109 protein-coding genes and 5 tRNA genes (1 of these 114 cut by a window edge) are annotated in these 115,343 nt (G+C 36.1%); 59 read left to right on the plus strand and 55 right to left on the minus strand.

The annotated features are described in order from the left end of the window. Positions 1-618 carry the 3' portion of a tRNA (guanosine(46)-N7)-methyltransferase TrmB gene (trmB, locus tag P256_RS03750; RefSeq protein WP_023272353.1) on the plus strand. It extends 99 nt beyond the left edge of the window, so the window shows 618 of its 717 coding nt (coding positions 100-717); its start codon lies beyond the left edge, outside the window; the stop codon is at positions 616-618. A 33-nt stretch (positions 619-651) separates the two neighbouring features. On the opposite strand, the gene P256_RS03755 is transcribed toward trmB, so the two are convergent. The 5 genes from P256_RS03755 to surE form a co-directional block, all read right to left on the minus strand. Beyond that, entirely contained in the window at positions 652-1,440 is a 789-nt protein-coding gene (locus P256_RS03755; protein WP_023272354.1) for a Rossmann-like and DUF2520 domain-containing protein, read from the minus strand. A 56-nt stretch (positions 1,441-1,496) separates the two neighbouring features. Further along, a complete protein-coding gene (grxD, locus tag P256_RS03760; protein ID WP_023272355.1) occupies positions 1,497-1,838 on the minus strand; it encodes a Grx4 family monothiol glutaredoxin in 342 nt (113 codons plus the stop codon). A 199-nt stretch (positions 1,839-2,037) separates the two neighbouring features. Then, a complete protein-coding gene (locus P256_RS03765) occupies positions 2,038-2,946 on the minus strand; it encodes a LysR family transcriptional regulator (RefSeq protein ID WP_023272356.1) in 909 nt (302 codons plus the stop codon). A gap of 80 nt (positions 2,947-3,026) precedes the next feature. Continuing rightward, positions 3,027-3,848: a peptidoglycan DD-metalloendopeptidase family protein gene (locus P256_RS03770; protein WP_023272357.1), complete on the minus strand. Its 822-nt coding sequence runs from the start codon at positions 3,846-3,848 to the stop codon at positions 3,027-3,029. Between the two features lie 110 nt (positions 3,849-3,958). After that, positions 3,959-4,729, minus strand: coding sequence for a 5'/3'-nucleotidase SurE (surE, locus tag P256_RS03775; protein ID WP_023272358.1), 771 nt, complete (start codon positions 4,727-4,729; stop codon positions 3,959-3,961). 453 nt (positions 4,730-5,182) lie between these two features. Between surE and P256_RS03780 the strand changes: the two genes are divergently transcribed. The 6 genes from P256_RS03780 to purB all read left to right on the plus strand — a co-directional run bounded on the left by P256_RS03780 (position 5,183) and on the right by purB (position 10,784). Then, positions 5,183-5,605 carry an MCR_0457 family protein gene (locus tag P256_RS03780; RefSeq protein WP_023272359.1) on the plus strand — a complete coding sequence of 141 codons (423 nt, stop codon included), beginning with the start codon at positions 5,183-5,185 and terminating at the stop codon, positions 5,603-5,605. Between the two features lie 108 nt (positions 5,606-5,713). Further along, a complete protein-coding gene (gene dacC / locus P256_RS03785; protein WP_023272360.1) occupies positions 5,714-6,862 on the plus strand; it encodes a D-alanyl-D-alanine carboxypeptidase PBP5/6 in 1,149 nt (382 codons plus the stop codon). Between the two features lie 93 nt (positions 6,863-6,955). Next, positions 6,956-7,447 (plus strand): NUDIX hydrolase, encoded by a 492-nt coding sequence (locus tag P256_RS03790; protein ID WP_023272361.1) that lies wholly within the window; start codon positions 6,956-6,958, stop codon positions 7,445-7,447. A 4-nt stretch (positions 7,448-7,451) separates the two neighbouring features. Further along, positions 7,452-8,585, plus strand: a complete 1,134-nt coding sequence (gene mnmA, locus P256_RS03795; protein ID WP_023272362.1) for a tRNA 2-thiouridine(34) synthase MnmA — start codon at positions 7,452-7,454, stop codon at positions 8,583-8,585. A gap of 21 nt (positions 8,586-8,606) precedes the next feature. Continuing rightward, on the plus strand, positions 8,607-9,353 hold the full coding sequence (locus tag P256_RS03800) for a DUF489 family protein (protein WP_023272363.1): 747 nt from the start codon (positions 8,607-8,609) through the stop codon (positions 9,351-9,353). A gap of 39 nt (positions 9,354-9,392) precedes the next feature. Next, a complete protein-coding gene (purB, locus tag P256_RS03805) occupies positions 9,393-10,784 on the plus strand; it encodes an adenylosuccinate lyase (RefSeq protein ID WP_023272364.1) in 1,392 nt (463 codons plus the stop codon). A gap of 34 nt (positions 10,785-10,818) precedes the next feature. Here the strand turns inward: purB and solA are convergent, their stop codons facing one another. Then, the gene (gene solA, locus P256_RS03810; protein ID WP_023272365.1) at positions 10,819-11,961 is read right to left on the minus strand and encodes an N-methyl-L-tryptophan oxidase; all 1,143 of its coding nucleotides are present in this window, start codon (positions 11,959-11,961) and stop codon (positions 10,819-10,821) included. Between the two features lie 207 nt (positions 11,962-12,168). On the opposite strand from solA, the gene P256_RS03815 reads away from it, so the two are divergent. Then, entirely contained in the window at positions 12,169-13,320 is a 1,152-nt protein-coding gene (locus P256_RS03815; protein ID WP_023272366.1) for an aldose epimerase family protein, read from the plus strand. Positions 13,321-13,526: 206 nt separating this feature from the next. Continuing rightward, positions 13,527-14,219 (plus strand): pirin family protein, encoded by a 693-nt coding sequence (locus P256_RS03820; RefSeq protein ID WP_023272367.1) that lies wholly within the window; start codon positions 13,527-13,529, stop codon positions 14,217-14,219. 49 nt (positions 14,220-14,268) lie between these two features. Here the strand turns inward: P256_RS03820 and P256_RS03825 are convergent, their stop codons facing one another. From P256_RS03825 to P256_RS03865, 9 genes are all read right to left on the minus strand, one after another. Next, positions 14,269-15,621: a GGDEF domain-containing protein gene (locus tag P256_RS03825; protein ID WP_023272368.1), complete on the minus strand. Its 1,353-nt coding sequence runs from the start codon at positions 15,619-15,621 to the stop codon at positions 14,269-14,271. Between the two features lie 138 nt (positions 15,622-15,759). Further along, the gene (locus tag P256_RS03830; RefSeq protein WP_040331632.1) at positions 15,760-16,227 is read right to left on the minus strand and encodes a (R)-mandelonitrile lyase; all 468 of its coding nucleotides are present in this window, start codon (positions 16,225-16,227) and stop codon (positions 15,760-15,762) included. Between the two features lie 171 nt (positions 16,228-16,398). Then, complete coding sequence (gene sbmA / locus P256_RS03835) at positions 16,399-17,589, minus strand: peptide antibiotic transporter SbmA (protein WP_023272370.1); 1,191 nt, start codon at positions 17,587-17,589, stop codon at positions 16,399-16,401. 14 nt (positions 17,590-17,603) lie between these two features. After that, entirely contained in the window at positions 17,604-20,309 is a 2,706-nt protein-coding gene (locus P256_RS03840) for a TonB-dependent receptor domain-containing protein (protein WP_023272371.1), read from the minus strand. A 168-nt stretch (positions 20,310-20,477) separates the two neighbouring features. Beyond that, on the minus strand, positions 20,478-20,885 hold the full coding sequence (locus P256_RS03845) for an ExbD/TolR family protein (RefSeq protein WP_023272372.1): 408 nt from the start codon (positions 20,883-20,885) through the stop codon (positions 20,478-20,480). Between the two features lie 15 nt (positions 20,886-20,900). Then, positions 20,901-21,326, minus strand: a complete 426-nt coding sequence (locus tag P256_RS03850) for an ExbD/TolR family protein (protein ID WP_023272373.1) — start codon at positions 21,324-21,326, stop codon at positions 20,901-20,903. A 4-nt stretch (positions 21,327-21,330) separates the two neighbouring features. Continuing rightward, positions 21,331-22,251: a MotA/TolQ/ExbB proton channel family protein gene (locus P256_RS03855; RefSeq protein ID WP_023272374.1), complete on the minus strand. Its 921-nt coding sequence runs from the start codon at positions 22,249-22,251 to the stop codon at positions 21,331-21,333. A 27-nt stretch (positions 22,252-22,278) separates the two neighbouring features. Then, on the minus strand, positions 22,279-23,004 hold the full coding sequence (locus tag P256_RS03860) for an energy transducer TonB (protein WP_023272375.1): 726 nt from the start codon (positions 23,002-23,004) through the stop codon (positions 22,279-22,281). Positions 23,005-23,090: 86 nt separating this feature from the next. Then, on the minus strand, positions 23,091-25,748 hold the full coding sequence (locus P256_RS03865) for a TonB-dependent receptor (protein ID WP_023272376.1): 2,658 nt from the start codon (positions 25,746-25,748) through the stop codon (positions 23,091-23,093). 553 nt (positions 25,749-26,301) lie between these two features. Between P256_RS03865 and P256_RS03875 the strand changes: the two genes are divergently transcribed. The 5 genes from P256_RS03875 to P256_RS03895 all read left to right on the plus strand — a co-directional run bounded on the left by P256_RS03875 (position 26,302) and on the right by P256_RS03895 (position 33,012). Beyond that, the gene (locus tag P256_RS03875) at positions 26,302-28,140 is read left to right on the plus strand and encodes an ABC transporter substrate-binding protein (RefSeq protein WP_023272378.1); all 1,839 of its coding nucleotides are present in this window, start codon (positions 26,302-26,304) and stop codon (positions 28,138-28,140) included. Between the two features lie 70 nt (positions 28,141-28,210). Then, positions 28,211-29,149: an ABC transporter permease gene (locus tag P256_RS03880; protein WP_023272379.1), complete on the plus strand. Its 939-nt coding sequence runs from the start codon at positions 28,211-28,213 to the stop codon at positions 29,147-29,149. A gap of 8 nt (positions 29,150-29,157) precedes the next feature. Next, positions 29,158-30,237: an ABC transporter permease gene (locus tag P256_RS03885; RefSeq protein ID WP_023272380.1), complete on the plus strand. Its 1,080-nt coding sequence runs from the start codon at positions 29,158-29,160 to the stop codon at positions 30,235-30,237. Positions 30,238-30,250: 13 nt separating this feature from the next. Next, the gene (locus tag P256_RS03890; protein ID WP_023272381.1) at positions 30,251-31,951 is read left to right on the plus strand and encodes an ABC transporter ATP-binding protein; all 1,701 of its coding nucleotides are present in this window, start codon (positions 30,251-30,253) and stop codon (positions 31,949-31,951) included. A gap of 158 nt (positions 31,952-32,109) precedes the next feature. Further along, complete coding sequence (locus P256_RS03895; protein WP_023272382.1) at positions 32,110-33,012, plus strand: AraC family transcriptional regulator; 903 nt, start codon at positions 32,110-32,112, stop codon at positions 33,010-33,012. A 34-nt stretch (positions 33,013-33,046) separates the two neighbouring features. On the opposite strand, the gene P256_RS03900 is transcribed toward P256_RS03895, so the two are convergent. Beyond that, on the minus strand, positions 33,047-34,015 hold the full coding sequence (locus tag P256_RS03900) for a LysR family transcriptional regulator (protein ID WP_023272383.1): 969 nt from the start codon (positions 34,013-34,015) through the stop codon (positions 33,047-33,049). A 158-nt stretch (positions 34,016-34,173) separates the two neighbouring features. Here P256_RS03900 and P256_RS03905 point away from each other — a divergent pair, with 158 nt between their 5' ends. Genes P256_RS03905 through P256_RS03915 form a run of 3 tightly spaced genes read left to right on the plus strand, consistent with a single transcriptional unit; the run spans position 34,174 to position 35,792 of the window. Then, entirely contained in the window at positions 34,174-34,482 is a 309-nt protein-coding gene (locus P256_RS03905) for a DUF1330 domain-containing protein (protein WP_023272384.1), read from the plus strand. Positions 34,483-34,513: 31 nt separating this feature from the next. Next, complete coding sequence (locus P256_RS03910; RefSeq protein ID WP_023272385.1) at positions 34,514-35,041, plus strand: NAD(P)H-dependent oxidoreductase; 528 nt, start codon at positions 34,514-34,516, stop codon at positions 35,039-35,041. Between the two features lie 13 nt (positions 35,042-35,054). After that, the gene (locus P256_RS03915) at positions 35,055-35,792 is read left to right on the plus strand and encodes an SDR family NAD(P)-dependent oxidoreductase (protein ID WP_023272386.1); all 738 of its coding nucleotides are present in this window, start codon (positions 35,055-35,057) and stop codon (positions 35,790-35,792) included. 87 nt (positions 35,793-35,879) lie between these two features. Here the strand turns inward: P256_RS03915 and P256_RS03920 are convergent. Then, a tRNA-Ser gene (locus tag P256_RS03920) sits at positions 35,880-35,969 on the minus strand. Positions 35,970-36,551: 582 nt separating this feature from the next. Between P256_RS03920 and P256_RS03925 the strand changes: the two genes are divergently transcribed. Continuing rightward, entirely contained in the window at positions 36,552-37,685 is a 1,134-nt protein-coding gene (locus tag P256_RS03925; RefSeq protein WP_023272387.1) for a transglycosylase SLT domain-containing protein, read from the plus strand. A gap of 34 nt (positions 37,686-37,719) precedes the next feature. On the opposite strand, the gene P256_RS03930 is transcribed toward P256_RS03925, so the two are convergent. Both P256_RS03930 and ttcA read right to left on the minus strand, forming a co-directional pair. Next, complete coding sequence (locus tag P256_RS03930; RefSeq protein WP_023272388.1) at positions 37,720-38,106, minus strand: SCP2 sterol-binding domain-containing protein; 387 nt, start codon at positions 38,104-38,106, stop codon at positions 37,720-37,722. A 140-nt stretch (positions 38,107-38,246) separates the two neighbouring features. After that, positions 38,247-39,152, minus strand: a complete 906-nt coding sequence (gene ttcA, locus P256_RS03935) for a tRNA 2-thiocytidine(32) synthetase TtcA (RefSeq protein WP_023272389.1) — start codon at positions 39,150-39,152, stop codon at positions 38,247-38,249. 807 nt (positions 39,153-39,959) lie between these two features. Here ttcA and P256_RS03940 point away from each other — a divergent pair. The 4 genes from P256_RS03940 to htpX all read left to right on the plus strand — a co-directional run bounded on the left by P256_RS03940 (position 39,960) and on the right by htpX (position 43,766). Further along, a complete protein-coding gene (locus P256_RS03940; RefSeq protein ID WP_023272390.1) occupies positions 39,960-41,405 on the plus strand; it encodes a mannitol dehydrogenase family protein in 1,446 nt (481 codons plus the stop codon). Further along, the gene (locus tag P256_RS03945; RefSeq protein WP_023272391.1) at positions 41,402-41,815 is read left to right on the plus strand and encodes a SemiSWEET family sugar transporter; all 414 of its coding nucleotides are present in this window, start codon (positions 41,402-41,404) and stop codon (positions 41,813-41,815) included. Before P256_RS03940 ends, P256_RS03945 begins: the two co-directional genes overlap by 4 nt. A gap of 129 nt (positions 41,816-41,944) precedes the next feature. Continuing rightward, positions 41,945-42,727: a lytic transglycosylase domain-containing protein gene (locus tag P256_RS03950; protein WP_023272392.1), complete on the plus strand. Its 783-nt coding sequence runs from the start codon at positions 41,945-41,947 to the stop codon at positions 42,725-42,727. 133 nt (positions 42,728-42,860) lie between these two features. Then, complete coding sequence (gene htpX / locus P256_RS03955) at positions 42,861-43,766, plus strand: protease HtpX (protein WP_023272393.1); 906 nt, start codon at positions 42,861-42,863, stop codon at positions 43,764-43,766. Between the two features lie 214 nt (positions 43,767-43,980). Here htpX and P256_RS12955 read toward each other — a convergent pair whose 3' ends face one another. The 4 genes from P256_RS12955 to P256_RS03975 all read right to left on the minus strand — a co-directional run bounded on the left by P256_RS12955 (position 43,981) and on the right by P256_RS03975 (position 48,016). Continuing rightward, positions 43,981-44,481, minus strand: a complete 501-nt coding sequence (locus P256_RS12955) for a DUF805 domain-containing protein (protein WP_023272394.1) — start codon at positions 44,479-44,481, stop codon at positions 43,981-43,983. Positions 44,482-45,077: 596 nt separating this feature from the next. After that, positions 45,078-46,715 carry a chaperonin GroEL gene (groL, locus tag P256_RS03965; RefSeq protein WP_023272395.1) on the minus strand — a complete coding sequence of 546 codons (1,638 nt, stop codon included), beginning with the start codon at positions 46,713-46,715 and terminating at the stop codon, positions 45,078-45,080. Positions 46,716-46,771: 56 nt separating this feature from the next. After that, on the minus strand, positions 46,772-47,062 hold the full coding sequence (locus P256_RS03970; RefSeq protein WP_023272396.1) for a co-chaperone GroES: 291 nt from the start codon (positions 47,060-47,062) through the stop codon (positions 46,772-46,774). Between the two features lie 189 nt (positions 47,063-47,251). After that, positions 47,252-48,016, minus strand: coding sequence for a metallophosphoesterase family protein (locus P256_RS03975; protein WP_023272397.1), 765 nt, complete (start codon positions 48,014-48,016; stop codon positions 47,252-47,254). A 430-nt stretch (positions 48,017-48,446) separates the two neighbouring features. Here P256_RS03975 and P256_RS03980 point away from each other — a divergent pair, with 430 nt between their 5' ends. Together P256_RS03980 and P256_RS03985 are read left to right on the plus strand one after the other, a co-directional pair. Then, positions 48,447-50,282 (plus strand): phosphoenolpyruvate carboxykinase (GTP), encoded by a 1,836-nt coding sequence (locus tag P256_RS03980; protein ID WP_023272398.1) that lies wholly within the window; start codon positions 48,447-48,449, stop codon positions 50,280-50,282. A gap of 129 nt (positions 50,283-50,411) precedes the next feature. Then, the gene (locus P256_RS03985) at positions 50,412-50,840 is read left to right on the plus strand and encodes a hypothetical protein (protein WP_023272399.1); all 429 of its coding nucleotides are present in this window, start codon (positions 50,412-50,414) and stop codon (positions 50,838-50,840) included. A 47-nt stretch (positions 50,841-50,887) separates the two neighbouring features. On the opposite strand, the gene folD is transcribed toward P256_RS03985, so the two are convergent. Continuing rightward, positions 50,888-51,736: a bifunctional methylenetetrahydrofolate dehydrogenase/methenyltetrahydrofolate cyclohydrolase FolD gene (gene folD, locus P256_RS03990; RefSeq protein ID WP_023272400.1), complete on the minus strand. Its 849-nt coding sequence runs from the start codon at positions 51,734-51,736 to the stop codon at positions 50,888-50,890. Between the two features lie 152 nt (positions 51,737-51,888). Here folD and P256_RS03995 point away from each other — a divergent pair. Together P256_RS03995 and P256_RS04000 are read left to right on the plus strand one after the other, a co-directional pair. Further along, a tRNA-Cys gene (locus P256_RS03995) sits at positions 51,889-51,962 on the plus strand. Positions 51,963-51,973: 11 nt separating this feature from the next. Beyond that, positions 51,974-52,059, plus strand: a tRNA-Leu gene (locus P256_RS04000). A gap of 120 nt (positions 52,060-52,179) precedes the next feature. On the opposite strand, the gene P256_RS04005 is transcribed toward P256_RS04000, so the two are convergent. Further along, the gene (locus P256_RS04005; RefSeq protein ID WP_023272401.1) at positions 52,180-53,013 is read right to left on the minus strand and encodes an undecaprenyl-diphosphate phosphatase; all 834 of its coding nucleotides are present in this window, start codon (positions 53,011-53,013) and stop codon (positions 52,180-52,182) included. Between the two features lie 255 nt (positions 53,014-53,268). Between P256_RS04005 and P256_RS04010 the strand changes: the two genes are divergently transcribed. Next, a tRNA-Leu gene (locus P256_RS04010) sits at positions 53,269-53,354 on the plus strand. Between the two features lie 65 nt (positions 53,355-53,419). Here the strand turns inward: P256_RS04010 and P256_RS04015 are convergent. Both P256_RS04015 and P256_RS04020 read right to left on the minus strand, forming a co-directional pair. Continuing rightward, positions 53,420-54,106 (minus strand): hypothetical protein, encoded by a 687-nt coding sequence (locus P256_RS04015; protein ID WP_023272402.1) that lies wholly within the window; start codon positions 54,104-54,106, stop codon positions 53,420-53,422. Positions 54,107-54,176: 70 nt separating this feature from the next. After that, positions 54,177-56,330, minus strand: a complete 2,154-nt coding sequence (locus tag P256_RS04020; RefSeq protein ID WP_023272403.1) for a TonB-dependent siderophore receptor — start codon at positions 56,328-56,330, stop codon at positions 54,177-54,179. 200 nt (positions 56,331-56,530) lie between these two features. On the opposite strand from P256_RS04020, the gene P256_RS04025 reads away from it, so the two are divergent. The 4 genes from P256_RS04025 to lon all read left to right on the plus strand — a co-directional run bounded on the left by P256_RS04025 (position 56,531) and on the right by lon (position 60,592). Continuing rightward, a tRNA-Leu gene (locus tag P256_RS04025) sits at positions 56,531-56,616 on the plus strand. A gap of 190 nt (positions 56,617-56,806) precedes the next feature. Beyond that, positions 56,807-57,370, plus strand: coding sequence for a hypothetical protein (locus P256_RS04030; RefSeq protein ID WP_023272404.1), 564 nt, complete (start codon positions 56,807-56,809; stop codon positions 57,368-57,370). Positions 57,371-57,441: 71 nt separating this feature from the next. Next, positions 57,442-58,035 (plus strand): 5-formyltetrahydrofolate cyclo-ligase, encoded by a 594-nt coding sequence (locus P256_RS04035; protein WP_023272405.1) that lies wholly within the window; start codon positions 57,442-57,444, stop codon positions 58,033-58,035. 127 nt (positions 58,036-58,162) lie between these two features. Beyond that, positions 58,163-60,592 (plus strand): endopeptidase La, encoded by a 2,430-nt coding sequence (gene lon / locus P256_RS04040; protein ID WP_023272406.1) that lies wholly within the window; start codon positions 58,163-58,165, stop codon positions 60,590-60,592. Between the two features lie 43 nt (positions 60,593-60,635). Here the strand turns inward: lon and P256_RS12960 are convergent, their stop codons facing one another. Beyond that, positions 60,636-61,052 (minus strand): RcnB family protein, encoded by a 417-nt coding sequence (locus P256_RS12960; protein ID WP_023272407.1) that lies wholly within the window; start codon positions 61,050-61,052, stop codon positions 60,636-60,638. Between the two features lie 235 nt (positions 61,053-61,287). Between P256_RS12960 and rlmH the strand changes: the two genes are divergently transcribed. Continuing rightward, positions 61,288-61,767 (plus strand): 23S rRNA (pseudouridine(1915)-N(3))-methyltransferase RlmH, encoded by a 480-nt coding sequence (gene rlmH, locus P256_RS04050; protein ID WP_023272408.1) that lies wholly within the window; start codon positions 61,288-61,290, stop codon positions 61,765-61,767. A 25-nt stretch (positions 61,768-61,792) separates the two neighbouring features. Then, positions 61,793-62,569 carry a dioxygenase family protein gene (locus P256_RS04055; protein WP_023272409.1) on the plus strand — a complete coding sequence of 259 codons (777 nt, stop codon included), beginning with the start codon at positions 61,793-61,795 and terminating at the stop codon, positions 62,567-62,569. Positions 62,570-62,573: 4 nt separating this feature from the next. Here P256_RS04055 and P256_RS04060 read toward each other — a convergent pair whose 3' ends face one another. Continuing rightward, complete coding sequence (locus P256_RS04060; protein WP_023272410.1) at positions 62,574-63,383, minus strand: DODA-type extradiol aromatic ring-opening family dioxygenase; 810 nt, start codon at positions 63,381-63,383, stop codon at positions 62,574-62,576. Between the two features lie 326 nt (positions 63,384-63,709). On the opposite strand from P256_RS04060, the gene P256_RS04065 reads away from it, so the two are divergent. Beyond that, positions 63,710-64,174, plus strand: a complete 465-nt coding sequence (locus P256_RS04065) for a GIY-YIG nuclease family protein (protein WP_023272411.1) — start codon at positions 63,710-63,712, stop codon at positions 64,172-64,174. Between the two features lie 42 nt (positions 64,175-64,216). On the opposite strand, the gene ahpF is transcribed toward P256_RS04065, so the two are convergent. From ahpF to P256_RS04090, 5 genes are all read right to left on the minus strand, one after another. Beyond that, entirely contained in the window at positions 64,217-65,782 is a 1,566-nt protein-coding gene (gene ahpF / locus P256_RS04070; protein ID WP_023272412.1) for an alkyl hydroperoxide reductase subunit F, read from the minus strand. A gap of 200 nt (positions 65,783-65,982) precedes the next feature. Next, the gene (locus tag P256_RS04075; RefSeq protein ID WP_023272413.1) at positions 65,983-66,576 is read right to left on the minus strand and encodes a nitroreductase family protein; all 594 of its coding nucleotides are present in this window, start codon (positions 66,574-66,576) and stop codon (positions 65,983-65,985) included. Between the two features lie 182 nt (positions 66,577-66,758). Continuing rightward, positions 66,759-67,874 carry a signal recognition particle-docking protein FtsY gene (gene ftsY, locus P256_RS04080; RefSeq protein ID WP_023272414.1) on the minus strand — a complete coding sequence of 372 codons (1,116 nt, stop codon included), beginning with the start codon at positions 67,872-67,874 and terminating at the stop codon, positions 66,759-66,761. Between the two features lie 90 nt (positions 67,875-67,964). Then, positions 67,965-68,126: a hypothetical protein gene (locus tag P256_RS13225; protein ID WP_155756734.1), complete on the minus strand. Its 162-nt coding sequence runs from the start codon at positions 68,124-68,126 to the stop codon at positions 67,965-67,967. A gap of 258 nt (positions 68,127-68,384) precedes the next feature. After that, the gene (locus tag P256_RS04090) at positions 68,385-68,753 is read right to left on the minus strand and encodes a hypothetical protein (RefSeq protein WP_023272416.1); all 369 of its coding nucleotides are present in this window, start codon (positions 68,751-68,753) and stop codon (positions 68,385-68,387) included. A 239-nt stretch (positions 68,754-68,992) separates the two neighbouring features. On the opposite strand from P256_RS04090, the gene P256_RS04095 reads away from it, so the two are divergent. Then, entirely contained in the window at positions 68,993-69,226 is a 234-nt protein-coding gene (locus tag P256_RS04095; RefSeq protein ID WP_023272417.1) for a hypothetical protein, read from the plus strand. Positions 69,227-69,282: 56 nt separating this feature from the next. Here the strand turns inward: P256_RS04095 and P256_RS04100 are convergent, their stop codons facing one another. The 6 genes from P256_RS04100 to P256_RS04125 all read right to left on the minus strand — a co-directional run bounded on the left by P256_RS04100 (position 69,283) and on the right by P256_RS04125 (position 73,512). Beyond that, complete coding sequence (locus P256_RS04100) at positions 69,283-69,681, minus strand: hypothetical protein (RefSeq protein WP_407637979.1); 399 nt, start codon at positions 69,679-69,681, stop codon at positions 69,283-69,285. Beyond that, entirely contained in the window at positions 69,647-69,952 is a 306-nt protein-coding gene (locus P256_RS04105) for a YcgL domain-containing protein (RefSeq protein ID WP_023272419.1), read from the minus strand. The genes P256_RS04100 and P256_RS04105 overlap by 35 nt, the downstream gene beginning before the upstream one ends. Before the next feature lie 59 nt (positions 69,953-70,011). After that, positions 70,012-71,157: a ribonuclease D gene (locus P256_RS04110; protein WP_023272420.1), complete on the minus strand. Its 1,146-nt coding sequence runs from the start codon at positions 71,155-71,157 to the stop codon at positions 70,012-70,014. 206 nt (positions 71,158-71,363) lie between these two features. Next, entirely contained in the window at positions 71,364-71,960 is a 597-nt protein-coding gene (gene recR / locus P256_RS04115) for a recombination mediator RecR (RefSeq protein ID WP_023272421.1), read from the minus strand. Between the two features lie 16 nt (positions 71,961-71,976). Then, a complete protein-coding gene (locus P256_RS04120) occupies positions 71,977-72,306 on the minus strand; it encodes a YbaB/EbfC family nucleoid-associated protein (RefSeq protein ID WP_023272422.1) in 330 nt (109 codons plus the stop codon). Positions 72,307-72,324: 18 nt separating this feature from the next. Continuing rightward, the gene (locus tag P256_RS04125) at positions 72,325-73,512 is read right to left on the minus strand and encodes an O-succinylhomoserine sulfhydrylase (protein ID WP_023272423.1); all 1,188 of its coding nucleotides are present in this window, start codon (positions 73,510-73,512) and stop codon (positions 72,325-72,327) included. Between the two features lie 230 nt (positions 73,513-73,742). Between P256_RS04125 and P256_RS04130 the strand changes: the two genes are divergently transcribed. The 3 genes from P256_RS04130 to P256_RS04140 all read left to right on the plus strand — a co-directional run bounded on the left by P256_RS04130 (position 73,743) and on the right by P256_RS04140 (position 75,497). Then, positions 73,743-74,615 carry an NAD(P)-dependent oxidoreductase gene (locus P256_RS04130; protein ID WP_023272424.1) on the plus strand — a complete coding sequence of 291 codons (873 nt, stop codon included), beginning with the start codon at positions 73,743-73,745 and terminating at the stop codon, positions 74,613-74,615. Positions 74,616-74,695: 80 nt separating this feature from the next. Beyond that, the gene (locus P256_RS04135; RefSeq protein ID WP_023272425.1) at positions 74,696-74,965 is read left to right on the plus strand and encodes a YARHG domain-containing protein; all 270 of its coding nucleotides are present in this window, start codon (positions 74,696-74,698) and stop codon (positions 74,963-74,965) included. A 103-nt stretch (positions 74,966-75,068) separates the two neighbouring features. Next, positions 75,069-75,497 (plus strand): HIT family protein, encoded by a 429-nt coding sequence (locus P256_RS04140; RefSeq protein WP_023272426.1) that lies wholly within the window; start codon positions 75,069-75,071, stop codon positions 75,495-75,497. A gap of 55 nt (positions 75,498-75,552) precedes the next feature. Here the strand turns inward: P256_RS04140 and P256_RS04145 are convergent, their stop codons facing one another. From P256_RS04145 to P256_RS04160, 4 genes are all read right to left on the minus strand, one after another. After that, positions 75,553-77,697 (minus strand): TonB-dependent siderophore receptor, encoded by a 2,145-nt coding sequence (locus P256_RS04145; protein ID WP_023272427.1) that lies wholly within the window; start codon positions 77,695-77,697, stop codon positions 75,553-75,555. A gap of 259 nt (positions 77,698-77,956) precedes the next feature. Continuing rightward, positions 77,957-79,090, minus strand: coding sequence for an MFS transporter (locus tag P256_RS04150; RefSeq protein WP_023272428.1), 1,134 nt, complete (start codon positions 79,088-79,090; stop codon positions 77,957-77,959). Positions 79,091-79,094: 4 nt separating this feature from the next. Further along, positions 79,095-79,394 carry an ArsR/SmtB family transcription factor gene (locus P256_RS04155; protein WP_023272429.1) on the minus strand — a complete coding sequence of 100 codons (300 nt, stop codon included), beginning with the start codon at positions 79,392-79,394 and terminating at the stop codon, positions 79,095-79,097. A 58-nt stretch (positions 79,395-79,452) separates the two neighbouring features. Continuing rightward, positions 79,453-80,382, minus strand: a complete 930-nt coding sequence (locus P256_RS04160) for a LysR family transcriptional regulator (protein ID WP_023272430.1) — start codon at positions 80,380-80,382, stop codon at positions 79,453-79,455. Positions 80,383-80,587: 205 nt separating this feature from the next. Between P256_RS04160 and P256_RS04165 the strand changes: the two genes are divergently transcribed. Further along, positions 80,588-81,220 carry a LysE family translocator gene (locus tag P256_RS04165; protein WP_023272431.1) on the plus strand — a complete coding sequence of 211 codons (633 nt, stop codon included), beginning with the start codon at positions 80,588-80,590 and terminating at the stop codon, positions 81,218-81,220. A gap of 53 nt (positions 81,221-81,273) precedes the next feature. Further along, positions 81,274-82,566: a C4-dicarboxylate transporter DctA gene (gene dctA, locus P256_RS04170; protein ID WP_023272432.1), complete on the plus strand. Its 1,293-nt coding sequence runs from the start codon at positions 81,274-81,276 to the stop codon at positions 82,564-82,566. 37 nt (positions 82,567-82,603) lie between these two features. On the opposite strand, the gene P256_RS04175 is transcribed toward dctA, so the two are convergent. Beyond that, positions 82,604-83,203, minus strand: coding sequence for a YidB family protein (locus tag P256_RS04175; RefSeq protein ID WP_023272433.1), 600 nt, complete (start codon positions 83,201-83,203; stop codon positions 82,604-82,606). 280 nt (positions 83,204-83,483) lie between these two features. Here P256_RS04175 and P256_RS04180 point away from each other — a divergent pair, with 280 nt between their 5' ends. Further along, a complete protein-coding gene (locus tag P256_RS04180; RefSeq protein ID WP_023272434.1) occupies positions 83,484-84,176 on the plus strand; it encodes an NPP1 family protein in 693 nt (230 codons plus the stop codon). Positions 84,177-84,180: 4 nt separating this feature from the next. Here P256_RS04180 and P256_RS04185 read toward each other — a convergent pair whose 3' ends face one another. Further along, positions 84,181-84,648, minus strand: coding sequence for a DUF6231 family protein (locus P256_RS04185; protein WP_023272435.1), 468 nt, complete (start codon positions 84,646-84,648; stop codon positions 84,181-84,183). A gap of 35 nt (positions 84,649-84,683) precedes the next feature. On the opposite strand from P256_RS04185, the gene P256_RS04190 reads away from it, so the two are divergent. Continuing rightward, positions 84,684-85,559: a DUF2797 domain-containing protein gene (locus P256_RS04190; protein ID WP_023272436.1), complete on the plus strand. Its 876-nt coding sequence runs from the start codon at positions 84,684-84,686 to the stop codon at positions 85,557-85,559. Here P256_RS04190 and lpxB read toward each other — a convergent pair. After that, positions 85,537-86,724: a lipid-A-disaccharide synthase gene (gene lpxB, locus P256_RS04195; protein WP_040331797.1), complete on the minus strand. Its 1,188-nt coding sequence runs from the start codon at positions 86,722-86,724 to the stop codon at positions 85,537-85,539. The genes P256_RS04190 and lpxB overlap by 23 nt on opposite strands. Before the next feature lie 147 nt (positions 86,725-86,871). Between lpxB and P256_RS04200 the strand changes: the two genes are divergently transcribed. From P256_RS04200 to P256_RS04215, 4 genes are all read left to right on the plus strand, one after another. Beyond that, complete coding sequence (locus P256_RS04200) at positions 86,872-88,953, plus strand: TonB-dependent siderophore receptor (protein ID WP_023272438.1); 2,082 nt, start codon at positions 86,872-86,874, stop codon at positions 88,951-88,953. A 194-nt stretch (positions 88,954-89,147) separates the two neighbouring features. Beyond that, positions 89,148-90,020 (plus strand): sulfite exporter TauE/SafE family protein, encoded by an 873-nt coding sequence (locus P256_RS04205; protein ID WP_023272439.1) that lies wholly within the window; start codon positions 89,148-89,150, stop codon positions 90,018-90,020. A gap of 110 nt (positions 90,021-90,130) precedes the next feature. After that, a complete protein-coding gene (locus tag P256_RS04210; RefSeq protein WP_023272440.1) occupies positions 90,131-91,222 on the plus strand; it encodes a 3-deoxy-7-phosphoheptulonate synthase in 1,092 nt (363 codons plus the stop codon). Positions 91,223-91,274: 52 nt separating this feature from the next. Further along, complete coding sequence (locus P256_RS04215; protein WP_023272441.1) at positions 91,275-91,802, plus strand: protein tyrosine phosphatase family protein; 528 nt, start codon at positions 91,275-91,277, stop codon at positions 91,800-91,802. On the opposite strand, the gene ispF is transcribed toward P256_RS04215, so the two are convergent. Further along, the gene (gene ispF / locus P256_RS04220) at positions 91,796-92,281 is read right to left on the minus strand and encodes a 2-C-methyl-D-erythritol 2,4-cyclodiphosphate synthase (protein WP_023272442.1); all 486 of its coding nucleotides are present in this window, start codon (positions 92,279-92,281) and stop codon (positions 91,796-91,798) included. The genes P256_RS04215 and ispF overlap by 7 nt on opposite strands. A 92-nt stretch (positions 92,282-92,373) precedes the next feature. On the opposite strand from ispF, the gene P256_RS04225 reads away from it, so the two are divergent. Then, the gene (locus P256_RS04225; protein ID WP_155756735.1) at positions 92,374-93,021 is read left to right on the plus strand and encodes an A1S_1983 family putative colistin resistance protein; all 648 of its coding nucleotides are present in this window, start codon (positions 92,374-92,376) and stop codon (positions 93,019-93,021) included. Positions 93,022-93,025: 4 nt separating this feature from the next. Here P256_RS04225 and ispD read toward each other — a convergent pair whose 3' ends face one another. Genes ispD through P256_RS04250 form a run of 5 tightly spaced genes read right to left on the minus strand, consistent with a single transcriptional unit; the run spans position 93,026 to position 97,963 of the window. Next, complete coding sequence (gene ispD / locus P256_RS04230; RefSeq protein WP_023272444.1) at positions 93,026-93,739, minus strand: 2-C-methyl-D-erythritol 4-phosphate cytidylyltransferase; 714 nt, start codon at positions 93,737-93,739, stop codon at positions 93,026-93,028. Then, on the minus strand, positions 93,714-94,112 hold the full coding sequence (ftsB, locus tag P256_RS04235) for a cell division protein FtsB (RefSeq protein ID WP_081401717.1): 399 nt from the start codon (positions 94,110-94,112) through the stop codon (positions 93,714-93,716). Before ftsB ends, ispD begins: the two co-directional genes overlap by 26 nt. Before the next feature lie 5 nt (positions 94,113-94,117). Continuing rightward, on the minus strand, positions 94,118-95,407 hold the full coding sequence (gene eno / locus P256_RS04240) for a phosphopyruvate hydratase (protein WP_023272446.1): 1,290 nt from the start codon (positions 95,405-95,407) through the stop codon (positions 94,118-94,120). 40 nt (positions 95,408-95,447) lie between these two features. Then, positions 95,448-96,305 carry a 3-deoxy-8-phosphooctulonate synthase gene (kdsA, locus tag P256_RS04245; RefSeq protein ID WP_023272447.1) on the minus strand — a complete coding sequence of 286 codons (858 nt, stop codon included), beginning with the start codon at positions 96,303-96,305 and terminating at the stop codon, positions 95,448-95,450. A 20-nt stretch (positions 96,306-96,325) separates the two neighbouring features. Beyond that, entirely contained in the window at positions 96,326-97,963 is a 1,638-nt protein-coding gene (locus P256_RS04250; protein WP_023272448.1) for a CTP synthase, read from the minus strand. Positions 97,964-98,185: 222 nt separating this feature from the next. Here P256_RS04250 and P256_RS04255 point away from each other — a divergent pair, with 222 nt between their 5' ends. Then, positions 98,186-98,707 (plus strand): hypothetical protein, encoded by a 522-nt coding sequence (locus tag P256_RS04255; RefSeq protein WP_023272449.1) that lies wholly within the window; start codon positions 98,186-98,188, stop codon positions 98,705-98,707. Positions 98,708-98,770: 63 nt separating this feature from the next. Here P256_RS04255 and aspA read toward each other — a convergent pair whose 3' ends face one another. Together aspA and P256_RS04265 are read right to left on the minus strand one after the other, a co-directional pair. Continuing rightward, positions 98,771-100,216, minus strand: a complete 1,446-nt coding sequence (gene aspA / locus P256_RS04260; protein WP_023272450.1) for an aspartate ammonia-lyase — start codon at positions 100,214-100,216, stop codon at positions 98,771-98,773. Positions 100,217-100,504: 288 nt separating this feature from the next. Continuing rightward, positions 100,505-101,005, minus strand: coding sequence for an Lrp/AsnC family transcriptional regulator (locus P256_RS04265; RefSeq protein ID WP_023272451.1), 501 nt, complete (start codon positions 101,003-101,005; stop codon positions 100,505-100,507). A 114-nt stretch (positions 101,006-101,119) separates the two neighbouring features. Between P256_RS04265 and putA the strand changes: the two genes are divergently transcribed. The 11 genes from putA to P256_RS04320 all read left to right on the plus strand — a co-directional run bounded on the left by putA (position 101,120) and on the right by P256_RS04320 (position 115,313). Beyond that, positions 101,120-104,872, plus strand: coding sequence for a trifunctional transcriptional regulator/proline dehydrogenase/L-glutamate gamma-semialdehyde dehydrogenase (putA, locus tag P256_RS04270; protein WP_023272452.1), 3,753 nt, complete (start codon positions 101,120-101,122; stop codon positions 104,870-104,872). A 106-nt stretch (positions 104,873-104,978) separates the two neighbouring features. After that, entirely contained in the window at positions 104,979-106,064 is a 1,086-nt protein-coding gene (trmA, locus tag P256_RS04275; protein ID WP_023272453.1) for a tRNA (uridine(54)-C5)-methyltransferase TrmA, read from the plus strand. Between the two features lie 307 nt (positions 106,065-106,371). After that, positions 106,372-106,599 (plus strand): hypothetical protein, encoded by a 228-nt coding sequence (locus P256_RS04280; RefSeq protein ID WP_040331639.1) that lies wholly within the window; start codon positions 106,372-106,374, stop codon positions 106,597-106,599. Positions 106,600-106,719: 120 nt separating this feature from the next. Further along, positions 106,720-107,622 (plus strand): 50S ribosomal protein L11 methyltransferase, encoded by a 903-nt coding sequence (gene prmA, locus P256_RS04285; RefSeq protein WP_023272455.1) that lies wholly within the window; start codon positions 106,720-106,722, stop codon positions 107,620-107,622. Positions 107,623-107,628: 6 nt separating this feature from the next. Continuing rightward, positions 107,629-108,426, plus strand: coding sequence for an MJ0042-type zinc finger domain-containing protein (locus P256_RS04290; protein WP_023272456.1), 798 nt, complete (start codon positions 107,629-107,631; stop codon positions 108,424-108,426). Positions 108,427-108,895: 469 nt separating this feature from the next. Continuing rightward, entirely contained in the window at positions 108,896-109,165 is a 270-nt protein-coding gene (fis, locus tag P256_RS04295) for a DNA-binding transcriptional regulator Fis (RefSeq protein ID WP_005014868.1), read from the plus strand. Positions 109,166-109,238: 73 nt separating this feature from the next. Next, on the plus strand, positions 109,239-110,816 hold the full coding sequence (gene purH / locus P256_RS04300; RefSeq protein WP_023272457.1) for a bifunctional phosphoribosylaminoimidazolecarboxamide formyltransferase/IMP cyclohydrolase: 1,578 nt from the start codon (positions 109,239-109,241) through the stop codon (positions 110,814-110,816). Positions 110,817-110,897: 81 nt separating this feature from the next. Then, positions 110,898-112,184 carry a phosphoribosylamine--glycine ligase gene (gene purD, locus P256_RS04305; protein ID WP_023272458.1) on the plus strand — a complete coding sequence of 429 codons (1,287 nt, stop codon included), beginning with the start codon at positions 110,898-110,900 and terminating at the stop codon, positions 112,182-112,184. Positions 112,185-112,646: 462 nt separating this feature from the next. Further along, positions 112,647-113,522, plus strand: a complete 876-nt coding sequence (locus P256_RS04310; RefSeq protein WP_023272459.1) for a MetQ/NlpA family ABC transporter substrate-binding protein — start codon at positions 112,647-112,649, stop codon at positions 113,520-113,522. A gap of 70 nt (positions 113,523-113,592) precedes the next feature. Then, entirely contained in the window at positions 113,593-114,621 is a 1,029-nt protein-coding gene (locus P256_RS04315; RefSeq protein WP_023272460.1) for a methionine ABC transporter ATP-binding protein, read from the plus strand. Beyond that, positions 114,618-115,313 carry a methionine ABC transporter permease gene (locus P256_RS04320; RefSeq protein WP_023272461.1) on the plus strand — a complete coding sequence of 232 codons (696 nt, stop codon included), beginning with the start codon at positions 114,618-114,620 and terminating at the stop codon, positions 115,311-115,313. The genes P256_RS04315 and P256_RS04320 overlap by 4 nt, the downstream gene beginning before the upstream one ends. The last annotated feature ends 30 nt before the right edge of the window (positions 115,314-115,343 follow it).

Genomic DNA, 115,343 nt, shown 5'->3' on the forward strand with positions numbered 1-115,343 from the left:
ACTTCACAACGTGCCGCTTTAGAGCAGTATCGTGACCTGATTTTGGAATATCCTGTCGGTGATTTGCGCCAACACTTTGAACATCCTGAACGCCCACTCACTGTAGAAATTGGTTTTGGCATGGGTCGCTCTTTAGTTCTTATGGCAAAAGCAAATCCTGAGCGCAATTATGTTGGTATTGAAGTCCATGTGCCAGGTATTGCCCAATGTGTTTATGAAGCAGGTATGGCTGAAGTTAAAAACTTAAAAGTATTAGATGCAGATGCCATTAAAGTACTTAAAGAAATGCCTGACAATAGTATTGACTGTATTCAACTTTACTTCCCTGACCCTTGGCAGAAAAAACGTCACTTTAAACGTCGTTTTGTTGCACATGAGCGTATGGAACTTGTAGAAAGTAAACTAATGCTTAATGGTACATTCCACAGTGCAACAGACTGGGAACCATATGCTGAATGGATGTTAGATGTACTAGATAACCGTCCAAACCTTGAGAATATGGCAGGTAAAGGAAATAGTTACCCTCGCCCTGAATGGCGTCCACTGACTAAATTTGAACGTCGTGGATTAGAGTCAGGTCATAAAATTAATGACTTTATTTTCAAAAAAATTGGATAGCTCATATAAAAGCCCGAAACTTCGGGCTTTTTTTTAATCTTTTTTATCGTGACGCTTTTGTATTTGCTCACTCATTAACTCATATACTTTTAAAAACTCATATTGCTCATTTTTTTGTAGTAGGCTTTCTTGTAATGCCAATATATTTGCATCATGGCGTACAGCAGGTCCTGTTTGAACAGTTTGAGGGAGAAAGTGAGTCGCTTTATTTGCAGTTTCTAATATTAGCGGATACAACAACTTAAAGTCGACACCTTGTTGTTCAACAATTTGTTGAGATATGTCATAACAATAATTGCTAAAGTTACATGCAAATACAGCAGCTAAATGTAAACTTAAACGTTGTTCTGAATTATACAAGTAAACTTCTTTAGAAATTTCAGCAGCCACGCTTTTTAAAGTCACTATATCCCTATGATCATTGGCTTCAACAAAAATAGGTGTTGTTTTCCAGTCGACCTTCTTTTCAAAGCTGAATGTTTGTAATGGATAAAAAACACCAGAACGGCGATAATACTTTTCTAAAACCTTTAAGTGCGTACTTCCTGAAGTATGTACAATGCATGTATCTACAAACCCACACGCAACCAATGCCTGAATGACCTGTTCAATTGCTTGATCTTTTACCGCAATAATAACGAGCTCTACAGCCTGATCTAACAACGAATATGAATCTACTGGCTTAGCAAGCACTTGGTCTGCTAATGTTTGCGCATTTTGCAAATTAGGACTGAATATATCAACAACTTCATGACCTATTTTAAACAACCCTGTTGCAAGCTGTGTAGCGACTTTACCCGAACCAATAAAACTAATACGCATTTTTTTATACCCCTATAAAAGAAAAGCGCCAATAATGGCGCTTTTCTTTTTAAAAATTATGCCTCTGGTGCAGGGCTATTTTCTTCGATAAGTGGTTTAAGCTCACCACTTTGGAACATTTCTAAAATAATATCACTGCCACCAATTAACTCACCTGCAACCCATAGTTGTGGGAATGTTGGCCAGTTTGCAATTTTAGGCAATGTTGCACGAATATCTTGGTTCTCTAAAATATTTACATAAGCAAATGGACGACCAATTTGGCTTAATGCTTCTACAGCACGTGCAGAAAAACCACACTGTGGAAACTGTGGTGTACCTTTCATATAAAGTAATACAGCATGTTTTGCAATTTGCTCGCGTATTAATGCTTCAGTATCTCGTGCTTGTTCAGTCATAGATAAATCCTCAATTATTTGCGCGTATTATACCTAAAAGTTTTTAATATCGCTTGTCTGACTATCTTCTATTGTATAAGTCTTTTGATTAAACAGATACCTATACACAAATTATTTACAGCGATGTTGTTTGTTTTTTAACCACCATAGTATTCTTTTATTAAATAAGCTTTCAGAGTACCGTCTTTTACAGCAAATGCTACAAAGCAAAAACCTGTTGAAAATAATGTGTCAAAATATTTAAACACCGTTGTAGCTCTTTGTTGGTTTTCCAGTTTTTTTGTTGAGGACATGCATATAAAGAAAGTGAATCCATTTTCCAGTCAGGTAAAAGTTGGACTAACTCTCCCTTCAATAACTCTTCTTGAACATTTATAGATAAGATACGTGCAACTCCAAAACTATTTTTACATAACGTTTTAACCACTGACACATCATGACTACTTAGTCTCACTGGCATATGTATCGTAATATCTTCATTATTCTTTTTCATATTAATGTATTCACACTGCGGTATTGACTTCATATTTATAAGTTTATATTCAAGTAAATCATATGGTTGTTGAACTTTTATATTTTTATTTAAATAAATTGGCGATGTCACTACTACTTGATGCAATGATGCCAAATAAATTGTTTCAATAGTATTTTTAATGTTGTAATTATCTACTTTAATGACTAAATCAATATCATGGTTATTTGGTAAATCATTTAAATTACTTTGTGTTTCAATAATAATATCTAGTTTCTGGTGTGCTGCCATCCAATCAGACAATGCAGGAATAACATAATTCGTTGCTAGCTCTGAGGTCGTAAGAACTTTTAAAGAACCCGTTAAATTATCTTTTAGTTCAAGTAAATGGTTTTTTGCACGATCTGCCGCGGCAAGCATTTCCTTACAGCTCTGGAAAAAGACTTGCCCTTCCTCTGTTAAACTTATTCTACGCGTTGAACGACGCAGTAATACAACTTGCAAAGCCTGCTCTAACGTGCGAATTTGTTGACTCACTGCACTTGTAGTAATACCAAGTACTTTTGCGGCACCGCTAAAAGACCCTTGCTCAACAACACAAGAAAATACGCCCATAGCACGCAATTGGTCATACATATTTTTAATCACTTCAACATCAAATCTAAAGTTACAGTAAAAAGCCCGCCATAAATGCGGGCTTCTAGCTCTTTCTAATCTTAGTTTACTGGAATAATACGTGCAGGATCTATTGCCTTACCTTCTGCTCTTACTTGGAATTCCAACATCACACGATCTGCACCTGAATTACCCATTTCAGCAATTTGCTGACCTGCTTTCACATGTGCACCGCTTTTTACAAGCATTTTGCTATTGTGTGCATATGCTGTGATATAACCATTACTGTGCTTAATGAGTACCAAATTACCAAATTCTTTTAAGCCATCATCTGCATACACCACTTGACCATCTGCAGCAGCATAAATTGGATCGCCAACTTGCCCACCGTAACGTATACCTTTAATATTACTTGCAGGGTTATATGTTGCTATTACTGCATTATTAGAAGGTTTTACCCAACGTAAACCACCTATTGTAGACGTCGTTTGTGTTTGTATTGCAGGCGCTGTAGGTTGTGCTACAGGTGCATTTCCTTGAGATGGCAGTGGAATACTCTGTGTTTGAATTGGTGGTGCACTTGGTCTAGATACAACAGGTGCAGGCGTTGGTACAGAGGCAACTACACCACTACCTTTTAGCTTTAAAGACTGACCAACAAAAATTGTATATGGAGCAGGAACTCCATTCATTTGTGCAACAGTTAAATAGTTTACACCATAACGCGCTGCAATCCCGCTTAATGTATCTCCGGGTTTCACTGTATAAAGATCTGGTGCAGTCAGTGCACGAGTTGTCATCACCTGTGGCTTTGATGCACATCCTGTAAAAGCAAATACAGATAAAGTTAAGCAAGACATAAGTAAAGGCTTAAATATTTCTTTATGAATATTTCGAGTAAACTGCTCTTTTAACATCTGCATTGACGTCCCTCTCCATCTTAATGGCTAATTAGTTTTATAATTTGCTAAGATTAACAAAAAACAGTGCAATACAATTAATTTATTTTTTGTCATCCTGTAAAAACACTTATTTAATCTCTTATTTGTGCTTCAAGCTGCTCAAGTATGTCATAGTTTGTGGCATCCATTTGAATAGGTGTAATACTGACATAACCATGATTTACAGCATAAAAATCTGATACAGCACCACTACTATCTCTCGTTGGCTCTAAAACTGCTTCGCCAGAAAGCCCAATCCAATAAACATGATGCCCTCTTGGATTAACTTGGCTCGTAATCGGTTTAGATTGCATTCTACGACCTTGGTAAGTTACCAATGCCCCCTCAAGTTTTTCAACCTCAGGAATATTTATATTTAAAATATGACGTTCAGGAACCTGAGGTAACCCTTTTGCAATAAAGTCATGTACCCATTTTGCAGCAGCCCTAAAATTGTCTATAAACAAATAATGACTTGCATCTTTGCCTACCAAAGAAACTGCAATGGCAGGCTGACGCATTAGTCTCCCCTCAAAAGCAGCACCAATTGTCCCTGAATACAGAACATCATCACCTAAATTAGCACCACTATTAATACCACTAACTACCAAATCAAACTCAAAGTCGAAAAGTCCATTCATAGATAAATAAACACAGTCTGCAGGCGTACCATTTACAGCCCATACATCAGGCATAATTTCAACAGGTCTTAATGGTCTATCTAAAGTTAAAGCACTCGAGAAACCACTTCGCTCAGACTCAGGTGCAACAATAATGACCCGACCCAATGGTTTTAATGCTTCTGCCAATGCCTGAATACCTGGTGCAAAAACACCATCATCATTTGCGACTAATATATTCACTTTTTATGTCCCTTAACTTATACGTTATGCATTTAAAATTTTAAAACTACTATAACAAGCCTACTTTTATTTTATATTTAAAATATTAAAATTTTAGGTTGATAAATCATATTTATTTCATACATGGCTTAAAATATAATAAAAATCATTCCATTTGGATATTTCTATAACGAGTTTAGATGCCTTACAGCTATTTTTATTAAAAATTAATAGGTTAAAAATCAAACTAAAAAACCTATCGTATAACTTTTTATTTTTTGAATCATTTTTTTGTCACTTTTCATAAATATTCTAAGTCTATCTAATCATTAAATAGACTAAAAACACGATTAACTCATCGTTCTACATTTTATTTTTATAGTTATACACCTTTTATACAGTTTATGGCTTTCATTATTAAAAAATTTGTTTAACATCCTAACTATGTTGAAAAAAATGATTGTCTAAAAAATTATGATCACATCCCATGTAAGTAAACGCCTTATCACAGCATTATTTGCAAGTCTTGTTATGATTTCTGTTCCAACACTTGCTAGTGCGAAAGAAAAAAAATCAGCAGACAATACAACAAATATTGATGTTACCCCAAATCAAGGTGGTGTTACGCAAGAAGAACTCGCCGCAATTTATGTTCTTTCCGAGCTTTGCCCGAGCTACGGCTTTAAGAAAGATCCTGCTTATCAGGCAGGTTATAGTGAGCTCGTCAAAGAAAATATGCCGGGCATACAAAATCCTGTGCACGCTTTAGAAATTAGAGCGAAACAGAAAGATTTTAAACCATTTTTAATTCAAGCCCGCGAAGATGCGAAAAGAGCTGGTGAAACCCAAAATAAAGAAATATGTAAAGAAATTACAACACTTAGTAAAGGTTCATAACTTCTTTACAATACACTGTAAAATAAGTGAGTACTGCATATAGCAGTCCACTTATCTTTATCCTAAAATGCAAATTCAAATAGACGCTAACCATTGGAATGACCCTAAATGAGCAGAAAAAGTACCTTTGCTGCACTTCTACTTTTACCTTCATTTACTTTTGCAGCAACTGTCTTATCTTCGCCACCAGAATTAGATAACAAGTCGTATGTCTTAATGGACTACCAAACGGGTCAAATTTTAGCAGCGAAAAATGAGAACGAAAAACTCGCACCTGCATCCATGACAAAAATGATGACAAGTTACATCGTGGAGCAAAAACTTCTGAAAGGACAGCTAACAGAGAATGAAAATGTCCGCATGAATGAAGATGCATGGTGTCGTGGTAATAAATCAGAATCTTGTATGTTTGTACCTTTAAATGGTACTGCAACAGTCATGCAAATGTTGCGCGGTATTATTATTCAGTCTGGTAATGACTCAGCAAAAGCAATGGCTGAGCATATTGCAGGAAATGAAGGTACCTTTGCCTACATGATGAACCAAGAAGCAAAACGTATTGGTATGGTGAACACAAACTTTGTGAACTCTACTGGTTTACCTGCCGACGGTCATTACTCTACTGCAAAAGATATGGCTATCTTGGCACAGCATATTATTCATGACAGTGCAAAATACTACCCAATTTACTCTGAGAAAGAATTTACTTTCAATAATATTAAACAGGGTAACCGTAATCCACTTTTATATACAGACCCTACTGTAGACGGTTTAAAAACAGGCCATACAGATGAAGCTGGCTACTGCTTAACAACATCAAGTAAACGTGGGCCAATGCGGCTAATCACCGTGATTTTTGGTGCACCAACGATTAATGCACGTGCAAATCAAACACGACAATTGCTTGCTTGGGGCTATGCAAACTACGAAACGGTAAAAGTTAAATCTTCTGATCAACCACTGAAAAATGTAAAAGTTTGGTTTGGTACAAAAAATGAAGTCCCAGTTGGTCTTGCAGAAGATTTTAGTGTAACTATGCCAAAAGGTCAGGCAAGTGACATTAAAACAGATTTACAAATTTCTCAATCTATTAATGCACCACTACAGCAAGGTCAGATTGTTGGTAAATTGGTTGCATCTTTAGATGGTAAAGTAATTTCTGAAAAACCTGTTGTTGCGCTTGAAGCTGTGGAAGAAGCTGGTTTCTTCTCAAGAATGATCGACCACATCAAACAATTCTTTAGTAATTTGTTCTAAACTTGAAATTATTTTAAGTTTTCGATAACAAACATAGCATCATGTATCTAAATTGCGTAAAATACGTTTTTTGACTCATGATGCTTTTTCTTTATGGCAAATGACTGGACTGCACACGTTACTGTTGCTACGGTAATTCAAGAATCAAACCAATATCTGTTTGTAGAAGAACATTCAGAAGGTTTTGTGCACACAGTATTTAACCAACCTGCTGGACATGTTGAATGTGGTGAAACACTAATAGATGCTGCAATTCGAGAGACTTTAGAAGAAACAGGTCACTTGGTTGAAATTGATCATCTTATTGGTATTTATACCTATCGCCCACCCATGGCACCAAATAAAACTTTCTTCCGTTTTTGTTTTGCTGCACATATTGTACAAGAGGCTGTTTCGGATACGCTAGATCCAGATATTATCCAAACAATATGGCTTTCCTCAGAAGCATTAGACCATTCAGCACGCGCACGTAGTCCACTGGTCAACCAAGCCATTAAAGATTTTGAAGCAGGAAAAAACTATCCTCTTTCCATGATTCATGAACATCCTTTCACTCCCCTTTTAACTCCAAATTTGGATGCCTAGTCCTATGCAACAACGCGTCATCGTCGGTATGTCTGGTGGTGTAGATTCTTCTGTTTCTGCCGCTTTATTACTTCAACAAGGATACCAAGTTGAAGGTCTTTTCATGAAAAACTGGGAAGAAGATGATGGAACAGAATACTGCACAGCACTTGAAGACCTTGCCGATGCTCAAGCCGTCGCTGACAAATTGGGTATTAAATTACATACAGCAAATTTTGCAATGGAATATTGGGATCGTGTATTTGAGCACTTCCTTGCTGAATATGCGGCAGGACGTACACCAAACCCAGATATTCTATGTAATAAAGAAATTAAATTTAGAGCATTTATAGACCATGCTTTAACACTAGGTGCAGATTTTATTGCAACAGGTCACTACACACGTCGCGGGCAAACACAGCAAAATAGCAATGGTGATACCTATGCACCGCTTTTACGTGGTTTAGATCAAAATAAAGATCAAAGTTATTTCCTTCATGCAGTACATGGACGTGAGATTAACAAAACACTCTTTCCTGTAGGCGAAATTGAAAAACCTGAAGTACGTCGTATCGCTGAAGAACTTGGTCTTGCAACTGCCAAGAAAAAAGACTCGACAGGTATTTGTTTTATTGGTGAACGTCGCTTTAATGACTTTTTAAAACAGTATTTACCTGCACAGCCCGGTAAAATTGTACTAGAAAATGGTGAAGAAGTTGGTGAACATCACGGCTTAATGTACTATACGTTGGGTCAGCGTGGTGGAATTGGTTTAGGTGGTATGAAAAATGCGCAAGAAGGTGCATGGTTCGTATTACATAAAGACATTGAAGGCAATCGACTGGTTGTTGGTCAGGGTCATAACCATACTCTCATGCAAAGCACCAAACTCTGGAGTAAAGATATCGACTGGGTTGCTGGGGAACAATCAATTCCACCAGAAGGATTTCGCTGTACTGCAAAAACACGTTATCGCCAATCTGACCAAACTTGTACTATATTTGTCGACGAAAACACGACAAATGGTATTTATGTCGTGTTTGATGAGCCTCAGCGTGCGGTTACACCCGGACAAAGTGTGGTCTTTTACACTGATGAAATTTGTTTAGGTGGTGGAGTTATTCATCATACAGATGCTCCTAAACCTAGTTTTCTATAAAGTAAAGAGGAATGATAAGGCATGGTTGATGTTCCCTTTCAACAGCCTAAAGACTTAACCCATCGTCAAAATAGATTATTGGCATTGGCTGGCGTTTTTCAAGCGGCTCAGCTTACCCATATGACTGCAATGACAGGGTTAGGTCGAATTAATGACAGTGGCAACTTCTATTTTGAACAGCTTATTAAAGCAAGTCTCAATATTCGACCAACACAGTCAACCCATGAAAGAAGCCTAAAAACATTAGACTTCTTTCATGAAATTAATGACCTTATGCTCGGACTCAAGAATCTAGAAGACAGCATTCATACACCATTTAACAAAAGAACAATTCGTAAAATTCCTAAGATGCCCGTTGCAAAATTGCCAACGAGCTATGCCCTTTCATTGTTACAACTCGAAAAAAAGGTGTATCAGAACCCTGAATACGTCAAGATTATTACGCAAACACAAGAAAAAATCTTAAAGCAGCTTTCTTTTTTCGACCAAAATTACATGCATCCAAGTATTATTGCCAATCTTGCACAAGCATATCTTGATACAGCCGCTCAAATTGAACCTCGCATATTAGTACGTGGTAGTGCAGATGCATTTAAAGACAATCAGCATACCAATCGTATTCGTGCATCTCTATTTACAGGCTTACAGATGGCACACCTATGGCGTCAAGTCGGTGGTCGATCTATACAGCTTGTGCTCGGAAAATATAAGCTTGTTCGAGACCTACATACAATTGCACGTACACAATTTCAACTTTTAGAGAAGTAACCACTTTTTAGGTGTTTGCACCATTTCAAAGGAAACCTTATGAACGCTTTAACCGCTCTTTCACCATTAGATGGACGTTATGCAAGTAAATGTGATGCTTTACGTCCTTACTTATCTGAGTATGGTCTTATTCATGCACGTGTTACTGTTGAAATTCGTTGGTTGCAAGCACTTGCAAAACACAATGAAATTACTGAAGTAAAAGAATTTAGTGATTCAACAAACCAATTTTTAGATGCAATTGTTTCTGACTTTTCAGAAGATGATGCTTTACGCATTAAAGAAATTGAACGTACAACAAACCATGATGTAAAAGCTGTAGAATATTTCCTAAAAGAGAAAATTGCACATCTTGACGAGTTAAAAGACTCAGGTGAATTTATTCACTTTGCATGTACTTCTGAAGATATTAACAACTTGTCACATGCACTTATGCTAAAACAAGGACGTGATGTTCTTCTTGACTCAATGAAGCAAATTCTAGCGTCAATTTCTAGCTTGGCGAAAACGCATGCTACACAACCAATGCTTTCTCGCACGCACGGCCAAACTGCAAGTCCAACAACACTTGGTAAAGAGTTCGCAAATGTTGCATATCGTCTAGCACGTCAAATCAAACAATTTGAAAATGTAGAATTGCTTGGTAAAATCAATGGTGCTGTAGGTAACTATAATGCTCACCTTTCAGCATATCCAAATATCAACTGGGAAGCACATTCACAAGCATTTGTAGAATCTCTTGGTTTAAGCTTTAACCCATATACCACTCAAATTGAACCACATGACTATATGGCAGAACTATTCGATGCCCTACGTCGTTTTAACACCATCTTAATTGACTTTAACCGTGATGTTTGGGGTTATATTTCTCTAGGTTACTTCAAACAACGCCTAAAAGAAGGTGAAGTTGGTTCATCAACAATGCCGCATAAAGTAAACCCAATTGACTTTGAAAATTCAGAAGGCAATTTAGGTATTGCAAATGCTGTTCTTGCACATCTTGGCGAGAAACTACCTATTTCACGTTGGCAGCGCGACCTCACAGATTCAACTGTACTGCGTAATATGGGTGTTGGTTTTGCACAAAGCTTAATCGCATTTGAAGCATGCTTAAAAGGTGTTGGTAAATTAGAGTTAAATGCTCAACGTCTTTCAGAAGATTTAAACCAAGCACAAGAAGTTCTTGCTGAACCTATTCAAACTGTTATGCGTCGTTATAACGTTGAAAAGCCATATGAGAAACTAAAGGCACTTACTCGCGGTCAAGCCATGACTCGTGAAATGATGGTTAACTTTGTTAATGGAACAGAGCTTACACAAGTTCCTGCTGACGAGCGTGCCCGCCTTGCAGAGTTAACACCTGCAACTTATACAGGGAATGCAGCTCAACAAGCGGAACAAATTGAAAACCACATTCAAAACATTAAATAATTAGTTCGCTTTTGCATAAAACCGAGTGACTTATTCACTCGGTTTTATCATTAAAACGATTAAGTCTAAATGCAGACAAGTCATAATCAATAGCTTTTCCAAGCGCACGCTGTGCCATTAGCCAACCAAGAACGCTAACAAACTTAAAACCATGACCACTAAGTCCTGTCACAATTTGAATATTTTTCTTAGAGTTTAACCAATCAATAATAAAATCTTCATCAGGAGACATATCATAACTACAGGCTGCTCCATGTGAGAGATGCTCCACACCACTCAGATGATTTTTTAATAGACCTTCAACTTCTATAGCATCATTTGTATATGTTTCATACTCTGAGTTTTCATTTAATGTGCTTATATTCTGCCCTCCATCATGCCTTCCTATCTTTATTTGCCCATTTTTTGCAGGAAAACCATAATATGTCGCAGAGTTTTTAAGCTGAATAGCAAAAGCAGGAAAACCTTTTTCTTCACTGAGTTTTTGATCTGAAATATTAAACCATTCAAATACTTTTCTTTTAGGTTGTACTGGCAGTTCAGGGAAAATTTTGCCAATCCATGTTCCTGCGCAAACAATAACTTGTTTCGCATAGACCTCTTTCCCATCTGCCGATTGAATAATGACAAAATCTCGAGTTTCACAGTACTGAATTTTAATCACTTCAAAACCAAATAATTGTGATGCGCCTATTTTCCTCGACTCAGATAAATAAGTTTCTATAGCAAGTGGCGCATTTAGATATCCTGCATCGGGCTCAAAAAGCCCTATGTAAGATGCATCAAACGTCCAATTTGGCCATCTTTTTTGTATTTCTAGTGTAGTATATTGCTTTATAGGAATATTATATTGTTGCGCGGTCATTAAAACATTTTTATAAAAATCTGTATTTTTGGGCGCAATATTAAGTACACCAACACGATGAAATATAGGTTTATTGGTTTTTAACTCTAAATCATTCCATAAGCATTGTGCCTTTAAAACCAAAGGAATATATTTTTCACCTTCTGCATACGCATGCCGCATCAAACGTGTTTCTCCATGATGGGAGCCTTTACAATGTGGAGGGTACTCCGAATCTATTTGAACAACACTCGCTCCCATAGTACTTGAATAATATCCTGCCGCAGAACCAACAGAGCCTGTACCCACAACAGCAACATCATAAACTTTCATATACTTCCCTCTATAATTACTTTAGATAGAGTCAATTTATCTTTTGTATGTTTTAAACACAAATATTCGAATTAATTTGTACCCTAGCGTGTAAATATTGTTAAGATGTAGAAACAATTAAGCGATTTTGCAATCGTTTAAGCACTGTAAAAGAATTTATGGTGTCAATAAGTAATAGGTTATATGGATATTTAAAAGGATCATTTAATGAAAGCGAAAAATATCTTTCTTGCAGGATTTGCAGGTCTGACTCTGTGTGCAACTGCTAGTGCAGCAACACTTACAAGCCAACCCTACGGCACAACTAAAGATGGACAAGCTGTAGAACAATATACCATGACCAATAAAAATGGCGTTTCTGTGTCATTTATTAGTTTTGGTGGTGTAATTACACATATTATTACCCCTGATGCTAAAGGCAAAAAAGAAAATATTGTTTTAGGTTTCGATAACTTACATGGATATGAAGTTACAGATACTAAAGAAGGTATTCACTTTGGTGCGCTCATTGGTCGCTATGCTAACCGTATTGGAAATGGCGAATTTACTTTAGATGGTAAGACATACCATTTAGAAAAAAATAATGGCCCAAACACACTTCACAGTGGCAACCCAGGTTATGACAAACGTGTTTGGCAAGTAGAACCAACTATTAAAAATGGTTCAACAGTCCAAGCTGTTTTAAAACTTACAAGTCCTGACGGCGACCAAGGCTTCCCAGGAAAATTAAATGTTGAAGTCATTTATAGTTTATCTGACAACAACGAGTTTAAAATTGAATATAAAGCAACAACAGATAAACCAACTGTTGTTAACTTAACAAATCATAGTTATTTTAACCTCGCTGGTGTTAAAAACAGCCCTTATGGCGTGCTAGACAACATTGTACAACTTAATTCAGATCATACACTCGTTACAGATGAAAACTCACTTCCAACAGGGAAACTTGCATCTGTAGTTGGTACACCATTCGACTTTAGAAAACCAAAAGTAATTTCTAAAGACATTCGTGATGGTAATGAACAGTTAGCTTATGGTTATGGTTATGACCAAACTTGGGTACTTAAACAAGACAATTCAAACACCCTACAGAAAGCTGCTTTAGTTCTAGATCCAAAATCGAAACGTACATTAGAAATTTCAACAACTCAACCAAGTATTCAATTCTATACAGCAAACCACCTACTTGGAAATGTAATTGGTGCAAATAGTACGCTTTATCGTCAAGGTGATGCATTCGCACTTGAAACACAGCATTATCCAGATAGTCCAAATAAAGCAAACTTTCCTTCTACACGTTTGAATCCTGGTCAAACGTATGACAATGTAACCATCTTTAAATTTGGTGTTGCTAAATAATTTAGCAGGATTACAAACAAACCAATGATGTACTATAAAAATAGTCATCATTGGCACTTCTACCGTATTTTATACTCCTAGTAAACTTAAAACTCGTTACTACCCTATAAATAGAACAATACGTTTTATACATGTTATTTAAATAAATAATTAGAAATATAAAATAGACCATAAGAAATCAGCCACAAATTATAGGGGTATGTATAATGAAAACGTATTTACATCGCAGTGAAGATCGCGGACATGTCCAAGCAGGTTGGCTAAATACATATCATAGCTTTTCATTTGGTAGTTGGTACGATCCACGTTTTATGGGCGTCAGTGCTCTACGCGTTATTAATGATGATACTGTAGCACCACATAATGGCTTTGGGACTCATCCGCATGACAATATGGAAATTCTTACTTGTGTCTTATCAGGCACTGTAACTCATAAAGATAGTATGGGTAATGAAGGGCATATTCATGCAGGCGAATGGCAATTAATGAGTGCTGGTACAGGTGTACGCCATAGTGAAATAAATGATCAGGATATCCCTGTTCATCTATTACAAATATGGATTCAACCGAATGTACGTGATGCAGAGCCAACATATCAGCAGATTAAACGAGATCCTCGTGAGCAACCGAATAAATGGCACCTAATTGTCGGACCTAATGAAGCTGCGCCTATGCATATTCGCCAAGATGCCGAAGTAAAAACAGCTTATCTCACCCGAGATAATCAATTGCCTGTTACAACAACACAAGGACTAAATTATGTTCATGTTATTTCAGGTAAAGTCATGATTAATAATGAAGTTGTAAATGCAGGTGATGCACTAGCTTTTGCTGAGAACTTTGATGTTACAGCGCTAGAAGATAGCCAAATGATTTGGTTCGACTTACCTAAAGTATAGTTATGCATAATAAAGTAGGAGAATATACCTCCTACTTTATTATCAAAGCTTAGTAAATAGAAACAGTATTTTTCCCTAAACTCTTTGAACGATATAAAGCATGATCTGCATGAGCTAATAAATGCTTAAAATTCTCAAGATATAGCTGATTTTCAAATAGTACTGTATATCCTATACTCAATGTAATCGGCATATCAAATTCTTGATAGCTATTGGCTAAAAATTGATTACAGAACTCTTCTAACTGTTTTTTGTACTCTTGTTCAATTTCCACATTCAGAATAATAATAAACTCATCTCCACCGTAACGGTATAGACCTGCCTCTAAAAAACTATTTATTAATTGATCTGCAAGCGAAATAATTACACGGTCTCCCATAAGATGACCAAATGAATCATTGATCTGTTTAAAATTATCAATATCAATAATTGCAATAAGAATAGTTTCTGATTTTCCTAAAAATCGACCTATTTTAAGATCTTCAATAAGTCCTTTCCTATTCCATAACTGAGATAAATCATCTGTCCACTGTGACTGTCGTAACTTCTCTTTAATCATTTCATTATTGTTTACCAGTACCGCAATAAAAAATGCACTAGAAACCGTTGCTACAATAGCAATACGATAATAATTTAGACTTGTAAAAATAGCACTATTACTCAAATAACTTCCTGTTTTAATAACTCCATAAGAAATAAGAAAAATTAAAAAAAATCCATTAATTGATACCAGCCATGCAGCTATACGTAAGTTATAGAAAATAGCACATGCAATTAAAATAGGTACAATCAAACAAATATTTACTGCTGCTGTAAATTTAATTATAAAACAATAATATAGAATTAAGAATAGTAATGGATAGTAATTAAATCCTCTTTTTAAATATACATTGGTTCTATACATCAATAATAGAGGAATAACCAATAAAGCTGTCGATAACTGCTCACATCCCCACTCAGCCATAGCTGGAAAAAATTCTGTCTTTTTAAATGTTATGGCACCTCCAATTAAACTAGTTATTAACGATGAAATACTAAGAACTAAAAAGATTTTTAAAAGCTGGATTTCTGATAAAATTTTAAAATCCAACTTCAATGCTGACAAGCTAATTGAGGTTATAAGAACAAATGCTAAATTTGGAATATTAATATAAAATGCATCAAGATCTTTAAAGAAAAAACTATCTAGTACATATAAAAGAATATAGAAAGTGAAAGAAAAAATAATTTTATCTAGCATTTTAAAGTTTAGAATAAGCATCACTACTAAAGAGTTAGCAGGCCAAAATGTAGATAAAACCTCATAAGGCCTTGCTATATAATTAAGCGTATAGCAGATAGCTACAATTATGACTAGTTTAAATAAGTTAAATAGATTTCTTTGTTTTTCTGCTATGAGCATCTATATTTATTCACTTTATAGTAAAAGCCATCACTTTATAATATATTTTATATACTCAATTTTTACTATTATTCTTCATATAACTTTTGTTTCTAATCACTATATGCCACAGCAATACTAAATAGTTTTACCTTGACTTTAATCTATTAAAGCACTTTTATACTGTGCCTCTGTCACAGGTTCCAACCAATCTACGTTGTGTCCATTTTCATCAGTTCCTGTCAATGCCAAATGAGTCATTGCACAGTTACATCCAGCGCCATGCCAATGCTTTACGCCTGGTGGACAATAAACCACATCTCCTACTGCTATTTTTTCAGCAGGCTTACCCCATTCTTGCACAATGCCTTCTCCTTCTGTAACAATAAGATATTGTCCTTTAGGATGCCTATGCCAGACAGTTCTCGCGGTTGTATCAAAGTTGACATATGCTGATGGTACGTTAATCCCATCTTTGACAGTGGTCAGCGGTGAAATTTCAACAGTACCTGTAAAGTTTTGATTTGAACCTTGAATTACTTGCCGCTGAATTGATTTTTTTACTGTTTGTACATCACTCATTTTATGTTCTTCCTTACTATTGATACATTCATTTCCATCAGCCATATTGAAATACCATCACATATAAACCGATTTATTTAGTATAAGAAGTAACGTGCTTATGTGCTTTTATGATCCTCTTTAATATTTGCCTAATCCTCCAATTTCTCATGTACTAATATAAAAACCTCTCATACTGAATACAGTAAAAGAGGGTTTTTTAGAAAAAAACTAAGCTTAAATGATTGATTCAAATAATTTTAATCGTTTTTTAATGGATAAAAGCTCAATAATGACCTTCCAAGAATTCACTAAATACTGGAAAGATGTACTGACTTCATCAAAAACATTTCGAATTTGATTAATTAATCCCAATGTCATAATTCCGGCTGAAATAGATGGAAATAAAATGATTAAATTAAAGATAATATCAAGCTGTACATACCATGAACTCACCATATTAAAATAAGAATAATGAAAATATAGCTTAAAATAGTTATATCTCACTTCTTTAAATAAACTTTCTAATGTTAAAGGCTTTGCACGGTTAGGGTCATCCTCTCCGTAAACCAGTTCTTTACGATATGATGCTTCAACTCTTTGATTATTAAACTCTAACCCGGGAAGTTTCATTCCTGTAAACATCAAAAGTAATGTACCAAAAATTGACCACACAATACTTGCCCATACCAAAGAATGAGGAACACTCCCTACAAATGGTAAAGTGGGAACAGACTTAGAAAGCTCGATTAAAATCGGTGTAAATGCAATTAATGTCATCAAAGATTTTATGAATTTCACACCTAAATCTTCCATGATTGTTGCAAACCTCATGGTATCTTCTTGTACACGTTGAGATGCACCCTCAATATGCCTTAATTTTTTCCAATGAAGAACATAATACTCATTCATTGCCGTTCTCCAACGAAAAATATAATGACTAATAAAAAATGAGTTAATTACATTTAATGTCACTGAAAACATAGCAATATATAGAAAAATTAATATTCCATGATAAAGCTTACTGATATCTCCGCCTTTATTGAGAAGTATACTTTGCACTAAATCCCAAAATGGCCCATACCACTCATTCACGGCAATACTGATTTGCACACCTAACCAAATATTAAATAAAATAAATGCTGAGCCTAATATCGACCATTTATTCCACTTATGGTGACTAAAAATCTTCCAAAATATAAAAAAAATAAGAACTGATGCAAAATACCAAATATAAGACCATATATACATTAGATCAATAAATCGACTTACACCAACAGATGACTTTTCAATAAAATAATTTTTAGGAAAACCAATATACACAGCCCAACTCTTCCCTCCTAAAATCCATATAAAGGAACTAGTAAGAGACCATATAACAAATGAAATAAAAAACTGAATAGGCGCTGGGAAAAATGACTTGAACATATAATTTTACACCATTAAAACTTATAGTTCACTTCTAACCAAGCTTCTCTACCATATGCAGAATAATTATTTACAGGATAATATGGCCATCCACCCGTATAATCTTTAGGTATATTATTGAATAAATTATTTACAATAACTGATGCTGAAAGTTGGCTAGAAACTTTATAAGATGCACTCCAGTTCACAGTAATTTCAGGTTTTAGATATACACTGCCATCTGAACTTGGGATTTTTCCAAATCTATTCACTAAAACAGTAGAGGCAAATTTATTTTTACTCCAACTGAGGCTTGTATTTAACTTATCTCTCCAATCTGTATTGGTCATATCTTTTAAATCATTATTGTATTGATCACTTTCAAACTGTTTACTCTTACTGCTTAGAAGTCTCGTATAATTAATGCTCCAAATAAATTGACCTAAATCAAGTGGGCTAAAACGCCAATTTGTGGTCAAATCAATACCACTAACCTGCTGTGTTGCAGCATTAATTGGCTGTACATTAATATTGGTAATATCATTTGCAGTAATTAAATTTGAGGCTGGATTACGTTGAATTCGAGCGAAAGCATCTTGACACTGAGAAGAAGCGATATTGTCTCTCCCCGCACGACAATCTGCTTCGGTTTTTAATAAACGATCTGGATCTAAGTTTGTGATCAAGTTATTTATTTTCACATGCCAATAATCTAAAGAAACATCTATATTTTTCTTAGGCGACCATACAAAACCTGCTCCATAAGAAGCCCCATTTTCAGGCTTCAAGTCTTTATTACCAACAAGTGTATAATTTGCTCCAGGAGAAACATTCGCATATTGACATTTATTTAATGGTTGACCACTTTGCTCACATCTCCAATAATCAGTGGTTGATGGATAATAACCATTTTGTTTCTGTAAGAAGACATAATTCATATCTGGCGCTCTGAAACTCGTTGCATAATTTGCACGTAGTAAAAGCGTAGATACTGGTCGAAACTCTAAATTGGAACCAAATGTAAATTTACTAATTGCATTATCTGAAAGTGAATAACGATCATAACGTCCAGATAAAGTACTACTTAAATTCGTTAATAATGGTAAGTACAACTCTGCACCTAAGGCCTGCCTATCCCTTATTCCACCATATCCACCTTGAGAATTTGCATTATAAAAAACATTATTACTTAAATTAGAATCAGGTTTAATCGTAAATCCTTGTCGTCCTAACTCTGCTATAAGTGCAAGTTTTGCTTGGCCTTTTGGAAGTTTAAAAACATTACCTGTGGTACTAAAGTTAAGAGACTGTGACCATGATTTATCTTTTTCTACAGTTGCACCAGAGATGGTATTAAACAAGTTGGCTGTTAGTGGCGTATTAATCTTAGAAATATCAGGTAAATAGATAGGGATTCCACTCGCATCTGTACCTAACTGTTTTCCAAGAAAATAATTATCTACATTTGCTAGTAAACGCCCTTTACGTGTAATTTCACTGGTATAAATCGATCCTGTATAAGATGTTTCATACTTCCAACTGGTATCGGCAATATTTCCACGAACACCTAAATTGATATTTGCAGAAAGATCATTCCATTTACTATTGATTGCATTTACTTCACCAATTTCTTCAGGTGCAAACGAACGGTTCCAAATTTCATAATTCCCAGAATTTTGATTTAAAAAATAACCTTGGGTAGCTGATAAAGATGTCCATGATGGCCCTCTGGTGTTGTTCTCCATTTGGTTTAAACCCAAAAGTCCTTCAGCAAAAAATTCTAAATTATCGTTAACTGTATATGTATTGCCTAAATATAAGTTTTCACTTTTATTTTTTGTTTGAATGGTCCAATAAGTAGGCCTTGAAACACTCGAAGCACAATTATCTGTTCCACCATACTGTATGACCGTACCACTAAATAACTTAGATAATCCTGTGCATCCGCCTATAGGTAAATATGCTCCTGTTACAGCATCTTTTCTTCCCGCAATATTTCTTGGTTTTTCCCCCAACAAAGATGTATTTGACATAAAGTCACGGTCTTTTGCCCAGATTGGTTTACGGGTACTTAACTCTACTGCATATACAGTATTAAAATGATCATTCCACTCCTTACTTCCTGTGAGTTGTAGTCTTCCATTTTCCCCACCACCTTGTTGCGTTCCTCCCGTCTTAAAGTTAATTTGTGTACCATCCGTTGCCTTCTTTAAAATAATATTGACCACCCCAGCAATTGCATCTGAGCCATAAATCGCAGATGCACCATTACTTAAAATTTCTATTCGATCAATAATTGCAGACGGAATATTTGCTAAGTTGACAAAGTTGACTGCACCATCATATGCCGTTGGATAATCCGCAACCCGGTGTCCATTAATTAAAATCAGTGTATGATTCGGACCTAAACCTTTCAAACTAATCGTATTTGCTGTCGGAGTATATGTATTCCCTGCATCTGAACCTTGGGTCGTTCCTGTATTTTGCGAAAAATTATTTAATGCCTCATAGGCATTACTAAACCCCTCTCGCTCTATATCCGATGCCTTAATAACTGTAATTGAGTTTGCACCATCCTTTGCCGCTTTGGAAATTCTCGATCCAGTCACAGTCACATTCACTGTATTGTCTGCCTCTTTTTCCGCATGAACAGTGCCAACTTGAAAAAAAATATTAAATAGTAGAAATGTAGATGATAATGCCACATATTTATTATTACGATTAATTTCAAAATTCTTCATAGTTAAATTTTTATTTTCTAAAAATAAAAATATATCAATTAAAAATAAAATTTATAAATACCATATTATGAAAAGAATATTATTTTTTAATAAAAAAGACCATAGACAAATATTATAAAAATAATCATCTATGGTCTCGCTTAAAATAATTTAATTTATTTTAAAAAATTAATTCATAATACCCATATTCTTTACACCTAATTTTTGTGCAGATGCCATAACCATAGCAACATCTTTATATGAAGCTTGTGGTTCAGGTTTAATCTGTACTTGATCTTGGTCAGTTTTTTTAGATATTGCAATTAACTTTGAATCTAATACCATTTTATCTTTTACCAATTCATCATTCCACAAAATATCACCATTGGTTTTAATTAAAATAGTAACAACCTCAGGAGGTTTCTCTTTTGTTGGTGGCGATGGTGCAGGCATATTAATATTAATTGCATTATTTTGAATTGGTATTGTAATAATAAACATAATAATCAGTACTAACATGACATCAATTAATGGTGTCATGTTTACTTCCAACATTACATCATCATCTGAATTATTTGAGCTTGGTGTCATTCCCATAATGAACTCCTTGACTCAGCCACGTGCAGGTGGTTGAGTCACAAATGCGATTTTTGCGATACCCGCTTGTTGAACAGTCTCAATCACTTTACCAATTGCATCATAATGCGTTTGTTGATCCCCTCGAATATGCACTTCAGGCTGTGGTCGTTTTACCGAGTTTTCTTTTAAACGGTTCAACAATACATCTTGTGTTGGAATATATTGTTCATTCCAAAAAACTTGACCATTCTTATTAACAGCCAAAGTAATATTTTCGGGTTTGGTCTGATATTTTTGATCCGTCTCTTCTGGGAGTTTTACTGGAATTGTATGTGTAACTACAGGTACTGTAATCAAAAATATAATCAGCAGTACCAACATAACGTCTACAAGAGGTGTTGTATTTATGACACCAATTACATCACCATCATCATCTTCTGAAGCAACATTCATTCCCATTGTATTACTCCACAGCAGCTTGAGTCGCTTTGGCTTTGGTTGTTGCAAGTGGTGCATCGCCTGAAACCATATTGCCACTTAATGCAACAGCATGAAGGTCTGAACCAAAAGAACGGACTTCTTCTAAAATAGATTTATTGCGTCGAATTAACCAGTTATAACCAAGAACTGCAGGTACAGCCACTGCAAGACCAATCGCTGTCATAATCAGTGCTTCACCAACTGGGCCTGCCACTTTATCAATAGAAGCCTGACCCGAAATACCAATTGCAGTCAGTGCATGGTAAATTCCCCATACTGTCCCGAACAATCCCACAAACGGCGAAGTTGAACCAACAGTTGCTAAAAATGCAAGACCACCAGACAAGCGACTTTGTACCTTTTCGACAGCACGTTGAATACTTAAAGTGACCCAAGTATTAAAGTCAATTTTATCAAGCATATGACTGCCATGATTTTGTGTTGAACTATGTGCTTTTTCAGCAATAAAGCGGTATGCACTTTTATGCTCTAAAACTTCAGCACCTTTTGAAATACTTGGTGCATTCCAAAATTTCTCTCGAGCAACTTTACCTTGTTTTTTCACTTGTTGTTGTTCAAGGAATTTTGTCACAATGAGGTACCACGTACCTGCAGACATTAATAGCATAATAATAAGCGTGCCACGTGCAACAAAATCACCTTCACGCCATACCGCATCTAAGCCATAAGGATTACTGACTTTTTCAGTAGTTGCTGGTGCAGGTGGTGGTGTTGGGTGTGCATTATCAGCCGCTGCTGTCGTTGTTGCTTTTTGTTCTGTTGCTACTGCAGGTGCTGATTGCTGATTATCTGCCATACTATAGGTCGAGACTAAACTCGCCCCACATAATGCCAAAATCGCAGATACCTTTTTAAGCGTTTTTACTGTCGTATTCTTTTTCATCTCATTCTTCCAAATTTCTTCAAAAAATTAATCAAGTTTAAATGTATATTCCAAGCTAATAGAACCAGCGGTTGCTGTACCATTTTCCATTGCTGCACCAAAAACACATTTTTTATAAGCACTAATCGTTGCTTTATCCAAGTCTCTTGAGCCTGAAGATTTCAATACTTTGGCACTTGTTACATGCCCATCTGCACCTACATCTAACTGTATTCTCACCGTACCTTGCTCTTCGTTCATCAGTGCATCTTGTGGATACTCTGGTGTTGGACAACTTGCTGATGCACTCCCCGAGACACCTTTTGTTTCACCCTTAGGTTTTGCAGGTGCTGGCTCCGGTGTTGCCTCTTTTACAGGAGGGCTTGGTGGTGTCGGCTTCTCTGTTTGTGTTTCAACTTTAGGTGCGTCCGGTTGCGGTGGCGGCGTCACTTGTGGCTTTGGCACAACAGGTGTCGGTTTAACGACCTCTTGTTTTGGATGAACTTTAGGTTCAGGTTTAGCAACTTCAGGTTTTGGCCGTGCTACTGGCTTTGGTTCCTGCTTAGGTTTTTCAATCGGTTTTGGCTTAGGAGGTGGAGGTGGCGGCTTTACCTCCTGAATAATTTGCATTTCTACGGGTGCTTGTACGGGTTTTAAAACATCACGTGCAAGTCCTGTCGCTAAAGCATAAATGAGTAGTGCATGAAGTAAGACAACAATTCCTATTCCTATGAATCGCTTGGTAGAACGTTCACCGTCCTGATAAAAATTCATAATTTTTGCACCTATATGGTCGGTGGATTTTAGTAAAAATTAAAATCCACCCATTCTCAAATAATTAATTTAACTATTTATTTTAATTAAAATTTATATGTAACACGGCCAAAATAAGTTCGACCCATAATATCGCTATAGCGTGGGTCATATCCCATTTGGAAGTTATCTACAACATTAGATGCAGGTGGTTTGGTATCTAAAAGGTTTTTAATGCCTAAAGTAATTTCAGTACCTTTAAATCCTGTATATGTACCAGATAGGTTATATAACGTGTAATCAGAAACGCGATGATTTTGTCCACTTGCATTTTGATCTAAATAACCTTTAAAGAAAGTTTGCTGTAGGTTTAAATTCCATGCGTCGTAGTTCCAGTTTACGTTTGCATTATGCTTCCAACGCGTGACTACTGTTCCTGCTGCATAACCTAAACCAAGGTCTGAGTTATATTTACCAACTGCATTTTCCCACGCACCATTTTTTTCAGTTTGGAATTTATAATTATTAATATATGTGCCATCCACACTTAACCCTAGACGACCATATTGAGTCATTGGGCTGCGCCATTGCAGGCCTAAATCAATACCCGATGTTTTAGTATTTCCTAAGTTTTGTAGATTTTGGTTAATATAATTTAAAGAGCCATCTGCATTACGTATGTATTTATCTGCATATTTTGTTGGGTCTGTAAAGATGGCACTTTCACTAATCTGACCAACTTGGTTTTTCACTTCTATATTAAAGTAATCTGCTGAAAGTACGACATTTTTCACTGGTTCATACACGACCCCAAAAGTAAATGTATTTGATTTCTCAGGCTGTAAGTTTGTATTTCCACCATTTTGTGAATAGAACTGTGCATTACAATCTCTTGCTGCATTTCCACCATTGCTTGGTGTGCCACCTTTACACAATACTGGGTCATTCCAGTTAGCTGCTGTATTGGTTTTAGTTGTTTGATTATGCATTTCATACAATGTAGGCGCACGGAAACCTGTCGAGTAACTTGTTCTAAACATTAACTGTTTTGCAGGTTGCCAACGTAATGCAATTTTAGGATTAAAAGTACTACCAAAGTCGTTATAGTCGTCATAACGTGCAGCAATTTGGGCATTCAAAGTTTTAAATATAGGTACTTGAAACTCTGTAAATAATGCTTTTAAATTTCTAGAGCCTGAGCTATCTTTTGTTGTTGGATCAATTGCTGCACTCTGTGCACGACTATTCACATACGGATTTTGTGACTGAGACCATTTGTCATAGCGAAAGTTTGTCCCTATAGCAAAGCCAACATCACCCGCAGGTAATGTATAAATTGGACGACTTGCCGTAAAGTCAAAACTCGTACTTTCTAATTGTGCTTTTTGTGAAACACCATCAATCTGCATGCTGTTCCAAATACCACTATTGGCACTTGCACCAAATGGGTTCAATGTTCCATTTGCTAGATTAGTACGCACTAAATCATTATCGATGTAGCCACCTGTTAAAGCTGTTTCACCTGTACTTTTTGCATAACTTACACCTGTCGTAATATCCCAATTTGCAGCACTACCCTCTAAACCGAGTAATATACGATCGGATTTCATTGTACTCTCAGTCAGACGATTGCCGCCTTGAGAACGCAAGTTTAGTCCAAGTGGTTGGCCATTTGCACCACTCAATGCAGGTGTAATTCCTTTTCCTGGGTAGTACGGGCTTGTACTTGGTATGTAATAATCTGAACCCTGACCTAAAAATACATCTGGTGCAATAAGCGAGGTTAATTTACTTTCAGCATGTAAATACTCGCCAATCGCATTAAAGTTATCTGTAAGTTTTAATGTACCTTTACCCAAAAATGAAAAGTTTTCTGTTTGCGGTACAATACCGATATCAGCTTGACTGTTATAACGACAGTACCCACCTGCTGCTGCATTTTTACTCGTATTTCCACAGCCTAAATTGGCATATGGGTTACCTAAGCCTGCAATATTGGCAGGAAAACTGCCACTACTTGTACGGTTTAAACCAAGCTCAGGAATTACACCGCCTCTACTCGAGGTACTTCTTTGGCTTGCAAGCACACTGTCTTGTTTATCATATGTTGCTGCGCCATAGACATTAAAACCTTGGTCATCTAAAGAACCATAACCACCAAATAGTGTGTATTGCTGACCTACGCCACCACCATCTTTAGGATAAAGACCTTCTGCTGAAATCCCACCACCTTGATATTGTTTTTTGGTGATAAAGTTAATAACCCCACCAATGGCATCTGTTCCATAAATGGCTGATGCACCATCTTTTAATATTTCTATACGGTCAATGAGTGCCAAAGGAATTGTACTTAAATCAACAGCCGAAGCATCAAACGGTGTACTTGCTAAACGGCGACCATTTAGCAATACCAATGTTTTATTGGCACCCAAGCCTCGTAAGTTTGCTTGAGAAAGAGCACCGCCAGGACTTCCAACACTACTCCCTGAGCTTCTATTAGATTGATTGGCAGAAATACTTGATAGAGCTTCCTCTGCTGTTGTAATACCTTCTTTTGCGAGTTCTTCAGTTTTTACAATTGTAATTGGTGATGCGCTCTGTGCGGCAACACCTTTAATAGAGGAGCCTGTTACTGTAATTCGCTCTACTTTGGGTTGCGATGATGCACTGTCTGCATGTGTCATTACCGCTGTTAAACCTATACCTAGACCTACCGTACCGGTAAGTGTAGAGCGAATTGCACGAGTCAATCTGTTATAGTTCATTTTGGTACTCTCTATAGCGCATACAATAATGAAGTGTTCAAGTTCTATTTGTGACACTTTGTAATTTTCTATTTGCAATGAGCGTGCCACTCTCCATAAAAAAAAATAAATATTTTTATTTGCTAAAATTATATTTTTTAATTGTTTAGCTGTTTTTTATATTTATTTAATTTTCATCATTCATTTAATTTATTGTTTTTATTTAATTTTATAATAAAAATTAAAAACATCGATCTTATTTGCATATAACGATAGTTCAAAAAAATATTTAGTCTTATTTTATCTAAATTGGCACAATGTTCGCATATATAAAGAAATGTATATTTTGATGCCAATAAAGTAGCAATAACAGCAGATACGATATCTAAACGTAAATGCATACACAAAGTTACTCTATATTTAAAGCACTTTTTATTCATTATTGTACTTTTTTCAAACAACACTAATAAATATCTCTTCTGATTTATTTTGGTGCACATTATTAAAAAATGTATCTAAATCAATCAGAAGTTATTTATTTTAGATCCACTATTGACGTAAGAGCATGTTTTAAATGGATATTCGATCAAGTTTTAAAGTGAAAAGCCAACAGTTAAAGCACTGCTACCACTCAGTTCATCAACACCTGAAAAAAAGACTACCGCTATATATTGGTTTAATCCTTACAAGTTCGACCATTACAAGCTATGCTGCCGATATGAACAAAGTTGTTCACACTTACTTTATTGCTTCAGAAACAGGGTTCGACCCTGCTGCAACTAATGACCTTTATTCATCTTATGTAGATGACTCAATTTTTGAAACACTTTATACCTATGACTATTTAGCCCGCCCGTTAAAGCTTGTTCCATTGACAGCAACATCACTGCCTCAGATTAGTGCAGATGGCCTCACTTATACGATTCATATTAAACCACACATATTTTTTGCAGATGATCCTGTATTTAAAGGAAAAAAACGTGAGCTGACATCATATGATTATGCTTACAGTTTTAAACGCGTACTCGATCCTGCATTAAGATCTCCTAATAGTGATATCTTTGCAGGAAAGTTTATCGGTGCCGACCAACTGGTTGACCATGCCCAAAAAGTCGGAAAATTTAATTATGATGCACCGATTGAAGGTATTCAAACCCCTAACCGCTATACCCTTGTCCTCAAACTAAAAGAAAAAGACTTCAATTTGCCTATGATTTTGGCACATACGCCAACTGCCGCTTTAGCAAGAGAAGTCGTAGAACATTATAAAGATCCTCAAGGCTTTGTAATGTCCCATCCAGTAGGTACAGGTGCATACTTTCTAAGTAAATGGGTACGAGGCTCACGGATTGTCTTGAACTATAACCCAAACTATCGAGGCTATATTTGGAATTTTAAATCTGACGATCCCAGCGATAAAAAAATAATTACCGAGATGACTGGCAAAAAAATGCCTCAAGTAGGTATGGTAGATATTCAAATTATTGAAGAAGGCCAATCTCAATGGTTAGGCTTCAAACAAAAGCAGTTAGACTGGCTCGATTTACCACCTAACTTAGTCAATAAAGCATTAAATAACGGAGAGTTAAGACCAGAATATAAAAAAGAAGGCATCTACTTATCAAATGTTAGTGATATAACATCATATTATACGTTTTGGAATATGACCGATCCGATTGTTGGCGGTTTAAGTGAAGAAAAAATTGCTTTACGGCGCGCGATGTCTATGGCTTTTTCAAACTACCATTTTATCAATATTGTTTTTAATGGCATGATGATTCCGCTTTACGCAATTATCCCCCCTAATATTGTCGGTTATGACCCAACCTTTAAAACAAGTCGCCCCTATAATGTACAAGCTGCCAATTTATTATTAGACCAGTACCATTACAAAATTGGCCCAGATGGCTATCGCACACTCCCTAATGGTAAACCACTTACTATTCAGTACTCTATGCCGACGTCTAGCTCAAGCTTAGCTGTAGCAGAGTTTTGGCAACGTTCATTAAAAAAAATACATATTCGCATGGTTGCTAAAAGCATGCAATTTCCCGAATATTTAAGAGCACAAAAACAGTGTGCCGTGCAAATGGGGACTCAAGGCTGGTTTGCAGACTACCCAGATGGTGAAAACTTTTTACAATTGTTTTATGGGCCAAATGTCCATGTATCTAATTTTAATTGTGTTGCAATTCCAGAGTTTGATCGGTTATTTAAACAAAGTATGGCTTTACCGAATAGTCCAGAACGCCAAGCATTATTTCTTAAAATGACACGCCTACTCGAGGTATATTCCACTGTTGTTCCTCTAGACTCACCAAATAGACAGACTCTCATTCAGCCATATATTCAAGGGTTTAAAGGAAATCCTATTCTCAAAAATCCATGGCTTTATATCGATATGAAAAAATAATTTTTATAAACATCAGATGTTATTGAAAGTCAGATTCTTAAAATACATGAATTAATATGGAGACCGCACAATGCTGTCATACACAATTCGACGACTATGGCAAATGATTCCAACCATGCTTGGTGTTATTATCCTTATCTTCATTTTATTTAATTGGGTCGGTGGTGATCCTGCTTATATTTTGGCAGGAAAAATGGCAAATCCACAGCAGATTGAAGCCATTCGTGAACAACTCGGTATGAACCAACCATACTATATTCAACTGTGGATCTTCATTAAACAGGTCATCACCTTTAACTATGGTGCAAGTTGGAGTACAGGAGAAACCGTCAGTCATATTATTATGTCGCGTGTTGGACCAAGCCTCACCATTTTAGTTCCTCTGATTATATTCCAAACACTCATTGCAGTTGCGCTGGCTCTCGCAATTGCTTTGGTCAAAGGCACATGGATTGATCGCACACTTATGGCAACTTGCACAATTGCAATGTCTATTAGTATTTTGGTTTATATTATTCTTTTTCAATATTTCCTAGCATATAAATTCAATTGGTTCCCTGTACAAGGATGGGGAGACGACTTTTATACAAATCTTTTCCATTTTTCCCCTCTTCCTATTCTTATTATGCTCGCGGTGAGTATTGCACCCACATTACGTCTATATAGAAGCTTTATTTTAGATGAAATAGACCAAGATTATATTCGTACAGCACGTGCAAAAGGAATGAGTGAAACCCGTGTCCTGTTTGTTCATGTATTGCGTAATGCAGCTATTCCCATAGTCACGGATGTCATGTCTAATCTCCCTGCACTACTCATTGGTGCATTCTTAATTGAACGTTTCTTTGGTATTCCCGGTATAGGACGAGAAGTTATTCTCGCTGTTGAGCGAAGTGACTTTCCAGTTATTAAAGCAGTTACCATTTATATTGCTGCACTTACGATGATTTTTAACTTAATTGCCGATATTGTCTATAAATTAATTGATCCACGCTTAGAACTAAAATAGGTGCGCTTATGTCTACTCATCTTACAACGCAGTCACCTACGCATAAAGTTGCTAAAACTGAAAAGCCTCATAGCTTATGGTCATTGGCTTGGAAACGCCTCAAAAAAGATAAAACAGCACTGGTTTCACTTGCTGTTGTCTTAGCCTATTTAATTATGATTGTGCTTTCAATGTCAGGTCTAATTGCAAAAGGTTGGAACCAAGAAGTTGCCGTAACCTATGCACCACCGAGCTTTATATATAATTCTGAGCAAAATCTATCTCATTTATCCCAAGTATCGACAGACAGAACCATTGAACAAACCACATACGTAGATATGTATGGCATACAAGACCCTCTTGCAAAACCAATGCAAAGCATTACACAAACCGTTTTATTACACCCAACTGAAAACCGAAATGCCTTAAAACAAAGTTTACCTTTTGGTGCGGACCGTTGGGGTGTCGACATTATTGCAAAAACAATAAAAGGGTCAGAAACATCTATTTCAGTCGGTCTAATCGCAGCATTTTTTTCTGTTGTCTTAGGTACGGTTTTAGGTGCTGTATCGGGTTATTTTAATGGTTGGGTAGATGATATTATTAATTGGTTTTACAATATATTTACCTCAGTTCCTTACATGCTACTCGTCTTGGCTGTTGCAGCTGTATTACAACAACAAGGCCTCATATCTATTATTCTAATTTTAGCACTTACAGGATGGACAGGTACGTACCGGCTAATTCGTGCTGAATATATGAAGCATGTCGAACGTGAATATGTACTTGCAGCTAAAGCCATAGGCGTGAGTCACATAAGAAGAATGTTTGTTCATATCTTTCCAAATGTCAGTCATATCGCTTTAGTTCAAATGTCTATTTTAGTCGTTTCCTTTATTAAATCTGAAGTTATTCTGAGCTTTTTAGGCTTTGGCGTTCCACTTGGCACCGTTTCTTGGGGCAGTATGCTCAACGAAGCACAAAGTGAGTTTTTACTTGGAAAATGGTGGCAACTGACTGCTGCAACAATTGCGATGGCAATTTTGGTCACTGCTTTTTCAACATTTACAGATGCATTACGTGATGCATTAGATCCTAAAATGAAATAATAAAGGAAATCAGATGCACAACACTCCATTACTTTCTGTAAAAGATTTAAAAGTTTTTTTCAAATCTGACCAAGGTGAAACTGAAGCAATTAAAGGCATTTCATTCGATATACTCCCCAACCAAACCACGGCTTTAGTAGGTGAATCAGGCAGTGGAAAATCTGTGACATCTCTAGCAACTATGGGATTACTCCCCAAAAAACAAAGTAGAATCGGCCAAGAAAGTCAGATTTTATTTGAAGGCGAAAACTTACTAACCCTTTCAGCTAAGGCACTTCGTAAAAAATGTGGTAAAGATATTGCCATGATTTTTCAAGAACCAATGTCTTCACTTAATCCAGTATTTACCGTAGGTTCACAAGTTTCAGAGATCCTCAAACTACATACACCTTTAAACAAACAAGAACGCAAGGCCAAAGTCATCTCGCTATTCACAGAGGTTGGCTTACCCAACCCAAGCGAAAAGTATAATGCCTATCCAAGCCAACTTTCAGGTGGGCAACAACAACGTGTCATGATTGCAATGGCCATTGCTTGTGAACCTAAACTTCTTATTGCAGATGAACCAACAACTGCACTTGATGTCACTATTCAAAAACAAATCATAGACCTGCTTGAAGATATTCGTAAACGGCGAAATATGTCTATACTTTTCATTACACATGACTTGTCTGTAGTAAGTGAAATCGCAGATCAAGTGATTGTTATGAGATATGGTGTCATTCGAGAGCAAGGAAAAGCGCAGGATGTCTTACACTCACCAAAAGATATTTATACACAAGCATTACTACATTGTCGTCCACGCCTAAACTCTCGCCCTTACCGTTTACCTGTGACAAGTGACTTTATGAACCAAGATGCTGAGAAAATTTCAGATATTGGGAGTTTAGATCATCTTCCTCAAAGAGAAAGAGGATTGACGGGTAACGAAGAAATTATTCTAGAAGTAAGGAACTTAAAGAAATATTTTCATTCATCTCAAGGATTATTCAAACGCAAAACTTTTATTGCTGTAAAAGATGCTTCATTTACACTCGCTAAAGGAAAAACTCTCGGACTTGTTGGTGAATCAGGCTCTGGTAAAACAACCATTGGACTCCTACTTATGCGCTTACATGAAGCCAATGGTGGTGAAATCCTTATCGATGGAGAAGATATTTTAAAACTTTCTGACCAAGCTTTTGCGAACTATCAAAGAAAAATTCAAATTATTTTCCAAAACCCATATGCATCATTAAACCCACGATTTACAGTTGGTCAAATTTTATTGGAGCCTATGCAAATACATCATATTGGTGAAAATGATGCTGAGAGAAAGAAAATTGCTTTAGATCTTTTACAACGTGTAAGTCTTCCTGAAAGTGCTTATTATAAATACCCTCATGAGTTTTCAGGTGGTCAAAGACAACGTATTGCGATTGCCCGCTGTTTAACATTAAAACCCGAAATTATTATATGTGATGAGTCTGTATCTGCACTTGATGTTTCCGTACAAGCTCAAGTCTTAAACTTATTACAAGAACTACAAGATGAATATAATTTAAGCTACATATTCATCTCACACGATCTCTCAGTAGTCAAATACATTTCGGATCAAGTCATGGTGATGAATCATGGTGATATTGTTGAAATTGCGAACTCAGATGAACTCTATCAAAACCCCAAACACCCTTATACACAAAAATTATTAGCCGCTACACCTAACGATTTTTAAGCTTCTCTATTAGGTCACATATTTTATAATAAAAGATGTGACCTAGACTTACTCTCTTAAATGTTTGCCTAATCCTCCAAATTATCATTATTTTTATTTTCAAATAAATCGATTAAAATATAATTATTTGATCTATATAATGCTATTCGGTACTTTCTATGTATCATGATGAATATAAAATACAAACTAAAAAACTCAATCAACTCATTCTTAGCCTGATATCAGACAAAAATAAATATATTACCCCCATTACTGGCCTATCTTTACATCGTTGGGATACACCTACACCACCCTCTAGCCATATCCTAGATGCCAGTTTATGTTTCATTACTCAGGGCAAAAAACAAGTTATTTTAGGAGAAGAAAGCTATACCTATGATGAACAGCACTTCTTATTTACAACCATCGATTTACCAGTAATTACCCAAATACTAGAAGCCTCACCGAATAAACCATATCTAGGAATTATTTTACGGCTTGACCCATATATACTTGCTCAACTCATGCTCGATGCAAATATCCCTTTTCAACACGGAAAACAAGAAATGAAAGGTGTCGCAATTGGAGAAACAACAATTGCGCTACAAGATGCTTTTTATCGATTAATACAGCTCATTCAAACACCCAATGATATAAGCATATTATCGCCTCTTATCATTAAAGAAATACTTTATCGATTAATTATGAGTCCTCAAGGAGAACGTTTAAAGCGCATTGCAGCAACAGGAACGGCGGGACATCGTATTATCAAAGCTATAGATTGGTTAAGAACTAATTTTTCAGAGCCCTTTCGTATAGATACTATATCACAGCAATTTGGTATGAGCCCTTCAAGCTTTCATCAGCATTTTCGTGATATTACATCTATGAGCCCCTTGCAATATCAAAAAAGAATTCGACTTACAGAAGCAAGAAAACTCCTTATGACAACGCAATTAGATATTTCATCTACAAGCACACAAGTTGGTTATGAAAGTCTGTCTCAGTTCTCTCGTGAGTACAAACGTTTCTTTGGGAACACGCCATCACATGATCTAAGATACTTTGAGCTACCTTCCTAAACACACAATGCAATTACATTGAAATGACAATTTTTCAATTTAAGATCTCATTATACTTATAGCGATCTAAAGTTTTTAAGTCGATATTTAATGTCGGATTCTGTGTGAGTTTCTCAAGCAAATATTCAATTGTTACACGTACACGTGAAGCAATAAAAGAACGATGTGGATACTGTAACACCATTTCATAGCTACCAGAATGATGCTCATCGCATAGTACAACATGCAGTTTCCCTGCTTTTAAATGTTCAATCACATTATGAACACCAACTTGTGCAATACCTATGCCTAAACATGCAGCATCAACCAGTGCTTCCGGTGCAGAAAGGGTTAATGTTGCCGGTTCAGGATCTAAAGTTATTAGTCCACCATCGTTCGTTCTAAATTCCCAAGGCGATGCTTTGCCCCCTAAAAATTTACGAACAATAAGCCGATGTCGTTTTAAATCATTTGGACTTTTAGGGTTACCATATTTAGATAAATATTCGGGTGAAGCAACCAAGACTAAATCTAAACGGCAAACTGGTCTTGAAATTAGAGAGGAATCAATAATTCTTCCACCACGAATAGCAATATCATAATGATCATTTACCAAATCAATTACACGGTCATCAAAGTCAGTTTCTATACTCAATGCTGGATACCGAGCAAGTAATTCAGGAATAATAGGTAACAAATAATCACGACCAAATGATGCACTTGTTGATATACGAACATGACCACTTACATCAGATTTCTTTTCTGCCACCATCTCAACAGCTTGGTCTAATGCATTTAATGCAACACGAGCCTGATCTAAAAAAGACTGTCCTTCTTCGGTTAAGCTAATCTTACGTGTTGTTCTATTCATTAATCGAATATCTAAAGCTTTTTCTAACCCTGCAATATTTTTACTCACAGCAGCAGGACTAATTTCTAATTTACGTGCTGCCGCAGCAAAGCTCCCCATATTTGCAGCTTCAACAAAAGATAAAATAGCACGTACATGCTGTGAAATTTCCATATATTTTTCCTTCATGAAACCCCAATTATTAACTTAAAGTTATCTATAATTCAACATTATATGCTATTTAAGTAAGTAATAATTTTTTAGATAATAACGATATTCCAAGTAAGTCTTTCACGCTAGAAAGACTCAATAGAAAAGATAAAGAGTATATTATGGAACAAAAGACACCAGCCTACTTCATATTCAACGTGACAATTCATGACTATGAAGCAATAAAACCTTATCAAGAAAAAGTTTCTTCTACATATAAACCTTATGGTGGAAAAGCACTTGTACTTACAAATAACTTTGAGACTATTGAAGGGAATCCACTTCAAGGACATCTAGTTATTTTACAGTTTGAAGATATTCAACAAGCACATGCTTGGCATGGCTCAAAGGCGTATCAAGAAATACTCCCTTACCGTGAAAAAGCGAGCACAACAAATGCTTGGCTTGTAGAAGGTATTTTTACCAAATAATCCCCTAATAGATATTTAAGAGAATTAATTTATGAACACACTTGTTATTGTTTCACACCCTTATGCAGACCAGTCTAAAATTACACAGGCACTTGAACAGTCTATTGCCAACCTTGAACATGTCACTGTACGTAACCTAGAAAAGCTATATGGCAATAAGCCTACAGCATTTGATATTAAAGCTGAACAAGCAGCTTATGAAGGCATAGATCGTGTAGTATTTTTATTTCCTATCCATTGGTTCAATATTACACCTATGCTAAAAGCATATTTAAATGAAGTATGGACTTATGGATGGGCATTTGGCCCTGAAGGTACTGCATTAAAAAATAAAGAAATGCTTATTGTAAGCTCAGCAGGTGCAAGTGAGCATACCTACTCAAAAGAAGGACTTATTCAAAGTACAGTAGAAGATATTTTTATCCCAATGAAAGCAACTGCACTTTATGTTGGTATGAAATACCTTCCTCCACTAACCCTACATAACGCAATGGCTATTACAGATGAACAACTATTAGCCTTTAAAGAATCTTTTATATCAGCAATTAAAACAGTATAGGAAATTTTCGAGTATGTCAGAATTCACTTCTCAAGTAGCTTTAGTGACTGGTGCAAATAAAGGAATTGGTTTTGAAATTGCAAAGCAATTAGGGTTAAAAGGCATTAAAGTCTACGTTGGTACACGTAGTCTTCAAAATGGCTATACTGCTGTTGATGAGTTAAAAAGCTTAGGGATAAATGCTTCATCTATTCTTATAGATTTAAATGATGAACAAAGTATTCAAGATGCCTATACATACTTAAATACTCATGAGGCAAAGCTCGATATTTTAGTAAATAATGCAGGTATTATTGATACTGAAGATGGTATTGCTAGCCAAACAGCACTTAGTTCTGTAAGAAGAACCTTTGATACAAACTTTTTTGGTACATTACTCGTTACACAAAAAATGCTACCTCTAGTAAAAAAAGCAACTTCGGGTCGTATCGTCAATATTTCTAGTGGACTAGGCTCATTAACATTAAATGCAGATCCTAATTGGGAACATGCCTCAACCAAACTTATTGGATATAACTCATCTAAAGCTGCTGTAAATATGCTTACTGTTCAACTTGCATGGGAGTTAAAAAAAACCGCCATTAAAGTCAATGCAGCAAATCCTAACTTTACGGCCACAGAGCTTATCCCAAATAGTTCAGGAGGCAGACCAATATCTGAGGGAGCAGCAACTGCAATACAGCTTGCTTTACTTCCTGATGATGGACCAACTGGTCAACTATTTGAAGATGGTCAAGTTCTACCTTGGTAAGTTAAATCACCTCATTTCAAAATCATTACGAAAAATATAGTCAATAAAAAAATCCCTAAGATAAACACCTTAGGGATTTTTTGAATTTGGCGGAAGCGGTGAGATTCGAACTCACGGAGGGGGTAAACCCTCGTCGGTTTTCAAGACCGGTGCATTAAACCGCTCTGCCACGCTTCCAATGGTCGTTATAATATAAACAAATCTTTATTTTAGCAACTCTATTTTTTAAAATAGAAACTAAGTGAATAAAAATAATACGATACAGTCATTTATCTAGACAAATCAATACACAAATCTAAATCTATATGATCTAAATCCCAATTGCCCTAGATTATTTATATCTTTTACACTCAACATGCCTAATATATGAACATTATTTTTCATTTCGAATATTGTTGGCTCTATAAATTTTGCGTTTACAAAATATTTTTTAATTATTTTTTTAGCGCTAAATATCAGTAAAAACGTATGTTTAGCTAAAGCAATCGCATATATCGATCAACAAGTATATTTATTATGCATTTGACTTTTCTTTTCCATCTCTTTATTATTCGCTGATCAACTCAACTGTATTTTTTTTAATCTATACTTACGATTTGTTACAGACAGTTCTGAAAAGTATAGGTTCTCTTGTTAACTTATGCCATTACTTTAAATGGTGCTATCCCCCTCTATTTTTTTAAATTGCTCTTTTTAGCAATCACTTTGATCATATTTTTATTTGGTCTTGGGGGTACTATTTCCTGTTGCGGAGCTAATATGCAAAGTAAGTCAGTAGCAATTACGAGGCGCTTGCGCCTCAAATTTAAATCTAACTCTCTCCCTGTACGTTTTTCTATTATTGCAGCAGCAATGCTTCCCCTTTTACCTTTACATGCACTGACTGCAAAGAAGGGGGAAACACAGTATGCTAGCGTTATAGATCATAATAAACTCACTGTTGTCGCTGTCAAAAATCCGAGTACAGTATTTGATAATGGACAAAACCTCCATGGTTTTGGTTATGATCTTATGCGTAGTTACGCAAAAAGTTTAAATGTTCAACTAGATTTTAAAGTTGTGAATGACAATACTGCTGCTCTAGACCTAGTTGCACAAGGAAAAGCAAATATTGCTTTAACAAATGCACCGATGTCTGCCATCGAAGAAAAAAAGCTCAGCTTTTTCTCTGCAACCTGTGGGAATTTTAGTGCGCTTTCGCAAAATGGTTTAGATACCAGTATTAACTTAGTTGTTAATAATGCAGAAGACCCGATTGCACAAACTGCAAGTGGTTTTACTTGTGAAGCAAAAAATGATGGTTCTATTGACCAGCTTGCTTCATTTTATAATCACAACATTGTAGAACCAACAGCATGGGAAACTGTAGAGCGTGATTTAAAAGCACGAATGCCTATTTATAAGGCAAGCTTCAAACAAGAAGCAGATAAGTACAACTTAGATTGGCAGTTTCTGGCTGCAATGGGCTATCAAGAGTCTTATCTAAAATCAGATTCTGTCTCACCTACTGGTGTTCGTGGACTCATGATGCTGACAAATAGTACAGCAAAAGCCATGGGTGTAACCAACCGAAATGATCCTAGACAGAGTATCCAAGGTGGTGCAAAGTATTTAGATCAACTGCTTGAGCAGTATGGCAATATTCCATACCCAGACCGTGCTTGGTATGCACTTACTGCATACAATATGGGGCCTGGAGCAGTATCAACCATCCAAAGTAAGATAGAAAAGCAAGGTAAAAACCCTGAAGAATGGATGAACCTATACAGCTATTTGCAAAAAAATCAGAATGCAAATGGTCGCTATAAGCAAGCACTACAATATGTCACACGTATTCGTGCATATTTAGAGCATATTCAGCAATCAAGTCAGCCAAAACCAATTGAAGTTTAAAAAATAAAAAAAGGCGAACTATGTTCGCCTTTTTTTATACTGTATGTTGAAGAATCTCTTTAAATAATGACTTTTGCTCAGGACTTGGTTTTGCAGTCTGTAAGGCCATTAGCTGAGACATATCACCTTGTACTTTTATTTTGCCTGTCATAAATGCTTGCATTGCTGCCGTCATGTCGAACTCTAAAAAAACTCGTCTTAAAGTATTCGAATCCATATTTAATGTAGTTTTTGCATTCTCTGCTAAACCTTTTCTAAATTTCCCACTTGCAAGAGATAGTTCAGTATTTTCAACTGCACCATCATTTACAATTAAATTTATTACTAAATTCTGCAATGCAGGTGATAGGTTTAGATTCCCAGCTTGCCCTGTTAACTCATCAACTTTGGAAAACCATGCGTCTGTTAAAAATGCTGGCATTTTTATTCCTCTAAATGTATATTCCTATGATATTAAAAAATAATATCTAATATTTTAAAATACAGTATTTTTATTTATCGTCAAAACTTAAATGAGAAGACATACCATAATTTATAATATGTCTCTAATTAAAATTGAGATTATTCTGCTGCAAAGCCAAGATTAACAACGTCTAAACGTTTTTTCATCTCTTCAGGATCTTTTAAATCAAACTCTCGCTCTTCATCTAACTTTTCAAAATCGAAAAGATCACGGTCTGCGAGTTGAGATGGAGAAACATTCTGCAATGCACCAAAAATACTATGCAAACGTTTTGGATATTCTTTATCCCATTCTCTTAACATATTATTTAACATAGCACGCTGTAAATTTTCTTGCGACCCACATAAATTACATGGAATAATTGGAAACTTACGCATTTCTGCATATTTAATAATGTCTTTTTCTTCCACATATGCAAGAGGACGAATAAGAATATTTTTCTTATCTGAAGATAAAAGCTTCGGTGGCATTGCTTTTAAGCTACCGCCATGAAAAAGGTTTAAAAAGAAAGTGGCAATAATATCATCACGATGATGCCCTAGAGCAACCTTTGTTGCACCAATCTCTTGAGCAAACCCATAAAGTGAACCACGACGTAAGCGAGAGCATACAGCACAATACGTCTTGCCTTCAGGGGTCAGACGTTTCGTAATACTATATGTATCCTTTTCTAAAATATAATAAGGAATATTATTGGCTTCTAAATATGCTGGTAATACATCCTCTGGAAAACCTGGTTGCTTCTGATCTAGATTTACAGCAATCACATCAAAATTAACAGGCGCTACACGCTTAAAATTTAAGAGTATATCTAATAAGGTATAGCTGTCCTTTCCACCCGAAATACACACCATAACCTTATCGCCTTCTTCGATCATTTTATAATCTCGAATAGCATGGCCAACCTGACGGCGTAACTTCTTCAGCAATCGATAATAAGATGAACTGGTTGGTAGCTCTGGCTTAAAATTAAATCCTTGCTGGGACTCAATTGGAGAGTACATAGACGATACAAACCCTAAAAAAAATATCGCACGATTCTATATGATTCTTGCCCAATACGCATCAGCTCAATGCTAATTATTACGATAATTTTCTTAAATTTGAACAATAGATTTATAAAAATAAACTCTTAATATAATTAATTAGAATTCATCAAGCTTTCATAATATTTAAAGTATAATTTTAGATATATTACTCTTATTTATAGCAGTAGATTTCATATTTGATAGCGTTTTTATAGTTTTCCACAAAACCTGTGGATAAGTTTGTGGATTCTATAGGTATTGACAAAAGTTTCCCTACTCACTGTAAGGCTTTCAATCAAATTGAATATTTTTTAACCAAAAATATAAATCAAATAAAAACAATGCCTTATACAAGTCAATGCTATTGAATGAAAAAAAATTAATTATTTTTTTTAATGATTCTTTCTCTATTTTTTCTTGATTTTTTATATGGCTACTGTTAGCTCAAAAGCTATTAAGTCTTTTTATTTTGTAGTTAAATATTAAAGAATAAATATTGCATTTCTTACAAAATTGTTACTAAATCTAACAAATTTCTCGTTACATATAAATTTTAAAAAAGCTCTAAGATCCAAACCTAATTAAATATAAATAATTGAATTAATTAATTTTATAAAAAATACATAATATTCTTGTTTTGGTCATAAATACATAAAAAATTCTATTTAAATTTCCAAAACCGACATCATTAAAACTTTATACGACTTAAGATAGCATCTTGCTCCCCTATCTTATGGTAAGCTAAAAAACAAGCAGAAAGACCTTAATAAGGAAGGAGTAAGTTTGAATAAGCCATCGCTTAAGTCTGACTCACCGAGTTTATGGTTACATTTAGGTGCTAGTGCTTTTTTTAGGGCACATCAAGCATATTACTTAAATAAGCTACACCAACTTGGTGATTCATCATGGGAAATGCACTTAGCAAATATTCGCAATAGTCATTCTCAAAAAATACTAGAACAACTTAAAAGCCAAAATGGTTATTACACTCTAGAAATTATTTCACCTAATGGCCATATTGAATATGAGCCAGTACATAGTCTAAAAAATATTATTTTATGGAATCCTAGCATTTCTAATACAGTAGAAGTTGGCATTCATCCAAATACAAAAATTATTTCATTCACTGTCACAGAAGGTGGCTACTTTCTTACAGATCAAGGTAATTTAGACCTCTCCCACCCCGATATTCTAAACGACTTAAATAGTAATACTGAAATACAGACTCTTTATGGTGCTTTATACCTAATTTTGCATGAGCGTATGCAACAACTTGGACAGCAAGGGGCTGTCACCTTACTTAGTTGCGATAATCTTAGAAACAATGGGGACAGTTTTAAAAAAGGTCTTATGGACTTTATTAAAGCTAAGAAAGATGATGCATTGCTTTCATGGGTCACTCAATATGTTTCAGCACCAAATAGCATGGTAGATCGGATTACACCTAAATTTGATGCTAGCATTCATACTCGTATGCAAGCTGCAGGTTTAAAAGCAGATTTAGAACCTTTAACATGTGAACGCTATACACGATGGGTAGTTCAAGACAATTTTATTCATGGACGACCTCAACTTGAACGGGTTGGTGTTGAGTTTGTCAAAGATGTTGCTCCGTATGAAGAAGCAAAAATTCGTCTTCTAAATGCGAGTCATAGTGGACTTGCATGGATGGGTGCATTAATCAATAAAGCATTTATTCATGAAACATTAGATAATGTATACATCCAAACCCTAATTAAAGAGTATGCTGAAGAAGATGTCGCTAAAGCCTTAAAAATGCATGGTATTGAAATTGATACTACATTAGAAATTGCGACAATCTTAGAACGATTTAAAAATCCTTATGTTAAAGATACTGTTGCACGTGTATCTTCTGACAGTATTTCTAAACTACATGGCTTTATTGTTCCAACAATTAAAGATAGATTCTCTCAAAACCACATACCAACAGCCGCACTTAAAATTGCTGCGCTTTATTTCTTATTCTTAGAAAAACACTATGCTCAACAACTCGATTTTACATATGAAGATCGGGCATTTGACACAATAGATCTAAGCAACATATTTACTCATGCTACCCCTGAAAAAGCATTTGTAGAAACAGAAGTACTTTTTGGTTCACTCACAACACAAACTGAATTTCGTGAACATTTACTTAAAGCAATTTTAGAAGTGAAAAACTACTTTGCTCTGTCGAGGCAGAGTAATAATGAGGAACTTAAAAAATGAATAGTCAGTATAAAAAAGACATAGCTATTATCATTGCGACAATTATCGCAGTTGCAATCTCAGTTGCTGTTCTCTATCGCTGGCCTGTTGCTCTAGGTGCACTTGCTGCATGGGTTACAACTGGATCCTTCTTCCTACAAGTTATCCACATGATTCGCAAAAAAGATACGACAGGTGTATCTTTAGGAATGTATGCTGCACTCTTTTTTGGTGTAACTAGCTGGACATTTTATGGTTATAAAATGCATGACATTCCTGTTATGACAGCAAATGGGCTTACTGCCGTTTTGGCACTTACGGTTATTGCACTTAAACTATATAACGAGCGCCCTATTAGAAAAAAAACTGCTAAAAAACGTCTTATGACCAAATCTAAAATGCGTGCTACTATGAAGCAACAAATTGGTTAATGCGATATAGCACTAATGATGTTATAAACTTAAATAAAGCTTATAACATCATTAGCAAGCAAAATTTAACTTGCTTTTTAAAGTTAGATTGCTAAAAATTTCTCTACATCTTACCTCTTGAAAAATTAAATGCAGATATTTAAGATCATTTTGCCTATATATTTTTATATAGGTTTAAATACGTTCACACATGCTGGTCATATTTATACTTATGAAGATAGTAATGGATCTTATTTATTCACCAACCAACCTCAAACAAATCAAAATCTTAAAGCAGTTAAAGTAACATATTACCCCGACAGTAATATTCACTCATACCGAAATTGGGGTGGATCGGAAGCTTCTGTACTGCCAAGCTTCAGTAAGAATAAAAATATTTTTGATGATATTATTTCTAGCTCGGCACAAAAGCATGGGATTCCTGCAGGTTTAATTAAAGCAATTATGCATACAGAGTCAGGCTTTAATATACATGCGACATCTCCTGTAGGTGCTCAAGGCCTTATGCAACTTATGCCTGCAACTGCTAAACGTTTTCATGTTAAAAATAGTTATGACCCAAACGAAAATATACACGGTGCTGCCCAATATCTAAGCACACTTCTAAAAAGATTTAATGGTAACACCCCTCTTGTCCTTGCTGCATATAACGCAGGAGAAGGTAATGTTCAAAAATATGGAGGTGTTCCTCCTTTTAGAGAGACGAAAGACTATATAAAACGTGTACTCAATAGATATAACAATTTATATCACTCAGAACTCGTACTTACAGCAAAGGAAAGTATGCAAGGCAATCACCTTAAAGCCACTACCTCTACACCTAGTACACGAGTAGATCCCAATACAAAACATGAATATAAAATTGTTCAGTTATCAGATGGTACTTACACGTCTGTCACAGTACATAACTAAAGACAATCCTTTATTATTTATGTACTAATTTATTGAAAGCCACTTGAATTTTCAAATATCAAACTACATATTACAAATAAGACTCACAGTTTATAGCTGAGTTTCTATTTTTTATTATAAGAGGATATACTCAATGATGCGGATTGGTTTGTTTTTGCTAACCAACCTCGCGGTACTGGTTGTCGCTGGTCTTATTTTGTCAGTATTAGGGGTCGGAAGTTACCACGGTGCTCGTGGCTTAAACTTAGGCAACTTACTTGTAATGTGCTTTGTCTTTGGTATGGTTGGTTCTTTAATTTCGCTATTCATGTCTAAATGGATGGCAAAGAATACAACAGGTACAGAGCTAATTAATCCAAATGCGCCACGCAATCAAGCTGAGGCATGGTTACTACAAACGGTTGCCGAACTTTCTCAACGCGCTGGAATTAAAATGCCTGAAGTCGGTATTTTTCCATCATACCAATCAAATGCCTTTGCTACAGGTTGGAACAAAAATGATGCTCTAGTCGCAGTTTCAAGTGGCATACTTGAAAACATGAGCCAAGATGAATTACGCGCTGTTATTGGACATGAAATTGGACATGTCGCAAATGGTGATATGGTTACCCTATCTTTAGTACAAGGTGTTGTAAACACGTTCGTCATGTTCTTTGCACGTGTTGTGGGAGATTTTATCGATCGTAACTTGCTTGGCCGTGAAGATGGAGATCCACCTGGGATTGCTTATTTTGTGATTACAATGGTGTTAGATATCGTCTTTGGCGTACTCGCAAGTGCAGTTGTAATGTGGTTCTCACGCTACCGTGAATATCGTGCAGATGAAGCAGGTGCACAACTTGCAGGTAAACAAGCTATGATCAACGCTTTACTACGCTTAAAAGCAGAAAGTGGTATGCCAGATCAAATGCCAAAAGAAATGAAAGCACTCGCAATTACAGAAGGAAAAAGCGAAGGATTCAGTCTAGCTGCACTCTTTCAAACGCACCCAAGTATTGATGAAAGAGTTGAAGCTTTACAAAGATATAACTGCCCATAAACTCTGAATATAAGATACATCAAAGCCTCCATAATTGGGGGCTTTCTTATTTTTTTTTGCAAAAAAAAAGTCATACTCTGTCAGTAGGAGTATGACCCAAAATAGGAAATTACAGCAGAATTCCTATGCTTTATAGGTTAAAAAAGATAACTTAAAAAAAACTTAATTTGTCTGTATTTTTTAATTGGATTTATAGCTATACCAAATTTAATGCTTAAAATATTTTAGCCAGTAATGGAATGAATAAATATATAATAATAAAACCACCAAAGCCTATATTTATCATAATAGAAAAGATCAAACTATATACAGAAAGATCGTAGTTTTGTGGAGCACCATATCTATTATCTATGTTATTTCCTGTGCAACAATATAAATAGAGAATAAAAAATAAGTTTATGACTGGAATAAACACAAATGCAGAAAGCCATCCACTCTGATTACAGTCATGTAACCGCCTAATATTAAGTAAGGTCTTTTTATAAGCAAAACCTGTTAAGGCTACCACAATAATTATAGCCAAAAAAATAAATAATATCTGATCACTAAGATTAAATGAGCTCCTATTAGACATACCTAAACCAAGAGCCATTACCCATAAAATAAAAATAGTAGGTATAACTGTCAGTAAAAAGATAATATTCAACTTAGCCTGTTGCTTTACAAAGTTTTGCCTATTCAGCCTACTCTGACCTAATTTTTTATAATTAATCACTATATCCCCACAAGTAATAAATAAGAATTTTTTTCAGGCTAACATTAACACACTATAAAACTGATATTCTCAATATCCAGTTTAAACCACTCTTAGATAGAGTAATATCTTATAAATTTAAATTAATTTTTTAATATAAAAAAACTAAACCATTAAAGGGAGCAGCTTATATTCAAATACGACTTAGTTGAATAAAAAGTGTATTTCAATGCCATTAAAGTGCCTTATATAATATAATTAAAAAAGATACTATTCAATTCAATGTTCAAAAGAACATTTCAAAAGGGATGACAAGAAAAATTCTAAACCTTTGCTAAAAGTAAGTTATCAGAATTGCGTCATCTATATTTACTCTCTCGATGAAAATATTTCATAAAAAGAACGCTATGAACGTATTAAAGACGGTAGAAAAACTATTGGTTAAGTAGCTACTACGTTAGCAGTTGCATCATTGGAAGCACTGAAATAGAAAAGGCCGCTAGTTAGCGACCTTCTTTTTTACTACAAAAACATTTGTAAGTAAGAGTGTGAGTAACTATTCAATAATAATTAAATTAAAAATTTTAATTTAATTACTTAAACAGAAACTGAGTGGCTTACATCATGCCACCCATTCCGCCCATGCCACCCATATCAGGTGCAGCAGCAGGTTTTTCTTCAGGAATCTCTGTAATCATCGCTTCAGTAGTAAGCATTAAGCCCGCAACAGAGGCAGCATGCTCAAGTGCAGAACGCGTTACTTTTGCAGGGTCTAAAATACCCATTTCAATCATATCGCCATATTCACCAGTTGCAGCGTTGTAACCATAGTTACCTTCGCCTTGCTTAATTGCATTAATTACAACTGATGGCTCATCGCCTGCGTTTGCAACGATTTGACGTAAAGGTGCTTCAATCGCACGGCGTAGAATATTAATACCCGCTGTCTGATCGTCATTTTCACCAGTTAAGCCATCAAGTGAATTTACTGCACGTACCAGAGCAACACCACCACCTGCAACAACACCTTCTTCAACCGCAGCACGCGTTGCATGTAAAGCATCATCTACACGATCTTTTTTCTCTTTCATTTCAACTTCTGTTGCTGCACCAATTTTAATAACAGCAACACCGCCAGCGAGTTTAGCAACACGTTCTTGTAGCTTCTCACGGTCATATTCAGAAGTTGATTCTTCAATTTGCGCACGAATTTGTTGAACACGCTCATCGATCATCGCAGCATTACCTGCACCATCAACAATTACTGTGTTCTCTTTAGATACTGTCACTTTATGTGCAGTACCTAAATCTTCTAAAGATGCTTTCTCTAAAGACATACCTACTTCTTCAGAAATTACATTTGCACCCGTTAAGATTGCAATGTCTTGTAGCATTGCTTTACGACGATCACCAAAGCCAGGTGCTTTCACTGCGCATACTTTAATAATACCGCGCATGTTGTTTACAACAAGTGTTGCAAGCGCTTCACCTTCAACATCTTCAGCAATAATTAATAAAGGTTTACCTGTTTTAGCAACAGCCTCTAAAGTTGTAATTAGTTCACGAATGTTACTAATTTTTTTATCAACAAGAAGAATAAATGGGTTTTCTAATTCAGCAGTTAAAGTTTCTTGCTTGTTAGAGAAGTATGGGCTGAGGTAACCACGGTCAAACTGCATACCTTCAACAACGTCAAGCGCATCTTCAAAGCCTGAACCTTCTTCAACAGTAATAACACCTTCTTTACCTACTTTTTCCATTGCTTGAGCAATTAATTTGCCCACAGTATGGTCAGAGTTTGCAGAGATTGAACCCACTTGCTCAATTGCTTTAAAGTCATTTGCAGGAGTTGAGTTCTTACGAATGTTTTCAACAGCAACTTTAACAGCAATATCAATACCGCGTTTTAAGTCCATTGGGTTCATGCCTGCAGTTACAGACTTAACACCTTCATTTACAATTGCTTGAGCAAGTACAGTTGCTGTAGTTGTACCATCACCTGCAACATCATTTGTTTTTGAAGACACTTCACGCACAAGTTGTGCACCCATGTTTTCAAACTTATCTTTTAATGTAATTTCTTTTGCAACAGTTACGCCATCTTTTGTAATGTGTGGTGCACCAAAAGAACGGTCAATGACAACATTACGACCTTTAGGGCCTAAAGTTACTTTTACCGCATCTGCAAGTGTGTTTACACCTGCAATCATTTTTGAACGTGCTGAATCACCAAATTTTACGTCTTTAGCTGACATTATTTACTCCAAAATCCTTTATTTACTTGATCTGATACTTACGAAAGCGCGTTTGCTTAGCCTTCTAAAATAGCTAAGATATCAGACTCTTTCATAATTAATAATTCTTCACCATCAACTTTAACAGTAGTACCTGCGTAAGTACCAAATAGTACTTTATCGCCAACTTTCACATCTAAAGCACGAACACCATTTTCAGTAATTTGACCATTACCAACAGCAATTACCTCACCTTCAGATGGTTTTTCTGCTGCTGAACCAGGTAGTAAAATACCGCCTGCTGTTTTTGCTTCTTCTTCAACACGGCGAATAACGACACGATCATGTAATGGGCGAATGTTGCTCATATGTAAAACTCCATCAGACTAAGTCTTGTTTCAAAAATTAATAGTAGTGTTTTCAGTATGATTTATACCACTATTAACATATTGTTCCGATGTCATTTCTTTGGGGGTTTAAATAAAAGCTTCAAGGGCAAAAATAAAAAATAAATCTCTTTTGCATTTTTTTTAATCACTTTATATATTCTTATACCTTTAATAAGATTCTCTCAAAGTAAATTTTTTAGATTTCTCATCAAATATATAATGTTGAATAGAACCATTTTTAGAAAGCACATTGAAACCATTGGGTTCATTTTTTCGTAGTCGCCACGAAGTTGCAGTCCCTGCATGAATATCAAAAATAGGATCGGCACGTAATTGATACACTTGTGTTAAGTTATACACGCCCATTAAGTGTAAGTGTCCATGCAGCAAACCAAATAAACCATATTTAGACCATTGTTCTAATGCAAATCGCCCTCTATTTGGACAATCGCCTAAACCATGTCCTTTTTCTTGTGAAACATAAAATGGCTGATGTACAACAACAAGCTTTAATTTATTTTCAGGAGCATGCTTTAACTTTTGTGAAACTTCATCAACTTGTGCTAACGAAATATGACCTTTGGTATGATGGCGACGTCGAATACTATTCACCCCAATTAAATAAAAGTTCTCCGTTTCTAAAGTATCCTCAAGTTCGCCAAAAAATGTCTTATAACTATGAAAAGGGCTAAAAACTCGCTGCCAAACATGATAAAGCGGAATATCATGATTACCAGGTACGACTAAATAAGGAATACTTAGTCCATCTAGAAACTTCTTGCAGCTTAAAAACTGAACTATTCGTGCTCTTTGTGTAAGGTCTCCGCTCACAGCAATAACCTCAATACGATGTTGCTCACAAAAATGCTTAATTGCTAATAAGCATTCTTGTTTTTCTGTCCCAAAATGTAAATCGGATAAATGAAGTAGCATAATGCACCATCAATATTGATAATTTCGTCCTGAATGAGCTGGTTTTCTCTAAATACATATAGAGCATCAGCGTTTTATACTCTTACTTAAAATCATTCTATAGCCTTCATTTAAAAACAATATTAAAAACAAAACATGTCTTTTATGTAATCATTTCCCCCAACTCACCAAATAAACACAAGATACTGATTAATATAGTTATTTAAATAATAAATGTAATTTATTTATATATTTATATAATAAATACAATGATTATTATTCAAATAAATGTTTGTTTTAAATACTTATTTATTTTTCTTATTTAGATACTTACCTCAAAAAACTGCTTTTTTATATATTAATTTCCTATACCAAATATGCTCTAATATTTATCGTTTTTCATATATCTACACAGAAAAACACCTCTAATTCTCTTTAAGGTATAAGCACAATGCAATTAAATACACCTAAGTTTGTTAACCATCCTAAATTAATTGCTTGGGTGGAAGAAATTGCTAAACTTACAAAACCTGCAAACATTGAATGGTGCGATGGCAGTGAGACTGAATACAATCGCCTGATTCAGCAAATGATTTCTAATGGTACAATGCAAACATTGAATGAGGAAAAACACCCTGGTTCATATCTTGCAAACTCTGACCCATCAGATGTAGCTCGCGTGGAAGATCGCACTTTTATTTGTAGCAATAATAAAGAAGATGCTGGCGCAACAAATAACTGGGAAGACCCAACAATTATGCGTGGCAAGCTTTCAAAACTATTTGATGGCTGTATGACAGGTCGCACCATGTACATTGTTCCTTTTTCAATGGGACCTCTTGGTAGCCACATTGCACATATCGGTATCGAAATTACAGATTCACCATATGTTGTTGTAAGTATGCGTAAAATGGCACGTATGGGTAAAGCTGTATACGATGTACTAGGTACAAATGGTCACTTTATTCCATGTGTACATAGTGTGGGTATGCCTCTTCTATCAAATGAAAAAGATGTTGCATGGCCATGTAATAAAGAAAAATACATTGTTCACTATCCTGAAACACGCGAAATTTGGTCTTTTGGTTCTGGATATGGAGGCAATGCACTGCTTGGTAAAAAATGCCTTGCATTACGTATCGCATCTGTAATGGGGCGTGAACAAGGTTGGCTTGCTGAGCACATGCTTATTCTAGGGATTACCAATCCAAAAGGTAAAAAGCATTATATCGCTGCTGCATTCCCATCGGCATGTGGTAAAACTAACTTTGCAATGCTTATTCCACCAAAAGAATATAACGGTTGGAAAATAGAAACAGTTGGAGATGATATTGCTTGGATTAAACCAAGTGAAGATGGTCAACTTTATGCCATTAACCCTGAAGCTGGTTTCTTTGGCGTTGCACCTGGTACAAATACAAAAACCAATCCTAACTGTATGGCAACTTTGCATAAAGATGTCATCTATACCAATGTTGCTGTATCTGATACAGGAGAAGTATGGTGGGAAGGCCTCACAAAAGAAGCTCCTAACAACCTTACAAATTGGAAAGGTCAACCTCATCAAAATGGTGAAAAAGCTGCACACCCCAATGCACGCTTTACCGTTGCTGCATCACAATGCCCATCCATTGATGCCGATTGGGAAAATCCAGCAGGTGTTCCAATCTCTGCTTTCATTTTTGGTGGTCGAAGAGCAGATACGATTCCTTTAGTATCCGAAGCTTTTGACTGGGTAGATGGTGTCTATAAAGCAGCGACAATGGGCTCAGAAACTACTGCAGCAGCTGTTGGCCAACAAGGTATCGTACGTCGCGACCCATTCGCAATGTTACCTTTTACAGGCTATAACATGGCTGACTACTTCGATCATTGGTTACAAATTGGTGAAGAGTTGCATGCGAAAGCAAAAACACATGGTAATCAGCCTCCTAAAATCTTTAATGTAAACTGGTTCCGCCGTGACGAGCAAGGTAATTTCATTTGGCCTGGTTTTGGTCAAAATATGCGTGTATTAGAATGGATAATTAATCGTTGTGATGGTCAGGCAAATGCAACAGAAACGCCTATTGGCCTGGTTCCTGAATATGAAGATATTAATTGGGCTGGGAGTGACTTTTCAATAGAACAATTTGAGCAAGTAACAAACTTAGACCAAGACCAATGGGTTCAAGAACTTGAAAGCCACTATGCACTATTTGAAAAGTTAGGTGGCCGCTTACCTAAAGCCCTACTAGAAAGACAAGAGCTACTACTAGAGAAATTTAAAGAAGATATATATGCCTAATTAATAGCTTTATATCCTTTTATATATGGCCACATTATTGTGGCCATATTTGTATAGCTTCTATAGAAAAATTAAAAATTTCAGCTTAATATGACATGCATTAAACACAAAAATACAAATGGATCATACATGATGAAAAAGGTACTTTTATTTATTGGCTTTGCTACAGTTGGTCTCACCATGACCGCATGTCAAAATATCCCTCAAAGATATAATGGTAATGCAGGCTATAAAGTGGAAAGTAAAACAAATAACAGTGCAATTATTAGCTATACTTTGGCCGTTCAACCAAACCATGCACTGAACCAAACTAAATTAGAAAATGCATGTAAAAAAGTACTAACAGAATCATTAAACTATAGCGTAAAAGTTTTAAGTACAGATGAAATTATTAATCCTGCAAATACCCCTCAATCGGCAGGTATAAACATTGGGCACAGCCAAACGACTTTCGGTCTTGCAAATACCAATACTGGAGACAACAGTGCCTCACGTACAGCACTTGGTATACACCCCAATACCCTAACCGTTATTCGCTATGAATGCACACCAAAATAGTAAAAAAAGCACAGCTTAGCTGTGCTTTTCTAATAGATTTTTATTTATTAACCTAATGCTTTTTCTGCTGCTTCCACCGTTTGACGAATTAATGTCGTAATTGTCATTGGACCTACACCACCTGGTACAGGTGTATAAGCCGAAGCAACATCTTCAATACCTACAAGCTGAATATCACCTACACCACCATTTTCACGTGGATGGAAACCAGCATCAACGACAACTGCACCTTTTTTAATCCAGTCTTTTTGAATAAGTTCAGCTTTACCTACAGCGCCTACAACAATATCCGCCTGTTTCACAAGCTCAGATAAGTTTTGCGTACGAGAGTGGCAAATAGTTACCGTCGCATTTGCTTGTAGAAGCATCATTGCCATTGGCTTGCCTAAAATTGCAGAACGCCCCACAACGACAGCATGCTTGCCTGCAATCTCAATATTATTTTCTTTTAGAATCGTCATAATGCCCGCAGGTGTTGCAGAGCCATATGCAGCTTCACCCATCGCCATACGACCAAACCCTAAACAAGTTACGCCATCAACATCTTTTTCTAAACGAATTGCATCAAAACATGCACGCTCATCAATTTGTGCAGGTACAGGATGTTGTAGCAGAATACCATGCACATCAGGATTAGCATTTAGCTTTTCAATTTCTGCAAGTAGCTCTTCAGTTGTTGTATGTTCAGGTAATTCAATTTTTAATGAATCCATACCAACACGGCGACATGCATTACCTTTCATACGTACATAAGTAGCAGATGCACCATCATCACCAACGAGAATCGTTGCTAATATAGGAGTACGCCCCGTTTTTGCTTTTAGTACCTCAACTCTTTCCAGTAAATTACTTTCAATTGTTTTTGCTAATGCTTTTCCATCTAAAACAAGTGCCACGGCGCATCTCCAAGATCATTTTCAAACTAATTTCGTAATAATACATGATTATTTTAGCAATTTTATTTTATATGTTGAATTTATGAACATATATTCATAGTTATCTATTGTGTTTTTTCAAAAGGTTGCTAATATGTGCATCACCAAGACATGGCGGGGTGGCAGAGTGGTCATGCAGCGGACTGCAACTCCGTGTACGCCGGTTCGATTCCGACCTCCGCCTCCAATCTTGGTAAAGCCCGGGTGGTGAAATAGGTAGACACAGGGGATTTAAAATCCCCCGCCCACAAAGCGTGCCGGTTCGAGTCCGGCCCCGGGCACCATTCTAGATAATCTTAGAATGGTGTGAAAAAAACCAGCTTTAAGCTGGTTTTTTTGTATCTATACTCTAATTAAAATATAAAAATGGGCTGTAATCATACAACCCATTTAAAAATAAAATATTAAGATAAAATAAGTACAACTACTGCGAAGCACATACAGTAAATCCCGAACAAGTGCCAGCGCCCACTTTCCAGCCATGATGATAACCACTTTAATGCAGCTAAGCCCGCAATAAAACTTGCAATCATCCCGACTAAACTCGGAAAGATTAAATGGCTAATCTGCACATGTGCTGCACCTTGGGTATGCAGTAAACGTACAAATTCTTTAATAATAATGACAGGTGTCAGTACGACTGCAAGAGCAAAACTAAACTCTTCAACTTTCTGACGTGATAATCCTAATAATAAACCTGTCGAAATGGTTGCACCCGATCTAGAAAACCCACGAAATGGAAGACAAAGTGCTTGAACTGCACCAATAATAGATGCTTTCTTCAAATCTAGTTCATGCTTTTGATCTTGCTTCAAACGAGAAGATAAAATAATAATAATCCCTGAAGCAAATAAGGCTGCTGCCATTAACTTTGAATTACTAAATAAATGCTCGATCTCAAAACTATCTGCATTACCAAAAAAGACGTGTTTAATAAAAGATTGTAACGCCAATCCAAGAAAACCTGTCACTGCAGTTGCAGCCACAATATAAAGTGCTTGTTTTTTAAAGTTATCTACTGATGAAAAATATGTTTGCTTCCATGACTTCCAAAAATAAACAATGACAGCAAACATTGTTCCTGTATGTAACATGACAAGTAAAAAAGTCATTTCAGGTGCAGATGGATCAAACCCCATTAGCTTTTCAGCAAGAATCACATGTGATGAACTTGATACTGGCAATAGCTCTGCAAGGCCTTGAATAATTGCAAGTATAATGACATGGAATAAATTCATAAAACGCTCTTTTTGACATTATTGCTGTTTTATACGAGGGATTTCTTATGAACAGATTAAAAAATGTGAATCATTTAACATCTGAAACAATATCTATGTTTTAACTTCGGTTTATCTAGCATAAATAATATCTTAGAGCAAAAAACACCTTTGCTTTTATTTTAGACAATCACCTTTGCTTTGCATAAAACATCAACAATAAGAAAAATGATCACTTGCTATTATTTATATAATTCACTAATATTCACCGCACATGCCCGGGTGGTGAAATAGGTAGACACAGGGGATTTAAAATCCCCCGCCCACAAAGCGTGCCGGTTCGAGTCCGGCCCCGGGCACCATTCTAAAATTATCTAGAATGGTGTAAAAATAAAACCAGCATTGAGCTGGTTTTTTTATTTGTATTTTATTTATTATCTTTTTCTAACATCCAATGAACAGCAGCATCAAATAAGTGCTGTCCTTCTTCAGATAAATTATTAAATGTATTGTTGCTTAAAAAGAACATTAAACGGCGTGCTGGCGCTAATGTTTCATAGTCCATTGTACTGCCCTTCTCATATCCCCAGATTGCAGGCTTTTCAGGCTGACCATAAATCGTTGCAATAATTATTGCACCTAAACCCGGCTTACCCCAACTCATGGGCGCTTGTGCTTTATATACATTGGTTACACCAGCAGGTAAATTGGCAGAAAGCATGTGTGGTTGGTTAACCAACCAGAGATAACGCTCTTTTTCCACCTCACCAAAATCTGCATGAATACGCTTACCAGTCATCGCCAAATCATCAAGGTAATCATTTTCCCAAGTCATTAAAGGAATAGGTAGCTCTCTCCAACCAGATTTTAAGTTTTTTGCAGCAACCGTTGAAGAAATAATAACAAGGTCAACTTTTGGAATTTCTTTAGGATCTATAGATTGGTCAACCAAATCAACATCATTCCCTTTTTTCTCTAAATAATGCTGAATAGCTTGATCTGACTTGATATCAACACCATTTAACTGAGATACCAATAAAATATGTGCTGCATATAAATGAGATGTAAAAATTGTAGCCAAGCTCAATGCCATACAACGCAATAATAAATACATTTTTAATTTCCTCACATAAATTAGCCAAGAATATAAAATACTCTTGGCTAATCATTAATTACGCTATCACTTAGAACTTCATTGTTGCTCTAAGAGCAAACTCTCTCGCATCACCTCGAGAAACATTAAGATATGCAGCACCATCTAAACCTGTAGTCGATGTGAAATAATCTTTATCAAATAAGTTATTTACATTAAATTTCAGATTTAAATCTTTTCCGCCAATTAAAGTATCATAGCTAATAAATGCATTTACGAGCGTATAGTCTGGTAGTTTAAAGTTATTTGACTGATCTCCCGGACGGTTACCCACATAGTTACTGCTTGCACCAAATCGCAATTGACCATTAGCAAATTGGCCATAATCATAAGATAAAGAAAGTGATGCTGTATTTTTGGCAACATTCGGTAAATACTTGCCAATTGCTGTTGTATTGGTTGAATCAGTTACTTTTGCATGTGTATAAGCATAAGTTACGATTGCATCAAGTTTATCAGTTACACGCCCTGTTACATCTAACTCTACACCTCTAGAGCGAGCATCTTGTGCTGTAGAAATATTTAAAGAAGTGTCATTATCAATAATATTGGTCTTTTTAATATCATAAAGCGCCAAATTTGCTGTTAAACGGTCATCTAACTCATATTTAAAGCCAATTTCATAAGACTTTGCTTGTTCAGGTGGTGTAGCATTATTTAACTGCGTTTTATAACCTGCAATTGTCCAACTTGGTTTAAGCGATTCAGTATAACTTGCATAAGTTGAGAACTGATCATTAAACTTATAAACGAGTCCTGCTCTTGGTAACCACTTTCCATCATCTGTATTAGTATTTAGAATAAATGGACGACCTTTACCTGCGGTTTGCTGCCAATGGGTATAACGTCCACCTAATACTGCAATCCATTGATCAGTTAAATACAATGAGTCTTGTAGATAAAAACCATATGTATGTAAATTATTGGTCTGATCACTTGCTGTAGAATCTACCGTAGATGGTAAGCTTACACTTGAACCCGCAAGTGTTTCATAATTTATACTTTTTTGGCTATTAGCAACAGTACGCCATAGATCTTTACGGTAATACTGTACATAGGATGCTTCTGTACCTAACTGTATATCATTACGTAAACCAAAGATTGTCGTTTTACCATTTAAATAAGCATTTCCAAAACTTGATATGCTCTCGGCACCTGTTGTGGCATCGTTACTACGTTTTAATGTATCTGTTGTCGTATTCAACGAACCAGGTACAGCGCGCATCTGTCCTGCATCATACAATTCTTTGTTATAGCTATAGCCTGTATGAAATGCCCAGTCATCATTGATACGATGATCTAAAGTAAGCTGTGCAAGATGGTCTTCACCCTGCATTTGATTCGATGCAGTATCTAAACGTGTATATTTTGAAATAGGAAGAACTTTCCCTGTACCAAAACGATCAATAATTGTAGATCGGTCAAAGGGAACATCAAATTTATGGTATTGATAACTTGCATTAATTTTTGTTTGCCCATTATCCCACTGAATACTTGGTGCAATTAATTGCTGATTGTTATACCCAAAATTCCGCCAATAATCTTTTCTAGATTGATCTGCAACTAAGCGATAAGAAAATTGACTCGTACCAATTTGCCCTGTGGTATCTACACTTGTACCCACACCATTTTTGCCACGTGCATAGCTCGAACCATAAATAGAAACTTCTGTACTTTGTTTTTGTTGAGGCTGTTTTGTAACAACATTGACCACACCACCCGGATCCATAATTCCATATAGAAGTGTTGCTGGTCCTTTCAATACTTCAATCTTACTTACAGCTGCATTCATTGCACGCCCTTGTACAATAGGCATACCATTAATCATGATAGAGCCATCACGATTATCGCCAAACCCTCTTTTCATGACTGTGTCTTGCGTGCCTGCCAAAGTATTACCCTGAGTAATACCACTCACTTGAGTTAAGGCATTGTCTAGATTTTCTGGCTCATAATCTTGGATATATTTAGGTGGTACAATATTGACTGTTTGAGGTATATCAAGATTCTTCTGTGTACTACGTAAAGTAGACATATCACGATGAGCAACATAATGTGTCACCTGTTCTTCTTGAGCAGAAGATGTGATTGTCGGTAGCATTAAAGAATCATTTGCTTGCGCATAAGCAATACTAAGTAAAGAGACAGACAAAAAGGTCTTTGTAAAATGAATAGAGTTTTTCATACAAATAAAGCAACATAAATTTACCTGAAAGATACATATAATAATTCTCATTTTCAACAAAATTACTATTATTAGTTATAGAATAAATCTATTAATATTTTTGTAACTTACGCTCATACCCAAGAAACTGCATAAAATACCAACACTTAAAATATAAGATTCTTGCTATTTCTAAATATTTTATCTATGATTGCGCACATGCCCGGGTGGTGAAATAGGTAGACACAGGGGATTTAAAATCCCCCGCCCACAAAGCGTGCCGGTTCGAGTCCGGCCCCGGGCACCATTCTAATAATTTTAGAGTGGTGTAAAAATACCAGCATTAAGCTGGTTTTTTTGTATCTAAAAATTAACAAATCAATACAAGTGAATATATTTTTTTATAAAAATAAATGAAATACCAAAATACAAGCACTTATCATCACAATATGGAAAGTGATATATTGTCTCATATTAAATTTAACGCTAGGTGTCTTATGAAAAAATTAATACTTGCAACATTATGTGCTTCATCTGTCATGCTTGTCGCTTGTTCGAAAAAACCTGAAGCAACACAACAAACTGAACAGCAAACACAACAAGCTGCTCCTGCTCCAGTCAGCTTTAGTCATGACAATGTTGCAGATATTAAGGCTGATTTAAAAGCTGTCCAAGAATTATCAAATAAGAAAGCACAAGAAGGTGTTAAGTTCCAAGAAGAAGCTATGGAAGCTGCAAAATCTGGTAAAGAAGAGCAAATTCAGGCCATGGTTGGAAAAATGAAAGTATTTGTCGACAGCTTTAATAATGAATTAAGTGCTTTAAGCTTAAAAAGCGCAGAAGTAAATGATCTCCGTATTAAAATGATCGAATCTAATAACTACGGTCTACAACTTGCACAAGAAAGTGTTACAAAAACACCTGATGAAAAGAAAATGAATGACTTACAAAAGCAAGTGAATGACGTTCAACAGCAAATGCTCGATATTATGCAAAAACTTCAAGCAAAAGTGGGTACTTTGCAACAAGCAGCTTCTGAAGTAAAACCAACTAAACCTTAAAGTTAGCCTATTGTGTAGTGTACTTCTGAGGTACGCTACACATATCCATTCAGTCACTTAAAAATGATGTTATGCAGCCACTTTCTCTGCTACGAAAAAATCTACGAAAACAAAGAAAAAACTTAAATCAATTTCAGCAAAGGCAAGCTGAAATAGCCTGTTTACATCAAATTATACGTACCCCCTTATTTCACCATGCGCAACATATTGGACTTTATTTAGATGCATTTGGAGAAATTCAAACTCATCTCCTCCTACTCTATTGTTTCAAAAAAAGAAAAATTGTGTATTTACCTAAAGTTTGTGCAATGAATCAATGCTTAAACTGGGTAAAAGTATCAAAAAAACAGTATTTAAATAATCGCTTTAGTAAACATCAACTTGGAATGTATGAACCTCAAAATGGCATAGGGATTCAAGTTCAATATTTAGATGTTATTTTCATGCCACTGCTTGCATGTGATTTACTAGGTACACGATTAGGCATGGGAGGTGGTTTTTATGATAGAACACTTGCACATACACCTAAAAAGCCGTACCGTATTGGTTTAGCGCATGATTTTCAGGTTATAAAAACACCTCTACTACGTAGAGCATGGGATGAACCCTTAGATGCATTATTCACACCTTCAAAATACTATCAATTCACATCTAACTTAAGATAAACGCTGTTTTTTTCAACGAATCCCAACTTTTTTAGTCTTTTTTATTTTTTTAGCCCTTGTAATTTAAAAAAAGTACATCACTATAAAATATTATGGCAACAATGTTGTCACTCATTAGGAGTGCCCCATGACTGAACAAATTCTGAATAATGAAAGTTCTCAAGAACTTACAACTATTCCAAACGTATTACCTCTTTTAGCGTTACGTGATGTTGTTGTATATCCACACATGCAAATCGCGCTTTTTGTTGGTCGTGAAAAATCGATAAAAGCTGTTGATGTGGCGCGTAACAGTGACAATTTAGTATTTGTGGTTGCACAAAAAGACTCTCTTACAGAAGATATTGATCAAGAAAATCTTTATCAATATGGTACTGTTGCAAAAATTGTCCAAGTTGTTAACCATGAAAATGATGAAAACTGCATTAAAGTTTTGATCGAAGGTTTATACCGCTCAAAATTAGAAAATATTTCAGAGCAAGAAAGTCATTTCACAGCAGAACATACACTTAGCCCAATACACGTTGGACTAGATAAAGAAACACAAGCAGATCGTTTACAAGAATTGCAAGGTCTATTTGCGCAGTATGCTGAAGCAAAACTACGCAATGCGCGTGAGTTAATTGCTGCTGCCAACAAAATAGATGATTTATTACAATTACTATTTTTTGTTGCGACTCGCGTGCCTCTAAATATTGCTGTTAAACAGAACTTTCTAGAAGAAGACTTATTCGAAGCACATCTTAAAGAGCTTATGACTTACCTTCTTCAGCAATCTGAAGAACAGCAAATTGAGCAAAACTTGCATGAAAATGTAAAACGCCAAATGGAAAAAAATCAGCGTGAATACTTTCTAAATGAAAAAATGAAAGTCATTCAACGTGAATTATCCGATATGAATGGCGGTGCTGAAGATGAAGTCGCTGAATTGGAAAAGCGACTTGCTGAAGCAGATCTACCTGAGCATGTACGTAAAAAAGCCGAAGTTGAATTTAGAAAACTCAAGGCTATGCAACCTGCATCAAGTGAAGCTGCAGTTGTCCGTAACTACTTAGATGTTATTTTAGATACACCTTGGAATACAGCAAGTAAAGTAAGCATTAACCTAAACAAAGCACAAGAAATTCTAGATAAAGACCATTACGGCTTAGATGAAGTTAAAGCGCGTATCGTTGAGTATCTCGCAGTTCAATCACGTGTGAAAAAACTACGTGGCCCGATTCTTTGTCTAGTTGGTCCTCCTGGTGTGGGTAAAACATCACTTGGTGAATCTATTGCCAAAGCGACAGGTCGTGAGTTTGTACGTATGGCTTTAGGTGGCGTACGTGATGAAGCAGAAATTCGTGGGCACCGTCGTACTTATATTGGTGCGATGCCAGGTAAAATCGTGCAATCTTTAACAAAATCAGGAGTTAAGAATCCTTTATTCTTACTCGATGAAATTGATAAAATGGCACAAGATTATCGTGGTGATCCAGCTTCTGCCTTACTTGAAGTGCTAGACCCATCGCAAAATAGTAAGTTTAACGACCACTATTTAGACTTGGATTTAGACTTATCTGAGGTTATGTTTATTTGTACTGCAAATAGCATGAATATTCCTGAAGCATTACTTGACCGTATGGAAGTTATTCGCTTACCAGGATATACCGAAGAAGAGAAAGTAAATATTGCATCTCGTTATTTAGTACCAAAAGCAATTAAAGATAATGGCTTACGTGCTAAAGAGCTTTCTGTACATGAAGAGGCAATTCAAGATATCGTTCGTCGTTATACCCGCGAAGCAGGTGTTCGTAGCTTAGAACGTGAAATCTCAAAAATTGCACGTAAAGTTGTTAAAGAAGCTGTAAGTAAAAAAGCGAAAAACTTGCATATTGATGTAACAGATCAAAATTTACCTGACTACTTAGGCGTACATAAATTTGATTATGGTATTGCTGAAGAAGAAGCACAGATTGGTCGTGTAAATGGTCTTGCTTGGACATCAGTAGGTGGCGAGCTTTTAACGATTGAAGTCGCTGCTGTGAAAGGCAAAGGTAAGTTCATTACTACAGGCTCTCTTGGCGATGTAATGAAAGAATCTATTACTGCTGCAATGACTGTTGTAAGAACACGTGCAGATGAGCTTGGTATCGAATCTACTCGCTTTGAAGAAACTGATGTACATGTTCATTTACCTGAAGGTGCAACACCTAAAGATGGTCCATCAGCAGGTTTAGCATTAACGACTGCTCTTGTATCTGCGTTTACAGGTATACCTATTCGTGCAGATATTGCTATGACAGGTGAAACGTCTTTACGTGGTCATGCATTACGTATTGGTGGGCTAAAAGAAAAACTTCTTGCAGCACATCGTGGTGGTATTAAGCTTGTATTTATTCCACAAGAAAATGTTCGTGATTTAGCTGAAATCCCTGACAATGTAAAAGAAGGTTTAGAAATTAAAGCAGTCAAAACGATTGATGATGTCTTGCCATTTGCATTAACAGAAATGCCTAAACCACTACCAACACCTTTGGTTAAGCCAGTCACTGAAAATAAAGTAACTCGTCACTAATATTATACGTATAGAAAAAAGCCACTCATAAGAGTGGCTTTTTTTAATGATGTAATAAAATGCTGGTAATAATGCCTGTTGCAGCAGCAACTAAAATATATTGACCATTTACATGTAGCCAACGATGCCCACTTGGTGGTGGTGGTAGACCATTATCTTGCCAATTATTTATACGATAATTTGGCCCCCAATAAGACCGTGGTAAGTATCCACCTCTTTGCCATTGCCCACCTTCAGGTGCATGGTAGTAGTGAGGATATTGACGAAAGTCAGGCTCATATCTCATATCTTGTGGATGGCCATGATGATGAGGGCGATCATCAGAAAATGAGGGTTGTCCGCCTTGTGGCCCACCTCGTTCTGGACCATGATCCCATGGATCAGCAGAGGCAATACCACTCATTAAAGTACTTGTACATAATATTGTAGTACAAATTAAATGCTTGTTAAGTTTTAACATTTCAAAGCCTTACTTCACTCTTTATATGTAATTTACTCATAAATATAAGAGCTTCGATGAATAATCATGTGAGGCGCTGTAAACAATTAAGTAAGAAATGTATAATATGCAAATATTTTATAAAAATATTGTAGATCATGTAATTCAATGATCTTTCATTTTTAGTATCTGAACATTTATGATTTACCCTTTCTCAAGTTATAATTATTGGCTTTTCAATCAATAATTCTTACCTATGAAAATTCGCATCCTTACCATTGGTCAAAAAATGCCTGCGTGGGTACTTACAGGAGTCAATGACTACCTAAAACGTATTCAACCTTTTGTACAAACCCAGTTTGTTGAAATACCAATGGCGAAACGAGGAAAAAATGACTCAGAAGCAGATATTTTTAAGTACTGTCAAACTGAAGGTGAAGCAATTCTAGCAGCACTAAAACCAAATGAAATTTTAATTGCGCTTGAAGTGAATGGTAAAGAGTTAAGTACAGAAAATCTTGCCAAAACCATGAAAGATTGGATGCTAGAAGGACAAGATATCGTACTTGCAATTGGCGGGCCTGATGGCTTAAGTGACCAAGTTAGGCAAGTAGCCAAATGGCATTGGTCACTATCTAAACTTACATTACCTCACCCACTTGTTCGAGTGATGCTTATTGAACAGCTTTATCGTGCAATGAGCATTAACCATAACCATCCATACCATCGTGCTTAAATTTAAGCATATTTAAAGGATATTTATGAATTTACAAACCCTACCAGGTTTATTTATTTCTCATGGTTCACCTATGCTTGCTCTAGATCCTGAGCAAGTTGGACCTGCATTACACCGTCTAAGTATTAATCTTCCCAAACCAAATGCGATTATCGTTATGTCTGCACACTGGGAAAGCCAAGCTTTAGAGGTGAGTACAGCAACTAGACCTGAAACTTGGCACGACTTTCGTGGATTCCCAGCAGAGCTTTACGAGATTCGCTATCCTGCATCAGGTAATATTGAACTTTCAGAACGTCTGTTAGAACGTTTTGCAAATGCAAATATTCATGCAAATGCAAATAGCACTCGACCTCGTGATCATGGTGTTTGGATGCCACTACTCCACATGTATCCAGAAGCTGATATTCCTGTCATTGAAATATCATTGCCCATGCAAGGCAGTGCTGAAGATATTTATCAAATTGGTAAAACCTTAGCTGAACTGCGGCAGGAACAAATACTATTGATTGGTTCAGGTAGCATTACACATAACCTTTCTGAACTTTCATGGCAGACTCGTCAATTAGCTACACCTACTTGGGCTTCTAATTTCAGAAACTACATTGTTCAAAAACTACAACAGCATGATTTTGAAACCGTTTTAGACTGGGAAAATCTACCATATTTAGAAAAAAACCACCCAACACTCGAACATCTAGCACCTTTATTTTTTGCAATGGGTACAGGGCATCGGTTTAGCATTGTTCATAGTAGTTTTTCTATGGGGTCTCTAGGTATGGATATTTACCGCTTCGACTAAAATTTCATCCAAACATAAAACCAGAAACGTGTATTCCACCTAAAAAATTTGTTTCATGATAGTTTCTTCTTGCCTTTTCATTCTCTGCTGCACCGACTGCCACCATGATAGGAAGCAGATGTTCTTCTCTTGGGTGTGCAAAGCGTGCCGCAGGCGCTTGTTTCCAATCGCATAGAAGCATATTACGCGATTGCCCTTCATGATTTAGAAGCGTATTACCCAACCAATCATCAAATAAAGCAGACTGTTTTTCAGCAGTAAAGTTAAAATGTGCAAGATTGTGATAGGTTAATCCACTCGCAATAATCAAAATATTTTCATCTCGTAAAGCAGCAAGCTGACGCCCTAATTCAATATGTGTTATAGGGTCTAAACCTTTTTTTAAAGAAAGTTGTACTACAGGAATATCGGCTTTAGGATTAATGACTTGCATTGGTGCAAACATGCCATGGTCATACCCCCTAGACATGTCTATAGCAACATCAATATGTGCAGCTTTTAAAATATCAACTATCCTAGTACTTAAGTCACGAGAACCAGAGGAAGTATATTTAATTTCGTAAGTATCTCTAGGAAAACCTGAATAGTCATACAGCATTGTTGGTCTTTCTGCACCTTGTACCGTAAAAACAGACTCTTCCCAATGTGCAGAAATCATTAAAATTGCTTTAGGCTGTTTTACTAAGCTCTCTAATATTTGAGATAATGAACGCTCTAACTCTACATATTGCTTTTTAAGTGTATCTATCCATGGCCAAGGCCCACCACCATGTGAAACGAAAAACACTGGTTGACGTACTTGATCAATATTCATTGCTTTCCCCATAAACGTTTATCTGTGTTTATAGAAGTATGAAAGCTTCTAAGGCATAGAACAATTCAACAAATAGAACACTCAGATGAAGTATTAGAACGATAGCTTCAAATTTCAATAAATCTATTTGGTTGATTACAGTAAGTAGCATTTACAACATAATTATTTGTTTTTTTATAAAATTTTATTTACCCATAAGAATAGGGATTGTACTTTCTCACAAATTCACTAAAACCAAGCGATCAATTTTAAATCACTTAATACATATATAACTTCTTATCAGTTATTTATGCATATAATCATAAAAAATTTAATGACCGCTATATATGAATATCACTTTAGACTGGCATGAACCTATCATTTTAGGCAGCTCATCTACTCTTCTAAAAAACCTAAAAGTATTTGATTTCTCAATACCCCCTGAAATTGCGGGTGTATATATTTTCTTTCGCGAATATGGTGATTATAAAGAAGCTTTATATGTAGGCCGTTCTGAAAATATTCGTAACCGTATGAAAGCACATTTTAATAGTATTAAACTTGTAGATGGCCTTATTAATACTAAAGCTGGTCCAAAGAAATTGGCTTTTGCTGAAGTCATTACAAGAGGAAATTTAAGTAAAGCACTTGCTCAAGCAGAAAAAGGGCTCATCAATGAGTTAGATAGTTTAGACCACCCTCTTTTAAACCATCAACTAATGAAAGATCAATATGATTATATTATATCTAAAGGTGCAGTCATTGATATTATAGATACTGAAATTTCAGTATTTTGCTCAAATAAAAACTAAAAAAAGAGCTAAAGAAATATCTTTAGCTCTTTTTGAGGTAACTTAGTTTCCTGAACGGATAATATAATCAAATGCAGATAATGCTGCTTTTGCACCCTCACCAGTAGCAATAATAATTTGCTTGTAAGGTACAGTTGTACAGTCACCTGCTGCAAATACACCTTTTACATTGGTTTCATTACGTTCATTTATAACAATCTCACCACGTTTTGACAGCTCGACAGCACCACCTTTTAAGAAATCTGTATTTGGTAATAAACCAATTTGTACAAATATTCCTGCTAAATTAACTGTATGCAGCTCATCAGTCGTACGATCTTTATATTTTAGTCCTGTAACTTGTGCACCATCACCAATTACTTCAGTAGTTTGAGCATTCATAATCACTGTTGAATTAGGTAAGCTATGTAACTTATTTTGCAATACTTGATCTGCAAGTAAATGGTCACTAAATTCAATAAGTGTCACATGCTCAACGATTCCAGCTAAATCAATCGCTGCCTCAACACCTGAGTTACCACCACCAATAACGGCAACATGTTTTCCTTTAAACAATGGGCCATCGCAATGCGGGCAATATGCAACACCACGTGTACGGTATTCTTTCTCACCAGGTACATTTAGCTCTCTCCAACGCGCACCTGTTGAAAGAATAACTGATTTGGACTCTAGCTTTACACCATTTTCTAGCTCAACCGAAACAAGACCATTGTCAGTTTGATCTGCACCAATAATTTGGCTTACACGCTGTAGATTCATAATATCTACATTGTACTCACGCACGTGTTTTTCCATATCACTTGTAAACTGTGGACCAACTGTACGCTGAACAGTCGTAAAGTTTTCAATATCCATGGTATCCATAACCTGACCACCAAAGCGTTCAGCCACAATACCTGTTTTAATACCTTTACGAGCTGCATATATTGCAGAAGTACCACCTGCTGGTCCACCACCAACAACAAGTACATCAAATGCTTCTTTTGCATTTAATTTTTCAGCTTCTTTCTCTGCCGAATTCGTATCAAGTTTAGCAACAATTTCTTCAAGCGTCATACGACCCTGACCAATATGTTCGTTGTTTTGAAAAACCATTGGTACAGCCATAATTTTTCTTTCTTCTACTTCATCTTGGAAGAAAGAACCATCAATCATCGTTGCTGTTGTATTTGGGTTATAAATAGCAATTAAGTTTAAAGCTTGAACTACATCTGGACAGTTGTGGCAAGTTAGAGACACAAATACATCAAAATTTGCTTTTAAGTTTAAGCCCTTAATTTGATTTAAAATCTCATCTGAAACTTTTGGCGCATAACCAGAAACTTGTAATAATGCTAGAATGAGAGATGTAAACTCGTGCCCCATTGGTAAACCTGCAAAATATACACGTGGTTCTTCACCTGCTTTTGCAATACCAAAGCTTGGACGACGAATGTTTTGACCATCTAAACGAACAGTTACTTGGTCAGAAAGTTCAGCGACTTCTGTCACAAGCTCTTTAATTTTAATGGCTTTATCTGATTCATCTAAAGATGCAACCAACTCAATTGGGCTTTCTAAACGTTCTAAATAAGCTTTTAACTGTGCTTTAATATTTTGGTCTAACATTATTTAGTCTCCAGTGGAGTAATTTTTAACTAAGATAATCATATCTAAAATATAACAATAGTTAAAACAGAATATTCACATAGATATAATCGTTTTTTTAAATTAACACTTAAATTACAAGTACCAATATATACTTTCTTTATGGCAACCAAATAAAAAACCAAGCATATTAAATATACTTGGCTCTAGCTTATATCATTTTATTTAAATGTTTTAAAACGTGCACTATCTTCCATAAACTCTTTTTCACCTGCTGGTGCTTCTATTGAACCAAATACAAGCTGTGCACGTAGTTTCCATGTTGAAGGAACTTCAAATACTTTCGCAGCTTCTTCATCTGCAATAGGATTGTAATGCTGTAAAGAAGCACCAATATTTTCTTCAGAAAGTGCTGTCCATACCGCAAACTGCGCAATTGCACTTGAGTGTTCTGACCAAATTGGGAAATTATCTGCATATGCAGCAAACTGCTCTTGAAGCCCTTTTACAATATCCTGATCTTCATAAAACAGAACCGTTCCTTTACCTGCTGCAAAGCTATTAATCTTTTTATTTGTACCCTCAAATGCAGCTTCAGGTACAATTTTACGTAGAGTTTCTCTTACAATTTCCCAAAACTTTTTGTGTGAGTCATCAAATAAAATTACTGCTCTTGAAGACTGGGAGTTAAATGCAGAAGGACTTAAACGAATTGCTTTTTTAATTAATACTTCTAGGTCTTCATTAGACTGTTGAACATGATTACCAATTGCATAAATCGTACGACGTTTTTCAATTTCTTTAATAAATGACATTATTTTCTCCACACGATATTTATTTAATTGAACGAACCTATTTATTAAGTACTATTTTATAGAGAACGTAAGTTATAAATATATGACACCTAGTCAACACTCTGTCCTATTTTTGCAATAATGAAATAAAAAAGCGCCAATTTATCATTGACGCTATTCAAATAATCAGATTTTTAAGCTAACTATTTCTCAGTTTCAAACAGTGCCGCCACAAAAGATTTTGCAGAGAAAGGACGTAAATCATCAATCTTTTCACCTACACCAATAAAACGAATTGGCACATGTGTACGGCTTGCAATATTAAAGAGCACACCACCTTTTGCAGTACCATCTAGCTTCGTAATTGTAATCCCTGTAAGACCAACTGCCTGATCAAATTCTTGTACTTGATTAATTGCATTTTGACCTGTACCAGCATCAACAACCAACATAATTTCATGTGGTGCGGTTGGATCAACTTTTTGCATCACACGTTTTACTTTCTTTAACTCTTCCATTAAGTTGCTTTTATTATGTAAACGCCCTGCTGTATCTGCAATTAAAACATCTACACCTTTAGCACGCGCACTTTCAAAAGCATCATAAATAACTGAAGCACTATCTGCACCATGCCCCTGAGCAACAACAGGAATTTCGTTACGCTCACCCCAGATTTGAAGTTGCTCAGTTGCTGCTGCACGGAAAGTATCCCCTGCTGCAAGCATCACTTTCTTCCCTTCACCCTGTAACTTTTTAGCAAGCTTACCAATTGTTGTTGTTTTACCAACCCCATTTACACCTACCATTAAAATTACATAAGGATTCTTTTGTGTATCAATTTCCAATGCTTCAACACGTGGCGCCAACAAATCAACAAGTTCTTCTTGTAACGCTTTATATAAAGAATGAGAGTAAATTAAATCGCCGCGCGCTGTACGTTCAGTTAAATTGGTAATAATTCTTTTCGTAGCATCTACACCAATATCTGCAACGAGAAGCTGTTCTTCTACTTCCTCTAATAACTCATCATCAATTTCTTTACCACCAATTAAAATGTTCACCATACCATCAGCGAAACTTTTTCTTGTCTTGGTTAGACCTTCTTTCATTCGACTAAAAAAGCTACCTTTTGGCTTCTCTTCAGTCTCTATATTTTTAGGCTCATTAGAAATAGTATGTTCTGGCGCATGGCTATATTCAGATTCTTTTGTATCTACAATTGGGACATCAACAGCAGGTAAGTTGGGTAATGTCACATCATCATCACCAATATCTGCATCAATTAGAAACTTATTAGACACATTATTTTGCTCGTGCATGCTGATCCCTTGAAAAAACAGTGCATTATTTAAAAAGAAAATTTTAACATAATTTTAAAAGAACCGCCCACTCAATCCATTAAATACAATTTAACGCCCTTCTGCAGGATAAGTTTTAATATTTGCAATTTCAAACTGATACGCTCTGACTAGGCGAAAATAATCACTTTTTTGAATATTCTCTTGTGTAAGTAGTTGATACGCCATTGCTTGCGTCTGAGGATATAACGTTTGCCCAGCTATAGATTTCACTTGGTGATACTGCTCCTCTGTTACAGAACTGCATAAAAGGAATAGGCAAAATAAAAACACACTTAAAATAGTGAGTACAACTCCCCAGCAAGAGCAGATGTCAAATGACAGATGACTATATGGCTTTTTCTTTAAAACATTAAAAAAATTTATAAATTTCTGCATGACCAACCTCAGTTCAACCTAAGTTTAAGGCGATCATGCATACAGTACAATAGCTTAAATCATATAATAAGTAAAATATGGTTACTATATAGTTTAAGTGGTTGGCACAATATGATGAACGAAAACAAAATATAATGTTGCTGCCAAGCAGGCTAAGATCACAATAAGTAATACTGGATTTACACCTTTTTCATGATGGTCTTCTTCAACATTTTGTAATGTAGAAAGCTGTTTTAGCTCTGTATTGTAAACATCATAGAATTGCTTTTGACTACTCACATCTAATACTTTTGTAAAAGATAAAATATTCGCGCGTTGTGTGATGCCTATATTTCCTACTTTATCATTTTTGTGATATAGTGATTCATGTAATTGATCTCTGTGAAACTTTGCAAGTGCTTTTACTTGCTCTATATTAATTGGAAGATCAAAGTTAAATCCGTCTATTGTATGTGTATTCATTTTTATATCCTTAGTTGCTATCTTTAAATTAATATCTTTTTTAATCTTTATAACTTTAGTATACACCCATTTTTTCTGTTTAGTTATTATTCATATAAACCTGAAAAATTATCATTAATACATTTAACAATTGACAAAACATACTGAATGTAATATTAGTTTAACAAATTAAAGTTAAATTAGTGAATACTTGGACTTGTGAGAAGTCCTTAAATCATAATTAAAATAAGGAGCTTAATATGATTCAACAACTCTCTCAACACGATCTAGAAACTGTATATGCAACTGCTGTACATACGATCCAATCGCAAATGAACTTTTCAGATGCGGTGACTGACTTAGAAAATGCTGCACGTGCAGGTCATGGGAAAGCTGCTTTATTTCTAGCAGAGCTATATAACCAAGGCTTCCGCGTAGAGCGTGATAGCTACAAAGCACAATATTGGCAAAAGATGGCAACCATGGTTGCTTAATAAAACGTCACCTAGGTGGCGTTTTTTTTGCTTTATTTTTCTAATTTTAATATTTCTTATTTTCTTTTTTCTAGAAATTTCAACAAGAAAAATCCAACGATAAACCCAAGTCCAATAACAAATAAAATTGAAGCTAAGTTTACCCACATAAGTGCCTGATCTTTTGTAACCACACCAAATAAGAGCCCAAAAATTGCAGGTGACAATAACGCATTTGTCCCTTCTGAGACTGTTGGTGTGAAAAAGAATGCAAACAATATAAGTGTCGATATCGAACAAAACCGCGAATACGGTTTTGTTATCAGATACCAGCAAAGTAAAATAAGAAATGCGCCAATGCCATAGACACTTATTGCGATCATCTCTTCTGGGAATACATCAAGTAACGAAAGTACTTGATGTAGAATCCCCATATTTTCACTAGGCACCACGTAAGCCCTCAGGTGCAACCGCATTCGGGTTAATTAGGCCTTCAGGTGGCATTTGTAAAAAGAAACCTTTTGTTTCTAATGAATCTATTACATGTAAAACATTTGCACGGGCTAGTTTACGACCCTCGCTTAACTCTAGATGCATTACAAAAGTTGCACGACCAAATGCTTGGCGTACGGTTTCAGGAACAACCTCTAAAGGATCATACCCTTCGGCTTTTTCTACATCGGGTTGAGATGCAACGTAAATATACATTTCATCTTTTTTACTTGAACGATAAATATCACAGTGCATAAATAGTGCTCTTCATCTTTTAAATATAAAATTTGGTATTTATTGTATCTGAAATTTCTTTATTTGCGTATTTTCATTTGCTGTGTCAAATTTAATTTATCGGCCTGTAATATTTTGAGTAATGGCTCAACTAGTAACGGATAACGCCAACCTTTTAAGTAACAAGATAAATGCTCTATATCTTGATGATGAAAAACAACATGATGATATAATTCATTGAGCCATTTTTTTCGCATAAGCACTGCACGAGGAACTTTTGTTTCCTGTGCAATACGGTCAATAAGTTCATCAACTTGTTCTGCAACTTCTTTAGAAATTTGCTTTACAGGTCTAGCAAGGCTCAGAGGCCATAAATCTTTTTCAGGTAAGAACTTTAAAAGATCTAAAATAACTTTTCCATATTCACGAATAATATTGGGGCGCATACCTTTTATATTCGAAAGCTGAAATTGATTCTTAGGGTTCTTTTCCACAAGCTCAATCATTACATTATTTTTAAGTACAAAGCTTCTCGGAATATTAAGTGCTTTAACAAGTTGCTCGCGCCAAACACTCAATTGCTGTAACTGCATTAGCTGACGGCGAGAGTGTCTATAATTACCTACATCTTTATATAATTCATCGGTAGGCGTTTCTAAACTAATTTCATACGCTAAGCTTCGGCAATCTTCTTCCACATATGCCAATAATTGCTTATGTTGTAGATCTTGTTTTATCTTTTCTGCCAAGGTTGGTAAAAACTCTACATCATTGGCTGCATAACAAAGTTGTTCTCGGCTTAATGGTCTTGCTGTCCAATCTGAGCGAGTATGATCTTTTTCTATTTCAATATTTAAATATAGCTGTAATGCATTTTGATAACTGACTTGAAGTCCATACCCTAAAAATGACATAGCCAACTGGGTATCAAATATATTATGAAGCGGCTTAATTTTTGAGTAATGATAAAATAAATCAATATCTTCACTACACGCATGAAAAATATTTTGATTCGCTTTTTGTAATTTTTGCCAAAACTCTGTGAGATCCAAAGTAACACCATCTAATAAATAGACTTTACCACTCACATTAATTTGAAATAAGCCTAATTTTGGCCAAAGCGTATCAACCTTCACAAATTCACTATCTAGTGCATAAGTTAAAGTCTGTTCCATCTCACTGAGAATATGAGACAGTTCATTTTGTTGCTGAATAAGTTGATACATGCCGCTGTCTATTACCTAGCTATTAATGAGTATATTTCAATTGAACCACAGGCATTCTTACTTCTTCGTAGAAAAAAAATTGAGGTACAATTAAATTGTGCATAAGTTTATTCTTTTATACATCAAAAACTTCTTTTTTCATTCTGTGATATACAAAAATCCAATGTCTTTGTATATTTTTTAGTAAATCATCATTTAAATTAATATTATTTAAACAGCATACGCTGATGTACTGCTTGGCTTAATGTATGACTATCGACATACTCTAGCTCACCACCTTGTGGAACACCCTGTGCAATACGAGACATACGTACAGGCAAATGTTTACATGCTTCTAATAAATAATGTGCAGTTGCTTGTCCCTCTACAGTCGCATTGGTTGCAAGTATAACTTCCTGTATTTTGCCTTCACTTAAACGACCAATAAAACGAGGAATACCTATTTCATCTGGTCCAACACCATCTAATGGAGATAGATGCCCACCAAGTACATGATATTTTCCATTAAAACTACCTGTTTGCTCAATTGCCATAACATCGGCTGGTGATTCAACAACACAAAGCAGCGTCTCATCACGATGATGTGATGCGCAAATATCACAAACTCTATTTTCTGTCAGAGAGTTACAAACCTCACAACTATGGATATGTTGAGCAGCTTCACTCAAAGCATTTGCTAACAGCATGGCACTCTCACGATTTTTCATCATAAGATGCAATGCCATGCGCTGAGCCGACTTTGGCCCAACACTTGGCAAACGGCGTAATGCGTGTACTAAGTCATCAAACTTATGACTAAACATGCATAACCCCTTTCAATTAAAATAAGCCTGCAAGACCGGGTGGAAGCCCTGTACCTGAATTTGCATCTTTCATTTTTGCTTCCGAAATTTCTTCCGCTTGGCGAGATGCATCATTCATTGCAGCTGCGATTAAATCTTCAACCATATCTGCATCATCCTGTAAAAGTTCAGGATTAATTTCAATACGTTTCACTACATGACGACAAGTCATCGTCACTTTTACTAAACCACCACCAGCTTCTGCATGAACTTCTGTTTGTGCAAGTTCTTCTTTTGCTTTTTTCGCATTCGCTTCAACATCTTTTTGCATGCGCTGCGCTTGCTGCATCAGCATATTAATATTCATACCAAAAGCTCCAAACTTTTAAATCAAATCTAAACCACGAGATAAGTCACGAATAATATCATGAATATCTTCTAAACCAACAGAAAGTCGAATCAAGCCATCACTAATTCCCGCCGCTTGCTGTGCTTCTTTTGATAATTTTCCATGTGTTGTCGTTGCAGGATGTGTAATGGTCGATTTTACATCACCTAAATTACCTGTAATAGAAATGAATTGCGTACTATCGATAACCTTCCATGCAGCATCTTTTCCACCTTTCACTTCAAATGAAACAATACCACCAAAACCTGACTGCTGTACTTTAGCCAACTCATGGCCGGGATGGCTTTCTAGACCCGAGTAATATACTCGTTCTACTTTCTCATGCTTTTCTAACCAGTTTGCAACTTCTTGTGCACCCTCACAGTGGGCTTTCATTCGTAACTTTAATGTCTCTAAGCCTTTTAGAAAAACCCATGCATTAAATGGACTCATAGATGGCCCTAATGTACGAACCACACCAAAAATTTCTTCTAATAAATCATGGTTTCCAACGACTGCACCACCTAAAGCTCTTCCTTGTCCATCAATATATTTAGTTGCTGAATATACAACCAAGTCCGCACCAAATTTAATTGGTTGCTGTAAGACAGGCGTACAAAATGTATTATCTACGACTAAAAGTGAATTATTTTGGTGTGCAATTTCAGCAACTGCAGAGATATCTCCTATCATCGCCAATGGGTTTGATGGTGACTCTAAGAAGAAAAGTTTTGTATTTTCACGAACTGCTGATTTCCATTGAATCAAATCAGTTAAGTCAACATAAGTTACTTCAACACCAAACTTTGTAATGTACCGATCAAACAGTCCAACAATAGAGCCAAAAATATCTCTTGAGCATACAACATGATCACCTGCTTTTAGATAAGCCATCATAATTGCTAAGATAGCTCCCATGCCTGACCCTGTTGCAACAGCACGCTCACCACCATCTAATGCAGCGAGTCGTTTTTCAAACATACCGACTGTCGGGTTGGTAAAACGAGAGTAAATATTTCCTTTTTCTCTACCCTGAAATTTATCAGCCGCTTCCTGTGCATTTTTATAAACAAAAGATGAGGTTAAGAAGATTGGCTCTCCATGCTCACCTTCATGTGTACGTGTATGCCCTGTTCTAATTGCTAAAGTATCCAGTTGAAATTGGTCATATTCTTCTTGGTTCATAGACTTTCACTCATGTTATTCACTTATATTCCATTCATTGTGAGTGCCAACTTATAAACTGGTCAAGTAAAAAAAAGGAAAGGACTCATTAACTCAAAAAAATTCATGTTTATAAGTATAATAATGAAAAAAACTATAAATATTACTTTATGATTGTTGAAAAACATCCAATTCAGTAGACTCAAAATATCACTTTTAAATCAATTACAATCAAAACATCAGAGGTAGTTATGACACAAATTGTTTCTTTTATTGGACTTGGTGCAATGGGCTATCGCATGGCAGCACATTTACCAAAGCATTTCTCAAAAGTACTCGTATGGAATAGAACATCAAATAAAGCCGAAGAACATGCTACAACATATGGTACACAGGCAGTCACCTTACAAGAAGCTGTGCAGGCAGATATTATCTTTTCATGTTTGCCTACAAGCGCAGATGTAGAACATCTTATTCAGCCTCTAACCATTAAGTCAGGTGCAATTTGGGTAGACTGTACTAGCGGTGTTCCTGAAAGCGCTAAAAAATTAGAAGTTCAATTAAAAGAAAAAAATGTGGCCTATTTAGATGCACCTGTAAGTGGACAGACGATTGGTGCAGAGAACGCAACACTTACATTTATGGTTGGCGGTAATATAGAAACTTTTGAAAAAGCATTACCTGCAATGCAAGCACTAGGGAAACTAATAAAGCATGTTGGTGACTCAGGTGCAGGATTTGCAGTTAAAGCCGTCAACAATATGCTGATGGCTGTACATTTATGTGCTGCATGTGAAGGAGCTTCTACATTAAAATCCCACGGCGTAAATTTACAAGAAGCATTTGAATGCATTAATGCTTCAAGTGGGCAAAGTACTGTGACGTCTTCTGTGTTACCTCAACGTATTTTTAACCGCAGCTTCCCAAATACTTTTGCGCTGCCTCTACTTGCCAAAGATACAGGTATTGCTTTAGACCTCGTACAAAATGCCAAGCTTTCAGCACCTGTTATTGCAGCCTCACAAAGCTTAATCCAAGCTGCAAGTAATCTTGTAGAACCGAATAGCGACTTCTCAACTGTTGCCAAAATGTATGAAATGCTGAATAAAGTGACTATTGAATAAATAACTTGATTTTGCGTATTCTTTCCCCATATAAATAGCATGTGTTATAAAACACAATTCATTTGTTTGAGGAAACGCTCATGAAAAAGTTATCTGCTGTACTTATTGCAACTGTGCTTGGTTCATTTGGCACATATGCAGTTGCAGCACCTGCAACTCAGGCGTGTCAAAAACTACAAGATGACTACAACCTTATTTATGCAGCAAAAGGGTTCTGCTTTAAAGACCCTGAAGCAATAGCAAAATATGGCAATGACAATTGCTACACAACCAAACCTAAATTTTCTGAGCGTGAGCAAGAACGTTTAGACCAAATTAAAGCGCAACAAAAAGCTCTTAATTGCGATTAATACTATTTTAGAGGTTCACTGCAAATGTGGTGAACCTAGACTTCCCTCTCACCCCTTACATCATATACTCTATTGTTTTAACCTTATAATTATGTGCTAAAACATGTCTACACATTACGACACTCAAAATATCTTTGCTAAAATACTTCGTGGCGAAATTCCTGCAATTAAAGTTTATGAAGATGATCGTACACTCGCATTTATGGATATCATGCCTCAGGCTAAAGGGCATACACTTGTTATTCCTAAAGCAGAAGCTGTGACTTTATTAGACCTCTCTGCAGACGATGCTGCCTATACCATCCAAATAGTACAAAAAGTCGCTAAAGCTATTGAAAAAGCATTAGATACATCTGGTATTGTTCTTATGCAACTATCTGGTGAAAGTGCAGGTCAAACCGTCCCACATATACACTTTCATCTCATTCCAAGTTCTATACATGAGTTGCGCAAGCACGCTGCTGAAATGGGAAATCAAGAAGAAATTAAAGCCACTGCTGAAAAAATTAAGTTAGTGTTAGAGCAACTATAATCTTGGTAGATTGAAACTTTGCCCTATAAATATAAGGCAAAGTTTCGAAGTTCTTTTAGTATTTAAACTTCAATGTGAAATTAATTTGGCGTGGATTACCTAGCGTAATAACACGATTGTTATTGTCTATATTATCAATTACACCTGCATAATATTCTTTATCAAACATATTACGTATAGACAACTGCGCACCCCAGTGTTGCGCTTCATACCCTGCTTCAGCATCAAACAATACAAAAGATGGTACACGGAAAGATTCATTCCGTATTTGCTTAGAAGATTCTCCTCTTACACCCGTACCAATATACCAACCAGATAATTCATTCACTGGATAATAACGCATAGACAGGCTATAAGTATTTTCAGGGGTATTTTCTAAACGCTGACCAATTTTCTTTATATTTGTATCTTTGCTAATTTTGGCATCATACATATGGCTAAATGAAGCATTTACACGAAGTTGATCCGATATATTTGCTGCAATTTCTGCTTCTATACCTTTTGTATTTTGTTCACCATCTTGAGACTTAAACCTAGAATTCACGGGATCAGTTACAGGTACATTCTCTAGAGTTAAATTATACCATGCAAGACTTGCTTGCACGTTTTGTGATTCATTTTGGAATTTCAACCCAGTTTCTAACTGTTTACCTTTTTGTGGCTCAAAGGCATTCCCAAATCGGTCTGTACCTGCAACAGGTAAGAAAGAAGTAGAGTAACTTGTATAAGGAGCAACCCAATTATTTATGTTATATAGAGCAGAAACACTCCCTGTAAAAGCTTGATAATGATTCTTTACTTCTTGTGATTTTAATAAGTTTGTTGTTGAGGTTTGTCCCCAATCACTACGACCTGCAAAGTTAAGAATTAAGTTATCTTTAACAACAACTTGATCTCTTGCATACAATCCAACATATGCATTTTTTTGAACATTATTAATATGACTAGACTTATAGTTTTTATCACTACAATCAACTTTGGTGTTATAAACAGGGTTATAAAAATTAAAGTCATTAATCTTACAATTATAGGTATCAACTGTTCTTCGATCAGATAAACCATCTGCTCCAATAAGAATATGATGATCTATATTTTGAAAATTAAATGTTTTTTTGAGTTGATTATCTATAGATAAACTAGACGTATCGATACTCTGCAGATCTGATGTACGAATAATTGACTGATATTTTTTATCAGCCCAACGATCCATTGTTATAAAATTACCGTCAATATTAGATTTCTTAATTGCAAATTTTTGCTCAAAATTCCAATCGTTGTCGAAATTATATTTAAACTTATACCCTAACCGATAAGCATCAACTTTATACGGTTCTGCTGAAGGCTCTCCTAAATAAATCGAACGCTTGAATGGTCCATTAGGATTCTCTTTAAGAGAACTTCCTAAAATAGGAATGCCTTGAATGCGCAAATACTCTCTATGTTGGTAACTTGCAATAAGAGATAGATCTGCTTTATCACCTAAATTAAAAGTGTATGAAGGTGATATAAAGATATTTTTGAAGTATAACTTATCAATCTCATCTTTTTGATCGGCTATACGTCCTGCTAACCGAAATGCTCCTTTTTCGGTATTATTCGGACTATAATTTAAATCAAATTTTCCTTGTTTAAAGCTGTAACTACCATAAGTTAAATCTGCATTTGCAAAAGTATTTGCTTGAGGCCATTTTGATACTAAGTTGACAATACCACCTGGCGCAACTTGTCCAAAATTCACTGATGCTGGTCCTTTAATGACTTGAACTTGATCTATGCCTGAAAGATCAATCGCTGCATCTGATGAGGAGCCTGTACCCAGACCTTGTCTTAACCCATCGACATAAATTTGATTAGAAGCATTTTGCCCACGAATAATAATATCATCTAATCCTCGTCTACTACGATAACCTGCTGATACACCTGCTATATCAGCAATTGCATCCACTAAGGTAGAAGCTTGTTTCTGATCTAACTGTTCACTGGTAATTACACTTACAGATTGAGCTGTTTCAAATAAAGGAGTATCTGACTTAAGACCTGAAACAGCTTTTTTTGCAACATATCCTTCTTGATTATCAGACTTCAACTGAATAGTAGGAAGATTTTGCGCATTATTCGGGTTTGCATATACTGAAGAAGCTGACAAAAAAATAGAAGAAATAATAGAAAAATATAATATGTTATAACGTGTTTGTATCATGAATATATCTATCTTAATGATAATAAGAATCTATTACAATAACACAACACACATTAACTATTTATATTTAATAAATATATAATTAATTAAACAATTAAAAGCTATAGGAAAAATAAATACTTATAATAATCATACTACTAATACACATTATATATACTAAAAAAAAATATATAGTCCATAAGATTAAGCGATTAATGGAATATATAAATTTTCATAGATTGTAATGGTTATATCTAAAAATCTTAGTTGAGTGGCGGATTTATATATCATCAACTCCCATATCTCTGTGACGGCAATGTATATATAAAGTTAATCCTAAAACAAGGGTTAAGATAATTGGTAATTCTTGTAACCATTGCATATATGCAATAAAAGAAGCCAATGCTGTACCCAATGCACCGCCCAAATAATTTAAAGAAGAGTTTAAGGCCAATATATTTTGATGAGATATTTTTGAAATGGATGTTAAGCGATGCTGTTGAGGAACAATACTAGACCAACCCGCATATCCCCATATAAAACAAGCCAAAACTATAAGCTGCCACTGCCCTGAAAACAATAAAATAAAACTTATGATAAGAAGCAATAGAACCAATATTGTCATTTTCTGACTTGAGATATAATTATCCAATAACTTTCCAACAGAAAACGCACCAATACACCCTCCAATTCCCCACAACCACATTGCATAAATATCAATTTTCATGAGACCTTGAATAAATAATAGCTGACCTAAATAGCTGTACAATCCAAGTGATGTAAACCCAGTCAAAAATGTCACCATTAAAATAGGAATGGTCTTAGAGTTAATTATATTCTTATTAAATATTGATGCTCTAGTAGTGATCAATGGAATACTTAAACGGTTCAAGAACAATGCCAATAGACCTACACTTGATAGTCCAATAATACAAAGAATTGTAGTTTTCCATGTATATAGCTGAGACAGCCATAAGCCAAATGGAACTCCGAAAGCAGTTCCGACACTTAGTCCTGCAAGCACAATTGCTATTGCCTGACCTTTATTTTCCTCACCACCCAATTTAATGGCTGTTGCAAAAGCAAGTGGTGAAAAAATACCTGCTCCCACACCAGCGATTAGACGACCTAATATAAATACAGAGAATGCGGTTGCACAAACTGTAAGAATATTACCAACAATAAAGACACCAACTGCCAATTGCAACAGATGAGAAGTGTGGAGACGCTGAAAAATCTTTCCAAAAATTGGCGTACTCAATGCATAAGCGAGTGTAAATATAGCAATGCCTAAACCAACCTGTTCAGGACGACTCCCTATACTTTGAGCAATAGATGGAAGCAACCCTGAGAGCACATAAGCATCTAACCCTAAAGCACAATTTACTAAGCAAAGAAACCAAAGCTTAAGCATGCTGCTACTCCTTTAACAGAAGGAGCATTAACTCAGGATACTTCTTTTCAAAAGTCTCTTTACGAATAGAAATCCAACAATTTCTACCTTCAGGTTGAGTATAAGTGAGCCCTGCCTCTCTAAGTGTTTTTGTATGATGTGTAAGGGTCGATTTTGGAATATTAGGCACTAAGTCCAAACTATTCATTTTATCAACACAGAGTAATTTTTTGATAATGTCTAACCGTATCGGGTCACTTAATGCAAAAAGAACTTGGCTTAATACAAGTTCATCTAATTTAGGATGATTATAAACACGTACCATATTATTGTTCCAAAATAATCAAACAATAATAATGTTCCATTTTTGTCGAATATTCAAGCTATTTTTCTAAAATAGGCTCAAGTGCCAATTTCTCTGATAAAAACTGAAGTAAAACACGAAGTTTAATAGGTATATAACGCGTGGGTGGATATAAAAACCATGCATCACCACTATAATACGTTTCAAAATACCACTCAGGAAGAACATGAATGAGCTCACCTGTTGCCAATGCATTTTTTGCAACAAAATAAGGTAAGCTCGCAATACCTAAGTGCTGTAATGCTGCACTGAGTCGAATACTCGTATGGTTTGCAAAATATCTTCCCTTCACATTAACAGTCACCATTTTATTATTTTTGACAAATTTCCATTTTGCATCAATTGGTTGCTCCCCTAAACAAATGCACTGATGTTCTTTCAAATCATGAGGATGCTGAATAGGTAAATGTGTTTTTATATAATATGGTGTCGCAACAATCACATGGTCTATCGGCAACAGCTTTTTACCCATTAAAGCACCCGAAGGAGACTTTGTAATGCGAATTGCTGCATCGACATTGTCATCAATAAAATCAATATAACGATCTTCTAACAGCATTTGCACATTAATTTGCGGATATTTCTCTAAGAACTCGGGTAAATGTGGGTGAATTAAATAATGACCAATCGCCTTAGGCACACTAATACGTACCGTACCATAAGGTTCATCATTAAATTTTCCAGAGCTTTCCATCACAGCTTCAGATGCACTCACCATGTCTAAACAATGTGCATAGATATGCTTACCACCCTCGCTTAATCTTAATTTTCGAGTTGTTCTATGCAATAGCCGTGTTGCTAATACTTTCTCCAACCGAGAAACAGCACGACTCACCGCAGACGGCGTTTGACCGAGTTGACGTGCTGTTTCAGAAAAACTTCCTGTTTCAACTACTTTTACAAATACAGCCATCTCTTGCAAAAGGTTAATACTTTTATTTGTGCTCATGAGACAAAAATGTTTTGATTTTTAGATAGATTATCACGAGTCATATTCTCTTATACACTTTATATATCTAGTGTAGAGGATATTCATATGTATATTTATTTTTTCTTAAACAAGGTCTTATCAAAAATCTATCTTGTTTTTCTAAATAGAAACTCAATAGAACATTATAAAAATTTCTTACCTTTATTGACTGTAGAGCATAACCATGTGGCTTCATGAGTTTCTTATTTTAGCATGCGTACATTTTCTAGCTGTCATTTTACCGGGACCTGACTTTGGGTTAATCGTACGCCAAAGTATTCGATATGGTCGAAAAATGGCTTGTATTAGTGCAATTGGTATTGGTTGCGGTATATCAGTGCATGTTTTCTATACACTTATTGGGTTTAGTTTTCTTATTAAACAAACACCTTGGTTACTGCTTACATTAAAAATTTTAGGTGCTTGCTATCTTTTATACTTAGGTATTCTATTTATACGTAGCTCTCCTACACCCCAAGTCGCCATTCAAGAAAATAAACCTGAAGATACACAAGAAATAAGCACATGGCGTGCTTTTTACTTAGGCTTTATTACCAATGCACTCAACCCTAAAGCGACACTCTTCTTTTTATCTATTTTTACAACACTCATTAGTCCATCAACACCATTGACTATTCAGACACTTTATGGTCTTTGGATGTGTAGCATTAATGCGCTTTGGTTTGTTTTTGTGAGTTTTATTTTTTCTAATACGAAGGTACGAACTGCTTTTCTCAATCAAGGAAAACTTTTTGAGCGTATTATGGGCATTATTTTTATTGTTATTGCCACAAAGCTCATTCTCAGCCAAATTTAATCTTGGAATAATTATTGCATCTATTCTCAATAAATATGAGATTGGGAATAGACATGCTACAACTACTCAAGAAAAACCTATTTTTACAGGTGGTCATTGCGTTAATACTTGGTGTATTTTTAGGTGTTACAGCCCATCAATTTGCATTAAATCTAAAGCCTCTTGGCGATGGTTTTATATCCCTCATTAAAATGCTCATTGCACCTATTGTTTTTTGTGTCATTACTCTTGGCATTTATGGCGCAGGTGATATTAAAAAAATGGGCTGCGTAGGCACAAAAACTATTCTTTACTTTGAAATTATTTCAACCATTGCACTGGTACTGGGCATTGCTGTAGCCTACATATTCAAACCCGGTGCAAACATGAATATTCAACTCACAAGCTTACATAGCAGTGACTTGAACACCTATGTTCAACGCGCACAGCACTTACAATCTATTCCTGATTTCTTTTTACATCTTATTCCAAATACAATCTTTGATGCATTTACCAAAGGCGATATTTTACAAGTACTCATCATCGCTGTTTTATTTGGCGTAAGCATGCTACTTGTGCCCAAAAATATTGCGGCGCCTACAAAAGTATTTATTGAATCTATTTCTGAAATTCTATTTAAAATGATGGGGCTGATTATTCGTTTAGCACCACTTGGTGTACTTGGGTCAGTCGCGTATACCACTGCTCAATTTGGTTTAGATTCTCTGTTTAAATTAAGCTATCTCATCATACTATTTTATCTCACATGTATTATTTTCATTGTTTGTATTCTTGGCTCTATTTTAAAAATTTCAGGTTTGAATATTTTTAAATTTCTTCATTACTTTAAAGAGGAACTTCTTATTGTATTAGGTACGGCCTCATCAGATGCTGTACTGCCACAAATTATGCAAAAATTAAAAAATCTAGGAATTAAAGACAGTACCGTAGGACTTGTAATTCCTACTGGCTACTCTTTTAACTTAGATGGCTTCTCAATTTATTTAACTCTCGGTGTTATTTTTATTGCACAGGCTTGCAATATAGACCTTAGCCTATCTCACCTGCTACTTATACTGTTTGTATCTTTACTCACATCAAAAGGTGCACATGGTGTTCCCGGCTCTGCAATCGTTATTCTTGCAGCAACGCTTTCAATCATTCCTGACCTTCCAACCATTGGGCTTGTATTATTACTTTCTATAGACTGGTTCATTGGTATTGTCAGAGCAATTACCAACCTTATTGGAAACTGTGTAGCCACTGTTTTCATTGCAACATGGGAAAAAGATATTGACCTCGCAAAAGCCAAAGATGTTTTAAAAACACATCCCAAAAATGCAGCAATACCCATTACACAGAAATAAAAAAGGTGGCTTAAGCCACCTTTTTCACTTTACTGAATTACTTTAAGAAACCCGAAACCATACCTAACACTTTTTGAATATCATCATTTGCTTCTTGGTTATTTGTTTGCTCACCTTTTGGTGTTAAAGCATTAATAATTTGTGGTAGCACTGTACCAATCGCACCATAAACATCTTGCTTTTGGGTTTGCGTTTGTTCTGCAACCTGCTCTACTTCTTTATCGTTAAACAAATTTTGCACATGGTCATTTGCGACATCTGAATGTTCAGATGTTGATGGGTCAACCCAATTTTGTACTTGACTTGTTAAACCTGAACCACGCAGTTTATCTAATGCTGCTTGTAAGCCACCTTGTTGTTGAATCCAAGAAAGGATTAAAGGAACAACAGCAACCAAAAGCGATTGTGTGCCCGAACTATTATTTTGTTCACTTCCAGTATTTGAACCACCTGTTAATGAACCTAGAACCCCTCCAAGCATGCCACCTAAACCACCAGAAGATGAGTTATTTTGATTACTACCAAGTTGCCCCAAAACTGAGCCTAACATACCGCCAAGCCCTGAGTTATTTTGACCTGCCTGTCCACCCAATGCTTGTTTTGCTAAACCTTCGACAATGCTTGTTAAATCAGTCATTTAGAACCTCTATAACTTATAGTTAGATATTGAAATATTATCGTATTTTAAGATCTGCTTCTGTTATTTTTTGATATAAGCAATAACATCAGCCACATAAAACTTATTCATTATTTGAATAAAATTATATACTCTATCTTTCAGAGATTACAACAATATTTAAAAAAATCATAAACATACATATAAAAATAAAGTAAAACTTAATCTCAACGAACAAGAAACGAATGAGTGATAAATATACTATATTTTAATATTTCGACTATTTTATATACATTAAATTATGCTAAATAAACTTTCTGCTTTATTGCTATTGGGGTCTATTTCATCTTTTGCAACAGCAAATGTTATTCCACATGATCAAGTTGTTGGGTTTCCCGATAAAATTCAGGGATACTACAAAACCTTCCAACCTCAACTTAAAGTCTTTGATGGTTGTGTACCATTTCCTGCTGTAGATGCGGCAGGAAATGTAAGTGGTGGCCTACAACCATCAGGTGCGATGAATGGGCACTGTTCATCTAGTACAGGACAAGTTTATGTCAATCAGGCATCCTATAAAGGTGAATGTGCCGTGATGTATTCATGGTTTTTTCCAAAAGATCAAAATGTTGATGGCCCCGGAAATATGGGGCACCGCTATGATTGGGAAAATATTGTTGTTTGGCTATCAAGCTGTAGTGACAACGCACGTATTAATGCTATTTCTTACTCAGCCCATGGAAAATATGACAAAGATACCAATCCTGCACTAGATGGAACACATCCCCTTGTCGCCTATCAAAGAAATCCTATACCGCTAGATCACTCATTAACAAAAACATATTATCATGGTGGCTACCAAAATGGCGTAAGCTGGTGGGGACTATCACCACAAGCACGAACAGCTTTAGATACATATAATTTTGGCAAAGCAAATGTACCCTTCAACTCAAATAATTTCTTTAGAAATATTGAGTTGTCTTATTATAAATAACGAATTACCAACGAAATTTGTTCCAATTCTCTGGGTTGGCCCAAAACTTTGAATTGAGCCAATCTGGAGTATTTTTATAGCTCAAAATATTAAATTGCCAAAGCGTTTGCTGTGAATCTTGAAGTGCATCATCAACGATTCGAGTTAATCCTAAAGAACGCATAAACGCATCATCTCCTTGCGGTGCAATAACAACAACGTGCTTTGCCCATAAATCTCGTAGCTTCACAATAATTTGACCACGCTCCAATTGAGAACGTCGATTTAAATCATCATTAAAAACCACAAAACCCAAGTCATAACGCTGTGTAAATGGCAGATTTAAAATGTCAGATGCGTTAAAATACTGCCATTGTATTTTTTTATTCAAATCATATTGTGCAATATCTTGCCCAATGCATAATGCAGTTTTTAATGACTGCATCTGAGTTAAATCGTCTAGCAAAGAAGCGATGACATTCTGCTCACTCATAAACTGCACCCTTAAAGTCTTAGCGAGAATTTTGTATGGAATTTCAAGGCATTTGCCGTAAAATGCATGCTGATTTAGCCAACCACAGTGTCACACATCATGATACCGAGCAGGCAAATGTTGAATATACATTTATTTTAGATAACTCAAAAGTAGATATTCCTTTTTCAGTCGGTCAACACATAGAAATCTCTTGGACAGGAAATATCTATTGCACATCATGTGGGAAAAAAACACCTAAATCTTACTCCCAAGGTCACTGCTTTAAATGTTTTAAAACAAAAGCAGAATGTGACATGTGCATTATGAAGCCTGAAACGTGCCATTACCATATGGGCACATGCCGAGAAGAAGATTTTGCACAGCGTGTTTGCTTTCAACCACATATTGTTTATCTTGCAAACTCAAGCGCACTTAAAGTCGGTATTACACGTCTTGGTCAAATGCCAACACGCTGGCTTGACCAAGGTGCGACTCAAGCACTTCCTATTATGAAAGTAGGTTCTCGTCGTTTATCCGGTCATTTAGAAACAATGTTTGCCGAACAGGTTGCCGATAAAACAGATTGGCGAAAACTGCTAAAAGGTGAGGCTGAACCTCTAGACCTAATACAAACACGAGATGAATTGCTCGGAGAGTTCCAAGAGCAAATTGAAGAAATCAGCGATGAATTTTCTTTAAATATAGAATTTGATGAAGATGTTAAAATTCTTGCAAATGAAAAACAGCGTGAATTTATTTACCCTGTGCAGACCTATCCAACGAAAATAAAATCACATAACTTAGATAAGACCCCTATTATTGGAGGAGTCTTACAAGGTATTAAAGGTCAATATTTAATCTTTGATACAGGTGTCATTAATATTCGCAAATATACAGGCTATGAACTTAAACTTCATTTCTCACTTTAACTAAGTTTAGAATCGCTTGCACAGGATCTTCCGTATTGCCTGAAATGAGCTGTTTATGCGCTGTTAAATGTTGCATTTTCTGAATTTGTGCAGTTTCTTGATTCACTAGTTTTTTGAGCGCTTGTGCAAGACTATCTGCCGTTGCATTGTCTTGTACAAGCTCCTCAATTACTTTTTTACCTGCAATAATATTAGGTAATGAAAAGTAAGGAATTTTAACCATTCTTTTTGCAATCTGATATGTAAACCAATTTAACTTATAAAATGTGACCATCGGTTTATGGAGTAGCATTCCTTCAAGTGTTGCTGTTCCTGAAGCAAGTGCCACAATATCACTCGCTGCCATGACCTGCCGACCTATTTTTGACTCTGTTTGTGTGTTGTCTAAAATATGTACTTTATGCTGAAAATCTAATGGATAAGACGATAATACTTCTGCAATTTGTGTTTTTCTCTTTTCATTAATTGCAGGCACCAAATACTCATAATCTGGATAATCTCTTTGCAAAATTTCCGCAGCACCAAATACCAATGGTGCTAAACGCTCAACCTCACCACGGCGACTTCCCGGTAGTAATCCAATATAAGTAGTGTCCTGATTTAATTTTAAATCTACCTTCGCTTCGGATATATCATTTTCTAATGGCATACTTTTCGCAAGAGGGTGACCAACAAAAATTGCAGGAACAGCATGTCTTGCATAAAACTGTTTTTCAAATGGGAATAAACACAAAACTAAATCAATCGTTTTTTGAATGCCTAAAACACGCTTTTGTCTCCATGCCCATACAGATGGGCTGACATATTGAACTGTCTTAATTGGTAAATTATTTTGCTTAATTTTCTTAGAAAGACGTAAGTTAAAATCAGGTGCATCAATACCAATAAATACATCTACAGGATCTTTTGTCCATTTTTCAACTAAACCATCACGTATAGCAAACAAGGCCTTTAAGTCTTTCAAAACTTCCACAATACCCATCACAGATAAAGTTTCCATAGGATAGAAACTTTGAAAGCCTTCCGCAATCATTTGTGGCCCACCTACCCCTTCAAATATAGCTTCAATACCTTGTGACTTAAACTGGCGCATAAGTTCAGCACCTAAAGTATCACCTGAAACCTCACCCACCACCATACCTATTCTTAAAGGCTGCTTTTGCACAAATGTTATTCCCTTATAGTATTCATTGACCATTATACGCATTCGGCATAAGACATAAAGTCAGCCCCAAATAAAAGATATTGATAATCATTATTGATTGAATAATAAAAATATATATAATCATGTTTTATTTTTGGGGAAGTTATAATGGCTAAACATTTACTCTACATTTGTATCGTCAGTTCAATCTACAACACAGCTTATGCAGAAAATCAGGTTCTCCCAACCATTTCTATACAGTCCCAATCAAATGCACAAACATACTCTAGCCATCAATCAAGTACAGCAACACGTACAAATACATCTATTCAAGATACACCTCAAGAAGTTATCGTCATCAATAAAAATATCCTGAATGATATCCAAGCGACACGTTTATCAGATGGCTTAGATATTGCAGGTATTGGACGTGGTAATAATTTTGGTGGGCAAGGTTTAACCACATATACGGTTCGTGGTTTTACTAGTGGTGAATACTTCAAAAATGGTTTTCCAATTAATCGTGGCTACCCTAATTCACCCGATAGTAATACAATTGAACGCATTGATATTATTAAAGGCCCTGCTGCAACATTATACGGTCGAACAGATCCGGGGGGCACACTAAATATTGTGAGTAAAACCCCTCAAAATAAGCAGTTGACAGAACTCGGCGCACTTATAGATAGTGAAGGCTTATTTAGAAGCACATTAGATGCAACAGGGCCTTTAAGCCAAACCTTTAGTTACAGTTTAAATGCAATGTCTGAAACAGGCGATACTTATAGAGATGGCGTTAAAACAAAAAGATGGGACATCTCCCCTGTTCTCCAATGGCAACCTTCAGATCAGACAAAAGTCATACTTGAGGCTGACTTTTTAAGAAACCAGCACCCATTAGATCGAGGCTTTACAAGATACTCAGGACAAAGTAAAACGAGCTTTGATCCAAGCACATACTGGTGGGAACCTGGCAAAGATAGAAACAATCTGACCAATAGCAACGACATGCTACAGCTACGCTTAGAGCAAGCACTCAGTCCAAACTGGAAACTAAATGTTGGCGGGCAATATTTAAAAGGTGATTTAGCAGGCTATGCTGTAGAAGCATATGGTTTAAAGCCAAACACCAATGGTAACGTTATTACACGTAACTATAATTGGCGTCATTTATCATGGGAAGATAAAGATTTCCAAGCAAATGTTACAGGTCAATTTGACTTATTCAATATGCAACATACGCTTATTGCAGGAATCGAGCTAGAAGAATATGACTATCGATCTTTGATTATTCGCTCTCCTAAAACTGCTAATTTTGATTTAAATATAAACCAACCAACTCTAGGTCAAACTCTTCCTGCACTGACGAATGTCACAACACGTGATCATGAGAAGTTACGCAGTCAAGCATACTTCATACAGGATCAAATCGCTTTATCTTCACAGTTAAAAACATTATTGGGTCTGCGCTACGAAGCATACAAAGATAAATATACAGATTTTCTAACGTCTTCAAGTTGGATGGCAAATGAAGGTGCTTTTATCCCTCGCCTAGGTTTCATCTATACACCGAATGATGATCTTAGTATATATACAAGTGCAAGTAAGTCATTTAAGCCAAATACAGGTGCCGATCGTTTTGGTAAAGGATTTACACCCGAAACAGGTATTTCATATGAAATTGGTTCTAAATGGCAAATCATTCCAAACCGTTTAAATATAGATGCAACAGTATATTATACAAAGAAAAATAATGTACTTACTCTAGACCCAGTAGATACAACTAAATCAATTGCCGCAGGTAAGGTTTCTAGCAAAGGGATTGATTTAAATATTACGGGTCAAATTACAGATGCATTTAAAATTATTGGAAACTATGCCTATGTAGATGCTTCCGTAGTTAAAGATAATACGCTAAAGAAAGGTACACGCCTTGCCAACATTCCAAAAAACAGCCTAAATATTCTAGCAATGTATGACATTCAATCAGGACAACTCGATGGATTAAGTTTAGGAATAAATCAACACTTCATTGATCGAAGAAAAGGCCTCACTTCAAATACAAGTTATGATATGCCTGCTTACGCTACCACAGACTTAGTTGCAACATATAAAGCCTCTGAGAATCTAAAGTTTAGTTTAAATATCAGAAATATTTTTGATAAAAACTATGATAGCAGTGCATTTAATATGTATGTCTACCCCGGACAAGGAAGAAATGCTCAGCTTGGAGTCACTTATAAGTTTTAATTTCACATATACCTCATATACTTAAAGCAATATGAGGTATATCTAAAAAACTAGCTATAGAATACTCTTTTAAAAAATATAAATAATTCTCATTTGCTTTTTATTTTTAAAGATAAGTAAATGAAGAATCAAGACAACTCTATCGAAGAAAAAGTCATAAGATATGCATATTTTAAGATATTGGCATAATCACAATGTATGACGCGCTTCAATTTATACTTGCAGGTATGGTCGTTGGCTTTTGTGTCGGCATTACTGGTGTGGGTGGCGGTTCTCTAATGACACCCATGCTTATAGGTCTATTTAAAATAGAACCACATATTGCAATTGGTACAGATCTTATTTATGCCTCTATTTCCAAATTTTGTGGCTCTTTAGTACATGCAAAAAAATTAAATGTCGTTTGGCCAATCGTACTTTGGCTATCACTTGGTAGTATTCCTGCATCATTTGCAACACATTGGGTACTTGAGCACTATTTAAGCCAATCGACAACCTATAAATCTGTACTAACAATGGTACTTGGCTTCATGCTTACCCTGACAGGTATTTCAATTATTTTTAGAAATAAAATTGAAAACTTTTTCAAACGATTTCATAAAAACAATAATGAAGCTCAGCCTGTTGAGATTACAAGTAAAAAAAGAATTTATATTATTTTAATGGGGATTATTCTTGGAATATTTGTCACGCTATCCTCTGTAGGTGCGGGTGCATTTGGTGTTATGGCACTTATCTTACTCTTCCCTAACTTACCAATGATTCGTATTATCGGCTCAGATGTTGTACATGCTGTATGTCTAACCTTTGTAGCAGGACTTGCTCATATGAGTTCAGGCAATGTAGATTTTCATCTACTTGGTTGGCTCTTGGTTGGTTCTATACCGTCTATTATCATCGGTACGCTCATTAGCAGTAAAATGCCTGAACAGTTTATTCGTAAAGTTCTAGGTATTACACTTCTATTATTAGGTATTAACTTTATGCTCCATCCAACAAAAGCAAAACCTGTACAGCACACATCACCGCCACAAGCTACGGTTATCTCAAACCAACATTTAACCTAGCATATAAGCCCATATACTTAACTATTTAAGACACAACAATTATATTTGTCTTTTTAATATATGGGCTTTATAGTTTAAATTATTCTTAACCTCCAAGATCACTAACGGCAATGAATACTGAACAACAAAATTCGACTACCTCAAACGATATTGATGACGTCAATATTAGTAGCATGCAACCGCTTATCACACCAGCTCAACTTAAAGCTGAACTACCGTTATCAGGCAAAGCACATGAAACAGTGCTAAAAGGTCGTGAGCAAGTTCGTAAAATTCTAGATGGCGAAGATAAGCGTATATTTGTAGTCATTGGCCCTTGTTCTATTCACGACCCCAAAGCTGCACATGAATATGCAGATCGCCTAAAAGCGCTTAGTGAAAAAGTAAAAGATACACTTTATATTATTATGCGTGTTTACTTTGAAAAGCCAAGAACGACAGTGGGTTGGAAAGGATTAATTAACGACCCGAATATGGACGATTCATTCGATATTGAAAAAGGCTTACGCATCGGTCGTCAACTTCTATTAGATTTAAATGAAAAAGGGCTTCCTTGTGCAACAGAAGCACTCGACCCAAATTCACCACAATATCTACAAGACCTCATTTCATGGTCAGCAATTGGCGCACGTACAACAGAAAGTCAAACTCACCGCGAGATGTCGTCAGGGCTTTCTTCACCTGTTGGCTTTAAAAATGGGACAGATGGAAGCTTTACTGTTGCGATTAATGCAATGCAAGCCGTAAAACATGGTCATAATTTCTTAGGTTTGAACAATGATGGACAAGTTTCTATCATTCGTACGCGTGGAAACCAATACGGCCATGTTGTACTACGTGGTGGCAATGGTAAACCTAACTATGATGCAACGTCTGTTGCTGCAGCTGAAGATGCACTCACAAAAGCAAAAGTTGCACATCACATTATGATTGATGGAAGCCATGCAAATTCAAATAAAGACCCATACTTACAGCCATTGGTCTTAAAGAATGTAACGGAACAAATCCAAAACGGTAACCGTTCTATTATTGGTTTAATGGTGGAAAGTCATCTTAAAGGTGGTCGTCAGGATATTCCTAGCAACTTATGTGATCTTGAATACGGAAAATCTGTCACAGATGGTTGTATTGATTGGGACACAACAGAAAAAGTGCTTTTGGAAATGCATCAAGCATTAAAAGATGTTTTACCAAAACGATAATATCATGCACACTATACGCCATCTATGATGGCGTTTTTTATATAAAATACTTATGAATAATCTTGAAAATGCATTGTGTCAAATCCCGAAATTCCAGTATGTTCACGAACATTTATTTTCTTCAGGACAACCTACAGAGAGTCAGCTACAGCAAATTAAAGAATATGGCATAAGCACTATTATTAATTTGGCACTGAATGACTCACCAGAACATTTAAATAATGAAGATAAAATTTGTCTAGATTTAGGGCTAAATTATATTCAACTTCCGCTTTCATGGGATATGCCCAATACAGACCAAGCTTTATTTGCACTAGATACCATAGATTTTCTTGTTCGTGATCAAACAGTTTGGGTACATTGCTCACAGAATAAGCGTGCAAGTGCATTAATATTCTTATATCGACAATACTATATGAATTTGGATATCTCGATCGCACAACCATATTTGGAACAGCTTTGGGAACCAAATGAAACATGGACTGGCTTAATCCATAGTGTTGCTCTACAACTTAAAGGAAGAAAAGCAACACAGGAACTACAACAAGAATTACAGCATAATACTGAAGCTACTTATTGATGTTCAATAAGTACTGTTGCGGTTGCCAAGATTCCTTCTTGGCGACCTGTAAACCCTAACTTTTCTGTTGTTGTTGCCTTAATACTAATTTGAGAAACATCAACATCTAATACACTCGCAATACTTTCACGCATTTCTAAATTATGTTTAGCCAGTTTTGGTCGCTCGCATGCAACTGTAATATCTGCATTACCTAGCATATATCCTCTATCTTTAATAAGCTGATAAACATTCTTCAGTAATACTCGACTGTCTGCCCCTTTAAAATTAGGATCTGTATCTGGAAAATGTTGCCCTATATCTCCTAGTGCTAATGCACCCAATAAGGCATCACTTAAAGCATGCAAAACAACATCACCATCTGAATGTGCTTTTAAACCCTGTGTATGCGGTATTTTTAAACCTGCCAATGTCACAAAATCACCTGCTTCAAAAGCATGAACATCTATACCCTGACCAATTCTAATTTTTGTAACCAATGTAAAACTTCCTTTCGTATAAAATGATGTCTTGTCTTTTTACTCAATATTTCGCTATATTAACGTGAGTACTATATAACTAAGTATAAGCGATGATGTCGTTTCACAATTCACCTCTCAAAAAAAATATATTCTTACTCTCGCTTGCAATTATGCCAAGTATCGCACTAGCTCATTTTTCACAATCTGACATCTGCCAGCATATTGGATCTAAAAAACCATTATTTTGCCGAGATAGCTTCCAAGAAGACCGAGATAATTTAACTACTCTTTTTAGAAACACACAAAAAAGTACAAATGCACCTCTAAATCTGGTCAATGATACTCAAAACCTTTGGTTAAAGCGTATTTATAGCTGTAAGGAAAAAACATGCATTACTCATGAAATTTCTTTACGTACAGATGAACTGAACACTTACGCTTCACTCAATCAAAGCCTGACTCAACATTTTTTTCAGTATTCACATGGAAAGATAACTTCACCTAACCATTATTTACAAATACACCAACTAGATCAAAAAAGAGTCAAAATTGAAGGCTTTGCATATAGCTCAAAACACCACCACAAAGGGCAACCTTACTTAACTGCATATGCAACCAATACAGCAAACCAAATCGTATTTAAAAATACCGAAGACCAATGCGTATATAGTATTAAAATATATAAAGCTTTACTTACATTAAGTAGTGAGCAACCTGAATGTCATCAGTACTTTGGAATATATCGTTTATACGACTAACTACTCAGTTATTATTACGTGCACGAATAACGAGTTCTGCAAATTGTAAATCTTCTGGATAAGTCACTTTAATATTATCCGACCGACCTTGTACTACATGCACTTCCAAATTAGCTAACTCTAAAGCACTCGCTTCATCTGTTACGGTAAAACCGGCATTTAAAGCCTGCTCTAAAGCAAAAATTAGTGTACCTAGTCGTGCCATTTGAGGTGTCTGTGCTTGCCATAACTGACTACGGTCGACAGTTTTATTAATCGTCTCACCACTATCTACACGTTTTAATGTATCTCTCACAGGTGTTGCTAAAATTGCACTCACGTCATGCTTCAATACATGATTAACTAAATCTACTAGGCTCTGCTGAGAAACACATGGTCTCGCAGCATCATGAACAAGCACATAATCATTTTCGTCTGCCATTGAACGTAAATAATACAAAGCATTTAACACCGAGTAAACCCTTTCTTTACCGCCATGACAAAAGTGTACCTTTTGAGTTTCATCAAACTGTTGTGTTTGAGCAAAATCATCAGCAGGATTAATAGCCAAAACACATCCGGCCAACGGTAAGTTAAATAAAGCATTCACACTATGTTGTAGTACCGTTTTTTCTTGAATTGTTTGATATTGTTTTAATGCTGTTTTAGAAAATCGGCTTCCAGAGCCTGCTGCAGGCACAATCGCCCAAATTTTAGTGGAGGTCTGGGCTATCTTCATCTTCGTTATCTAAATTTTTATTTTCAGGTGATGCAATATAATTTTCTTGCACTTGTGGTGATGTAAGTGTGCTCATTTGAACAAATGTTTCATTCGGTTTAATTAAACCTAAATCTAAGCGCGCATGTTCTTCAACTGCTTCAGCACCATTCTTTAAGTCATACACTTCAGCACCTAAAATACGATTTCGCTCTTGTAAATCTTTATTTGTATCTTGCTGCTGTTGAATCTGTTGCATCAGTCTTTGATGGTCATAATAACCACCTTCCCCAAACCAGTACATATACTGAAAGCCTGCTATCAAGAAGATAGCAAGCCCCAATATAAGTCGACTTGAAAAAGAGTTAAAGACTTCTTTTATAAAAGTCGTCATAGATTTTAGTTTAGACCTTTAAACTCTGCACGGCCACGATATACAGCCTTTGTTAACTCTTCAATACGTAACAATTGGTTGTATTTAGCAACACGATCTGAACGTGACAATGAACCTGTTTTAATCTGACCGGCTGCTGTACCTACTGCTAAATCAGCAATTGTCGAGTCTTCAGTTTCACCCGAACGGTGTGAAATCACAGTCGTATAACCATTTTGTTTTGCAAGATAAATTGCATCAAGCGTTTCGCTTAATGTACCAATCTGATTATATTTAATCAGAATTGAGTTACCAATTTTCTCATCAATACCACGTTGTAAAATTTTTGGATTAGTCACAAATAGATCATCACCAACCAATTGAATTTTATCACCAAGAATTGATGTTAAGTACGACCAACCTTCCCAATCTGACTCATCTAAACCATCTTCAATAGAAATGATTGGATACTGTTTAACTAATCCTGCTAAGTAGTCAGAAAATTGATTGCTTGTAAATGCTTTATTGCCTTCACCCGCAAGAACATACTGACCATTTGAATAGAACTCAGAAGCTGCGCAATCTAGTGCAAGCATAATGTCTGAACCTGATTTATAACCAGTCTGTTCAATTGCTTCTAAAATAACAGTGATTGCTTCTTCATTTGAACGCAAGTTTGGTGCAAAGCCACCCTCATCACCTACCGCAGTATTAAGTCCTTTTTTCTTTAAAACAGATTTTAAAGCATGAAAAGTTTCAGCACCTGCACGTAAGCTTTCAGCAAAAGATGTAAAGCCAACAGGTTCAATCATAAACTCTTGAATATCTACAGTATTATCTGCATGTGCACCACCATTGATGATGTTCATCATTGGTACAGGCATAGATAAAGTTTTTTGACCACGTAGATTCGCAATATATTGGAACAATGGAGTTTTTTGTTCTTCTGCTGCTGCACGAGCTGCAGCAAGAGACACTGCCAAAGTTGCATTCGCACCAAGTTTAGCTTTGTTTTCTGTACCATCCAATGCAATCATTACATCGTCTAAGCCTTTCTGATCAAAAACATCATGACCAACAAGCGCTTTTTTGATTTCAGTATTTACATTTTCAACCGCCTGACGAACACCTTTACCTAAATAACGAGATTTATCACCATCACGTAATTCCAAGGCTTCACGTGAGCCAGTTGATGCACCAGAAGGTGCGCAAGAACGACCAACTACGCCAGACTCTAAAATAACATCTGCTTCGATAGTTGGATTACCGCGTGAGTCTAAAATTTCACGTGCGCGAATATCAACGATTTGGCTCATAAAAACTCCTATGTATTATAATGCTAATGCATTCTGTGCATTAGTGCGTATCTAATTTATCAAACCCTTTTACCAACGTATCTAATTCTTTAGTCTGCTCTAAAAATGGCTCTAACTGAGACAATCTAAGTGCACATGGGCCATCACATCTTGCTTTATCTGGGTTTGGGTGTGCTTCTAAGAACAAACCTGCAAGACCTGTCGCCATACCTGCGCGTGCTAAAGTACTAATTTGTGCACGGCGTCCACCTGCCGAGTCAGCACGGCCACCCGGTGTTTGAAGTGCATGCGTTACATCAAAGAATACAGGAACATTCATTGCCTTCATGATGTCTAGACCAAGCATATCAACCACAAGGTTATTATATCCAAACGCAGAACCACGCTCGCATAAGATTAACTTATCATTACCTGCTTCTAAACATTTTTGCAAGATATGGTTCATTTCTTGAGGTGCTAAGAACTGTGCTTTCTTAATATTAATAATTGCGCCCGTCTTTGCAATTGCTTCAACAAGGTCAGTCTGACGACTTAAGAATGCAGGAAGCTGAACAATATCTGCAACTTCTGCAATAGAAGCAGCCTGATATGGTTCATGCACATCTGTAATGATAGGAATATTCAGTTGTTTTTTTAATTCGCCAAGCCATTCAATGCCTTTTTCTAGGCCCGGACCGCGAAATGAGTGCAAACTAGAACGGTTTGCTTTATCAAAACTTGCTTTAAAAACGTAAGGAATTTCAAGACGCTTACAAATTTCAATATAAGACTCTGCAATTTCAAACGCTAAATCTTTCGATTCAAGTACATTCATTCCGCCGAATAGTACAAATGGCAAGTGATTTGCCATTTGTATATCGCCTAAACGTACAATTTCTTGAGGTTTTAATTGTGACATTTAAACTTCCTAGAGTAACTTTATTTACCTTTTTGGTTCTGCTTTTTAGCAGCATCAATAAAGCTAGCAAATAATGGGTGTCCATCACGTGGTGAACTTGTAAATTCCGGATGGAACTGTACAGCAATAAACCATGGATGTGCAGGAATTTCAACTGTTTCAACTAAATGTTGTACAGCCGAGTAACCTGATACCAACATACCTGCTTTTTCAAGAGGTTCAATAAAGCGGTCATTCATTTCATAACGATGGCGATGGCGCTCTGTAATCTCAGCTTTACCATACACTTCACGTGTTTTAGTACCCGCAACCAATTCAGATTTTTGTGCACCTAAGCGCATTGTTCCGCCTAAATCTGACTCTACATTACGTTGTTGCAATTCACCACGCTCATCTAACCATTCAGTAATTAAACCAATTAATGGATATTTGGTTGAACGATTAAATTCTGTAGAACTTGCTTCAGGCATTTGAGCAACATGGCGCGCATATTCAATCACAGCCAATTGCATACCTAAACAAATACCTAGGAATGGAATACCTTTTTCACGTGCATAGCGAATGGCAGCCATTTTCCCTTCAGTACCACGCTCACCAAAACCACCCGGTACTAAAATTGCATCGGCTGTATCTAGAATAGCGATATCTTGACTTTCAAGTGCTTGTGCATCGACATAGTCAATTTGTACTTTCACACGGTTTTGAATACCTGCATGTAGTAATGCTTCATTTACAGATTTATACGCATCTGGAAGCTCTACATATTTACCAACCATTGCAACACGAACTGTGTATTCTGGGTTGAATAGTGCTTCACATACCTGATCCCAATCCGATAAATCAGCTTCAGGTAAGTCGTTATAACCAAAACGTTCACAAATTAAATCGTCAACATTTTGCTCATAGAAATTACGTGGAATTTGATAAATTGTTTTCGCATCTTTACATACAACAACTGCACGTGCTTCTACATTGGTAAACAATGCAATTTTACGTGTTGTATCAGCATCAACATCATGCTCTGTACGACAAATTAAGATATCTGGTTGAATACCAATAGAAAGTAGTTCTTTTACAGAGTGTTGAGTTGGCTTTGTCTTCAACTCAGCAGCAGAGCTAATATATGGAAGCAATGTTAAATGCATTAGCATACTGCGTTTATGGCCCAGTTCAACCATAAGCTGGCGAACAGACTCCATAAACGGAAGTGATTCAATGTCACCAACCGTACCACCAATTTCAACAATCGCAACGTCATAGCCTTCGCCAGCGCGAAGTACACGTTCTTTAATGTTGTCAGTGATATGAGGAATTACTTGTACAGTACCACCTAAGTAGTCACCACGACGCTCTTTATTTAAAACATCTTGATAAACACGACCACTCGTGAAGTTGTTTAACTTGGTCATTTTTGCACGGCGAAGAAAACGCTCGTAGTAGCCCAAGTCTAAGTCAGTTTCTGCACCATCTTCAGTAACAAAAACTTCACCATGTTGAAACGGGCTCATTGTACCTGGATCAACATTAATGTATGGATCCATTTTAACCATGGTGACACTGAGGCCACGAGCCTCTAGGAGTGCTGCAACAGAAGCGGCTGAAATGCCTTTACCTAGTGATGATACAACACCACCAGTAACGAAAATAAAATGGGTCATTCGAGTTCTCATACAATCAGGCCTAAACAGGCATGCAATGTTGGGCAATTTTACTTTACTCTGCCCCTATAAAGCAAAGTCATTCAGCATGTATTCACGCAACAACAAACAATTGTTTATATTATCACCAATTTATTTTAAATTGAATGCAACAAGACTACATTTCCAATATTGAATTTCTTGTTATAATACCTAAGTCTCAATTTAAATTAGAATCAAAGAATGATGAACAAAAAGCTTCTTATTTGTGGTGTTATTATGGCAGGCTTAGTTTTAACTGCTTGTTCTAAAAAAGAAGCACCTCAAAACAACGATAAACAAGAACAGGCAACGTCGCAAAATAATGTTGCTTCAGAACAACTACAATCTATTAATAAAGATACACCACCTGCGCCAATGGCAGAGCCTGAGCAGCAAAAACCACATGAAACCGTTCCTCCTGAACATCACAGTGAGCTTGCAGCAGAAAAACCACCTAAAATGGTTGAAGTAGAAAAAGAACAAACGGCGAATACGACGACGGAAATTCGTAGAGAATATAAATCCGAACAGCCTAAAGTTGAAACAACTGCAAATGTTCCTGTACATCCAGAACAGGTTTCAACATCTGCTGCAAGTCCTGCACCTGAGGTTGTTAAACCAAAACACCATCATGTTGCTAAACCACAAAGTACAAATGCAAACCTTTCAGAAGACGATGCTGTTGCTGCTGCAATGTCTGCTGCAAAGCCCGCGCTTAACTAAATATAAATAGCCCAAAATAAAAAAGCCAAGTTATAACTTGGCTTTTTTATGGCTTATATAAAATCAGCTCACTTGTACAACTTCATCATCTGGAATAATTGAGATTTCAGAAACAAGGTTTTCAAATTTAAAGATTTCATCTAATTCATCTTTTGAAAGTAGACCACGCTCTAAAACTACTTCAGGAATTGTTTTATTTTCAGCAATACATTGCTTACCAACTTCATCACAAAGTGCATGACCTAATAAAGGATCGAGTAAGGTAACAATCCCAACACTACGCATTACTTCATTAAGACAAACATCTTCATTGGCAGTAATTCCTTGAATACATTTTTCATCCAATGTACGAATCGCTTGCGTTAAAATCTGAATCGATTCATGCGTAGAATATGCAATAACAGGCTCCATTGCATTTAATTGCATCTGACCCGCTTCCGCACCAAATGTAATTGTCAAATCATTACCAATCACTTTAAATGCAATTTGGTTTACAACTTCAGGAATAACAGGGTTTACTTTTGCAGGCATAATTGAAGAACCTGCTTGCATTTGTGGCAAATTAATTTCATTTAACCCTGCACGTGGACCTGAACTTAATAAACGTAAGTCATTACTAATTTTAGAAAGCTTAACAGCCAAACGCTTTAATGTGCTAGATACAATAATGAATACACCGCAATCGCTTGTTGCTTCAACATAGTCTGCTGAAGGTTTTACTTTTAAGCCTGTTACTTGCTCTAAATGCTTGGTTACTATTTTTGCATAACCCGGTACAGTGTTTACACCTGTTCCAATTGCTGTTGCACCTAGATTAATTTCCAAAAGTAATTCACGTGTTTGCTTAATTAAGCTCATGTCTTCTTTTAATAAAGTTGCAAAAGCATGAAACTCTTGACCCAATGTCATTGGCACAGCATCTTGTAACTGAGTACGTCCCATTTTAATCACGGTTTTAAACTCAAGTGCCTTTTGACCAAGAGATGCGATTAGATTCTGTAACTGTTCAAATAACTCATCTAATACACTATACGTTGCCAATCGTAATGCTGTTGGGTAAACATCATTCGTAGACTGAGATTTATTTACATGGTCATTTGGGTGAAGTACATCATACTTACCCTTACGCTGCCCCATCATTTCTAATGCAATATTTGCAATAACCTCATTGGTGTTCATATTAATTGATGTACCAGCACCGCCCTGATACACATCTAATGGAAAAGAGTCCGACCAATTTTCAGGATGCTCAATGAGTAAATCACAAGCTTTTTGAATAATTTCACTATTTTGTTCAGTTAAACGACCAACTGCTAAGTTCGCTTTTGCAGAAGCTTTTTTCACTTGCGCTAAGGCACGAATAAAGTGGGTCTGTTGCCCTATCGTGAGTGTCGATATATTAAAATTTTCTAATGCTCTTAATGTGTGAATACCATAATAACGATCTGCAGGTACTTCTTTTGTACCTAATAAATCCTTTTCTACACGAGTTAAAGGTGACGTATTCATATATTACCCTTTTGGTATTGTACAGTCATAACAACTAAATATTGATCATCATATATGAAGCCTATAAACAATAAAATTTTTTTCACAATTTTATAGAAATAAGCCTATCTTTTTATTTAGATATCATTCAAAAAGCTTTCTCTATTTAATTTTGCCTAGTTAAAAAAACTACCTTTTTGCTGTTTTTTTCATTTAAATATAAAAAAAGAAGCTTTTGCCTCTTTTTTTACAGTAAAAACAGTCTAGAAATTCTATTTTTTTACATGAAAAATCGTATGTTTTTATAGACTATGGTCTTATTTTTTCTGTTTTTGTATTTAATTTCAGTTGATGTGTTTCTTTTACCATTTGCATCACAGGGTAGCTTCTAGTTTCTTTTACACCGGGCAATTTCCACAGTACTTGCCCCGATATACGGCGAAAATCCTCCATATTCTTACTGCGCACTTTTAATACAAAATCAAAACCACCACTGGTCATATGACACTCTAATATTTCAGGAAAGCTCTTCACCGCTTCCACAAAATCATCAAGAACATAAGATGTTGTTTTATCTAACAAAACCTCTACAAAAATTAAAAAACCTGCATTCAGTTTTTCTGGATTTAAGTGTGCGTGATAACCCAAAATATACTTTTCAGCAACAAGCCGCTGAACTCTTGCCAAAACAGCTGTTGCAGACAAATTAACCAATTCAGCAAGTTTTGTATTAGAAATACGACCATCCTTTTGTAGTAAGTCTAATATTTTCAAGTCAATTCGATCTGGTTGGAAGTTAACTTCAGGCATAGCATAATTCTCTAAAAAGAGCCCAAAAAATAGTGAGTTATTCTGTCACGATTTTGCAATGATTCGGCTTATTAAGCAACGCCAATTTGTCACATATTTTTAGGACGTGATGATATGAGTACACAACAACACAATGTATTTTTTCGCCCTGCTACTTTTGAAGATATTACACCTCTTCATGGTAAGACACTGCTTGAGAATGCCATCAATTCAAATTGGCGTCGCACCGAAACAGAAGCCGTTGAAACACTTTTAAATTTTACTCAAATCGACCCTGCATTAGATAAAAAAATCTATGATTTGGCTTTTCAACTATCACAACATTTACGTGAAAATAATAAAGCATCAGGAAAAGCAGGTATCGTTCAAGGACTACTTCAAGAGTTCTCGCTTTCTTCTCAAGAAGGTATTGCACTCATGTGCCTTGCAGAAGCATTACTACGTATTCCTGATACAGCAACACGTGATCAACTTATCCGAGATAAAATAAACCAAGGGAATTGGAAATCTCACGTTGGACAAAGTAGCCTTATTTTTGTGAATGCGGCTGCATGGGGTCTTATGCTTACAGGTAAGCTTATGACACCACCTGCACAAAATAGCCTTTCAGGCATGCTTACATCTTTATTGGCTCGTAGTGGACAAGGCATTATTCGTAAAGCTGTAGATGTTGCTATGCGTATGATGGGAGAGCAATTCGTTACAGGTGAAACTATTGGTCAAGCACTAGAGAAAGCAAAAATTCTTGAAAAAGAAGGTTTTCTCTACTCTTACGACATGCTTGGTGAAGCAGCACTTACAGACCATGATGCAAAACGCTACATGGCTGACTATGTCAATGCAATTCATGCGATTGGTAAAGCATCTCAAAATAAAGGCGTTTATAACAGCGCAGGTATTTCTATTAAACTATCTGCAATTCACCCACGTTACTATCGTGCACAATATGACCGCGTACATGATGAACTATACCCTCGTATTGTTGAACTCGCAAAAATTGCAAAACAATATGATATTGGTTTAAACATTGATGCAGAAGAAAGTGAACGTCTAGAGCTGTCTTTAGAGCTTCTTGAACGTCTTTGCTTTGAACCTGAGCTTTCAGGTTGGAATGGGGTTGGTTTCGTTATTCAAGCCTACCAAAAACGTTGTTTCCCTCTCGTAGACTATATTGTAGACCTTGCAAAACGTAGCGAAAAACGCCTCATGATTCGTTTGGTTAAAGGCGCGTATTGGGACAGCGAAATTAAAAAAGCACAGGTTGAAGGACTGTCTGACTATCCTGTATTCACGCGTAAAGTACACACAGATCTTTCTTATATTGCTTGTGCTAAAAAATTATTGGCCGAGCCTGACTATATATACCCACAGTTTGCAACACATAATGCGCAAACACTCGCAACAATTTACGAATTGGCTGAACCTAAAAACTATGTTGCAGGGCAATACGAATTTCAATGCTTACATGGTATGGGTGAACCTCTATACAAACGTGTTGTAAGTAAACTTGGTATTCCGTGCCGTATATATGCACCAGTTGGTAACCACGAAACATTATTGGCTTACCTTGTCCGCCGCTTACTTGAAAATGGTGCGAACACCTCTTTTGTTAACCGTATTGCTGATAAATCAATTCAAATTGATGATTTAATCCAGTCACCAACGGATGATATTCAACGTCAAGCGATGCAAGAAAAAGTTATTGGTGCTAAACACCCTAACATTCCTTTGCCAGAAGATTTATATGGTATCGATCGACTCAATTCGGCAGGTACAGACCTAGCAAATGATCATTGTTTATATGAACTCAATGAAGTTGCAAAAGGACTATATGAACATCAATGGATCAGCAAACCGCTTATTGCAAACATTGTTATTGATAAAATAGAACAAGAAAAAGCAGTACTAAACCCTGCTCAACACAATGATATTGTTGGTCATGTCGTAGAAGCTGACGAAAATGATGTAGAAGATGCATTAATTCAAGCTGAAGCCGAACAAGATAAGTGGGCAAACTTACCTATTTTACAACGTGCAAAATACTTAGAGGTTGCTGCCGATGCAATGCAATCTCAGCTCCTAGAGCTTATGGTTTTACTCTGCCGTGAAAGCGGAAAAACCTATATGAATGCTATTGCAGAAGTACGTGAAGCAATTGACTTCTTACGTTACTATTCAAAACAAGCACATAGCTTCTCTGCAACACAACAATTGAAGCCTTTAGGTACCATTTTATGTATTAGCCCATGGAACTTCCCATTGGCAATTTTTACAGGGCAAATTGCTGCTGCATTGGTTACAGGTAACTGTGTCATTGCCAAGCCTGCAGAACAAACACCACTCGTTGCACATGAGGCTGTAAAAATTCTTCATGAAGCAGGCATTCCTGAGGCAGCATTACAGTTCTTACCGGGTCAAGGTGAAACTGTCGGTGCAAAGCTCAGCGCAGATGCACGTATTCAAGGCATTATGTTTACAGGTTCAACTGAGGTTGCAAAAATTCTGCAAAAGACTGTTGCAAAACGTCTCACACCTGAAGGTAACCCTGTAACGCTCATAGCAGAAACTGGTGGGCAAAATGCCATGATTGTCGACTCATCTGCACTTACAGAACAAGTTGTACTTGATGTCGTGAGCTCTGCTTTTGACAGTGCAGGACAACGCTGTTCAGCATTACGTATTCTATGTATTCAAGAAGACTGTGCCGACAGTGTAATGACTATGCTTAAAGGTGCAATGAAACAACTGCGCCTTGGTAACCCACATTATTTAAAAACAGATATTGGACCTGTAATTGACCTTGAAGCACAAGAAAACATTGAGCGCCATATTGCGAAAATGAAGTCTAAAGGTTATCCAATACATCAACTTACCTTAGATGAACCGCAACAGAAACAGACTATCGAACAAGGTACATTCATTCCACCAACAATGATTGAATTGCCAAACTTAGACGATTTGGAGCGTGAAGTATTTGGCCCTGTATTGCATGTGATTACATACAAACAAAATGAGCTTGAAAAACTCATTGGTCGCATTAATGCAAAAGGCTATGGACTCACTATGGGTGTTCATACACGTATTGATGAAACTATTCAAAAAGTTATTGACCTTTCAGAAGTAGGTAACTTATACGTTAACCGTAACATTGTAGGTGCGGTTGTTGGTGTACAACCATTTGGTGGTGAAGGACTGTCTGGAACAGGACCTAAAGCAGGTGGTCCACTCTATGCATATCGTCTAACACAAGGGCATGCATTTAAAAATGTTCAAACACCTTTTGCTGTAAAACGTGAAATGACAGAAACACCAAAAGAGTATTTCAATCATTTCCATACTTTTAAAGCATGGGTAGAAAAAACATTCCCTACATTGAATATTCAGCAACACCAACCATTTATGGTCGGGCGTACTTACGAACTTCAAGGGCCTACAGGTGAAAGTAACCATTACACCATGCAGCCACGTCAAAGAATTCTAAGTATGGCAAATACAGAGCAAGAGTTTGTAGATCAACTACTCACTATTTTCTCTGTAAATGCACAGCCTGTGATGCAAAAGGGAGCGCCTTTCTTTGAGAAATATCAGTCTCAGATGCCAAAAGAAATTGTGTCTCGTATTGCTGTTATTTCATCTTTGAATGAAGAAGTCTTTGATGCTGTTTTACATCACGGCGATAAAGAGCAGCTCATGCAAACGCAACAAGCAATTGCATCACACAAAGGGGCTATTGTTTCTATTCACCATTTAAGCCCAAATAGTCGTGAGATTCCTGTCGAACGCCTAGTGATTGAACATGCTGTCAGCATTAACACCACAGCTGCAGGTGGCAATGCAAGTCTTATGACTATGGAAGAGTCTGCATAATCAGATTTTTCTTGAGGCAATCTTTTCAGACAACAGATGACTAGGCTTAGTTGACGTTGTTTGTTAAGATTGCCTCTCTTTTTTCCTAGCATGTAATCATCCATTTATGACATCTGCATATCAGCAACAACTGCAAGCCAAAATTGAGCGTATTACAGCCCAATTCCAAGCATTTAACCCACCAAAATTAGAAGTTTTTGACTCGCCGAGTGACTACTTTAGAATGCGTGCAGAATTTCGTATCTGGCACACAGATAGCGATATGTTTTATGCAATGTTTGAACGTGATGAAACTGGAAAAAATAAAAAAGCTGTTCGTGTTGACCACTTCCCAATTGCATGCCATGCAATTAATGACTTAATGCCTAAACTCTTAGAGGCTTTAAAGTTACATAAAATTTTACATCATCGACTCTTTGAAGTTGATTTTCTTGCAAGTTTAAGTGGCGAAATGCTTGTGAGCCTTATTTATCATCGCAAACTTGATGAAGAGTGGCAAACACTCGCCCAATCTCTTTCAGAACAGCTTAATATTAAAATTATTGGTCGTAGTCGTGGTCAGAAACTGGTTCTTAGTGATGACTTTGTTGTCGAAAATTTAACAGTAGACAATAAACCTTATCTATATAAACAAATAGAAAACGGCTTTACTCAGCCAAATGCTGTTGTTTGCCAAAAGATGCTGCAATGGGCATGTGATATTGCAACAGATTGCAAAGGCGACTTACTTGAACTTTACTGTGGTAATGGCAACTTTACCCTACCACTTTCAACAAAATTCGCACGTGTTTTAGCAACAGAACTTGCAAAATCATCTGTATATGCAGCTGAATGGAATATCGAAAAAAATACAATTCATAACATTCAAATTGCAAGACTTGCTGCTGAAGAGTTCACCCAAGCTTATCAGGGTGAGCGTGAATTCAGACGACTTCAAGAAGCAAATATAGACATTTCTAGTTATAATTTTGGTACTGTTTTTGTCGACCCGCCACGTGCAGGAATTGATAATGACACACTAAAACTTCTACAAAACTTCGAACATATTATCTATATTTCTTGCAACCCAGATACCCTTGCAGACAATTTAGAAATATTAAGTGAAACTCATGAAATTAAGCACTTTGCAATTTTCGATCAATTCCCGCATACACACCATGTAGAAAGTGGTGTATTACTGCAAAAAAAGTAAGTTAAAATTTGATGGGAGGTCTGAGATTGACCTCTCAAATCATCACCTTTTCTTATGCAAAACATAACTTAAATTAGAAAAACTTTTAATAAAAAATAATACATTTTTCGACTTAATCAAATATGTTTCAAAATATTTAAATAATTAGCATCATTTTTTTCAATTAATTATTTGTTTTTACGGTAGTTAAGTTTTAGGCCATCATCTCATTCAAATAATCTACATTTGTATAGCAAATTAGAGGGTCTTGTATTTTTTATTTTTTTATTTATATTTCGAGAAATGTTAGGTTGCAATGAACGCTCTTATGAGTATTTGGCAAAAATTATTTAATTCAAAAGATAGACAGAACAGTCAAAAAAACAATATGGCATGTATTGAAAATGACTGCTCATGTAAAAGCAATGAACAACTTATTCAAACGCTAAAAGCAACGCACGATGAATATGTTGTGAAAGGAATCAAACGTGTTTTAATGTCTAGAGGATTCAGTCGGAAAGAGTTAGATATTTTACAGCAGCATACTATCCACTAAATATCAAAAAGCGATCTACAATTAGATCGCTTTTTATTAAATACTCGGTTAGCTCTCCCTAAGCGAGTAGGTTTTCGCTACAATAGCTGAAATTATTTCCCAAACAACTAGGTTATTTTCGTGAAGTGGTTACAAATTCATATTACTGTTGATCAAGCACAAGTTGAAGCAACTGAAACGCTCCTGCTCTCTCTCGGCGCTGTTAGCGTAACCTTAGATGATGCTGAAGATCAGGCACTCCTTGAACCACTCCCAGGTGAAACACCACTTTGGAATAAAGTAATTGTTACAGGAATCTACCAGCAAACTGACGAAGCGCCAATTGATGCAGATGCATTGGTCGCTTTTGCTAAATTACAACTTCCTGAAAATACATCTATTCATTATGACGAACTCGAAGACCAAGCTTGGGAACGTGCTTGGATGGATTATTATGAGCCAATCGAAATTGCTGACAATTTTTGGATTGTTCCAGAATGGCTTGAACCACCCAATAAAAATGCAGTTAACTTAAAGCTAGATCCTGGGCTTGCATTTGGTACAGGAAACCATGCTAGTACATTTCTATGCTTACAATGGCTTGGAAAAACAGATTTAAAAGATAAAGTTGTTATTGATTATGGCTGTGGCTCAGGTATTTTAGGCGTTGCTGCACTGTTGCTTGGTGCAAAGAAAGTATATGCAACAGACATAGACCCTCAAGCTGTACTTGCTACGAAACAAAATGCCGAACTCAATGGCGTTCTAGATAAGTTATATGTCGATCTTCCTGAAGCATTTAACAAGGCACTTACCCAACAATCCGATATTCTTATTGCAAATATCTTAGCTGCACCACTTATTTCACTTGCACCTGAATTTAGTAAGCTAATCAAACACGGCGGTGAATTTGCACTTGCGGGTATCATTGAAGAACAAGTTGAAGAAGTAAGTAATACTTACAAGACTTTCTTTGATGTAACTGAAATAGAAAAACGAGATGAATGCTGGTATCGTATTTCAGGAAACAGACATACTTCTTAGCATAATATGGAAAACATCCAGACCATTTGCCCTACATGCCAAACAAAGTACTTTGTTTCAATGATGCATCTCTCAGTTGCTGAAGGCACTGTATGCTGTGGTCAATGTCACTCTACATTTAATGCTTACTACCACATGCCTAGTAAGCATTTCCCACCGCAATCAGAAAACCATACAGAATATACCTTTAAACTTGCAAAATACTCAGCACTAGAAATATTTCATACGCAAAATTCCGCCAATACAAACTTATTAGCTCACCTTAATCATACACAACATAGTCAAGTCTCATCTAACGCACTACCAGAAAGTGTCATAAGCCTAGCTAAAAAAAGATTTCCTCCTTGGGTATCTCTTACATTATTTATTCTCAGTTCACTTTTAATCGTTGCGCTTTTTTTTAATATTATTCGCTACAATACAAACATTCTTTCTAAGTTTCCTTTTGCCGCTTCACTTTCAAATAACTGTATGACAACTGCTTGCTTGTCAAACACACGGGAACTTATCCATGTTCAAGTTTCCAAAATTGAGGAAACATACCCCTATACAACAACCGTTACAGGCTCAATCCAAAACTTAAACCCTAATACAGAGCTATTACCAAAACTTATACTTACAGTAAATCTTACAAAAACACGCACACAATCCTTTTCTTTTTCACCTGAAATGTATTTACCTTATTATTTTAAAAATAAAACAGAACTTATTCAGAACCAAAAAATTGATTTTCGATTAGATGTCCCTTTTTCTTATCATAGTATTCACTCTATTCAGCTAAAAACAGCAGATACTCCGCCATAGCCCTAGTTTAATTTAATAATTCTTAAACATATCTTGGTGTAGAATATCAATCTAATATTACCTTTTAGACACAATAAACAAAAAAACCAATTAAAATAAAATAAATATTCAAAAAAACGATTAAAAAAACAAAAAAAATTGCCTCATATTTACTCACTTTTTTGTCGACAGTGTTATCATACGCGCCATTAATGCTTGACCAAACATATATCTCGTATAATTCCCATAACTAAAGAAATTCTTAGATGCGCATTACTCATATTGCGTATAGAGTATTTTTTTTGTTTCTGAAAAGTCTCGCTGTAACAATTCCTAAATATTTGTTACGCTTATTTTTCAATCAAACGAGTAAAATTATGGCAAGCTATATTGAATTTTATAAGCATTGCTTTTGGTAATGCTTATTTTGCCCTTTTAAATATAACCACTCGCCCCCGAAGTGGTTTTGATTAATTTCGGATTAAAACGCATGAATAGCAAATCTCCTATTTTTACTGCACAATCTGATGTAGCGCTTCGCATCCATGTGGACCGCGCGGTTCGTCACTATTTTGCATCTTTGCAAGGTGAGCAACCATCTCAGGTGTATGACATGGTGCTAGCAGAAATGGAGAAACCTCTTTTGTCTGTAGTTCTTGAATACACTCGCGGCAACCAAACACGTGCTGCAGAGATTTTAGGACTAAACCGTGGTACTTTACGTAAAAAGTTAAAAGCTCACGGTTTAATGAGTGAATAAATGATAAAATGCTCACGTCTTCGTGGGCATTTTTTTTGCCTTTTGTTTTCTAACTTCAAAGACTAAATATATCATGACAATCAAACGCGCTTTAATTTCCGTTTCCGACAAAACCGGTATTGTTGAATTTGCAAAAAATCTCTCTGATTTAGGAGTTGAGATTTTATCTACGGGTGGAACATATAAATTATTAAAAGAAAACAACATTGCCGTTGTTGAAGTTTCTGAGCATACAGGCTTCCCAGAAATGATGGACGGCCGTGTAAAAACGCTACACCCAAAAATTCATGGTGGTATCTTGGCACGTCGTGGCATCGATGAAGCTGTTATGCAAGCACACGACATTGCTGCTATTGACCTTGTTATTGTTAACCTATACCCATTTGCCGCAACTGTTGCAAAACCAAACTGTTCACTTGAAGATGCAATTGAAAATATTGACATCGGTGGACCAACAATGGTTCGTGCTGCAGCAAAAAACCATGCATCAGTTGGTATTATTGTAAATGCATCTGACTACTCAAATGTCATCCAAGAAATTAAAGATGCAGGTTCACTTTCACAAGCAACTCGCTTTGACCTTGCTGTAAAAGCATTTGAGCACACTGCTCAGTATGACGGCATGATCGCATCATACCTTGGTGCGCGTGTAGGTAAAAACGAAGGTGAAGCAGCAGACACTTTCCCACGCACATTTAATACACAGTTACAAAAAGCACAAGACTTACGTTATGGTGAGAACCCACACCAAGCTGCTGCATTCTATGTAGACCCAACTGCAACAGAAGCAGCTGTTTCTACATCTACACAACGGCAAGGTAAAGAGCTATCTTATAACAATATTGCAGACACAGATGCAGCATTAGAATGTGTGAAATCTTTTGTTAAACCTGCTTGTGTTATTGTTAAACACGCGAACCCTTGTGGTGTTGCTGTTTCATTAGACGGTATTCAAGCAGCATATGACCTCGCTTACGCGACTGACCCAGAATCAGCTTTTGGCGGTATCATTGCATTTAACCGTGAGTTAGATGTAGAAACTGCAAAAGCTATCGTTTCTCGTCAATTCGTTGAAGTCATTATTGCACCAAGTATTGCGGAAGGTGTTTTAGAAGTTACAAACGCTAAAAAGAACGTTCGTGTACTGACTTGTGGTGCGCTTCCTGCAATAAATGAGCGTGTACATCAGCTTGATTATAAACGTGTAAACGGTGGCTTATTGGTTCAAGACCAAGATTTAGGCATGATCACAGCAGACGAACTAAAAGTTGTGACTAAGCGTGCGCCATCAGAGCAAGAGATTGAAGATCTAATCTTTGCATGGAAAGTTGCAAAGTATGTAAAATCAAATGCGATTGTTTATGCGAAAAACCGTCAAACAATTGGGGTGGGTGCAGGTCAAATGAGCCGTGTAAACTCAGCTCGTATTGCTGCAATTAAAGCAGAGCATGCAGGTCTTGTTGTTGAAGGTGCTGTTATGGCATCAGATGCATTTTTCCCATTCCGTGATGGTATTGATAATGCTGCAAAAGCAGGTATTAAATGTATTATTCAGCCGGGTGGTTCTATGCGTGACGAAGAAGTCATTGCAGCAGCTGATGAAGCTGGTATTGCAATGGTATTTACTGGTATGCGCCATTTCCGCCACTAATAACAACAATTAATACGCATATTTAATAGAAACATCCTCATATTTATACCATGAGGATGTTTCATTTATGGAGATTCACCTATGAATATTTTAGTTTTAGGTAATGGCGGACGCGAGCATGCGCTAGCATGGAAAATTGCTCAAGACAGCCAAGTCAGTCAAGTTTTTGTTGCACCGGGTAATGCTGGCACAGCTACAGAAGAAAAATGTAAAAATATACAACTTAATATTTTAGACAATGATGCAATCATTAACTTTGCTAAAGACAATAAAGTTGATCTCATTGTTGTTGGTCCTGAGGCACCTCTTGTAAATGGTGTTGTAGATGCTGCTCAAAATGCGGGTTTAAAAATTTGGGGACCTACCCAATATGCAGCACAATTAGAAGGCTCAAAAGCTTTTGCAAAAGATTTTCTAAAAAAGCATGAGATTCCAACTGCTTTTTATGAAGTATTCACAGAAATTGATCCTGCAAAAGCATATGTAGAAAAGCATGGTGCTCCTATTGTCATCAAAGCAGATGGTCTTGCCGCAGGTAAAGGCGTTATTGTTGCGATGAACAATGAAGATGCTTTTGCTGCAATTGACGACATGCTCTCTAGCAACAAATTTGGTGATGCAGGTAGCCGTGTTGTTATTGAACAATTCTTGGCAGGTGAAGAAGCAAGTTTCATTTGTATGGTAGATGGCAAAAATATTCTACCAATGGCAACTTCACAAGATCACAAACGCATTTTTGAAGGTGATCAAGGGCCAAATACAGGTGGCATGGGTGCTTACTCCCCTGCACCAGTCGTTACACCTGAAATTTTTGAGCGTGTAATGAATGAGATTATGCGTCCAACCGTCGAAGGCATGGCAAAAGATGGGCACACGTATACAGGCTTTCTATACGCAGGCTTAATGATTGATGATCAAGGTCAGCCACGTGTAATCGAATTTAATTGCCGTTTTGGTGACCCTGAAACACAACCTATTATGATGCGATTACAATCATCTCTTGTAGACTTAATTCATGCAGGTGTTGAAGGTAATCTTCCTACTGAAGCAAAGTGGGATGAGCGAAAATCAATTGGTATTGTACTCGCTTCAGCAGGATACCCTGAAACAGCAAGTAAAGGAGATGTGATCTCTGGTCTAGGTCAGTCACCTGAAGGAACAAAAATATTCCATGCAGGAACAGCAACAACAGAAGATGGTCACATTGCAACGGCTGGTGGTCGTGTTCTTTGTGTAACTGCATTAGGTGAAACTGTACTTGAAGCACAGGTAAATGCACTAGAAGTTTGTGGTCAAGTTACATTTGATGGCATGCAATATCGTACAGATATTGGCTATCGTGCCATTGCACGTGAACAACAATCTTAACCTATTTGTAGGAATAGTATTTAAATCAATACTATTCCTCATTTCACTGAGTACAACTCTCTCTAAATGAAAAAAATTCATAACTATTGTGAATTTTATTGTTTTGACTTATATAGTGAACACTTTATACTGCGTTTAGATTAAGAAATCTTAGATTTTCATATATAGAAAATCTATTACTTTAGTCCTTTTAATTTTAAAAGGTCGAGAAGCAAAATAGAATGGTCTATATATAACATTATGATTTCTTGTTATGATAATGGCAGCTTTATACTGAATCGCACTATAATTCATCGTTTTTTACATTCATCTAGGAATGCTAGATAGTCATTTAACTTTTACTTCAAATACTCTTTTGAATGTAGTGATATGAACAAAATGTAAAATACACCATGAACTACTCGCATTACTCAGTCAATGCCTTTGTATTTACAAACATTTTTATCAGGACTATTACCCCTCATGAAAAAATTATTGGGTGTTGTTTTTTTAGGTGCAGGTCTTACACTTGCTGCTGGGTGCAGTAAAACGCCTACAGATCAAAATTCAGCGCAAGCAGATGGTAAAGAGTTAAAAACAGTCGTACTTGGCTCGGATGGTTCAGATACAGATGTATGGCGCTATATTGCAACACTACCTGCAACAAAAGAAGCTGGTATCAAACTTGACGTAAAAAATATGCCTGATTATGTTGCAATGAATAAAGCAACTGCAGCAGGAGAAATTGACGTTAACGCATTCCAATCATATAACTACCTCAGTGCGTACAATACTCAAAGCAAAGACAAACTTGTTCCTATTGCAACAACTTATATTGAACCAATGGGTATTTACTCAAGCAAATATAAGAAAATAGACCAGATTCCAAATAATGCAACGATTGCTATTCCAAATGATACTTCAAATGAAGCACGTTCACTATCACTCCTTAAAGCTGCGGGTCTAATTCAGCTTAAAGATGGTTTTGATCCAATTCATGGCGATCTAAAAGATATTACAGCAAATCCAAAACATCTTCAGCTAAAACCAATTCCAATGGCAACTGCTGTACGAGTTATGGGTGATGTTGATGCCATTGCTTTAGGAAATACACTTGCAATGGAAGGTGGATTAAATGTACTCAAAGATGCTTTATTCTACGAGCCAGTTAACCAATCAACTAAACTGAATATCAACTTACTTGTTACTTCTGATGCAAAGAAAAATGATCCGACATTGCAAAAGCTTGCTCCGATCTATCACAGCGAAGAAGTGAAAAAATTTATTGCTGACCGCTTTGGTGGTACTAAAATTGATGTTAATAAGCCTATCAGCTATTTAACTGAAAACCAGCAGTAATCCTATTTAACTAAAGCAGGTAAAGTGATTCACTTTGCCTGTTTTTATTTTTAGCATAGTTTTTGACCAAATGATTCAATTTAAAAACATCTCAAAGCACTATACGCTTAAAGGGCAAACCGTTCATGCACTCAAGCAAATTAATCTAGAAATACCTGAAGGGAGTATTTTTGGAATTATTGGCTATAGTGGTGCAGGAAAAAGTACATTAATTCGTTTAATTAATTTACTTGAACGCCCAAGTGAAGGCCAGATTATCATTAATCAAAAAGATTTTACCGCTTTAGATGCAAAAACTTTGCGTCAAGAACGTGCTAATATCGGTATGATTTTCCAGCATTTTAACTTAATGCAAACAAAGACTGTTGCAGAAAATATTGAAATGCCTATGCGCCTACTTGGTTACAGCAAAATAGAGCGTAAAAAAAGACTAGATGAACTACTTAGTTTTATCGACTTAGAGCATAAGAGAAATGCTTACCCGGATGAGCTTTCTGGTGGACAAAAACAACGTGTAGGTATTGCTCGTGCGCTAACGAACCACCCTAAAATTCTGCTTTGTGATGAAGCAACATCTGCTCTAGACCCACAAACCACCCAATCTGTACTTGATCTACTTAAAAAAATTAATAAAGAGCAAAATATCACCATAGTCATGGTGACACACGAAATGGATGTAATTGAGAAAGTTTGCGACCATATTGCTGTTATGGAAGCTGGGCATGTAATTGAACAAGGCTCAACAGTTGAACTTTTTAGTCACCCTAAACACCCAACAACACAGACATTTATTCAAACTGTTTTACAGCAGCATTTACCAACAAATATTTTAAAACAATTAGAAAACCAACATCACCACAGTATTTATCGTCTTCAATTTTTAGGAAAATCAGCACAAGAACCTGTTATTCAATCAATGATTAAAGCATTTGATGTGAGTTTAAATATTCTATTTGCATCAATGACAGAAATTAATGGGACCGTCATTGGTCAGATGTTTGTTCAAGTTCTTGGTGAAGCAACAACAGTAAAAGCAGCAATTCAACACCTAGAAGAACACGGTGTATCTGTTGCCTCACAAGCAGGAGAACAAAAATGAGAGACTTATTTGTTCAGTGGCTCACGCAAATTACCCACCCTTTTTGGAACAGCATTGTATCTGTAGATGATTTCGTATCTGCACTCCAACAAACTATCTATATGGTTGTTATTGCATTCTTTTTTGGTGCAATTTGGGGATTCTTACAAGCAATTACATTACTTGTTACTCGACCAGCAGGTATCTTACCCAATCGTGTTATTTACCAAGTTTTAAATCCAATTGTAAATGGATTACGCTCATTACCATTCGTTATTCTAATGATTGCAATCATCCCTATTACAAAATTTATTACAGGTAAAACTATTGGTACGGCAGCGGCAATTGTTCCATTGGTTGCATATATTGGACCATACATGGGGCGACTCATTGAAATCTCATTGCTTGAAGTGAATGAAGGTATTATCGAATCTGCTCAAGCTATGGGTGCATCACCTGCACAAATTATCTTTAAATTTATACTACCTGAAGCACGTAGCTCACTTATTTTAAACTTAACAAGTGCAAATATTAGTTTAATTGGTGCAACCGCAATGGCAGGTGTTGTTGGTGGTGGTGGCATTGGTGATTTAGCTTATTCATATGGTTATCAACGTTTCGATACCTTTATTATGATTGCCACAATTATTGCTCTACTTGTGCTTGTACAAATCGTTCAAATGTTTGGTGATTGGTTATCCAAAATTAGATAAGATACAAAAAAAGCACCTTTTATAGGTGCT

The organism is Acinetobacter nectaris CIP 110549 (assembly GCF_000488215.1).
Taxonomy (GTDB): domain Bacteria; phylum Pseudomonadota; class Gammaproteobacteria; order Pseudomonadales; family Moraxellaceae; genus Acinetobacter; species Acinetobacter nectaris.

Coding starts and splice junctions, on each gene's coding strand:
- P256_RS03755 (WP_023272354.1), bottom strand. CDS start 1,440: ATGCGTATTAGTTTTATTGGTTCGGGTAAAGTCGCTACACAGCTTGCA.
- grxD (WP_023272355.1), bottom strand. CDS start 1,838: ATGACTGAACAAGCACGAGATACTGAAGCATTAATACGCGAGCAAATT.
- P256_RS03765 (WP_023272356.1), bottom strand. CDS start 2,946: ATGTATGACCAATTGCGTGCTATGGGCGTATTTTCTTGTGTTGTTGAG.
- P256_RS03770 (WP_023272357.1), bottom strand. CDS start 3,848: ATGCAGATGTTAAAAGAGCAGTTTACTCGAAATATTCATAAAGAAATA.
- P256_RS03780 (WP_023272359.1), top strand. CDS start 5,183: ATGATCACATCCCATGTAAGTAAACGCCTTATCACAGCATTATTTGCA.
- dacC (WP_023272360.1), top strand. CDS start 5,714: ATGAGCAGAAAAAGTACCTTTGCTGCACTTCTACTTTTACCTTCATTT.
- P256_RS03790 (WP_023272361.1), top strand. CDS start 6,956: ATGGCAAATGACTGGACTGCACACGTTACTGTTGCTACGGTAATTCAA.
- mnmA (WP_023272362.1), top strand. CDS start 7,452: ATGCAACAACGCGTCATCGTCGGTATGTCTGGTGGTGTAGATTCTTCT.
- P256_RS03800 (WP_023272363.1), top strand. CDS start 8,607: ATGGTTGATGTTCCCTTTCAACAGCCTAAAGACTTAACCCATCGTCAA.
- purB (WP_023272364.1), top strand. CDS start 9,393: ATGAACGCTTTAACCGCTCTTTCACCATTAGATGGACGTTATGCAAGT.
- solA (WP_023272365.1), bottom strand. CDS start 11,961: ATGAAAGTTTATGATGTTGCTGTTGTGGGTACAGGCTCTGTTGGTTCT.
- P256_RS03815 (WP_023272366.1), top strand. CDS start 12,169: ATGAAAGCGAAAAATATCTTTCTTGCAGGATTTGCAGGTCTGACTCTG.
- P256_RS03820 (WP_023272367.1), top strand. CDS start 13,527: ATGAAAACGTATTTACATCGCAGTGAAGATCGCGGACATGTCCAAGCA.
- P256_RS03825 (WP_023272368.1), bottom strand. CDS start 15,621: ATGCTCATAGCAGAAAAACAAAGAAATCTATTTAACTTATTTAAACTA.
- P256_RS03830 (WP_040331632.1), bottom strand. CDS start 16,227: ATGGCTGATGGAAATGAATGTATCAATAGTAAGGAAGAACATAAAATG.
- sbmA (WP_023272370.1), bottom strand. CDS start 17,589: ATGTTCAAGTCATTTTTCCCAGCGCCTATTCAGTTTTTTATTTCATTT.
- P256_RS03840 (WP_023272371.1), bottom strand. CDS start 20,309: ATGAAGAATTTTGAAATTAATCGTAATAATAAATATGTGGCATTATCA.
- P256_RS03845 (WP_023272372.1), bottom strand. CDS start 20,885: ATGGGAATGACACCAAGCTCAAATAATTCAGATGATGATGTAATGTTG.
- P256_RS03850 (WP_023272373.1), bottom strand. CDS start 21,326: ATGGGAATGAATGTTGCTTCAGAAGATGATGATGGTGATGTAATTGGT.
- P256_RS03855 (WP_023272374.1), bottom strand. CDS start 22,251: ATGAAAAAGAATACGACAGTAAAAACGCTTAAAAAGGTATCTGCGATT.
- P256_RS03860 (WP_023272375.1), bottom strand. CDS start 23,004: ATGAATTTTTATCAGGACGGTGAACGTTCTACCAAGCGATTCATAGGA.
- P256_RS03865 (WP_023272376.1), bottom strand. CDS start 25,748: ATGAACTATAACAGATTGACTCGTGCAATTCGCTCTACACTTACCGGT.
- P256_RS03875 (WP_023272378.1), top strand. CDS start 26,302: ATGGATATTCGATCAAGTTTTAAAGTGAAAAGCCAACAGTTAAAGCAC.
- P256_RS03880 (WP_023272379.1), top strand. CDS start 28,211: ATGCTGTCATACACAATTCGACGACTATGGCAAATGATTCCAACCATG.
- P256_RS03885 (WP_023272380.1), top strand. CDS start 29,158: ATGTCTACTCATCTTACAACGCAGTCACCTACGCATAAAGTTGCTAAA.
- P256_RS03890 (WP_023272381.1), top strand. CDS start 30,251: ATGCACAACACTCCATTACTTTCTGTAAAAGATTTAAAAGTTTTTTTC.
- P256_RS03895 (WP_023272382.1), top strand. CDS start 32,110: ATGTATCATGATGAATATAAAATACAAACTAAAAAACTCAATCAACTC.
- P256_RS03900 (WP_023272383.1), bottom strand. CDS start 34,015: ATGGAAATTTCACAGCATGTACGTGCTATTTTATCTTTTGTTGAAGCT.
- P256_RS03905 (WP_023272384.1), top strand. CDS start 34,174: ATGGAACAAAAGACACCAGCCTACTTCATATTCAACGTGACAATTCAT.
- P256_RS03910 (WP_023272385.1), top strand. CDS start 34,514: ATGAACACACTTGTTATTGTTTCACACCCTTATGCAGACCAGTCTAAA.
- P256_RS03915 (WP_023272386.1), top strand. CDS start 35,055: ATGTCAGAATTCACTTCTCAAGTAGCTTTAGTGACTGGTGCAAATAAA.
- P256_RS03925 (WP_023272387.1), top strand. CDS start 36,552: ATGCAAAGTAAGTCAGTAGCAATTACGAGGCGCTTGCGCCTCAAATTT.
- P256_RS03930 (WP_023272388.1), bottom strand. CDS start 38,106: ATGCCAGCATTTTTAACAGACGCATGGTTTTCCAAAGTTGATGAGTTA.
- ttcA (WP_023272389.1), bottom strand. CDS start 39,152: ATGTACTCTCCAATTGAGTCCCAGCAAGGATTTAATTTTAAGCCAGAG.
- P256_RS03945 (WP_023272391.1), top strand. CDS start 41,402: ATGAATAGTCAGTATAAAAAAGACATAGCTATTATCATTGCGACAATT.
- P256_RS03950 (WP_023272392.1), top strand. CDS start 41,945: ATGCAGATATTTAAGATCATTTTGCCTATATATTTTTATATAGGTTTA.
- htpX (WP_023272393.1), top strand. CDS start 42,861: ATGATGCGGATTGGTTTGTTTTTGCTAACCAACCTCGCGGTACTGGTT.
- groL (WP_023272395.1), bottom strand. CDS start 46,715: ATGTCAGCTAAAGACGTAAAATTTGGTGATTCAGCACGTTCAAAAATG.
- P256_RS03970 (WP_023272396.1), bottom strand. CDS start 47,062: ATGAGCAACATTCGCCCATTACATGATCGTGTCGTTATTCGCCGTGTT.
- P256_RS03975 (WP_023272397.1), bottom strand. CDS start 48,016: ATGCTACTTCATTTATCCGATTTACATTTTGGGACAGAAAAACAAGAA.
- P256_RS03980 (WP_023272398.1), top strand. CDS start 48,447: ATGCAATTAAATACACCTAAGTTTGTTAACCATCCTAAATTAATTGCT.
- P256_RS03985 (WP_023272399.1), top strand. CDS start 50,412: ATGATGAAAAAGGTACTTTTATTTATTGGCTTTGCTACAGTTGGTCTC.
- P256_RS04005 (WP_023272401.1), bottom strand. CDS start 53,013: ATGAATTTATTCCATGTCATTATACTTGCAATTATTCAAGGCCTTGCA.
- P256_RS04015 (WP_023272402.1), bottom strand. CDS start 54,106: ATGTATTTATTATTGCGTTGTATGGCATTGAGCTTGGCTACAATTTTT.
- P256_RS04020 (WP_023272403.1), bottom strand. CDS start 56,330: ATGAAAAACTCTATTCATTTTACAAAGACCTTTTTGTCTGTCTCTTTA.
- P256_RS04030 (WP_023272404.1), top strand. CDS start 56,807: ATGAAAAAATTAATACTTGCAACATTATGTGCTTCATCTGTCATGCTT.
- P256_RS04035 (WP_023272405.1), top strand. CDS start 57,442: ATGCAGCCACTTTCTCTGCTACGAAAAAATCTACGAAAACAAAGAAAA.
- lon (WP_023272406.1), top strand. CDS start 58,163: ATGACTGAACAAATTCTGAATAATGAAAGTTCTCAAGAACTTACAACT.
- P256_RS12960 (WP_023272407.1), bottom strand. CDS start 61,052: ATGTTAAAACTTAACAAGCATTTAATTTGTACTACAATATTATGTACA.
- rlmH (WP_023272408.1), top strand. CDS start 61,288: ATGAAAATTCGCATCCTTACCATTGGTCAAAAAATGCCTGCGTGGGTA.
- P256_RS04055 (WP_023272409.1), top strand. CDS start 61,793: ATGAATTTACAAACCCTACCAGGTTTATTTATTTCTCATGGTTCACCT.
- P256_RS04060 (WP_023272410.1), bottom strand. CDS start 63,383: ATGAATATTGATCAAGTACGTCAACCAGTGTTTTTCGTTTCACATGGT.
- P256_RS04065 (WP_023272411.1), top strand. CDS start 63,710: ATGAATATCACTTTAGACTGGCATGAACCTATCATTTTAGGCAGCTCA.
- ahpF (WP_023272412.1), bottom strand. CDS start 65,782: ATGTTAGACCAAAATATTAAAGCACAGTTAAAAGCTTATTTAGAACGT.
- P256_RS04075 (WP_023272413.1), bottom strand. CDS start 66,576: ATGTCATTTATTAAAGAAATTGAAAAACGTCGTACGATTTATGCAATT.
- ftsY (WP_023272414.1), bottom strand. CDS start 67,874: ATGCACGAGCAAAATAATGTGTCTAATAAGTTTCTAATTGATGCAGAT.
- P256_RS04090 (WP_023272416.1), bottom strand. CDS start 68,753: ATGAATACACATACAATAGACGGATTTAACTTTGATCTTCCAATTAAT.
- P256_RS04095 (WP_023272417.1), top strand. CDS start 68,993: ATGATTCAACAACTCTCTCAACACGATCTAGAAACTGTATATGCAACT.
- P256_RS04100 (WP_407637979.1), bottom strand. CDS start 69,681: ATGCGGTTGCACCTGAGGGCTTACGTGGTGCCTAGTGAAAATATGGGG.
- P256_RS04105 (WP_023272419.1), bottom strand. CDS start 69,952: ATGCACTGTGATATTTATCGTTCAAGTAAAAAAGATGAAATGTATATT.
- P256_RS04110 (WP_023272420.1), bottom strand. CDS start 71,157: ATGTATCAACTTATTCAGCAACAAAATGAACTGTCTCATATTCTCAGT.
- recR (WP_023272421.1), bottom strand. CDS start 71,960: ATGTTTAGTCATAAGTTTGATGACTTAGTACACGCATTACGCCGTTTG.
- P256_RS04120 (WP_023272422.1), bottom strand. CDS start 72,306: ATGAATATTAATATGCTGATGCAGCAAGCGCAGCGCATGCAAAAAGAT.
- P256_RS04125 (WP_023272423.1), bottom strand. CDS start 73,512: ATGAACCAAGAAGAATATGACCAATTTCAACTGGATACTTTAGCAATT.
- P256_RS04130 (WP_023272424.1), top strand. CDS start 73,743: ATGACACAAATTGTTTCTTTTATTGGACTTGGTGCAATGGGCTATCGC.
- P256_RS04135 (WP_023272425.1), top strand. CDS start 74,696: ATGAAAAAGTTATCTGCTGTACTTATTGCAACTGTGCTTGGTTCATTT.
- P256_RS04140 (WP_023272426.1), top strand. CDS start 75,069: ATGTCTACACATTACGACACTCAAAATATCTTTGCTAAAATACTTCGT.
- P256_RS04145 (WP_023272427.1), bottom strand. CDS start 77,697: ATGATACAAACACGTTATAACATATTATATTTTTCTATTATTTCTTCT.
- P256_RS04150 (WP_023272428.1), bottom strand. CDS start 79,090: ATGCTTAAGCTTTGGTTTCTTTGCTTAGTAAATTGTGCTTTAGGGTTA.
- P256_RS04155 (WP_023272429.1), bottom strand. CDS start 79,394: ATGGTACGTGTTTATAATCATCCTAAATTAGATGAACTTGTATTAAGC.
- P256_RS04160 (WP_023272430.1), bottom strand. CDS start 80,382: ATGAGCACAAATAAAAGTATTAACCTTTTGCAAGAGATGGCTGTATTT.
- P256_RS04165 (WP_023272431.1), top strand. CDS start 80,588: ATGTGGCTTCATGAGTTTCTTATTTTAGCATGCGTACATTTTCTAGCT.
- dctA (WP_023272432.1), top strand. CDS start 81,274: ATGCTACAACTACTCAAGAAAAACCTATTTTTACAGGTGGTCATTGCG.
- P256_RS04175 (WP_023272433.1), bottom strand. CDS start 83,203: ATGACTGATTTAACAAGCATTGTCGAAGGTTTAGCAAAACAAGCATTG.
- P256_RS04180 (WP_023272434.1), top strand. CDS start 83,484: ATGCTAAATAAACTTTCTGCTTTATTGCTATTGGGGTCTATTTCATCT.
- P256_RS04185 (WP_023272435.1), bottom strand. CDS start 84,648: ATGAGTGAGCAGAATGTCATCGCTTCTTTGCTAGACGATTTAACTCAG.
- P256_RS04190 (WP_023272436.1), top strand. CDS start 84,684: ATGGAATTTCAAGGCATTTGCCGTAAAATGCATGCTGATTTAGCCAAC.
- P256_RS04200 (WP_023272438.1), top strand. CDS start 86,872: ATGGCTAAACATTTACTCTACATTTGTATCGTCAGTTCAATCTACAAC.
- P256_RS04205 (WP_023272439.1), top strand. CDS start 89,148: ATGTATGACGCGCTTCAATTTATACTTGCAGGTATGGTCGTTGGCTTT.
- P256_RS04210 (WP_023272440.1), top strand. CDS start 90,131: ATGAATACTGAACAACAAAATTCGACTACCTCAAACGATATTGATGAC.
- P256_RS04215 (WP_023272441.1), top strand. CDS start 91,275: ATGAATAATCTTGAAAATGCATTGTGTCAAATCCCGAAATTCCAGTAT.
- P256_RS04225 (WP_155756735.1), top strand. CDS start 92,374: ATGATGTCGTTTCACAATTCACCTCTCAAAAAAAATATATTCTTACTC.
- ispD (WP_023272444.1), bottom strand. CDS start 93,739: ATGAAGATAGCCCAGACCTCCACTAAAATTTGGGCGATTGTGCCTGCA.
- ftsB (WP_081401717.1), bottom strand. CDS start 94,112: ATGACGACTTTTATAAAAGAAGTCTTTAACTCTTTTTCAAGTCGACTT.
- eno (WP_023272446.1), bottom strand. CDS start 95,407: ATGAGCCAAATCGTTGATATTCGCGCACGTGAAATTTTAGACTCACGC.
- kdsA (WP_023272447.1), bottom strand. CDS start 96,305: ATGTCACAATTAAAACCTCAAGAAATTGTACGTTTAGGCGATATACAA.
- P256_RS04250 (WP_023272448.1), bottom strand. CDS start 97,963: ATGACCCATTTTATTTTCGTTACTGGTGGTGTTGTATCATCACTAGGT.
- P256_RS04255 (WP_023272449.1), top strand. CDS start 98,186: ATGATGAACAAAAAGCTTCTTATTTGTGGTGTTATTATGGCAGGCTTA.
- aspA (WP_023272450.1), bottom strand. CDS start 100,216: ATGAATACGTCACCTTTAACTCGTGTAGAAAAGGATTTATTAGGTACA.
- P256_RS04265 (WP_023272451.1), bottom strand. CDS start 101,005: ATGCCTGAAGTTAACTTCCAACCAGATCGAATTGACTTGAAAATATTA.
- putA (WP_023272452.1), top strand. CDS start 101,120: ATGAGTACACAACAACACAATGTATTTTTTCGCCCTGCTACTTTTGAA.
- trmA (WP_023272453.1), top strand. CDS start 104,979: ATGACATCTGCATATCAGCAACAACTGCAAGCCAAAATTGAGCGTATT.
- P256_RS04280 (WP_040331639.1), top strand. CDS start 106,372: ATGAGTATTTGGCAAAAATTATTTAATTCAAAAGATAGACAGAACAGT.
- P256_RS04290 (WP_023272456.1), top strand. CDS start 107,629: ATGGAAAACATCCAGACCATTTGCCCTACATGCCAAACAAAGTACTTT.
- fis (WP_005014868.1), top strand. CDS start 108,896: ATGAATAGCAAATCTCCTATTTTTACTGCACAATCTGATGTAGCGCTT.
- purH (WP_023272457.1), top strand. CDS start 109,239: ATGACAATCAAACGCGCTTTAATTTCCGTTTCCGACAAAACCGGTATT.
- purD (WP_023272458.1), top strand. CDS start 110,898: ATGAATATTTTAGTTTTAGGTAATGGCGGACGCGAGCATGCGCTAGCA.
- P256_RS04310 (WP_023272459.1), top strand. CDS start 112,647: ATGAAAAAATTATTGGGTGTTGTTTTTTTAGGTGCAGGTCTTACACTT.
- P256_RS04315 (WP_023272460.1), top strand. CDS start 113,593: ATGATTCAATTTAAAAACATCTCAAAGCACTATACGCTTAAAGGGCAA.
- P256_RS04320 (WP_023272461.1), top strand. CDS start 114,618: ATGAGAGACTTATTTGTTCAGTGGCTCACGCAAATTACCCACCCTTTT.